We start from the raw sequence: 115,343 nt of genomic DNA on the forward strand, positions 1-115,343 counted from the left end.
CACCCAAACCGGGCCTCCGAGCTCTTCAGCGGCTTTTACGGCTTCTTCGACAGAATTTGCTGCAAATCCCCTTGGAACCGGAACATTATATTTTCTGAGAATTTCTTTCCCTTGAAATTCATGAATTTTCATTGATCTACCTTAAATTTCAAAAAAAATTAGACATACTTGATTTAATAATACTCAAAATCTTTCAGCAATTAAACTTGATTTTTTGCGAAAAATTTTAGAGTATCTTTTCAGAAACCGTTTTTGCCTGGAGGAACAGGAGCAGATAATCCCTTCCGCCGGCTTTGGAGTCAGTACCTGACATATTAAATCCTCCGAATGGGTGCACACCAACCATGGCACCAGTGCATTTCCGGTTCAGGTAGAGGTTTCCGACGTGGAACTCTTTCTTTGCACGGTCCAGTTTTTCGCGGTCATTTGTATAAACAGCTCCGGTCAGTCCGTAAATGGTATTATTGGCAATCTTGAGCGAATCATCGAATCCTTTGGATTTGATGATTGCCAGAACCGGTCCGAAAATCTCTTCCTGAGAAATTACTGCCATCGGGTCAATATCATAAAATACGGTTGGTTTAATGTAGAACCCGTTTCCTTCACCAACTTCACCTCCGCAGAGAAGTTTGCCCTCTTTTTTGCCGATCTCAATGTATTTCATGATGCTCTGGCGGGCAGACTCACTTATCACCGGACCCTGATAGAAATTGTCTTCAGCCTTACCCTGTTTCAGGTTATCCACCAGATTCTTTACCTTTGCGACAAACTCCTTATACACTGCTTTGTCAACAATTACGCGTGAACAGGCGGAGCATTTCTGCCCCTGGAAGCCGAATGCTGAAATAACGGTACCATACGCTGCAGCATCGAGATCAGTATCCTTATCGACTATGATACTGTCTTTTCCTCCCATTTCAGCCACAACACGCTTCAGCCAGATCTGGCCCGGCTGAACCTTGGCAGCCAGTTCATTGATATGGCAGCCGACACCTACTGAGCCGGTGAATGAAACAAAACGGGTCAGAGGATGGGCAACCAGCGTATCACCGACTTCACCGCCCGAACCGGGGAGGAAATTCAGCACACCCTTGGGGAGCCCTGCTTCCTGCATGATTTCATTAAAAATCTGTCCCATCATCGGAGTTTCGCTTGATGGTTTTAGCACAACCGTATTGCCGGTAACTATTGCCGCAGTTGACATTCCGACCAGGATTGCAAATGGGAAATTCCATGGAGGTATGATTGCACCCACTCCGAGAGGAATATAATTCAGCTCGTTCTTTTCTCCTTTAATCGGAGTTATGGGCTGTTTTCCGCCGTAACGAAGCATCTCACGGGCATAAAAATCCATAAAATCAATTGCCTCAGCGGTATCAAGGTCAGCTTCAGCAAAGTTTTTGCCTGCTTCAAGTATCATCCAGGCATTAATTTCAAGTTTTCTTCTTCTGGCAATATCCGCGGCTTTGAATACGATTGCGGCTCTTTCTTCCGGAGTGGTTTTGCTCCACTTCTGAAAGGTCTGATGAGCGCCTTCAACTGCCTGTTGAACCAGTTCTTTGGTTCCTTTGTGAAAGTGGCCGATTACTTCATCTTTATCCGAAGGATTGTACGAGGTAAGCAGATTGCCGGTTTGTACTTTTTTACCTCCTATGACAAGATCATAGGTCTTTCCGAATTTTTTTCTGACTGCTGCAATAGCATCTTTTTGGGCCTGGAAATTATGTGTTTTAGTGAAATCAGTTGCGGGTTCATTTTTAAAGGGCTTGAGGGACATGTTTTCTCCGGAATTATAAAATCATAATATCAAAATTAACTCTTTCGGGGGTCAATTACAATTAAAGGCGGCAATCATGTTTTACGTAAACTTTATATATTGTTTTCTGATTTTTAGCTTTCTGCCCAGTGAAATTTAAAGAAGACGCCCTGCGTTTGCAGGGAGAAATACATAATCTAAGACAGCTCCTTATGGAGGGAGATTCTGCCACCTTCCGGCAGGATATGCTCAACCATTTGGAGAGCATGACCATGCTGCTTGCCTCCCTCTCAGAGGAAAATGATAATCTGAGAGTGCTGGTTACCACTTCCCATGATGTTATTTTCCGGCTTTCACCAACCGGAAAACTCACTTATGCTTCCCCTTCCGTAACAATGCTCCTGGGGTACAGTAATGAAGAGGTTCTCGGGAAGTCATTTATAGATTTTGTCATGGAAAGTGACCGGAGGAGAGCACTGGTTGCGGTCTCCAGATTCTTTAAAGATAAATCCATTTCCAACTTTATTACTCACCTTCTCAGAAAAGACAACTCTTCCGTACCCGTCGAAATCAACGGTCTTATGCTTCAGGAGGGGGAAAAGTACGTCGGGCAGGGTACAATCCGCGATATAAGTGAGAGAATAAGGGCTGAACACGAAATCAGCAAGGTTGAATACACCTTCCGTGAGGTATGGGAAAGCTCAAACGATGGTATGCGTCTGACTGATGAAAACGGAGTCGTTATCATGTGCAACGGAGCATACGCGGAAATGATGCACTCGGCGGCATCCGAAATTGAAGGAAAACTCTTTACCAGAGTTTACGCTGAGGAAATCCGCCAACGGGTTCTGGAGAGCTATCTGGATAATTTCAGTAAAAAAACTCTCCGGCCTAAGTTTGAGACGGCGATGACTATCTGGGACGGTACCATAAAGCATCTTGAAATTTCAGCCTCTTTCATTGGTTCTGAATCTGCCAGCAGAACCCTTATCCTTTCGGTCTTCAGGGATATTACCCAGAGAAAGAAGCAGGAAGAACTGCTTAAAAGAAGGGACTCTCTGCTCGAAGGGGTAGCGTCAGCAACTGCAGTTCTGCTTTCTGAAAGAAATATTGAGATCGCTCTTTCGGCGGCGCTGGAAATTCTCGGAAATTCTGCCCAGGCGGACCGAGTCTATCTTTTCAGAAATTTTACCGATAACTCAGGTGATTTGCGGGCAGAAGAAATTTTTGAATGGACTGCCGCCAATATCCCCTCCCAGCTTGCTTCTCTCCGGAATTATGGTATAAGTTATACTCATTTTGAACCGCTTGGGCTGCTTGATGCATTGCTGAAAAATGAAATTGTGCATCACAATGTGAATGAGCTTCCAACTGAAAAAGCTCACCTCTTTCTTGACAGTTCCATACAATCCGTTCTGCTAGCACCGGTATATATCGGCAGCACACTCTGGGGCTTTCTGGGCTTTGACACCTGTTTCAGCCCGAGAAGATGGGATGATGCTGACTATTCGGTAATCAGGACCGTTGCCAACTCCATCGGCGCTGTTTTTCAGAGGAAGGAATTTAATGATGAACTTCAGGATAAAAACCGTGAACTTGATAAAGCTTTAGAACAGGCAAACCAGGCAGCACGCGCGAAGAGTGAGTTCCTTGCCATGATGAGTCATGAAATTCGGACTCCCATGAATGGCGTTATCGGCATGACAGGCCTGCTGCTGGATTCAAATATGACCCGTGAACAGCGTGATTATGTTGATACCATCCGGCTGAGCGGTGAACAGCTGCTGGTGATCATTAATGACATTCTTGATTACTCCAAGATTGAATCAGACCGGCTGGAAATCGAAAAAATTCCTTTTGATCTGAGAGACTGTATTGAAGAAACCCTTGATTTGATGGCCGCAAAAGCAGGTGAAAAAGGCATTGATCTGCTTTACCTGATGGAAGATGCTGTCCCCCACACGGTTATTACTGATGTCACCCGCCTCAGGCAGATTTTAACCAATCTGATTGGCAATGCTCTTAAGTTCACTGAGAAGGGTGAAGTGCTGATAAAGGTTTCCAGGAATTCCGTTAACCACAATCTGAATGAACTCCTTTTTATTGTTCAGGACAGCGGCATTGGCATTCCGCAAGATAAGATGGATAAACTTTTTAAACCGTTCAGCCAGGTTGATTCATCCACTACTCGTATATATGGCGGTACGGGACTCGGGCTGGTAATAAGCAAAAAACTTATAGAAATCCTGGGCGGCAAAATCTGGGTGGAAAGTGAAGAAAATAAAGGCACCACGTTTTATTTTACTCTGCCGGCCGAGTCTGCAGCCTCCAAACCCAAAATATTTTCACACGGCATTCTGCCTGCCATCGAAGGGAAACGGGTTCTGATAGTTGATGACAATCTGACGAACAGAAAAATCCTTCGCATCCAGACAACCCGTTGGGGTATGAAAACCGAGGAAGCGGAATCAACAGATAAAGCGCTCGAAATTATACGCTCCGGAAAGAAATTTGACCTTGGTATATTTGATTATCAAATGCCGGCAACCGATGGGATTGGACTTACCGAAAAGATCCGGGAGTTTCATAACGGCCGCTTTCCGGTTATCATCCTTACTTCAATCGGCAGAAGAGAACCTTCGGATATTCTGAACCGGCTCCATATAACCAGGTTCTTAAACAAACCGATTAAACAGTCGCAGCTTTACGAAAGCATTCTGCACTCGCTGACCGGAAGCATAATTCCGCCCGAGAAGAAGCAGCGGGGCAGCATTCTTGACAGAGAAATGGCTGACAAATACCCTCTGCGTATTTTGCTTGCTGAGGACAATCTGGTGAATCAGAAAGTTGCAATAAAGATTTTTGAAAAACTTGGCTATAGGGTTGAAATCGCGTCAAACGGTCTTGAGGTTCTCTCTGCCCTGCAGATGACCGATTATGATATTATCTTTATGGATGTGCACATGCCTGAGTTAGATGGTCTTGAGGCAACACGGGCCATTAGAAGCAACGGTACTGCAGCTCATCAGCCGGTCATTATAGCAATGACAGCTAACGCAATGCAGGGAGATCGTGAAATCTGTCTTGCAGCAGGAATGGATGATTACGTAAGCAAACCGGTACGTATAGATGAACTTCAGATACTCATCATGAGATGGAGTGAGCAGATTCAGAAGCATCCGCAGCCAGCAAAAGAGACTGAGCCCCAGCCGGTGCAGAGGGAACCAGTGGTAAATGAGTTTGAAATGCCCGTGCTTCAGGATATTGAATCAGAAGAAGATCAGGCATTCGTTTCCGAACTGCTTGAAGTTTACCTGAATGAAACCCCCCGCATGCTTGCCAATCTGAGGGTGTCTTTCAGCAATGAAGATTTTAAGGCAATTGCCTTTTACTGTCATAAACTCAGAGGCAGCAGCGCAAGTCTCGGAATTGCAAAAATTGCGGCAATCAGTGAAGAGATTGAGATATCGGCCAAGAAAAGAGACCTGATCTCAGTGAAAACAGAGCTAAGCATCCTGGAGAAAACATTCCTTTCTGCCCAGACTGATCTGCTTAACATCAAAGCCCGGCTGGACAACCGCTAAAGCACCTCAAAAAACACCGGGTGACTCCTTCCGCATTGTGATGCCGGAGGGCAAAAACTACATTTTCTTACAAAGTGTATCATATTGAGATTTACTTTTATTATGTATTATTTCTGTACACATTCACATTCTCAGAATGCTTTTTTTACCCCAATAACCCAATTTTTTTCTGGCCTGGTATTTGTTGGGTCATAGGCAGAGAGAAACTTTCATTTTGCAGGTTTTGTTATATTAAATGTTAATTATTCATTCATTTTACTGCATTTTTAAGAGTTTTTCACTTTAACAGGCGTCCGGCAGAGCCGGGCAGATTTTGATAATTTTTACCGGATTTCATGGGTTACACACAACTGATTCTGTTATTAGGTTCGCTGGTTCTTTTAGGATTGCTCGGACTGACGCAGACAAATTCTCTGACCAGAAACACAGAGAATAATATGTATAATCAGGCGCTTTTCACCGGCACCGGCATTGCCCAGTCTTTGCTGGAGCAGGTACTCAGCCGTGATTTTGACGAGGTTACCATAACCCGGATGCTCACCCTTCCGGACTCCCTTACCGCACCCGGATCACTCGGCAAAGAAAGCGGTGAGACGCTTGTTACCCAGTTTGATGATGTGGATGACTATCACAATTATACAAGAACTGAGAGTCTGGACGTATTCGGCAATTTCAACATGAAGGTTTCAGTCCATTATATTGTCTCCATGAATCCGGAGCAAAAAAGCGCCAGCAGAACGTTCATGAAGAGAATTAATGTAAGTCTTTATAACCAGTATATAGGCGATACGGTAACAGTCAACGGAATAAAGGCGTATTAAGATATGGATCAGTTAATTACCCTGCTCGGAACATATTTCATCGGAGGATATATTACTCTTTCGATCCTGGTAATGAATTATACCATGAGCACACGGATATCTGAATTAGTTATTGATAAATACAGCCAGGAAAGCGCGATTACCACCGCCCAGATTCTTGAGTCTGATCTTTATAAGGCTGGATACCGTTCGGCAGGCAATTCTATTCTGCTTGCGGACTCTTCACAACTCAGGTACATTTCAGATATTGACAATAACGGTACAACTGATACTGTTTATTATTACCGCGGAACCGTAAATGATATGAGTTCAACAAAAAATCCGGCTGATTTCCGGATTCTGCGCAGAATTAATTCTACAACACCATTAACCATCGGATTTGCAACACGTTTTGTTTTCTCTTATCAGGCAGAGAACACATCAAATATTAATTTAAATACGCTTAACAGTCAGGCAAACAGGAACACGATTCGTTTTATAACAGTCTATGTACGGACCGAATCACCGGACTCAGTTAATTTCGGATACTCCCCCGTTGAGTGGAGAAAACAAATCCGTCCAAAGAATTTATAAGAGAGATAGTTTATGGGTTATTCAACAATTATTTACATAACCGGTTCAATAATGCTGTTTGGCATTATGTCCCTGAACATTAATTCCGTTATTGGCGATCAGCTTACTCAGTCCGTAAGCTACTATGAAGATGTTCAGGTAAGAAATATGTGTAACTCGGTCACGGAAATGCTCGCCTCTTCCATTTCCTCCAACACCGGATACCGGGCAAAAACCTATTCAAAACTATCCATATTCGATGGTTCTGTGTATTACAGGGTTGTGGATACCGTGATTGCCGCCGACTCTCTGGTTAAAATTGAAGTTATTGGTTATTTTGGCGAGACACCAAGAGTTACTACTGCATATTTTTCCGTGCAGCCCGGTGAGGTTGATCTTCCTGATTTTATGAAAAGCGCTGCAACTTCAAGCGGAAAACTCTCACTCTCAGGAAATTCAAAAATAATTGATGCCGGAGACCCGACGCTCAATACTGATATTTATGTCAAGGATGTTGAATTATCCAATAACTCAGTAATTGAGGGATTCGTGAATTATTCCTCTTCCTTTACCGGAAAGACAAGTTCGGTAAAACCTAATTCGAATCCTTCCGGATTGCCGACAACAAATAAAATCAGTGATATACCTGATGTTCCGGATTTCAAGGCGGAAGATTTTAAATCAAAAGCCACGGTCAAGTATGCTTCAAATCTTACGATTAAAAATAGTTCGATTGCTCTCGGTACAAAAAGCAAGCCGGTTATCGTCTATGTAGAGGGTAATCTTTATATACAGGCAAACGCCAAAATTAACGGCTATGGTGTTTTTATTGTTAAAGGCAATGTTGAGATGAGCGGAAACGCAACGTTCGGATCTAATGACCCGGATAAAAGCAGTATCGGTTTTTATGCGGAGGGCAATATCAGCACAAGCGGAAATGCCACCTACTATGGACAGATGTTCGCGAAAGGGAATATGGAAATGAGCGGTAATTCAAGTATCATAGGAAATGTTGCTGCCAGAGGGAATATTAATATGTCAGGAAATAATCAAATTTCATACAGACGTGCGGCAACAAGCCTTACAGAAGAAATCTGGGATGCTTCAAGCGGAGGAGGAGGCGGAGCCGCATCACAGCGTGCAGCACAACGACTCTATTACGAATAAGAATCATTGATCAAAAAAGCCGTCCCTTTCCGGACGGCTTTTTTCATTTTAAAGGCGGTAATACCGTTTTTAATTATTTGGTATATTTGATGAGATAATCCGGATAAATAATGAAATCTGTTTTTATACTACTTTTGCTGCATTCGGTCCTCATGGCGCAGTCATTACCTCTCCCCCCGAGGCCTGCTAACGCCCCAACCGGTAGCCAGATGGTCACAATACTTACTCCTCTGACTTTGGAATTGCGCGAAAACGAAATCTACAACCAGATACTCAGCGGTAATGTGCCGGATTTTATGAGAAATCTTGTGCCGGTAATTACCACAGTCAGCGGTAATTCCGTTACCTATTTTGTGATTCCTGAATATCTTGCTCTGGGCTCCAATGATGATTATTTTCTGATTCCGATGACTCCCCTGCTGGCACAGAAAATAGCAAACGCGATAAACTGCGTTCTGCCAACCAAACGGATGGTTGACCAGATATATACATCATCTGCTTGCAAACTCCGGCCTCAACCGATTCCCCCCAGCGGACAAATGACCACCGTACCCGTTTTCAGCCAGCATAATGATTCGGTTAAATCACTGCGTCTCCCCCTGCTCGGGCAGTACCCGCTCGGCACTCTTGTAGGCGGTACCAAAAAAGACGTAATCATTTCCAACAGGATATATACCAACCTGAATCCGAATACCCCGAAGCCGGTTGTAATTTATGGATGGCATCAGTTAAACGGAAGCCCGATCCAGCCGGTATATAACGGCCACGGTGAAACCTATGCTGACTACAGTCACGGAATACGGCTGGTGCTCGACTCTTTTGTGGTTAACAGCAGTTACAAAAAATATGCTGCTCTGCTCGCAGATCCTGTGTTGTCAGTTGTTATCAGTGATGAAGGCGTTATCAGCAAACCGTATTATACCCTCTCCGGATCAACCACTCCGCAGCCGCAGATATTTGCCGTCAGGGCTTCCTCAGCATCACAGATAACAGTAAAAGCACAGTTTACCCCTGCTTCCATTTATAAGGCCTTCTACGGCACCTCACCCGCAGCTTTTAACGACTCAACAGACACTTTCACTGATTCGATAATGATCACCGGACTCACTGAAGGTCTGATATATTATGTCCGAATCCGTGCAATGGGGCAGGCGGGTTATTCTCCTTTTAGTGAGGTGCTTGCTGCAGTTCCTTCTGCCGAACCTAATCAGATGATTATAGTCAATGGTTTTGACAGAGCGGTAACCGGTAATACCAACGATTTTGTAAAAAGACACGGTCCCGCTTTTCTTCAGGCAGGACTCCGCTTTGATGCCTGCACCAACGAAGCGGTAATAACAGGCCTTCTCTCACTCAAATCATACAAGATAGCTGATTACATCCTCGGCACGGAGAGCACGGCAAATGAAACTTTCAGCAGTGATGAACAATCGAAGGTTATTGAGTTTCTTAAAGGAGGAGGATATCTTTTTGCATCCGGTTCGGAAATTGCCTGGGATCTTGACAACCGGGGCAGCGCATCAGATAAGGATTTCATCCGCCTCTATCTCAAAACACAGTATATAAACGATGCTCCCGGCGGACTCGCTAATACCTATTATACCGCATCGGGTTTCCCGGGTGAAGTATTCAGCGGTGTTAATTCCATCACGTTTGATAACGGAAATTTCGGGACATATAATGTCGGCTATCCCGATGTTATTCAGGCAATTAACGGCAGCACCAATGTCATGCAGTATAGCACCGTCGGAGGGATTGCGGCAATTGCCTATGCAGGGCTTTTTCCGGCAGGGACGGCTCAGGGGAGACTGATTGTCATGGGATTCCCTTTTGAGACGATTTATCCTGAAGCCAAACGGAATGAAGTCGCTCAGAAAATAGCTGCATTTTTTGGAAGTTCGACAGATATTTTCTCCGATGAATCATCAGACCCACCCTCCGGATATGCAATCAGTTCTTATCCGAATCCGTTTAATCCAATAGTTACCATAAATGTAAAAGTTGATGAGGGAGGATATTACGCAGTTACGATATATACCATGCTCGGAGAGGTGGCTGTCCTGCTCTATGATGGATTTCTGCTGGCAGGTAATTATTCCTTTCAATGGACTCCATATAACGGCACAACCAGATCACCTTCAGGAGTTTACATAGCCACATTGAGCGGAAATGGTATACTGAAAACAAAAAAAATGGCTTTAATAAAGTAAATTATCCCTTTCTGAAAAATCTGACCGGACCATTTTCATCCAGCCAGCGAATCCTCAGGATTCAAATTTAATTTTTTTTGCACATTCGATCTCTGACAACCTGTGATTCCTCCGGATTCATATTCATTTTTTGCACATTCGTATACTTCCAACCTGTAAATCCTCCTGTATTAAATTCATTTTCACTATCGTTTCTGCGTTTTTAGCCCGCATTCACCGATTTTAAGGATTCAGTCAGATTTTGGCAAAAGCTAAAAAGCAGGACTTACGTTCATCTTCGGAAATTCATACTTCATACTTCATAATTCATAATTCTTTTCGCTATTTTTGGGTTGTGTCCTTTTCAATTAAAGGAGGTGCCCTGTGAAAGCTGTTATTACCGGTATGAGCGGGACTGTAGCCCCGGCTCTTTCGAATTATCTTGTTTCAAAGAATGCAGTTGTGGTCCGCTGGGATCGTAATATCATTCCGCCGGAAAATCAGAAGGCCTGTTTTGATTTCCTTGCCGGTGTTCAGCCCGATTATCTATTTCATTGCGCAACCGGATCTCCTGCCTGGGCAGAACTCATTTCGCGCCTGTGCCACCGCCTTGGCATTAAAGTTATATATACAAGCTCCGTCTCCATTTATTCCGGTTCGCAGCGGGGCCCGTTTACCATTCATGACCGCCCCAGCCCTGATGATAATTACGGAGTTTATAAATTAGAATGTGAACAAAGGATGCTCTCCTTTAATCCTGATGCAGTAGTAGCACGGCTTGGATGGCAGATAGGTACCGAACCCGGTAAAAACCATATGGTAAGCCATCTTGATTCGGTCTTTGGGAATGAAGGAAAGATTACAGCAAGCACCAGGTGGATGCAGGCATGCTCATTCCTAGAGGATACCGCATCCTGCCTTGCGGATACCCTCACTTCCAAACCCGGCGGTATTTATCACGTTGATTCAAACGACGGTCTTAATTTCTTTCAGATTGTCACAGGGCTAAGAACAATACTTGGCAGAGACTGGGTGATTGAGGAGGGAGATTTTCCCGATTTGAATAATCTTATGCCTGATGAAAGGATTGCCATAAAAAAGCTTTCTGCCCGGTTGGGAATAAAGCTCTGATTTACGAAAAATTGATCCTCACCGGCAAAACGGTGACTGAATTTTCGTAAATTTGGGTATGAAAAGAACTTTTTCACTTCTCTTTCTTTTCGTTTTTATTCTGCTTAGTATTCCGGTTACGGGGCAGAAACAACCGCCGTCTGATAAGGCACGGGGCATTTTTTTCGCTATCGGGCTGGGTCCGAGGCTTCCGGTCGGGGATTTTGGAAAGGTCTCCTTCCTCGGGTACGGATACAATATGGAGCTTTCCTATACTGATAATGAATATCTCCCCCTTTTTCTTTTCGGCAAAATCGGGTTTGAGCAATACTCTGCTTCCCAGGATTATTATCAGGCATCTGAATATTCACATTTTTCAACAAATATGCTTCCCCTCACAATAGGAGTGCGCCACTTTTTCTCCCCATTTATGGAGCGGGTTGTTATTTTTATGCCGGTTCTTGAAGTTTCTTCTACCCTGCTGATTTATCAGAATTACCACCGCTTCAGGACGAACCGCCCTGGATATATAGAGGAAGGAACAAAACTGGGGTTCTCAGCAGGTCTGGGAGCATCCATGTTTTTGCTGGACATCATGACCAACTATCACTACTTCCCCAATAATCAGTTTATTTCATTCGATCTTAAAATCCGAATTCCTTTAGTCGCAACCATCTGAGTTAACCATGAAATTTGAAACCATTCTTTTTACTTCCGAAAACCACATCGCAAAAATCACCATTAACCGGCCCGATAAGCTGAATGCGCTGAATGCCACGGTTATGAAAGAACTCTCAGAAGTTTTTGATTTCCTCTCGAAAGATGACAACAGCCGGGTGGTGATTATAACCGGTGCAGGACCAAAGGCATTTGTTGCCGGTGCGGATATTTCTGAAATCAACAAACTTGACACCATTACGGGAAAGTCATTCGCGGAGCTTGGGCAGGAGGTTTTTAATAAAATTGAGAAGCTCTCTAAACCCGTGATTGCCATGGTTAACGGCTTTGCTCTTGGCGGCGGATCTGAACTTGCCTGGTCATGCCATATGCGTTTTGCATCAGCGAACGCTAAATTTGGCCAGCCGGAAATTAACCTCGGCATTATTCCCGGATATGGCGGCACACAGCGGCTTCCCCGGCTGCTTAATCAGGGATTCGGCTATTACTATATTCTGACCGGGGACAATATAGATGCTGAAACAGCTCTTAAACTCGGGCTGGTGCAGGGAGTTTTCAGCTCTGAAGAGCTTGAAGCCTCCGTAATGAAGATTGCTGCAGCAATTGCTTCAAAACCGGCTGACATTGTTTCCTTTGCAATGAAAGCGGTTCATGCGAGCGGTGATTTCGGCCTGAAGGAAGGGCTTGCCTATGAAGCATCGCTTTTTGGGCTTTGCTGCGGAACTGATAACTTTAAGGAAGGAACCAGCGCATTTCTCGAAAAAAGAAAAGCAGAGTTTAATAAAAAATAGTCCTTCAGAAAATTTGAAAGCTCAGGTTCATTTAATTCTCCCGGAAGGCGTCCTCTGGCATTAAAAAAAGTTCTCGTATTTGTTTTACTGCTTAATCTTGCGCTTTTTCTGGTGCTTGTCTTCTCCGGAGGTGAATCATCATCCATCCGGAATGATTCCTCATCCCGTAGCCATGCCAGTGCCGACTCCCTGTTCAAGTTTCATCTTTCTTTTTACAATATCCCCGATTCGCTGATCTCAAAATCTCAAAAGCGGACTTCCAGGAATGACACCACTGCAACGCTGCTTCATCTGACTCTGCCCGGAGATGTAATATATCCCGAATTTGTGAAGCGGTTAAACGGTCTGCTTGCCGGGGCAGGTATGATTTCTGAATCGCAGCTGACCGGAGAATATTCCTATGAACTGGGAATTTACCGCGTCAGAGATAAGGTGCTTTCCGTAAAAATCACCAGAATGCCGCAAATTCAGAGGAGAGAAGGAAGTCTGGCGGTTTTTATACTTATCCGTGATTCTGACAATTTTAACCTCACTGAACTTGATCATCTCCCGACCGGTTTCTATCCGCTGGTTTATGCTGAAAAAATAAATCCCGCTAAGCTCAGAACTATAACTCTGGGGAACAACAACTATGGAATACTGCTGGACGGGGGTATAAAAGAAGTGGATTTTAAACTGGATTTTTCTTTCTCTGAATCCCGGATAAACGGAGCTTTGAATAATATTTTCTCCTATTTTACGGGGGTAAATCTTCTGCTGCTTTCACACAAGGCGAATTTCTATCTCCCATCTTCTATCGGGAGAATCGTAAAAAAATCAGCAGAAAAAGGGATACCCGTCATAGGAACAGGTCTGGTGGTGGATTTAAGAGACACTGATTCCAGAACATCCCTGACCGAGATCAGGTTATTCGTTTCGCGCCTGCGCTCAGAGGAAGCAGGATTTATCCTGCTCGATGCTCAGGCATATCTCGAGATAAAAAAAGAACTTTTCACCCTGAAAGAACAGGGTATTACAATGCTGGGTATGCCAGAAATTGTAAAAAAAGCCGGTCTGGGCACTGCACGCTAAAACCGGACCAAAATTAATAATTTGATAACAGAGTCCTTATCCCCTCGTAAAGGGATAATTAGTTAATTACCGGACTGAAATAAAATTCTTCAGCCATCGGCAAGGGTGCTGTATGGCCGGATAAACAAGGTTTTTTTTGCCGTGCAGGCGGCGGAAAATAGTTCCCGAAAAACTAACTACTAAACAACTTGGAGTCGTCGTTATGAAAAAACTTCTACAAACAGCCCTCTGTTTGTTTTTGCTGTTAAGCATAGCTCCGCTTTCCCTTATCAATGCACAGGTAATTACCACCGCAAGTATCAGCGGTGTGATTACTGATGATAAAGGCGAAGCGCTGCCGGCAGCAAACGTCATTGCCGTTCACGTTCCTTCAGGTACCCAGTACGGTATCTCAAGCAGAGCTGACGGTAAATACAACATCCCCGGTATGCGTGTCGGCGGACCTTACAAAATCACTTTCTCATTCGTGGGATTTGTCTCCCAGACGATTGAGAATATTTATCTCGAGCTGGGGCAGAACCTTGCTGTAAACGTAAAACTGTCCACACAGGCAGTTCAGCTTGGCGATATCGCAGTGTATGGTGAAAAAGATGCTATCATCCGCGGAGACCGCACCGGTACCGAAACCTCTATTAAAAGAGAAGGTATCGAGAGCATCCCGACCATCAGCAGAAGACTGGAAGATATAACCAAACTGACCCCGCAGTCTGGCAGAAACTCTTCTTTTGGCGGTGTTGATAACCGTCTTAATAATATCACCATTGACGGTTCATATTTCAACAACTCATTTGGTCTGGCAGGACTTCCCGGTGACAGAACCGGTGTTGCTCCTATTTCACTGGATGCTATCGAGCAGATTCAGGTTAACGTATCACCATTTGACGTTCGTCAGGGTAACTTTGTAGGAGCAGGAATCAACTCTATTACCCGCAGCGGTACAAACGAATTCTCAGGTTCTGTATATTATCAGTTCCGTAATAACGACTTCGTTGGCAGCAAAGCAGGTGATGCAGAATTCCAGTCAGGCACATTTGATTTCAATCAGATTGGCGTACGCCTTGGCGGTCCGATTATCCAGAATAAACTCTTCTTCTTCGCAAACTTTGAATCTGATAACCTCATTCAGCCTGGTACCACCTATCTTGCTAATGACGGTACTCAGGCAGTAGCAGGCCAGGTGACCAGAGTTCGCAAAACAGCACTCGACTCACTGAGCAATTTCCTGAAGAGCAATTTCGGATACGAAACAGGACCATATCAGGGTTACGATCACGAAACACCATCAACCAGGTTCCTCGTGAAATTCGACTACAACCTTGATAACTCAAACAAACTCAGCTTACGTTATACCCACCTTGATTCTTTCACTGATGTTCTCCTTTCAAACTCAAGTTCACTCGGTTTTGGTACCAGAAGATCAAACCTTAACGGTCTGAACTTCCAGAACTCAAACTACAAGATTCTTGAAAACATCAGATCAGTCATCGGTGAGTGGAACGCAATCTTCTCAAACAATCTGACCAACAACTTCATCGTTGGTTATACCTTTAACGATGAAAGCCGCGAGTCCCGCGGAACTTTCTTCCCGATGGTTGACATTCTTGAAGGCGGTTCAGTATATACCACTTTCGGTTATGAACCCTTCACTCCGAACAATGAACTGCGCTACAACAGCTTCCAGATTCAGAACAACCTGAGCTGGTACCTTGATGATCACAGCCTTACCTTCGGTGTAAGCTTAGAGCGTTATGAATCAGAGAACGTTTTCTTCCCTGGTTCACAGAGTGCGTATGTATATAACTCACTTAATGATTTTTATACCGACGCAAACGCTTATCTCGCCAACCCTACCAGAGACTCCACCACCATCAGCCTGAGAAGATTCCAGGTTCGCTGGTCTAACATCCCTGGTCAGGAAAAACCGATCCAGCCTCTTGAAGTATGGTACTCCAGCTTATATGCACAGGATCAGTGGAAAGTCAACAATAACCTGAACGTTATTGCAGGTATCAGATTTGACCTTCCTATGTTTGAAGAAACCGGATACAAAAATCCTCAGATGGATACCCTGTTCTTCAAGGATGAGACCGGAGCAACCAAACAGTATAAGACTGAGAAACTCCCTGATGCAAATATCCTTTTCTCACCCAGAGTTGGCGTGAACTGGGATGTATTTGGTGATAAAATGACACAGGTACGCGGCGGAACAGGTATCTTTACCGGTAAACCGGCTTATGTGTGGATTTCAAATCAGATAGGCAATAACGGTATGCTCACTGGTTTTGCCCGTCTTGATAATACGAACAAACGTCCGTTTGATCCGAATCCAAACAGATATAAACCAACCAGCGTATCCGGAGCTCCTGCTTCAGCTTACGAACTTGCTTTAACCGATCCTGACTTCAAATTCCCGCAGATGTGGAGAACCAATGTGGGTGTTGATCAGGTACTTCCATACGGATTCATCGGTACAGCAGAATTCCTCTATAGCCAGGATGTGAATGGTGTTTATTACATCAACGCAAACCTGAAAGATCCGAATACTGCATTTGTTGGTCCTGATAACCGTCCGCGCTGGACAACAGGCAACAAGATCAATGCTAACATTGATAATGCAATTGTTCTTAAGAACCAGGATCAGGGATATTACTATAATATCTCAGCAGCTCTTGAAAAACCATTTGCTGACAACTGGTATCTGAAAGCCGGTTACAACTATGGCGTAGCAAAAAATACCGTTGACGCAGGTTCAATTGCATTCGGTTCATGGAACGGAAACCAGCATTCAGGCAACCCGAATAATCCTGGTGCATCATTCTCAGCAAACAATCCGGGCCACCGCCTGTTTGTTGCTGCTTCCTATTCTCTTGATTACTTCAATTTCGGTAAGACAACCTTCTCATTGTTCCTTGACGGATACAATCAGGCAGTTGTTAACGGATTTGTTCAGGGTGTTGCAAGCTATACCTTCTCCGGCGACCTCAATGGTGACGGCGGTACAGCTAACGACCTGATATATATTCCAAAAGATCAGAGCGAAATGAACTTTGTTGATATTACCTCAACCAGCGGAGGCGTTACTACCACGCTCTTCACCGCTGCTCAGCAGGCAGACGCTTTCGAAAAGTTCATTCAGCAGGATGATTACCTGAGCGAAAACAGAGGAAAGTATGCTGAAAGAAACGGTGTGAGAATGCCGATGATGTTCAGAACTGACCTCAGCATTGTTCAGGAATTCTATACCAATTTCATGAATAAGAAGAACACCCTCCAGGTTCGTCTGGATATTCTCAACTTCCTGAATCTTATTAATGAGAGCTGGGGAGTAGGCGATCAGATGGTTACCACCACCCCGCTTATTTCTCAGGGTGCTGATGCTGCTGGTAAAGCACGTTATCAGCTTCAGAGAGTTGGCGGTGCGCTTATTGATAAATCATTTATCAAATCAGCTACCGTTAACGATGTTTACAGAATTCAGTTAGGTGTACGTTACATCTTCAACTAATCTGAAAACAGATTAAAACAAAAAAGCCGCCGGAGGATATAATCTCCGGCGGCTTTTTTATTATATAACTTTATTTTTTTTGCGGGCAGTTTTTGCAGCTACTGGTAAAAGGACATTAACGACTTAAAGGACATAAACGACGTCTCTGAATTCACAATTCACCATTCACCATTCACAATTATTCAAGTACCATCATAATTCTCTCAAGCCTGACAGAGCCAAGCAGCTTGAAAATATTAAAGAATGGTATTTCTCTGTCCCACGAAAACAGTACCAGAAATGCTGAACCAACCACTGCATCACGGGAAACCGGCCCCCAGAATCTGCTGTCATAACTGTCATTGCGGTTATCTCCGATCATAAAGTAATAATCTTTCTGCACAGTATAAGAGTTAACCGGCTTACCTTTTATGGTCACAGTACCTCCTTTCAATTCTACCACCCTTTCGCCATGTTCGCGGTCAATAAAAGTTCTCCACTGCATATAATTTTCCGGCGTAAGTGTAATTTTCATTCCTGCTTTCGGCACCACATAGGGGCCGTAATTATCTTCATTCCACGGTGCGCCTGCCGGATAAATATAATCTTCCCCTCTGTCAGCAGGTTTTGAGTAAGGAAGTGCATAATGAACATACGGAGGCACCGGGAACTCCTTTCCATTGATATAAGCAACACGGTTAATGATTTGCAGTGTATCACCCGGCATACCAATGAGGCGTTTTACATAGTTTACATTGAGTTCCTTTGGCACCAGATCTTCGCGGTCACCAGGGAATTCAAAAACCACAATATCCCCTGCTTCAGGTTCACGGATACCCGGGATAGTGAAATACGGGAGCGCAATTTCGGTAAAAGGTATATATCTCGGAGAAGATGAGCCGTAGATGAACTTATTCACTATCACAAAATCACCCACCAGAATAGTATTCTCCATTGAACCAGTGGGGATTCTGGTGTTCTGAATAAAGAATGTTATAATGAAAAGTGCGGCGATTAGAGCAAAACCCAGTGATTTAAAAAATTCTATGACTTTTTCTTTTGGAGTTTTTTTTGCCTGTGCGGCAAGTTCTTCGTCTGTGCGGATCCCCAGAATTTTTCTTCCGATTTCCTTAAAATTCAATGTTGTTCCTTAATATATAATTTTCTTTTATAAAACGTTGTTGTTAACCGGTCACCCGCTGCGCGGGTTCACAGATCAGAACAAATCTGATTTGCTATTAATTGGTCACCGCTACGCGGTTCAGTAATGCCTGATAAATTTTGAATCCTCAGCATATAAATCAATCCCAGAGGGATTGCAGATTGGTAGAAAACGCAATCAAACAAAAACCAACCCGACTCCGGAGGAGTCGTATATTGTCGGCCGTTCTCATCAGGACAGGTCGCGACCTGTCCCTACGGTGTTATGTCAACCCGAAATCATCCGGATTTATATCAATCCCGAAGGGATTGCAGATTGGTAGAAAACGCGATCAAACAAAAACCAACCCGACTCCGGAGGAGTCGTATATTGTCGGCGGATTGTCGAACGGTTTTTTATCCGTTAAGCAGCATTTCCTTTAATAATTCATTTACCATTGCCGGATTTGCCTTTCCTTTGCTTTGCTTCATAACCTGACCGACAAAATATCCGAAAACCTTTTCCTTGCCGCTTCTGTATTCCTCTGCTTGCGAGGGTGCTGCTTCAATTACGGAGCGGATAATCTTTTTAATTTCTTCCGGGTCGGAAACCTGAATCAGGTTCTTTTCCTTAATGATTGCCAGCGGTTCTTTGCCAGTCTCAACCATATCAGCGAATACCTCTTTGGCAATCTTGCTGCTGATGGTGCCTTTGCCAATCTCGTTTATCAGGTCAGCCAATGACTGCGAAGAAACGGGAGACTCTTCCGCACCCGCTTTCCGTTCATTCAGCACCTTCATCAGGTCAACCATTACCCAGTTAGACGCCAGTTTGTATTCTTTTGTGCGGGCGGTTACCTGCTCAAAATAATCAGCGATGGATTTTGACTGCGTCAGCACTCCGGCATCATACGCAGGAATCTGGTACTCCTCCATGAACCTCTCCCTCCTTTTTTCCGGCAGTTCAGGGAGGTTTGAACGGACTTCATTTATATACTCCTCTGAGAGCACGACCGGTATCAGATCAGGATCCGGGAAATAGCGGTAGTCATGCGAATCTTCCTTGGTACGCATCGGATGCGCGGTGTTGGTATCAGCATTCCAGAGAAGGGTTTGCTGGATAATTTCTTTCCCATCCTCGAGCAGATCAATCTGCCGTGCAATTTCATATTCAATAGCACGTTCCACACTGCGGAAGGAGTTCATATTCTTCACTTCTGTTTTAGTGCCGAGCTTTGTCTCCCCTTTCTGCCGGACGGATATATTGGCATCACAACGCAGCGACCCCTCCTCCATATTGCCGTCACAGATTCCCAGATACTGCACAATCTGGCGGATAGCCGAAAGATAGAGCACCGCTTCCTCAGCCGTGCGTATATCCGGCTCGCTTACAATTTCAATGAGGGGGACACCGGTGCGGTTGAGGTCAACTAATGTCGCGCTGCCACGGTCGTGAATTGATTTACCTGCGTCTTCCTCAAGATGAATCCGGGTAATTCCGATGGTTTTTTCTTCGCCGGACTGCGGATATACCTTAATATATCCTCCGGTGCAGAGAGGCTCGTCATATTGCGAGATCTGATACCCTTTCGGGAGGTCAGGATAAAAATAATTCTTTCGGGCAAACACTGATTTTTCAGCGATATGGCAGTTGACCGCAAGCCCCATTTTTACAGCATATTCAACGGCTCTTTTATTTAAGACCGGAAGCACACCGGGATGCCCGAGGCAGACCGGACAGACATTGCTGTTTGGTTCATTGCCAAAATCAGTACTGCAGCCGCAAAAGATTTTGGTCCGGGTGGAAAGCTGAGCGTGCACTTCCAGCCCGATAACCGCTTCATAATTTCCGTATAACAAGATTTCAGCAGTCCTTACTTCTTATCAGCTTTGCTGAATGCATAAACACGGTGCTCACCGGGCTGAAGTGTTACAGAAGCTTCTTTGGCAAGAGCGATTTTTGCACCACTGAATATATCCGTCATCTCAGGAAGTCCTTTTACTGATTTTATAACGGTTGTCTGCGGAGATGAAGTCACATTAACCACAACCAGAACTGCATCAGAGCCGTTTCTTCTGAGATAGGTAATCAGCTTTCCGTTGCTGTGCTTTATTGGTTCCATGGAACCGCTCTTTACACTGTGGTGGAGTGCTGAGTTATCCCGCTTGAGCATATTAAGTTTCTTAAAAAAATCAGTTCGGCTTAAGTCGCTCCAGTCAACAGGATCTTTTTCAAAAAATGCCAGCCGTTTTTTATTGCCGGCTTCCTGACCAGTATATATCAGGTGCATACCGGGCAGGGTGGCCGCAAGTACGCTGTAAGCAAGGGCTGCATCGCCAAAGAGTTCAAACTCGGTGCCGTTCCAGGAGTTTTCATCATGGTTGGAAGTGAATCTCATCCTGATACCCTGCGGCGGATAAGGGCTGTCCTGTTTCTTAACTTTTTTCAGGAAATCTTCCGGTTTTTCCTTCCCCTTTGCCATATCCTTCATCAGGTTAAAGGTATCCCATGCATAGCTCATGTGGAATGCATTTTTATGAAGAGCAACTTCGTGAGCTTCCGCCAGCATAAAGACCGGTTTAATGGCTGAAAGTTTTTTATACACACTTTCCCAGAAATCAGTCGGGACCATAGCGGCCACATCGCATCGGTAACCGTCAACATCGAACTCCCGCACCCAGTATTCCAGAGCATCGGTCATGGCAAGGCGCATTTCCTTATTGCTGTAATCAAGCTGAATTACATCCGACCAGTCAGTCCCTCTTGGAGGTGTGAATTTTCCTTCTTTATCCTTAACATAAAACTCAGGATTGGATTTTGACCAGGGATTATCCCACGCGGTGTGGTTTGCCACCCAGTCGAGGATGATGTACATTCCCATCGAGTGAATCTCTTTCACCAGTTCGCGGAATTCCTCCTTTGTGCCGTAAGCCGGATCTACTCCCTTGTAATCCTGTACTGAATAGTAGCTGCCCAGAGTGCCCTTCCGGTTTTCCGCTCCGACCGGATGAATAGGCATGAACCAGAGAATTCCGACCCCCATCTCCTTCAGGCGGGGCAGATGTTCTCTGAATTCCTTTATGCTGCCGCCCGGGCTGAACTGGCGCAGATTAACCTCATAAATGGTCTTATTATGACTCCAGTCCGGCGGTTTGATGTTGGAGTAAGGCTTGGCGAAAAAAGAGAACTGAAACAGTCCCGAAAAAAACAGGGCCAAAATGGTAAAAACCTTGAAATTCAGCATGAAAAACGGCTTTATTTTGATAAATTACTTAAATTCAGGAGCAGAAATATACTGAAAAGAGGAGTAAGAATTTATTATTTTGGTATAGTGTTCCAGGAGTTTTCCTGTGAAGCGCAGTTTCACTAAATTTGTATAAATGTAATAATGGAGTCAGCCACCGATATGGCGCAGCAGTCTGAGATAAAATTCCGTATCACCTTAGATGAATCAAAAATTCCGGAAAAATTAGAGTGGAGTGCCACCGATTCGGAAAACGAAGATTTTTCGGAATGCAAAACCATGATGCTCACTCTCTGGGACGCAAAAGAGCGGGCAACCATGAGCATTGACCTCTGGACAAAAGATATGATGATTGACGATATGAATATCCTTTTTCATCAGACTCTCCTGAAACTCGGGGATACCTACAACCGCGCAACGAACAATTTTGAAATCAGTGAAATGTTCAGAAAGTTTGCTGATGAATTCGCGGTTAAACTTGAACTGCTCCCGAACTCCCCTGTTAAAACCACTGAGAAAGATTTATAGAAGGTTACAAAATGAAGGCAAAACTTTTATTCATCCTCTTTTTCGTTTCCGTTTTCGCTCAGGCGCAGAATCCTGTAATCAATTTTAAAAAGCTGCAGACATTTTTGCCTGAGATGGTGATTACCGATTTCACCCGCTCAAAACCGGAGGGGATGACCCAGACAGCAATGGGAATTTCAACCTCTGAAGCATCCGTTGTATATAACTCAGATAAGCCGGATTCTGCCGGAAATACCATTTCCGTGGAAGTAACCATATCTGACAACATTTTTAACCCATATGTGGTCATGCAGTTTACCATGCTCGGGGAAAATTATGAATCAGAGTCCGAGGATGGTTACGAAAAATTCACAAAAATTGCAGGCAAATATCCCGGAAAAATCTCTGTTACCTCCACTGACTTCAAAAGCTGCCAGCTTGATTTTGCCGTTGGAACCAGAATTTTAGTGAGTCTCCGCTGCAACGGTTCAGATGACATTGCCATTCTGAACAAATTAGTTGACTCAATGAAGTTAGACGAACTGGCAGTGCTGCAGCCGTAACAAAAAATTTTACATAGTAATAAAAAAAGGGAGCAAATGATTTGCTCCCTTTTTAGTTTTAAGACCGTATAGCTATCAACCAAAGAACAATTAGGAAAGCAACAACCTGCTCGAATTCATAATTCATACTTCATACTTCATAATTATTTCAAGAGGGTCATCTTCCTCGTAATACTCTGCTCCTTACCTTCGCCCTATTGCGATGTATGCCTTTCTGTTGTTATAGCCAACTGCCACTATTGTGTTTTTATAAATTTTACACTTGTAAAAACTGCCATTTTGAAATCCCATTTCATCAATGAAGTTTTTCCATTTTAAACCATTAAAGTGAACTATTTCTGTAAATGATCCGCTCACTACTACATCATTAAAGTCTTGAGCATCTACAGATTCGCTGTAATATCTTGCAATTGAGCCAGTTGGAAACTTTATCCAAGACTCTTTTTGATTAAAAATATCCGATTTAGTGAATATTCCATCACCAACCACATAATATTTTAATCCATTTATACTCGCAATATCATCCGCTCCGGATCTTAAACCACCAATACTAAGTTCGGCTACCTTATCCTGTTCACTTACATGATAAATTTTCGGGCTAACCGTCTGATAAGCTAATGAAGCAATCCTGAAGATATCTGTACGCTTATGTCGTAAATTGTTGACAATTGTCATATCCTGAATCCTCAGATCGGTATCTCTGGTAAAATCTTTCCAGACTTTACCTTCCCTTTTCAGTAATGTACCTCTGCTTCCATAAACATATAAACTGCTATCGTTTTTAACGAAATCCCAAATATTTCTCCAACTAATATTCCAGCAACACTACAATCAATTTGAACGTCATTCCCATTATAAACTCCTAAAAATTTCCATTGGTAAAGTATATTTTCTGCCCTGATCTGGTAGCGCCAGCGTTTAGGTAAGCAGATTGAGCCGGTTCACAATCTGAAAAAGTGTTAAATCTTTTCTGTTCCCATTCTTGTCCATTCCAGTGAACAGCGTTAAAGAGATTGTACGAATAAACTGAAGAGTCCTCAAATTTAATTTCTCCAAAAGCCCAAATATTATTCTCGTCAATTATCTCCACATCATATAAAGTGCTGGTACCTACCTCCCCGAAAGACCAGGTTTGCCAGGTAAAGTTCTGGCTGGTTTCTTTTAGTGTTGTTATCTGAGCTTGGTTGGAACCTTTGACAGCTTCATCTTTTTCGTTGAGAATAAATGTCTGAAAGGATAATGACTGTTCTGGTTGGAAGCCACTTAGCAAAAGAAGAGTGTCGTTTTTTGCCTTTATGATTGTTTTAATTTTAACACCATTTTGCCGAATTTCAACATTTGCCGGCTGGATAAGATTGCTGAACTTAAGCTCAAGCCATACCTCGGTGCAAGAGGCATCTAATGCTTCAATAGTAATTTCCGTCTGCCCATACGGGCTGGCGGGTTCTGAGCAGGAGTAAGAACTTAGGGTGATAAACCCCATAGCCGCCCAGAAGAGCAGTTTGGTATGTATAACACGAACGGGCATTGTTGCCTCATTTCTGTTTGTGAATAGAAACTTTTTGTGCCAAAACAGTTAGTTTCAGCTACATAAATACATCAAAAACCGCTAAAAAATGCAGTTTTGCAGTATTCTTAAAAATCTTGGCTAAGAAATTAAAAGGAATGAACCCGGTCCCTTGTTCCTCACCCATCACTTCCCAAAAGGTATTTCATTTACCCAGAAAAATGAAATTGGCAAAGATTTTCTTGATGCCGGAACAAAATTAGGCAGAATCTAATTGATTGTCAAAAAAAAATGATTTTTTTGTAATGCACGGTTAAACGGATAATGCCTCTCTAACACAGAGAATTTATTTGTGTGGTGGTTTTTATTAGTTAGAGCTGTTATATACGATTCCTCCGGAATCGGAGTGGTGGTTGGGTGGTTTTGTTTTCAACCAAGATGTGAACCCACCGGGTTCAGATAAGATTCCGATCCGTATATATCCGTGCTGCTTTGCATCCGTATTTTCCGCGTGCCATTGGCGAAGAATGAGTCTATGCCGGAAAAGACAGATTGTTATCTGTCTGTACGAATCAATTGAGCTTTCTCATTCCGATCCATAGATATCAGAGCTGCTTTGCATCCGTATCATCGGCGTGCCATTGGCGAAGAATGAATCTATGTCGGCGAAGAATGATTGTTATCTGTCTGTACGAAATTCAATTCTTTACGGCTTAGTGGTTTTGCGCGAGGTTGCATTCAGGAGTTTAAGACAGATTGTAGTATGTCTGTGCGGGCAATATTGGAATAACAAAAGCTCCGGCTGTTAACCGGAGCTTTTCAAATTTAAAATCAAGAAAAAAATAATTATTCATTCCGCCGCGGCGGATCTTATTTCAAGTACATCATTTTTCTGCTGAGTAATGAGTTCCCTGCACGCAGAGTGTATATATACAACCCTGATGAAAGTTTAGGCTGCGCGGGGTTAAACTCCGCAGTGTGATAGCCCGTGGTTTTATATCCGTCCGCAAGAACTGCAACCTGATTGCCGAGCACATCATATATAAGCAGACTTACCTCACCCGGCTCCGGAATAAAATAGCTAATCACTGTTGCAGGATTAAAGGGATTCGGATAATTCTGCGAGAGTTCTGCTTTAACAGGGTTGTTCATTTCTTCTTTTACTGAAGAAAGAACAAAATCAAAAACGAAATACTCTCCTGCTTCAATATCACCGTTGCTGTTTCCTGACGGTACCTGCCCTTGCAGCGCACCCTGGTCAGCGGTTTGATACTGTCCCACGGCAATTTTCACTGTGGCAGGAATAAAACCAAACTCCTGCTGCAGGTTGATGCTGCCTTCCAGAATCTGCCCTGCTGCTTTAAGTGTTGCACCAGATGCATCACCCCAGGTCACATAATTATTGGTACTCTCATTTGCAAGATATGCTGAGTAACCGCCAACCTGCCCGCTTTTCGCCCATGGTGCTGAAACCATTCCGCGGACTGAATCTGCAACAAAGATAAATACATCCTTCCCCTGTGACTGAGCGCTCTGTGTTGCAACATAGAGGTCGCTGCCGTTCCAGCCAAGATACAGGTTGACACCGTTGTTGGTTGCAACAATCTGTGCTGTCGCGTCAGGCTGTCCGTCCATCACAAAAGCTGCACCTCCCCCGCCGCCGCCTGAACCGAGCGTAATGAGGAAGTCCTGTCCGTTGTTATTATTCCAAGTATTGTCATTGTAGTGAATAACGAAATTGATTCTGTCAACATTCTGCACCGGATTATTAAACGGTCCTATCTTTATGGTAAGAGTTCCTGATGTATCAGGACCCTGGAATGGTGATTCAACCGCGGGTCCACTCCCATTAAATTTAACCGTTCCTGCAGGCCAGTAGGAGGTGTCCGGGGTTGTCCAGGTATTGCCGACATTGTTCACTCCCCAATGAAGTTTTGCTCCCTGCGATGCATTGGTAACTTTTATCGTAATGGTATCATTCTTTGTAAGTGCAGTCGGAGTCCATGAAACAACGGTACCACCGGTACCGCCGCCTCCGCCGGTGTTAGCGCCGATCCAGACCTGCTTAATTGGTGACATATATATATTACCGTTATTATCCTTTGCTTCGATGTAATAGTCCACCAGTTTATCATTCAGGCCGGAAATGGCTGCGGAGAACTCCTGTGCCTTAATCACCGGTGCCGGAATAGTCTGCGAAGGGATGGTCTTTCCGGTCATTACAATTTCCTGCCATGCACCCACTTCATCACCGCCGGCATAGGTTTCATTCTGAATACTGATCATCGGATTCTGTCCGTCAAGATCAAGACGGTATTTCAGTTTTACATATTCAAGCCCTGATTTGTCATATACATAACTCCAGACCTTCATGTTGTTGGTCTGTGCAATTCCCCACTCAGTCCCGCCAGGATTATATGGCTCACGCTGAGGAATAAATACCGTTGGAGGTGTAAGATCAGTTCCGGTCACCTGCTGTGCAAAGTTATATGCCTGATTCGCTGCACGGGTCGGATGAGAGTCCCAGATGCCGCCAAGAGATCCGTCCCAGTACCAGTAATCACTTGCTTCACCGACAAGCAGATACTTAAATGCATTGATGGTATTCGAATTGTTTGGGTCAATCTGATTCGCGGTATGCACCCAGTTCTTTACTGCTGTGAGAACTCCCCAGCTGTTATGATCGTGGCTGTAACCAGTTGCATCAGGATCGCCGAGCCACTTTTTGAATTCAGGATCGCCGTTATCAGCACCGCTCCATGAGCCGTCTTCAATATGGATGACATCATTGGGATCGGGCGGATACATTTCAAGATAATCCTGAATGGTGGTACAGACAAATCGGGAAGGATTTGCCTGCAGCCAGTTTACAAAGTTCTGGAAATTACTTCCGTAATAGCTGTCGGTTCCCCCGCCATAGTTATCACCATCATGGTGAAGCACTATCAAAATCGGATGCTGCGGATCAGTGTTATACTGCTCAAGCTGGCTCATGACCGCTTCATAATTGAGTGCCCCAAAACCGCCGCGGCCGTCTTCGTTCCCCATATATCTGTCTGCCGGGACTGCAATAATCTTTGTTTTTTGTCCGGTCTGCGGATCAACATACTCTACATAATGGGGCTGTCTTCCCCAGCGTGCTGAGTTGCGTGTGGGAGCCCAGAGTCCGTTCAGCTGTACCCAGTCATTGGGATTGGGATTAAGCTGATCAGCCTTGTTTGGTTCATATATATTACCGCTTGTGTTAAAGGGATAGCCCTGGGCAGCACGGTCAAAATGAACATTATCAACCAGAATCCACTCGATACCCTCTGCCGCAAGTGAAGGAATCATCCTTGGAGTGAAAGCATTCTCCGGCGGAAACATACCCTTTGAATAGGGGCCGGGGAAGTTCTGTGAAAAAATCTGCTTATGCATCTGAATCTGCTTCCGTATATCCAGATCATCAATCAGCCCCATCAGCGGATGGAAATATCCGAAGGCAACCATATCCATTCTCGGGTTGCCAAGTGTGGTATTCTGGTTCTTACTGAAATTCCAGTGAGACTTCCAGTTAATAAAGTTGCCGTTGCCGTTTACCTCAAGAGCATTAAGATTTTCAATGAGCGTTCCGGAAAAACTAACCTGGGCGCCGAAATGAGGCATATTCGCGTTTACCCCCTTCTGCACCGCGTTTTTCGGCCAGCTGGTGTAGGGTCCTGTGCGGGAGTTATGAATGTCTATCACATTAAAGGGATAGCGGTTATTCTGCTGCGTCTGGATAATGCTTTCATACGGCCAGTAAATCGGCTGATGCATGTGCCAGAGGAACGCAATATATATAGGCGGATTGTTTTTTATTTCATGCTTTGTTTTTCCGTCCTCACCGGTGAAGCCGGTTGAAAGGAACCAGAAAGTCATCATCGTGATAATGGTCAGGGCATATTTCATCCCTGCCTTCAGGGTCTGTTTCATCGTATCGTATCCTGTTATAGTTATTTCTTATATATTGTGGCTCCGTCAAACACGGTCATTGCCACCTCAACATCCTTGATGGTCTCGGGAGCAATGGTAAAAATATCTTTTTCAAGAATCACAAAATCTGCGAACTTACCCGGCTCAATTGAACCTTTCACCTTCTCTTCAAAAGCGGCATAAGCATTCGTTATAGTATAACTGAGCACTGCTTCTTCTACTGAAATTTTCTGATTCGGTATCCATCCGTCCGGATTAAGTCCGTCAAGTGTAGCCCGGGTAACTGCTGCATGAATGCCAAGAATCGGGCTTAACGGCGCAACCGTCCAGTCACTTCCGAATGCCAGATGCACTCCTCCGTCAAGATAGCTTCTGAAGGGGTAGGTGTACTGAATCCGTCGTTTGCCGATCCGCTTTTCTGCCCAGCATCCGTCGTCTATTGCATGATACGGCTGAACCGAAGCTATTACGCCAAGGCGCTTAAACTGGGGGATTTCTTCAAACCGGACATGCTGAGCGTGTTCAATGCGGAAACGGCGGTCCCATTTTGGATTAACACTGGTAATTTCTTCAAACAGGTCAAGTATATATTTATTTGCTTTGTCTCCGATCGCATGCACTGAAAGCTGCAGAAGGTTTTTATCCGCATCAATTGCCCACTCTTTCAGGCGGCCGTCAATCACATAGTCATTCGGAAGACCGCTCGTGGTGGTATCCTGGTCGTAGGGTTCAAAAAACCATGCGGTGCTGCTGCCGAGAGAGCCGTCAGCAAATACTTTCAGCGAGCCCAGTTTCAGCAGATCACTGCCAAAGCCATAGGTAATTCCTGCATTAACCAGATTCTTATATTCATACACCGGAAGGCGTGTATATACCCGGCAGGTGAGTTTCCCCTGCTTTTCAAATCGCTGATAGGCAAGCAGATCGTTTCTGTAGGTGATGTCCTGAATACTGGTAACTCCAAGCTTTTTTGCATGCGCAAGTGCAAGTTCAAGCGCGCGGTCATATTCTGAAGGGGAGTGATCCGGAATCAGCGTATATACAAGACCCATTGCGTTATCCTTCAGCATGCCGGTCGGCTCTCCTGTGACGGGATCTTTTACGATCAGTCCTCCTTCAGGACTTGGTGTATCTTTAGTAATACCTGCAAGCTTGAGCGCGTAGGAATTAACCAGAGCCATGTGTCCGTCAAAGCGGTCAATCATCACCGGCTGATTTGGTGTGAACTCGTCAATCCATTCTTTTCTGGGTAGGTCCTTTACTTCCCATGCTTCATGATCCCAGTTGCCGCCTGTTATCCATCCGTCGGGATGTTTCTTTACGTACTCTCTGATGATATTCTTAAACTCTGTTGTGCTTTTAGCACCGCGCAGATCAAGTCCGTCAAGATAGAATCCGCCTGAAAGGAAATGGGTGTGATTATCAATAAATCCCGGCAGCATCAGTTTCCCCTTCAGGTCAATCACCTCTGTGGACTTATCGGTGAATGCTGCTGCATCCTTTTCCTTTCCGGCAAAAACAATCCTGTTGCCGTGGGTTACCACTGCCTCCACCCACTTGTTTTTAAGGTCAGAGGTAAAAATCTTTCCGTTTTTATAAAGCTTTTTTGCTGTAACGGGGGTGTTTGAGGCAAACACATTCATGATGAAAAGTCCTACCAGAAGGAGTATGAAGGTCTTCATTACGGTTATTCCTGAATTGTCCGGATTGAGAACAAGTTTGTTTACGAAAATTCCCCCAGCCGGATGACAATTTACGAAAGCGGAGAATTCATTTAAAATAAAAAACCCGGAGCATTTTCATACTCCGGGTTTAAGAATTCTGAGGAACTCAGAAACGAATCTTACTTGGTAAGAATCATCTTCTTAGTTTCAGCGAATGTTGAACCGTCAACACCGTTAGCTTCAATCTTGTAGAAGTAAACGCCGCTGCTCAGTTTTGAAGCATCAAAGCTGAGTGAGTGAACGCCGGCTTCTCTGTTCTCGCTGATCAGGAGCATTACTTCCTGGCCGAGAGTGTTGAAGATTTTGAGCGATACGCGTGATTCAACTCTTAAACCGAACTTAATGGTGGTTGAAGGGTTAAACGGGTTCGGATAGTTCTGGCTGAGTGAGAATTCAGCAGGAGCTGTAACATCAACTTCAACTTCAGGACTATAGGAGAAAGTACCGTCATGGTCAACCTGTTTCAGTCTGTAGATATAGGTACCGGCAGGAACTGAGTTATCGGCGAATGAATATACTTTTGGTTCGCTGGTGGTTCCGTAACCAGGTTTGAATCCGATATTCTGGAAAGTACCGTTCTGGCTCTTTCTTTCGATTTCAAATCCTGCGTTGTTAACTTCAGTAGCAGTTGTCCACTCAAGACGAACAACACCGTCTGTTACTGAGCCCTTGAATGAGGTCAGTTCAACAGGAATGGTTCCGTCTGTATCAAGATACTGGAAAGCGCCATCCAGGAAACGTCCGATTGGTGAACCGCCAGGACCATCAATCGCAGGACGGAGTGACTCAAGGTCAACACCAAAAGTTACGATTGTATAGGTAGCTCCGACTTTTCCGATTGCATTAGTTGCACCATCGCCTCTGAACTTATAGAGGTCATGAGTGGTATTAGGATCAAAACGTGAAATAACATCAGGCCATGAACCAACAGTACTGTCAGGGATATTGAAGTTGATATGTGAACCAACTAAGCCCTGGTTTGCACCTGAAGCCGGTCTGTCAAGAACAAAGTTCCAGCCAAGCCAGTTGTTAACGAAATCAAGATCATAATAGGTAGAAGCAGATCTGCCATAGTTATAACCGATATCTTCAGAGAAGATAGCGGCTCGAGATCTCTGACCCTGAGGCGGATTTGAAAGATATGCTTTAAGTGAATCTTTCTGTCTTATAGACATTGATGAAGTTCCTTCACCGATGAAGAGCACCTTTTTATATCCTCTGAAAGAGATTGCATTTGTGGAAGTGTTTGTACCTCTGTTGAAGAGGTCAAAGGAGATACCCCTTCCGCTAAGCCATGCAGAAACTGAATCTTTTGATGCACGGCATGCAACACTGGATGAGTCATATGCAATAAGCACATCGCCCTTACCCTGTCTCTTGAAGGTAATGTTAAATACATCGGTGGAGCGGAGAGAATCGAGGCCGTTATATGCCCAGACTGCCCACTGACCGCTGATGGAGTCACCAGGATTAACACCGAGAGTTCCGAGAACAGCGTCAAGCTGATTATTAATCACTGTAAGAGCGGTATCATATCCGCCGCCATTTGCAGGAAGAGTAAGTACTACTGCATTTACTCCCTTTAATCCGGTTCCGAATTTCCATTTGTAAGTAACACCGTCTCCTGATTTTCTCCAGTTAATATTAACAGGTGTGCCGTTAAATACTGAAGTAACCACGGTTGAGTTATTTGCAGGATTGGAAAGTGCAAATGGAGTAAGAGCCGGGAGAGCTCTCTGCAGAGTTATTGCTCTCGGGCCGTTTGCAGCTTTCAGTGAATCGTTGTCAGGTAAATTGCCTCTGAATGCCCACACGTCCCACTGGCCTACAACGCTTCCTCCCGGAGGAACGCCATTTTCAGCAAGCAGCTGGTCAATCTGACCAAGTGTGAGAGTTAAAGAGTTAGAACCTGCAGGGAAAGTAAGAAGTCTTGGAGGAACGGTAGGACTTCCGAAAATCCATTTATATGAAGCACCGGCTCTTGAAGTATCCCAGGTAATGGTTACCGGGGTAGTTGAGTTAGGTACGGAGGTTACAACTGTACCGGCAGCAGGAGCGGTAAGGTTAAATGGCTGAAGAACACCGGCATCAAGGGTCAGAAGTTCATAAGCAAACAGTCTGTCAGGAACACCCTGGAGAACACCGCCAAGAACAAGTTTACCGGCAACGAAATCAGTTGAAAGGAAAAGTCCGCCTCCAATTGCTCCTGCGTTACCTAAACCAACATCAGTAAGAACATCGTGCTGAACACCAGTTGGCTGCCCTGTAGCAATGCTAATCTGGATTATGTTTTGCGGAGTGTTTGCTCCCGCACCCTGGCTCCAAACCCAAAGGTAAGGACCACCCGGTGATCTGCCGTCCCAGGTAAGACCATAGGTTCCTGTAATAGCAGTATTATTTATCTGCGTGAGCAGAGCACCTGTTCTGCTGACAAGATAATAATTGAGATTGCCGGCATTCCAGTTACCCATCCAGAAACCGCCATTTCCGCCGTCAGCGGTAGGATCGAAGCTTACGAAACGACCGGTAACCGTAGATGGAGTTGTAATGGTAGCCACTGTTGCTCTGGTAGCCGGATCAATTTTTCTGATAGCTGCAGTGTTAGCAACTGCATAAACAAATTCACCATCCCAGGTAAGACCGCGTGTACCGGTAAATCCTGAAGTGACAAATGAGTCAACTGCCGTTCCGGCAGCATTGAAAACTATGATTGAACCAGAGGCCCAGCGGGAAACCCAAAACTGCTGTAATGTAGGAATCCAGACAACTCCGGCATGTCCTAATGCTCCGCCTGTTGCAGCCTGGATATTTACATCAAATACAACATCCCACATTGCCTCAGTGGGGTTGCTCTGAGTAAATCCTCTCAGTTCAGGAGATATTTCTCTGCTATCCTGAGCCATAAGGTTCATTGAAAGCAGGAGAAGAATGAAAAATGGTAAAAAGGTTCTTTTCATTGAATCCTTCCTTTAATTAATTATTGATGAGTTGTAAATTTCAAAGGCCATTGAACCGCATCATCTGCAGTTTATATCCGTTAAAATCTTTTTTAGAACACAAGTTTTATGACCCCTGTTCACAGGGTCAGTATCAGAAAATGGAAAACCCTCCGGAAATATTTCCGGAGGGTTTCCGGAAAAATTATTTATTAAGGGTCATTTTAATTGCTGCGCGGGAGATTTTTCCAGCGGCATCAACTGCTTCAATCTGGGCAATATATATACCTGAAGGAAGTGAAGAAGCGTTAAATTCAGCGCTGTGGCTGCCTGCCTGCATTGAGCCGTTCACCAGAACAGCGACCTGCTGGCCGAGTGCATTATAAACAGCAAGCTTTACTTTTGAATCAGATTCCAGTCCGAAATTGATAACCGTTGACGGGTTGAACGGATTAGGATAGTTCTGGCTGAGTTCAAATACTGCCGGAGCTGAAACTTCAGTTTCAATAGCTGCTGAGTATTCAAATCTTCCGTCATAATCAACCTGTTTCAGGCGATAGCTGTAGCTGCCTTCAACAACATTTTTATCAGCATAGAGGTATTCTCTTACTTCGGTGGTTGTTCCGTTGCCGGCAACAAAAGCGATGCTCTGGAATGAACCATCAGCAGATTTTCTCTGAACTTCGAATCCTCTGTTATTAACTTCAGAAGCGGTTGTCCATTTCAGTTCAACGGTTGAACCGATGACAGATGCTGCGAATGAGGTGAGTTCAACAGGAACGATGTTGTCTGAGCCATATACAATGAACGGAGCGCCGTTGGCGGAAGTAGTTCCATTGAGAGCAGCAGTCCAGCCGTTCGGGCCTTTCTGCTGAGCGTTACCGGTAACTGCCTGACCAGGGATGGTAACAGGAGGTACCCAAGGACCAGAGGCTAATGTGCCTGTAAGGCCCCACTGTACCCAATAGGTACCAGGAGGGAGAATAGCGTTACATGTAGCAATAACTTCCATTACTCTTCTGTCACAATTTGTTGGAGTAGTTGACTGAGCTCTGTAGATGTTGGAAAGTCTTGCAACGGCCAGTCTGTTTGTAACTGTGTCACCCCAAACTACTGAACCGCCTGCTGAGGGATTTCCTGACCAGATCTGAACATAAACACCGTTAATGGTAACGGCTGTTGCACCTGTCTGATAGGTAAAAAACTTAAGAGAATCCAGTGTCCAGAGCTGTGTATTGGTAAAATCATCAGCCATATAAAAGTTTGCATTACGGTTTGCTCCCCATCCGTAAAGGGTGTGACCGCCGACTGTGCCGTCTAAAATACTTGCGTCACCGCCTGAGCAGCCGCCTGCCGGGAGAGAAACAAGAGGACCATTATCGAATAAAAGACCTTCTGTTGATTCAGTAAGAGGAGCACTTATCTGATTCAGTTTAATGCTTGGAATTCCAATGACAGCCTGGTCATTCTGGGCATGGAGAACTGATATGCTAAAAACTGTGCAGATAAAAAACAGTAACATTCTTCTCATAAAACCTATCCTTATAAAAAAATTAATTTAAAGTTTACCAGAACAAATGAACGGGAAACGGTTAGAACCGTCAACACACAAATATAAGATTGGAAGAGCTGATCTGACTAAAAGAACTCTAGCCGAAGTTTCAGACCAGAAAAAAAACACAAAAAATTAAGAACAAAGGAGCGCTCTCCGCAAAAGCAGAGAGCGCCGGAAAATAGGAAAATTATTTATTAAGAGTCATCTTAATGAATGAAGTAAAGTTCTTTCCGTTGGTTCCAACAGCTTCAATTTTAGCCATATAGATACCTGAGGTAAGATTCTTTGCGTCAAAAGTAACTGAATGATTGCCAGCGGTCATGAATCCGTTTGCAAGCACTGCAACCTGCTGACCGAGAATATTGAATACGCTCAGCTTAACCTGTGCATCTGTTTCCAGACCAAAGTTAATTTTGGTTGAAGGGTTGAATGGATTAGGATAGTTCTGGCTGAGTTCGAATTTAGCAGGAGCTTCGATATCAACATTAACTGCTGATGAATATTCAAAACGGCCGTCAAAATCAACCTGTTTCAGGCGATAGCTGTATGAACCAACAGATACGTTTTTGTCAACAAACGAATATTCTTTTCTGTCTGTTGTTGTTCCGTTGCCGCCTACATAGCCAACGCTCACGAAATCACCGTTAGAGGTTTTTCTCTGAACTTCAAATCCTCTGTTGTTTACTTCTGTTGCAGTTGCCCAGTTAAGCTGAACATCGTTGCCAACAGCAGCTGCTTTGAATGAGGTTAATTCCACCGGAACAACCATACCGCAGTAAAACTCGTCAACCATGAGAGCATCACCGTCGTTAAAGTTATCAGCAACTCTTTCGCGGAGAGCAACATAGATGCTTGAGTTAGCCGGTACTAAGCTGCCGATATCGTAGGTTTTTAACATCCAGCCGGTATCCGCTGCAGCAAAAGCTATAGTAGCAACGTTGATCGTGAAGTTAGTGGTTGCTGTGTTTCCTGTTGTGGAAATTTTCACATCAAGGTTATCAGCATAGTTGGAGAATTTTCTGACTGCGAATGAAATCTGATAGCCAGGCCCTACATTGGTAATCTGAGGGGTAATTAACCACTGATCATTAGAGGTAGCGCCGCCTGTATTCCAGGTAACATAAGCCATACCAACGCCGCTGGTAGCTGAAAATGGTGTTGCAGTACCGCCATTCCATCCCGGAAGAGGTGTTGTTCCAACAGTAATACGGGTCCAGCCTGTACCGCCGTCAGGTGAAAGTTTGGTCCATCCTGCCGGAGGGAAAGTAGCGCCTTCAAATGATTCAGAAACAGCACTCAACGGAGTACTGAGACCAGGACCATTAACAATGTTTACCTGGCCGTTGGCTGACGGCTTAGGACCAGTCTTCTGATATTCACCTGCATTGATAACCACTGCCGATGAAACAAACAGAACAAAAAGTGTAAAGAAAAACTTCTTCATCGAGTTCCTTCTTTTAAGTTAAATGAATAATGCTGCATTTTGGAATTATTTATCCAATTATTCAATGTTAGGAAAAATCGTGAATCTTCACAAGTGTTTTTTTTAGTTTTTTACTTTTTTTCTGCTCATACACTCCACGCTTCTTTTACCGAACTGTTAATATTATGGCATGAAAAGTGATGTTACTAACGGAAGAATTGACTTAAAAATATTTCAGTACTTGAAATACCTTCGGATTTTTACAATCATTTATTGTTTCTCAGAAATTCCCGTTATATTTAAGGTCTTTTTATTTTTGAGTTACAAGATATCTCTCACCCCGGATTTACAGAATGAAGCAAAATAAGGCAACCAGAAATGCCGCGCTTGCCGCTCTGATTACCGGCTTCCTGATGCTTGCCGGCAAAATGAGCGCATACCTGATTACCAATTCAGCTGCTATATATTCCGATGCACTCGAATCAGTAGTTCACATTTTTGCCTCTGGGATTGCTTTTATCAGCATCATTATCAGTTCACGCCCGGAAGATGAAAGCCACCCCTACGGCCATGGCAACATTGAATTCTTTTCCGCCGGTTTTGAAGGGCTGCTCATTATTGTTGCCGCAATCGCTATCATGTATGCCGCGATTCACGATCTGATCTTTGGAATAGCAATTAAAAAACTTGATATCGGTTTATATATCGTTATCGCTGCAGCAGTCATCAACGTTTTCCTGGGCTGGTATCTTATTCACACAGGAAAAAAATATAATTCGATTACGCTGATTGCCGACGGCAAACACGTACTTACCGATTCCTGGACCAGTCTCGGTGTGGTGGTGGGCATCGGCCTGGTGATGCTGACCGGATATACAATACTTGATCCTATTTTTGCAATTCTGGTTGCCACGAATATTATTTTTACGGGCTCGAAATTGGTACGGGATTCTTTTAACGGACTTATGGATGCTTCGGACCCGGAGATGTTAAAACGCATTTGTGATAAGATTGCTTCCATAAAAAAAGATTTCTGGATTGATATACACCAGCTCAGGGTTCGAAGATCGGGGAATAAATTATTTCTGGATTTTCATCTGGTTGTCCCCTATTACTTCACGATAAAGCAGACACATTCCGAGGAGATAGCCATTCTTAAGGAAGTGAACGCTCTGCATAATCCGACTGAAATAAAGATTCATCTTGATCACTGTGATCATACCATGTGCCGCTTTTGTTCCTTTGCGGCATGCACGGAAAGAAAAAACGATCAGACAGTTTTCCTTACCTTTAATGATAAGAAAATCATCGGGGGCCCTCAGCAGGAGCATCCTGATGAAGAAGTAGCCGCTATCTCTTCAAAGGTTGAGTAAAAAATTCTTCTGCGCTGACTCGTGGTGCAGATTCTTTTTATAGACCGCGAGTTTTTCAGCCAGCACCTCATCACCAAGCGCAAGAATCTGAACTGCCAGCAGGCCCGCGTTCTTTGCCTGATTAATCGCAACCGCTGCAACAGGCACTCCCCCCGGCATCTGTACAATGGAAAGAAGTGAATCAAGACCGTCAAGAGACTTCCCTTTTACCGGCACTCCGATTACCGGAAGTGTTGTATAGGCAGCAGTCATACCGGGCAGATGGGCAGCGCCTCCTGCCCCGGCAATAATCACCTTAATCCCCCGGTCTCTTGCCTTCAAAGCATAATCAGCCATCAGGTCGGGTGTGCGGTGAGCGGAGACAATTTTCACCTCATAGGAAACTTTAAACTCATTGAGTACTTCAGCTGCCTCATTCATCACGGGAAGGTCTGAATCACTTCCCATTATTATTCCGACAACGGGATTTTTCATTTCTGCTTTCATATATCGGTCTCCTTTTCAATTGCTGATGCCCGCTGATATATATCATCCGAGCTTCCTGTTAATGTGATATGCCCCATTTTTCTTCCCGGACGTGATTCCTCTTTTCCGTACACGTGCAGTTTAACATCTTTATCATGCAGAGGCAGTTGATAGTTACCCGGAAAACCCGGACCGTTTCTTCTGCCCAGCAGATTAACCATAATCACGTGTGATTTAAGAAGTTCAGGTGAACCTAGCGGAAGTCCTGCAACGGCTCTGATATGATTTTCAAATTGCGATGTAACACATGCATCAATGGTGTAATGACCGGAGTTATGAGGGCGGGGTGCGACTTCATTCACAAGTATTTTTCCATCCGCAAGCAGGAATAATTCAAATCCGAATATACCCTCCCCGGCAATGGCATCTAACGCTCTCGTGACCATATCCCGTACCTCAGATTCCTGTCCTGGTGTGATTCCAGAAGGAAGCCGTACCTCCTTGCAGATATGGTGCTCCTGAATGGTTTCTGCTACGGGATAAAAGACAGTCTCACTTCCCGTTCTTACGACCATGACGGCAAGTTCTTTTACAAATGGTATATACTCCTCAGCCATTAAAGATGAATTCCGGCTCCTGAGTTTTTGATACCCTCTCATGAGTGATTCTTCATCTGTAACAAGCGCGTTCCCATATCCGTCATACCCCATTGTTCTGCTCTTCAGTAGAAACTTTTCTCCGAGGATTGCGGAAAGCTGAGCGTAACAGGGCTCACCGTCAGCCTGTACAAATCCGGCGACCGGAACTCCTGCATCCCTGAATGTGGTCTTTTGTATATATTTATCCTGGATCAGTGAAAGTGTAGCCGCGGAAGGAAAAACTTTTTTGCCTTTGCTTTCTATATAGGAAAGATACGCGGGATCTATAAACTCACTTTCGAGTGTTACCACATCGGAGGCGTGAATAAAACTATCCAGAACCTGAGTGTCACTTACCTGACCGGTAAACTCAAAACGGGTATGCTTTCCTGCCGGTGAAGCTGACTGTTTTTCCAGAATTGCACATTCAAATCCTAACTGAGCAGCAGCCAAAAGGGACATTTTAGCAAGCTGACCTCCGCCGAGAATTCCTATAACCAAATTATTCTTTTTTATTTCCATACTCTCTTATGAACTTTGCTTCCGTCACTGGTAAAAAGCTGCGCCCCTTCCCGGTCCGTCCTTGCTATCATACTTCCGGCATCCTTCACCCGCTGTAATACTTCATCAGCCGGATGATTATACCGGTTTCCGGGACTGCTGCTAAAGACGACATACTCAGGAGATGCCGCCGCAAGGATCTCCACGCCTGTGGAGGACTTGCTTCCGTGATGTCCGGCTTTGAATATATCTGCATCAAGAAATCCGCCGAACTTTTCTACCAGATTTCTTTCTGTCTTTACCGGTGCATCTCCGGTGAAAAGAAATGCAGTTTTACCATATACTAATTTAAGGGAAATACTTCTTTCATTGGACTTCTTTTCATCCGCGGGGAGTTCTCCCGGAGGTGTCATAAGACAGAATGCGGCCCCTCCTGAGTGAATTACTGTATCCGTGGCGGTTATTATCCTTGTGTTATTTATCAGAGCAAGATTTCTAAGAGCATCGTCCGATCCTTCTCCTGGTTCTTCAGGAGGCATAATTAAGGTACCAATTCTTCCCTCTTTTAAAAGAACTGCTATCCCGCCGTAATGATCTGAATCATAGTGTGAAAGAAGGGCATAGTCTATCCGGTCAATCATCGTCCGTTCGAGAAACGGCATGATCCTGTATTCTCCGGCACTGCTGAATTTGTTTAACATTCCCCCGTCAATCAGCCACTTTTCACCCCCGGGGGTTGAAACGAGAACAGCATCACCTTGCCCGACATCAAGGAAGAGAACATCAAGTTTTCCTTGTTCAAAAATGCTTCCGCTGTTCCGTGCGATAAAAAAAACAGAACTCATGGTGAGCAGCGTGAGAATGATCCTTACCTGATAGCGCATTTCCTCAGCAGTCAGCCAGTACCGGATAAGCCAGGCCAGCCCCATAAATAGCAAGATTAACGGTACACTTATTTGTTCGACTTTCCAGATCATGAAACCGGCCCCGGCAAAAAATGCCGCTGAACCGGTAAGAAGTGAATTAAGAAACTCCGTCGCGTCAGCGGTAAAGAGGATTGTGCCTCCTGAAATAACTGCTAGAAATGCTGAAAGCAATCCGCCTGACATGATCAATGCCGTAAGCGGAATTACAATCAGATTGGATAAGGGGGAAATAAGTGAAACACTGCCAAAATGATACAGGAGGAACGGGAATATGCCTGCCTGTGCAGCAGCAGAGACCAGCATCAGATCAGCAGTTGCTTTAAGGAAAGATGATTTAATTTTATATACACGAAACGTATCACCCAGCGGTTTAATATAAAACAGAATCCCCAGCACCGCAGAAAAGGAGAGCTGAAATCCCGCGGTATATATCTCAAAAGGGTTCCAGAGAAGAATAAGCATGGCGGCAGTAAAGACAGTATGAACAGGGTCGGGATCTTTTTGCCAGATCCTTCCGATGAGATAAAGGATAATCATGATACCCGCGCGTGTCGCAGTAATGACAAATCCCGTTACCGCAAGAAAAAAAATAACTCCGGCGATGGTGCCTATATCACGTTTCACCAGCCCCAGCCGGGTGAATATCAGACTGAACAGGAACGCTATAAAACCCATGTGCAAACCGGATACCGCCAGCACATGTATCACTCCGGCATCTCTGAATTCCTTCCTTGTCTGTATATCTATCTCGCTTCTGTCAGCAAGAAGAAGTCCTCTCAGAAGTGCATAGGTATCCGCGGAGAAAGTTGAATTTAGCAATGAATCCGAAGACTTTCTCACCTGATGTACCATCCGTTCATAGTAGTATCCGGATCCTCCGGTAATCACTGCTGAATCCGGCTTCGTTACACGGAAGCGGCCGGCATATCCCTGATTTCTATAATAGAACTCCTCATCAAATGCATAAGGATTCGCCTGTGAACGCAAACGGTAATAGTTGCCCGGTAACACGACCTTATCCCCCGGTTTAACTTGTTTTAACCCGTTATATTTCTTGCTGCTGTCTTCATACATACTAACCAGAAGCGTGCTGCCTGAAAAAAATGTTTTACCATTTCCCGTGACTGAATCAAGTTTCACCGAAAAACTGAGGTTGCCACTGGCTGGCAGTTCGCAGGAGGAGACTGTTCCATGAATCTTAATATCCCGGATAAAATAATCAAGGAACAACGGTGCAGGCTGATTCTGTTCTTCCAGTTCATGGCGGGCGGCACCAAGGAAAAATGATGCTGCCAGAACCGGAATATATACAAACTCACGGCGCCAGCGGAAAATAATCAGAGTAGCAGCAAGAAAAATTGAGACGAGTAGTGCATGAGCAGTAAAACCGGTCTGCAAAATATCCGCTGAAAGAATTCCCATGACAAGGGCAATGGTTACCGGAATCAGCGGATAGTTCATGTATTACAATTCCAGCAGCGCCTGCTTTATCTGATAAAGTGAAGATATCCGGTCCCGCAGGCGTCCGGCATTCTTTCCTGCCGCAATTCCCAGAGCCGGATTACGGGTATGAGCTTTGATGGTTATATCTTCAAAATTGCCGTGATCTGAACAAAGCAGAATATCCGTTTCCTCCCTGCTATATTCTTTGAATATATGGATCAGAAAGCGGTCAAGATCAGATGAAACGATATCAAAGTCATGCGGAATTCTTCCGTGTCCGAGGTGATCTGTCAGGAAGAATTCGTAGAGGGTAAAATCATGTTCAGCAGTTCTTTGGAGAAGCCTTTCGGCGGCTTCTTCCGGAGTAATTAACGATATATCCTCATATTTCAGCCGCTCGCGCCATACACGATTGGTAATCTCAGCGGAGAGCGAGTAACCCCTCCGGACATCATCGGCGGTGTTCAGTTCAAGCCCTGCTGAGCGGTAGCTTAAGGTGCTTACACTGAGCCTGCTTTTGCCTGAGTTCAGGTAATCAAAAAATACCTGAGGATATGAGTTCATAAAAAATGGTTTTTGTCCCCTTTTAAGAAAATCAATAAAGATATTCTCTTCTTTAATAACCGGAATAAGTGTTGAATAAGGAAACGGCCCAAAGTGCTGATTTATCAGAGCAGGTGCATTTACACCGCAGAAAATTGATGTCTGACCGGTACCGCTCTGAGGAATTCCTTCAATTCCCATACGTGCGTCAAGAGGAAAAAGTTCAATATTCTCCCCTGATAAATACTGCTTCTGCAGATGAGGAGTTTCTCCGAAAAACTCATTAAAAAAATTAAATCTTCCTGAGAAGAATGGATTCTTCGCGGGATCATTCTCCCCAATCCCCACGCCATCAATAAAGAGCACAAGGATGCGGCTCAAGGATTTTTGCTCTCAAGCATTATGGTCACCGGCCCGTCATTAATAATCTCCACACTCATCATTGCCCCGAAGATTCCCGTTTTAATCTTTTCATCCCCTAAAATATCTCTGAGACGGCGTATATACTTTTCGTACAGCGGAATTGCAACAGGAGGTTTTGCTGAATCAGTAAAACCGGGTCTGTTTCCTTTTGAACCATCACCATAAAGGGTGAATTGTGATATTACAAGAATTTCACCAGCAATATCCGTAACAGAGAGGTTCATTTTCCCTTCATCATCTGAAAAAATTCTGAGCGCGGCGGTTTTATCAGCGAGATATAACGCGTCCGCTTCGGTATCGCTGTGCTTAACACCCAGCAGCACCACAAGTCCTTTCCCGATGGATGCGGAATAATCGTCCTCTGGTATATCCACTCCCCCCCGGCTTACCCGCTGAAGCAGTGCTCTCATGGATACATCCCCGAGATGACCCGGTTAATTCCGGAATAGTCCTTTGTTATTTTGATACCGGTGAACCCGCAGCTTTTCATAATTTCTTCTGCTTTTTGAGCTGAATTATAACCAAGTTCAAAAAAGAGACTTCCTCCGGGTTTCAGGTTTTCAGCGGCAAACCGGGTGATCCGGCTGTAAAATTTCATTCCGTCTGATTCATCAGTCACCGCACCGCGAGGTTCGTATTTAACTATTTCTTCCTGCAATGTATTATATTCACTTTCCGGCACATAGGGGGGATTGGAGACAATTCTATCCGCCTTTGGCAGTTCCGGGAGGTTTTCCTGAAGAATATCCTGTTTCATCAGATGTACTCTCCCCTCCAGGTTAAGAGCCCGGATATTCTCTTCAGCCAGGGCGAGCGCTTTTTCACTCACATCAAGTGAATAAACCGTGCTGCTGATCAGTTTTGAGGCAAGAGCACCGCAGATATTTCCGGAACCGGTACCAATGTCAATAATAACCGGGGAGTCAGTTTCATACAGGGACTTAATCACCTCTTCAACAAGAATCTCAGTCTCAGGCCGGGGAATCAGCGCTGATGAATTAACCTTGAACTCAAGTCCGAAGAATTCAACTTTTCCTATAATATACTGCAGCGGCTCCCTTAAGGAACGGCGCCGGACATATTCTCTGTAACGGTTCACTTCATCATCTTTGAGCGGCCGGTCAAACTGAAGATAAAGGTTAAGCCGTTTGCAGTTAAGAATATCGGCGAGGAGAAGTTCAGCATTGAGGCGGGGGGACTCAATCCCCTTTTCCGCGAAGAATTTATCAACTTTTTCGAGCAGTTCTAATACTGTGGGCATTTTAGGGTATTCGTATTCTCCTGAATCTGAAATCTAAATATAAAAAATTGTAAATTGCCTTTTTGAAATCATTGTTCTTAAGGAATTCCCCGGCGTGAATCTGTCCCCAGACGGAATCAGGAAAATACTCTGCATTAAGTTAAAAGGCATTGGTGATGTTGTCCTTTCAAGCATTGTGTTTGATTCCTTAATTGCGTATTTCCTTCAGGCGGAGATTCACTATCTCACGGAAAAACCCTCAGAATCACTCCTGAAAAAGCTCCCATTTATTAAAAAAGTTCACCTTTTCAGAAAAAAGGAGCAATTCGGCGGACTTAAAACCATAGCGGATATCAGGCAGGAAAAATATGATCTGATTCTCGATTTCTATTCCAATCCGAGGACGGCCCTGATTACTTTTCTTTCAGGGGCGAAATACCGTGCCGGATTCCCCTACCGGGGCAGGTCGTATGCGTATAACATCTTTGGACCTGAGGAACGGGCTCTTTATCATGCGGCAGAACTGCATCTGAAATTTTTAGAGAAAGCCGGAATTGCTGTTACCTCCTCAAAACTGCATTTCGGTACCGATAAGGCAGACGATGATTTTGCTGACCGGTTCTGGCAGGAAACATATCAGTCCGGAGAAACGGTAACCGGAATCTCCCCTACCGGCGGATGGGAATCGAAGAAATGCGATCCGGAAGTGCTTTATGAAATCGCTGATGCTGTTCAGAAAAGACTAAATAACCGGATACTTATCCTCTGGGGACCAGGAGATGAAAAGGATGCTGAAAAAATTCACTCCCTTTCCGCGGGAAGATTTGATCTTGCCCCAAAATGCAGCATTACTGAAATGGCAGCGCTCATAAAAAAATGCAGAGGAATGATTGCCAATGACAGCGGGCCAATGCATATCTCTTCAGCGGTCGGAACTCCGGTTTTGGGTCTCTTTGGACCGACTGACCCTCGTTTGCAGGGACCGTATGGCAAAAACAACCGTTATTTCAGAATCGAAGACCTTGACTGTATTGCCTGCAATCTGCTTGAATGCCCCAGACAGCATGAATGTTTCCGGCAGATTCCCGTGGAAAGTGTTGTACTTGCTTATCAGCAAATGACCGGGAGCAGCGGCAATGTCTGAACTTATCAAAGGTGTTGAAAAAACCGTAAAACGGCTTATTCTCAAAACATACATTGCAACCCATAAGGCGCCTGACAAAGGTTTTCCATTCCGGCTCACCTCTGAAAGCAAGGTCCTGTTAATCAGGCTGAACAAAATAGGTGATGCACTGGTTACTACTCCGTTTATCCGGCTGCTCAAAAAGTATACCGGTGCACAACTCACCATGCTGGCTGATAAAAAGAATCACTTTGTATTTAAAAATCACCCTGATATTTATCAGGTATATATCTACGAAAAAAAACCTGAAAAGCTGAGAGAATTAACAAGGAAACTTGAGGAAGAAAAATTTGATGCGGTTATAGATCTTCACGACGATGTATCAAATACCGTCAGCATGCTGATCGGTTCTCTTCAGATACCGGTAAAAGCGGCTCTCGAAAAAATAACCGCCCCCTTGTTCACGCATACGGTAACGAAAAAAGACCCATCCGCAACACATGTTATTGAACGCTGCGCTGCCCTCAGTACCATTTTCGGATTCAACCCTGAGCCGTCAGAACTGAAGATCAGTTTAAGCATATCCGATGAGGCATTCTGCAGTGCAGCAGAAAAACTGAAGGAATTCCGTAAACCAGACCGTCTGCTCCTGGCGGTGAATATCAGCGCCGGAAGCCCGGCACGTTACTGGGGTACTGACCGGTATATACAGCTTATCCGCTGGCTTGAGAAGAAGGAGCTTGAGTATATCGTCATTTCTGACCCAAAAGACAGGATATTCGCGGAAGCAGTCACAACCGAGAAAAAGCGGATTATTACCACTCCGTCTTTTGAGGAATTTGCCGCCCTTTTCAAATACATTGATTTGCTGTTTTCCCCTGATACCGCCACCATCCATCTGGCATCCATGTTTGGCAAACCGGTCTTCGGACTGTATGTCTGGTATAATACCACCGATGTTGTCTGGTATCCATATAACAATGATTACGAAGCTGTAATTACGAAAGAGCCAAATCTTGACAATATCAGCTTTGAAGAAGTTATTACAAAGTTTAACCCATTTCTTGAAAAATATATACATGCCAAAAGAAGCACAATCCTGTAAACGATTCAACGGCTATAAACCCTGTTTTGGTGATCATAACTGCTGGGAAGACGGCTGCAAAGACCACATTCCGGTCGGTGCAAAAATCCTTATAATCAATCTTGATGCAATGGGAGATGTGGTAATGACCACTGCCCGGCTGCCGGGGCTGAAGCGCAAGTTCCCTGATTCAACCATCTACTGGATCACTCTGAAAATAGCAGCTCCCCTGCTTCAGAATAATCCTCTTATAGATAAAGTGCTTCCGTATGATTTTGAATCCCTTTCGATATTGCAGTCAATGGAGTTCGATTATGTGATGTGTTCGGATAAATCGCAGAGATCATGCGCGATACTTAACCTTGTCCCCGGCAAACACAAACTCGGATTCGGGCTTGATCCGAACGGAAAAATTATTCCGCTGAATAAGGGGGCTGAGTATAACTTCCGGCTCGGTATGGATGATCATTTTAAGTTCCGGGAAAATACCCGGACAGGGCAGGATTATCTCGCCGAAACATTCGAAATTGATTTCGTTAACGATGAGTATATACTCAATCTCTCTGAACAGGAAATTGCATATTTCCATGAATACCGGCAGAAAGTAAAGATAAGTGAGGATGATTTTGTAATCGGATTCAACACCGGCTGTTCGGAACTTTTCCCGAACAAAAAAATGACCGTCGAACAGCATCAGAATCTTCTCTACTCGTTTCTGAAATATCCGGATGTTAAAATTGCCCTGTTTGGCGGGCCTGAGGATACGCAAAGAAATCTGCAAATAGCCGCTCCTTTCGGAGATAAAGTGATAAATACACCATCCACAGACGGGGTTAGGAAGGGTATCGTTTATGAAAACCTGGCTGATGTGGTGATTACTGGAGACTCCTTCGGGATGCATCTTGCAATCGGATTAAAAAAATTCGTCATTGCATGGTTCGGTCTTAGCTGCTGGACTGAAATAGATTTATACGGCAGAGGCGTGAAACTTTTCCCCGAAGATCTTTTCTGTGCCCCTTGCTGGAAAAAAAGCTGTCCGTATAATCTGGAGTGCATTCAGATGATTGATCTTGACCGCATTGTAAACGAGACTATGAATTATTACAACAGCGGTGCCTGGAAGGAAGCAAAAAACCTTAATCAGGCTTATCTGAAGAAGGACTCCTGAGAGTGGATTCAATAAAACGCGAAGCTCATGCAAAAATTAATCTCGGGCTTAACATTGTAAAAAAGCGCGATGACGGTTTTCATGATATTGAAACACTCTTCATCCCCATAAAGCTGCATGATATACTGACCTTTACAAAGAGTGATACTGCAGAGTTCACCTCATCCGCGCCCCGGCTGACACCCTCACCGGAAGACAACCTCATTATGAAGGCAATGCGGCTGACTGAACGGATAACCAGAAAACCGCTTCCTGTGAAGATTCATCTTGAAAAACTTATACCCACCGGAGCCGGTCTTGGCGGAGGAAGTTCTGATGCCGCAACAACTATTATGGCATTGAATGAACTTTTTCAGCTGAAGATTGAGAAAAAAGTAATGGAAAAAATGGCATTGGCACTGGGGAGTGATGTACCTTTTTTTCTTAAACCCTATCCCTCACTTGGGGAAGGACGCGGTGAAATTCTTACGGAGATTAAGTTATCACTTGCAGCATATTATCTGCTTCTGGTTAATCCTGGTATTCATGTTCCTACCGGATGGGCATATTCCAAGGTTACCCCGCGCCGGCCGGAAAAAAGTCTTACATCCCTTATATCGAAACAGCATATTCATCTGACGGAACTGACTCCATGGCTGAGTAATGACTTCGAACTTCCTGTATTTGAGAGTCATCCGGAAGTAAAAGAACTGAAGGATACGATGAAGAACTCAGGAGCTATATATACTCAGATGAGCGGCTCCGGATCTTCAGTATTCGGATTGTTTGAGTCAGCCGAGGCAGTTGACCAGTGTATTTTAGAAATTAATCCCATGTACTTTATTTACCATGAAAAACTTTAAGTATTTTCTTATACCGCTTTCTCTATATATCCTCATCAGTGTAACCGGCTGTGCGGGAACTCCCGCTTCAGATGAACTGGAATTCATCAGCCGTGAGGGGTGGAATGCCCTGCCCCCTAAACCTTACGCCTCACACGTGCCGGAGAGGATTACCGTGCACCATGAGGGAACAAAGTTCGACAGCAGCAAAGGCAGCCCGGGTAACTTTCTGGCCCGGGTGCAGAAATGGGGCATGGGCCCTGACAGAAACTGGTCAGATATCCCCTACCACTATATTATTGATTATTCCGGAAAAGTTTACGAAGGGCGAAATGTTTTTACCGTGGGAGAAACCGGTACAGAATATGACCCCACAGGTCATCTGCTAATCTCCCTGATTGGAAATTTCGAGGTCGAGGAAACCAAAGAACCCCAGATCAGAACTCTGGTAAAAATGCTCGCCATGAACTGCGAAAAATTTAATATACCGGCAGATTCAATCAGAACGCACCGGGACTATGCAAAAACAAGCTGTCCCGGTAAAAATGTCTATGCCCTGTTTGAAAACGGATATATACAGTCTGAGGTCAGGAAACTACTTTCTCAAGGGCAGTAAACTTCTTTTTTGAGAAGTCAATCCGTACTTTGGCGCCCACGGGCAGAGTAATATTCTTTTTTATATGACCATGCGGGAAATTCCTTATTACTGGAATTTTCAGTTTGTAGATATACCGCTCAAATACCTCTTCAATTGAAAGCGTTGGTTTATCCGGTTCTTCTTCACAATCGGTAAACTGACCGAGGATTATGGCATTTAGCTTTTTCAGTTCTCCCATTAGTTCAAACTGATTAAGCATCCGGTCAATCCGGTAGGGCTTTTCACCAACATCCTCAATAAAGAGGATTTTCTCCCTGAAATCGGGCAGGTATTTAGAACCTGCCAGGGCAGTTAACAGTGCAAGATTACCCCCGATCAGCCGTCCTTCAGCGGTGCCTTTTCCAATAAATTCCGCTTCATGGGCAGGAAATTCACCCAGAATATCCAGATTTTTTTCACCTGAAGTTATTGCCCTGAAAAATGATGCTTCTGTGACCGGGTCAACTTCTGAATGGAAATCAACCGCAGGCATTGGTCCGGCAAAAGTAATGAACTTTGATTGTGTGTAAAACGCCATCTGGAGTGAGGTTATATCGCTGTAACCGGAAAAGATTCGTGCCTGACCGGATATTTTCTCGTAGGGTAGTTTCTTAAGGAGCCGGGGAGCGCCATACCCTCCCCTCAGGCAAAACACAGCTTTTACCTGCTTATTGCTGAATGCCTGCCTGATATCATCAATCCGCTCCGTATCATTTCCGGCCAGATATCCGCTCTCTTTCCCCACATTTTTACCAACGAGCACCTGATAGCCCTTTTTCTCAAAATACGATACGGCTCTGGGAATTCTCTCCATATCAAACGGTTTTGAGGATGGAGATATAAAGGTAATCAGATCCCCTTCTTTCAGTGCTGCTGGCTTTTTCATATATGGCTCAAAAAGTTAATAAACGGATAATACTAAATTAACAATAAGGTAATATCCGGAGAGTAGATTTCGTAATGAAAATTGGTTTTTTCAGGAGTATTACTATCAATTGAGGAATGAGGAAAAAAGTATGTTCACAAATCATATGCTGGCTGCTGCCGTTATTGTGGCAGAGATATTCAGTTTTGTCAGAGGAGAATATTTATTCTGTCTGATTTTAGCATTCGTGTTCGTCCTATACGGAATGATCCGCACGCTCATACATTCTGATATACCGGAGCTAAATCAGGAAATTTCGCTAATAACAAACCCGGCGGAAAATAGCCGCGCCGGAGTATTATAGCGATTTCTTTCTGAAAATGCGGCCGGATAGAACCGGATACTTCTCAATTCATCAAAGCAAAATGCAATGCATCAGTTACATATTGAGTCACTTATTTTATCAAAGTATCCCGGCTTTCCCGGCAGACTTCTGCGGCCGCTAAAATCATTTATATTTCTTCTTACCAGGAAAATCCTTAAAGTTAAAGATATTAATTCATTTCTCACTCATGCTAAGGGTAAATCAGGCATTGATTTCATTGACGAAATTTTTGAATACCTTGATTTTTCATATATCCTGAGCGCAAAAGACAGGGACAAAATAAAAAGCGAAGGGCGTGTTGTTATTATTTCTAACCATCCGCTCGGCGGGCTGGATGGTCTAGCACTTGTGAAACTTATCAGTGAAATCAGGCCTGATGTAAAGATTGTAGTGAATGACTTCCTGCTGAATATTGAGGAACTGAAACAATTCTTCCTGCCGTATGATCTCACGACTCCCAAAGCGCAGAGCCGGAATGTCAGAGCTATCATTGATTATCTGAATCATGACCATGCAGTTATAATCTTCCCTGCCGGTGTGGTCTCACGCTTCGGACTGAAGGGCATCCATGATGGCAAATGGAATAAGGGTTTTCTCTTTTTCGCGAAAGCAACCAACTCCCCCATTCTGCCGCTTTATATTGAGGGAAGAAATACCGTTCTATTTTATCTGGTCGGGCTTTTCAGCAGTCTGCTTTCGATGCTTATGCTGCCAAGGGAATTATTTAAGAAAAAGCGGTCATCAATCAAAATTACCATCGGTAACCCGATACCTCCTGCATCATTTTCCAATTCGATAAAAGATGACAAGACAACATTAAAACTCCTCCGAAAGCATCTATTCCGTATCGCAAAAAATAAACCGGGCATTTTTAAAACAGAAAAAAACATCATCCACCCGGTTGGCAAAAAAGAGCTGAAAAAGCAGATACTTCAGGCTGATGTGCTTGGTGAAACATCTGATGGCAAACTGATTGTGCTCCTTGACTCTGAAAGAGCTCCCGATGTTATGCGCGAAATCGGACGGCTCCGGGAACTCACCTTCAGAAAAGTGGGAGAAGGGACCGGCAAGAGAATTGATCTTGATTACTTTGATAAAATCTACCGGCAGATTGTACTGTGGGATGATAGCGAGCTTGAAATTGCAGGAGCATACCGTATTGGCGAATGCAGCAGAATATACCCTGATCACAAGCTTTACGGTATATATTCAGCTTCACTTTTTACCTTTTCAGAAGAATTAACCGGCAAACTTCATGCTTCACTTGAGCTGGGCAGGAGTTTTGTTAATGCAAAATACTGGAACTCCCATGCTCTTGATTATCTATGGCAGGGTATAGGAAGCTATCTTGCAGTCAATCCGCAGATAAAATATCTTTTCGGACCGGTAAGTATCAGCAATGCATATCCTCAGGCGGCGAAGGAACTTCTGGTATTTTTTTTCAGGAAGTACTTCTCACCGGCTGACTCATCTGTGCTTGCCAAAAATCCGTTCTTCATCTCACCTGCGAAAGAGAAGGAACTTTCGGAGCTTTTCTCAACCGGTTATTACCGGGCAGATTTTCTTACTCTGAAAAATCAGCTGAAAATACTCGGCTTTTCCGTTCCAGTTCTCTTAAAACAATATACAGAGTTATGTGAGCCCGGCGGGGTTACGATTTATGATTTCAATATAGACCCCGATTTTGAGAACTGCATAGACGGTCTCATACTGGTTGAAGTTGAAAAGCTAAAAGAGCAGAAACGCGCGCGCTACATCAAATCCAGTTACACAAAAGCAGTTTAAATTGTATGAGAATAGCACATATATCAGACCTTCATCTCAGCCATGCATTTGATAAAAAGCTTACCGGAAGAGTTTACAAATTTCTGAAACATGTATCTCAGCGTGCTGATCACCTTGTCATCACCGGTGACATCTCAGACAATGCTGAAGAAGAAGATTTTATTCTTTTCAGGGAAATGCTCAGCCGGCTCGGGCTGATGGATGGCAATAAAACAAGCGTGGTTATAGGCAATCACGATATTTTCGGCGGAGTTATTAAAGCTGAGGATATTCTCAATTTCCCGCAAAGATGCCGCGAGACAGATTATCAGCAGAAAGTGGGGCTTTTTCATTCTTATCTGGGTGAACTTCAGACTAATTGCGTTTATCAGGGGACCAGAAATGGCTACCCCTATGCCAAACTTATTGAGGACAGCCTCGTTATAGGAGTTAATTCCATAGCTGAGTATTCCTCCCTGAGAAATCCGTTTGCTTCAAACGGAGAAATTTCAGACGAGCAGCTGATAGAAATTCAGACTATATTCAATGAATATTCAAAGTACTGCAAGACGAAGATAATTCTCGTTCATCACCATTTTAACAAAATGCGTTATATGACCGGCAGCTTTACTGAAAGAATCTGGATGAATATTGAAAAACAGACCATGAAGCTGAGGAAAAAGAAAAAGATTCTGGAATTCTTTAAGCAGAATGGAGTAAACCTGATATTGCACGGTCATTTTCATCAGATGCACGCTTACACGAGAAAGTCCATTGAAATAGCAAATGCCGGGGCAAGCATCCGGAATGCCGGGGGACAATTTCAGTATAACCTGATTGGTGCAGAAAACGGTTCGGTATCAATCAGCCATAAAACCAAACTGATCGAAATTAAAAAACCACAACTTCTTCATATAATTGCACCCGCGGAAAATCTGCCAGGCAAGATTGCAATTGCCTGATAATCTGTAAATCCTATGGCATTAGAGCGGCACATCGTGTGTCTGCCTTTTTCTCCTGCTTTGCACCTCCCTATTCCTCTCTGAGACGCCGAATTTTTCGTAAAGACGTTGCAATCGCCGCCGTGTATATGTATCAGTTGCGGAATTTTCACGGCGATTGCAGCGTCTCAAACCCGTCAAAGGGGACCAGAACAAACGCACATTTTCATTCTCATTTCATGTTCTTCTCCGGGATCCGTCACATATTCCTCCCTGAGACACCGCAAATGCAAAACATTGTCATGAATAAAACATCCGGTTAGCATTTGCGACGTCTCTACAGAAAATCATGCATCCGACCGTAAAGACGATGCAATCGCTGAACGCTATCCATATGTATTATGAGACTTATGCGATTGCGTCGTCTCGTCTGCGTGTCCCTTGTGATGGCGACTATGCGGTTTTCTCCTTCGTCCCTAAGACGACGCAAATGCAATAATCCCTGCAAGGTAGGACATCCGGTTGGCATTTGCATCGTCTTTACAAAAAATCATGCATCTGACCGTAAAGACGATGCAATCGCTAAACGAAACCCCTATATATTGTAAGACTTATGCGATTGCGTCGTCTTGTCTGCGTGTCCCTTGTGACGGCGACTATGTGGTTTCATCTTCATCCTGAAATACCGTATATGTATCAGTTCCCCTGCTTTAAAATAAAAAAAGGACGCGGCTGATGCCGCGTCCCTTGTCGAAGGAGAGGAGTATGAGGAGAAACTCTTCCTTATTATTTAATAAGCGTCATTTTCTTAGTGATGATCTGATTGTTCGCGATCAGACTATAGAAATAGATTCCGCTTGAAAGCTGTGAACCGTTAAAGGTTACTGAGTGCTGACCTGCTGAGAAATCAGTATTTGCAAGTACAGCTACTTCCTGACCAAGAGCGTTATATACTTTCAGTACTACTTCTGAAGCTTCAGGCAGTGAGAAAGAAATAACGGTTGAAGGGTTGAACGGATTAGGATAGTTCTGGCTGAGTGCATAGTCAGTAACCGTGCTGCCTGAAACGAGATCCTTATCCTTTACATCGGTAAGGATATATCCTGCACCTGAGAGCCAGTTAGCCCATCCCTGAGTCCAGTCAGTGATACCAAATGCTCCAACGTGGAGTCCGCCATTTGGATCAAAGAATCCGTCTGCAGGCGGTGTAATTGCTCCGGTCAGTGCAGGTGAACCTGCCTTAGGCATGAAGTTCGGCGCATTCAGGTTGAACGGATCAGTGATCCCTGCTCCTGAGTTTGAAGTAAAGATTCTGCCTGAGTTGGTTGTGGTAAACCATGCTACCGGATCCCATGAAAGATTCGGTGAACCGGTTGTGTCAATTGCCTTGGATGTTGCTCCGGCAATGATGCTGTTCTTTATATAATTGGTTCCGTTGATAGCACCGTTGATGGTTCCGCTTCTGTCAAGCAGTACGCCGGTTGGCCAGCCCATGATAAGCGCATTGCTGATCTTGTTCTGTGAATTTCTTCTCAGATGCATACCTCTTCTGTAAAGGCTGTTTACCGTGGTGGTATCAGTTACTTTAGGACCTACCATGGTTACATTGAACCAGGTTGGTGCAGTAAGAGGGGTGTTGCCTGAACCTGAACCGTCGTTGTCTGATTCAAAGCCGTTTGACTGTGACTGATCTGCAATAAGAGGATCTCTTACTGCAAGCAGATACTGAAGCTTTCCTGAGAATCCGAAATCGGTATCAAAGTCATCATCCCATCCGCGGTATGCAATAAGATATTTTCCGTTTACATTTCCGCCAAACCATTCGAATGAATCGTCTCCTGAGTAGCTTACCTGTATATGTTCAACTACTGTTCCTGATCCAACTCCTCCGAAAGTAATACCATTGATTTCGTTGTTCGGTGAGAATGCAATACCGGGGTATTCAATTCTTACATAACGCAGGCTTCCGCTGTTATCGTTCGGATCACTTCCGCCGTAGCTGTCGCCCGGGCCTTCAATAGATGCAGTACCGCCCGGTACGTTAATCGGTGCATTGCCAAGAAGGATGATTCCGCCCCAGTCGCCGTAGGTTGGCTGACGGGTGGATCCCTGCTTTGCGAATTCTGAGGTGAATACAATCGGCTGGGTTGCTGTACCGTTGGCAATCAGCTTTCCGCCTGGTTTTACGATAAGTGAACCCTGGGTTGAGTTCTCACCAAAGATAACCGTGCCCGGCTGTATGGTAAGTGTGGCACCTGACTGAACGCGTACAAACCCGCGAAGCAGATAGGTCTTATTAGAAGTCAGAGTAATATTGGTTGTTATATCACCCTGCAATACCTCCTGAGCCGAACCGGTTACAGTTAGGATCATTAAGATAATGAGCAAGAAAGATTTCTTCATTCGATCTCCGTTTTTTGTTTTATTAGAATGCTAAACTTAATCCTAGAGAAAAACTCATATCGGTGTTGTACTCTTCGACCACTTTTTCGCCAAACGGAGTTTTCTGGACGAAATTGTAGTCCTGAGCCAGAATATCTTTAACAACTGCTTTTACAGCAAAATTCTTAAATATCCTTTTGGAAAAGGAAAAGTCAATCTGATCTCTGGATTTCTGAATGATATCACCGATATCAGTTGTGCCCACTTTACTGATTCTGTCACCAACTTTATTAAAGGTCAGTGAAGAATTAATACCGTTCTGATAATCATCATAGTAGAGTCCGGCGTTCAGAATGTAATTTGCCTGTCCCTGAAGCGGACGCTCGCTTGTCTGAAATCCTTCAACACCTGAATTACCAAGAGTAATTTTGGAAGAGATCAGACTCAGATTTCCTACAAGCGAAAAGTTTGATAAATAGTCGGATATAAAACCGAGTGATTTACGCAGTTCCATCTCAAAGCCATAATTTTCTGCTTTATCTGCGTTCTTATATGAGCGGATCGGCTCAAGTGCAGAAGATGCAGTGAGAATCTGCTCTATAGGATCAGTAAATGATTTATAATAGACACTGAGAGCAAGCAGTTCTCCCGGTCCCATAAAGAGCTCATACCGGAAATCAAAGTTGCTGATCATTGTTCTGCGTAGTGACTCATTGCCAATCACCAGCTCATTTGCCAAAAAGTCAAAGTAACTGAAAGGTGCGAGTTCCCTGAATTCCGGACGGGCCAGTGTCTTAGAATAAGCAAAGCGGAAGTTGGTAATATCATTAAACAGATAGGTAATGCTTACAGCAGGAAGTAAATCGGAATTGTTATTATTGATTTCAACCGGCTGATCAGTCTGGGATCTTGACATCAGGCGCTGCTGGGAGTTTTCAAGACGGGCACCAAAAATCAGGCGCACTTTATCAATCACTTCCCAGTCAAACATCATATATGATGCAAACACACTTTGCTCGGATGAATAACTGTCTGACGGCTTTGTTATTTCAACAATCTGAATGAATCTGTTATCAAAATTTTCCGGTTTGAATATCTCTTCAACTGAGCGCTGCAGAATGGTATCCTCACGGAAAAAGTTTCCTCCCGGTATATTCTTAAATCCGAAACTGCGGGCATTAAAAGAGCGGCCCTTATCATCATACCCGGCACCAAACTTAACTGTGGGCATATTTCTTTCAGCAAACGGTTTCATCGTGATGCTAATGTTAGCCCCGGTATTTTCATCTTCCAGATCAGAGAAAAAGCGGGAAGCGAGCGACTGATCAAGCTGAAAGCGGAGCGGTTCTTCAGGATCATCATTATTCTTTGAATAGATATATCTTCTGTTATCCGGCTCATCGCGGAATGACTTCGCAAAGTTTGTATTCCACTCAAGATTAATGCCGTTCAGCAGGTTAAAACGGTGTTCACCGATAAGCTGATGTGAGCGGAGTATTCTGGATACAAACTTCAGGTTATTGGTCTCCCGGTACTGGCTGTATGCATAGTAGTCGCCCTTATAGAGGGTAACTTCATCATCACCGCTCTGATTATAGATATTCTTAAAGCTGATTTTATCGTTGGTTGAAGTCTTGAAGCTTATGTTCGCAAGCGCTCCCCAGACAACTGAATAGTTGTAGGTTGAACCGCTGTATTCGTAGCGCAGGCCTTCGTAAGTATATGCGCTTTTTTCAAGATTCTTCACATCAAATGAACTCGCGTAAGAAAGTGAACCGACAAGACCAAGAGTATTTCCGCCAAACTCATATTTATCACCAATACTCAGTTTATAACTGCCATTGACCATGGATTTTGTGTCTTTCAGATCCCAGTTATTCTTAAAACCAAGCCCAATTACCCTGAGGGCGCTGTCAGCATTCATACCGGAAAAATTTCCGGGTGTCAGTTTGAAGTCCGGGACTAACGATGGCAGACTTCTTGTGCCGTCATCCTGTCCGAGCCAGTCGCTGGCACCGGACTGATATCCTTTAAATACTGCAAGATTATTTGACTGGTTGTAACCGGCTGAATAGGAAAAATCCCAGAAAAAGGACTGAGGAAATTCCAGAGTCTGAATCTGTACCAGTCCTCCTGAAAAGTCAGCAGGTTTATCTGGTGTGAAAGTTTTTGCTGTTACAACATTTTCGATAAGACTTGCGGGAAAAATATCGTACGAGAAACTTTTCTTCTCAGGATCGGTTGAGGGAAGGTTTGCACCATTCAGAAGAGTATTATTATACCGGTCCCCTATTCCCCGTATATAGGCATATTTCCCTTCAGAAATGGTAACGCCCGTCATCGTCTTAAGAATATCTGTTCCATCGCTGCTGTTATTCTTTTTAATGAGTTCAGCGCTGATTCCGTCAACAATATTGATGGAGTTTTTCTGAATTTTAAGCACAGCAGCTTCTGAATTTCTCATAGCTTCAGCGGTAACCACTACTTCCTCAAGCTGTGTTGCTGATGAAACCATGGAGATATTCAGGCGGGTTTCCTTTCCTGCTTCCACTTGAACGTCCTTGATCACCAGTGTCTGGTAAGAGATGTAAGAAACTTTTAACTCATACACTCCCGGATCAAGATTTTTGACAGCATAAATGCCATCAATATCGGTTGAGGCACCGATGGAGGTTCCGGAAACCAGAATATTAGCCCCGATAAGTTCCTCATTATTCTGCTTATCGGTGATCTTTCCGGTTATTGAACCTTTATTTTGTGCGGTTATATTGCCGGCTATAAAAACCATAATCAGCAATGCCGCAAAAACATGCTTTGACATTTTTTTTCCTTTAATATTTTTTACCTTCGACGCCCCAAACTTACCGCCCCAATGTTACCTTAATGTTAAGGCAGGGTTAACAGAGTGTTAATCTTTGAGGGGTGTGTCCGGCGTACCATTCCTGATGACTGTATCATGAAGGGACAGGTATCTGATAAAAATGCTTTTTGGGGGATATTTTCGAAATTCTGGCCTGGAAATCAGACAGAGATTACCGGCTTCCTCAATTAGTGATTCCTCACATTGTTGCTGAATCCAAATAGTAAGGGGAAGTCAGGATGAAAAAAAAGCCGCCGGTCTGGCAAACCGGCGGCTTTTGGAGAGGATATGGAGTTCGTTTATTTTACGAGCAAGAGCTTTTTTGTCAGAGATTTTCCGCCAGACTCAAGCCGGTAAAAATAGGTCCCGCTAGCAAGGTTTCTTGAAGAAACATCAAATACCACTGAATAACTTCCCTCTTCCTGATAACTATCAACAAGAGTGGTTACCAGCGCACCGGATAAATCATATATTCTGAGGGATACAAATCCTGCTTTCGGCAGGAAGTAATTAATTGTTGTGGATGGATTAAAAGGATTCGGATAGTTTTGCTCCAGATTGAAACCGGTGATTCTGTCTGCCTCCCCGAAATCATCTTTCACAGAAGTAATTCGTCCCACACCGCCCGGAGTAATCATCTGATGGGCAATAATATATGCCATAAGCACTTCGAACTCGGTAGAATCTTCAAACATATAGGGATTAATAAGCGTTACTCCCACCATGTTCTGAAGCGCATAGGCAAGGAATTCATTGAGTGTTGCAGTATATACAGCTGCGGGATCAAGCGGCTGGCCGCCAATAGTTACCCCCGTTACCCTGCCCGGACCCGCTCCGTTTATATCAAATGAGTAATTCATTCCTGAGACCTGCGGCAAAAGTTCATCGTCATACTCAATTGCCTGGAGTCCGAACTCCAGTCCCATAATTAAATCAGCGCCCGATATGCCGCACTTAATAATACGGTATCCGAGAGCCTTAATGGTGTCAAAACCGTATCCGATAGCTCTGAATGCATCCGCGGGAACGATCGGTCCTTCATAAATCGGCTGTGCTGTTGAACCGCCGACCGTCAGTGCTACCTGAGTTCCCGTTTTCCATCTGAAGGCATCGGTGACCAGATTGCCTAACGGGGTATCAAATGAATCAGCCGAGACACTTGGCCGGGCAACTTCCCAGAACGTTCCTGCAGCATAACCAATCTGCTGAGTATATACCGGTCCGTAGAGCGCCTCAATCTGGGTGATAAGGGTATCAACCATATCTTTGGTCGTGGGCTCTTCAGGGATGGTATTGTCCAGTTCAATTGGCAGATAACTTATCACGGATACATCTGTTGATGTGGCAGCAAGAGTAAGTTTTCCTACCTCCGTGTAATTGGCACTTGTCTGAACAATATATACCGGTTTGCCTGCAGGATTGGTAATAATCTCCGGCTGTATCGTTTTATAATGGTCATGCGCGCTGATGATAACATTGATGCCGGGTACTGATTCTGCAATAGCCCGGTCATACATGATTCCCAGATGGGACATCAGAATAATCACGTTACACTGCTGGGTGAAAAGTTCAGTGAGCGCCGCCTCAAGATAGCCGTCTATAGTATCAATAACAACAGGCGCGGGAAGTGAAAAAAGGTTGGTGCTTGGGGTTGTAAGACCAATCAGGCCGATCTTGCTGTTTCCTTTCTGAATGATATGGGTTTTCTTGATATATGGCTGCAGAGGGGAAAAACCGTCCAGTATGGCATTTGCTGAAAGTACCGGAATGGCATTAGTTGCAAAGGCAGCTTCAAAACATCCGTAAAGTGCTTCAGGACCGAGATCAAATTCATGGTTGCCTAAGGCAATTGCATCAAAGTTGAGTGCTTTCAGAAATTCGAGTTCTGCTACTCCGAAGAATTTGTTGAAAAACAGATCACCTATAAAAAAATCACCGCCGTGAAGAGTTACAACATTCGGCTCAGTTACCTGAGTCATACCGATCACGGATGCAGCTCGCGCAATACCGCCTCTTGTTCCCTTCAGATTCATATCGCGAGGTGCCAGCGGGGCAAGTGTTGAATGCGTATCATTGATGTGCAGAATGGTTATGGTATCTACCTGAGCGTTCAGGCTTGCACATAAAATTACCGTAAAAAGAAGAATTAGATTTTTCATGACACTACTCCTGTTTGTATTATATTTTTTTTAGATCGTTTTATCTATTGCATATCCGAAAATGAACGATACGCGGACACCCTTTGGATTCGTAGTGACCGCCAGGTTAAGCGGAATGCTTACACCGCCAAAATCAAAGCTTTTTCCAACCGCCAGCATCAGTGCGGAAGAAACAGTAGTCTGCGATGCCATAAGGTTGGGGCCCATGCCGAATTCAATTCCGTTGGGAAATCTGATTCCGAAACCAAGCGTTGCTCCCGGAATGATTTTGCCGTATTCCACTCCCGAAATCAGCGGAATGACCTCAATGATGAAGCAGGGACCTTCTATATTCGGAACTATCTGATACTCAAAGTGCCAGCCGAACTGACTAAGGAATCTACCTACCTGTTCATCACGTAGTTTCTGGACTAGTTCACCTTCTCCCGGAATGAAGGTAAATCCGAGCCGCGGACCGCCCAGATTACGGGACACAAACTTCACCGGGGTTTTGGTTTCGGTTGACTGGGCAAAGGAGTTTTCTGCCGAAGCTGATATGAAGATCAGGCAGATACTAAGAAATACTATCCGTTTCATTGTTGTAACCTTTCGTTAATTAGTAATATTGAATTCTTACGGTTCAAAATTACCGGGGGGCTATAAGGCGGGTGTCACGGAGTTGTCATGAAATTGTAAAAAGAAAAAGGCTGCTTTTTAGGGCAGCCCATTCAGGAGCAAAGTTGCAGAAAGCAATTATCCTATCATTAATCGGAATGATTCAGCCGGAACCGGTAACCTGCCCGGTGAACCGTCAGCAGATGCTCTGGCTCTGAAGGATTTACTTCTATATGTTTTCTGAGGGAAAGAATAAAATTATCAACGGTGCGGGTTGTCGGGTAAGCGTCATATCCCCAGACGTCATCCAGGAGCTTCTCACGTGAGACAACTTCATTAGCGTGCCTGATAAAAAAGATTAGCATTTTATATTCGGTTACCGAAAGATGAAGAACCGTGCCGTTTTTCCTGACTTCCTGATGTTTCAGGTCAACGGATATATCACCAAATTTGACGGTTGACCCGGAAACTGCTGCGCCTTCTGATCTGCGCAAAACCGCTTTCACCCGGGCGACAAGTTCCCGCGCTGAAAAAGGTTTGGTTATATAATCATCCGCGCCGAACTCAAGCCCCATTATTTTATCTATCTCCTCTTTTCTGCTGGTGAGCATTATTACGGGGATGGTCATCCGCTCTTCATTTCTGAGTTTTTGCAGGAGATCAAGCCCGTTCAACTTTGGCAGCATGATATCAAGCAGTATCATATCCGGCTTAAATGAGAGTGCAAGCGATAATCCGGCTTCACCGTCTCCTGCTGTTTCAATTTCGAAATGCTCTGCTAAAAGAAGCGTTTTAAGTCCCTCAACAATAGCGGGCTCATCCTCAACTAACAGAATCTTTTTCATAGAACTCCTCTTCTTTATCGTAAGTGATTACATCTTTTTACTGAACACGCTTCTTTTTCCAGAGCGGAATTTCTTATGGTCTGACAATGACGGAAGCGAAAAACGGAAAGTGGTGCCGTCGTTTTCATTTGGCACTGCTTCAACTTTTCCCTGATGCACATCGGCTATATGTTTAACTATTGCCAGTCCGATGCCCATACCTCCTGTACTTTTACTCAGAGGATTACTCAGCCGTTTATATGGTTCAAATATCTCATCTCTTTTTTCCGGAGGAATCCCAACTCCTCTGTCGGTAAAGCTGATAGTTATATATTTCTCTTCTCTGATTACCGAAACTTTAAGATATTTTACTTTGTCTGAATAACGGATGGCGTTAGCTATGATATTGACGCATGCTTCAGTGATTGCGTCTTTATCAGCATAAACCGGCATATCCTCTTCCTGATAATACTCCTCCGTCTGAAACGCATTCATTTGGAGCTGATACTGCATCATGAGCACTACTGATCTGACCAGCGCGGTCAGATTACACTCATCAAGCGAATATTCCTTAATTCCTTTTTCAATCCTTGCAAAGTCCAAAACGTTATTTATCAGCCGCGCAAGCCGTTCAGTTTCTCCTTGTATAATCTTAAGATATTTTACTCGATCCTCCTCACCGGCTTTGCTATCCTGCAGAATCTCTGCAAACAGTTTTATTGAGGTGAGCGGAGTTTTCAGGTCATGTGAAACACTCGAAACGAAAAAGGATTTCAGTTCATTCAGCTCTTTGAGACGGGCGGTAATCTCCTTTTCAAAACGCAGATTATATTCAAGTTCAATCCGCTCAACGGCCATAACGAACTGGTTACCCGAGAAAAGTATAAGATTCAGCTCTTCGGAGCTAAGAGGGAATTCAGATTTTTTCTCACCGAGTATCAGGCAGGCAATTATCTTTTCATTCGCTCCGCTAAAGGGAATAACCGCATGCATAAACTGTAAATCTGCGCTGCTTAGGACCAGGTTTTCATGAACTATTTCTGTTTCCTTATTCAGTCCCCTTAATTTTGGAAGTCTGGCACCCTGACCATGAAGTATACTTCTGATAAAAGAAATAATTTCAAGGTTTCTTCCCTTCTCACTATCACCGCAGAAAAGTGTGCCTGATTCAGGCAAATGTGTATTGTGAATATACAGCCCTGAGAACTTTACAGGAATGAACCGTTCTATCTCACTGGAAATCATCTCCGCTGCCTGCCTGATTCCGGTGGCGCTTTCCAGTCTGGCAGCTATCTGGTGTTGTGCTTCAACAAAATTAACTTTCACCATAAAAAACCGCCGGTCAACTAAATCCTTTACCCGTTCACGCAGCGGTTGAAAAAGCAATGCCGTAACTACCGATGAAACAGCCGATAACATAACAGAATTTATGACCGTAAGCTGCCCGATCAGCATTGCTGCTCCTCCTAAAATAACCGTATAAATACCAAGCACAGCAAGCAATGAAAGACCATAGATGGTACTCCGCCGGAAAATCTGATCTATATCAAAAATATGATAGCGGACAATGGAAAAACCATAAGTAAGAGGAAGGACCGCCACCAGAATCAGAATCAACTCCTCGGGAACCAGTCCTTCTGAGGTAAAGAACTGAGGTATCTGCCAGAAGAGAATAAAAGAAAGCGGTCCGGTAACTGTTCCGAAGAATATCCATTTCAGCTTTTGTCTTTCTGACTCATCCGCAGATTTTCTGAAAGAATGAATAAAATTCCCCACTCCTGCAATGACCGATACCGCAAAAAATATCCTGCAGATATCAAACCACGCTTCATAACGGTTGAACCAGTCAATACTTCTCTCCGAAAGTGCGTGATATGCAGTATAACCAAGCACAGCTGAAAGCAAAACCGGGATCACGGAAAGAGCGAATACAATCCGAAGGGTATGAGGCGTTTTTTCCCTCGGAAAAACAAAAGTAAACCAGAGAAAGAAAAAGGGGACAATTGCATATGAAGCTGAAAAGATGATCCTGTTCAGCACTCCTGTCCATAGTGCCGGGTATATATAACTGCCCCAGGTCATGGTTATCATTCCAAAAGCAGCAAGCATCATCCCGTGAAACGTCAGCGCTGCTTTATCGTACAGCGGCCGTTTGAGCAGCACAATTATACCGACCGCGAACACCACAAGCGCAAGGCTCCCAGCGGCAATAATATAAAACCATCCGTAAAACCTGGTCAGTTTCAATTCCGCATGCAGTATTTCCTCCCTGTGGAGAAACTCTGCGCTCACAATTCTGCCTGTATTTAGCCCGTCACAGGCGAATTCAAGATCCTCAAATGAAGTAAGCGGTATGCCGTCAAGTGATTTTAACTGCAGGCTTTCAGGAAGGATGATTCCCCTTGCATCCACTGTCTGTTCGGATAAGATGAGTCTGTCTTGCCGGAGCTCAAGTTTAAGCGGAACTGCTGATTTTTGATATACCTGAAAAATTCCCGCGATTCCCAGAATCAGGACAATTGCATCCAGGACGAGGATATATCGTTTGATTTTATAATTATCCTGTACAATTTCCTGTCTCATGAACCGCCTCACATTTCCGTAAAGTGATTATTTACTTTCTTACATTCTAACCGGCAGACACATTGTTTCGAAACTTATTACTTCTCAGCATGTTACTTCAGGATTTTCCCTTTCCGGCAAGCACACCATCTGCCTCAATTTCCCTGAAGATATCCTTCAGTGACTCGAGGTAGATTTCCTCAATCTTTACTTCAGGAGGATTAAACGGATAAAAGAAGATGAGCAGTGCCTGAGTCCATGTTTCAAGTTGTGCAGTTCTCTCGTAGTGTTTGATCTTCATTCCGTTGCGGTCGGTAACATGAGCGGTGAATATATATTCCCACGAATATGCCACGGGTAAAACGGAGAGTGAACTCCCGGCGAAAAGATCTGCGAGGAAGTGCTTGGCGAATGAGTGTTCACGCCGGATGACCACGTGAACGGTATAATCATTCGCTTCTTTTAGACTGTCCCTCATCCTTCTTCGGTTCACATTGTCTATATCATCATATGCATCCGTGAACGTCGCGAATGTTTTAATGTTGTTTATCTGCTTCATTGATTCCTGCAGGATATCCTTAAACCCTCTGCGCGGCAAAATAATCTTTGGAACTACATCAAATCCTTTTGACTGCTCAAGGTGGCTGAAATAAAAGAAAACTGCAACCGGCTCCCTGGCAGTAAGTGTTACAGATTCCTGCTTAAACGATCCGTGGATATCAGAGCGGAATGACATGCATCCGGAGATGAGGAGCGGGAGAACTATGAGGAGCAAAAACCGGGACAAACGGGAACGGGACATAAGGCCTCAGCTTTCTGTAAACGAAGATGTTTAGTACTCCAAATCTAATAAAAAATCTAACTGGGTATTCAGGTGAAAGAAAAATATTCCCATAAACTATGAATCCTTTTAAAGATAAGCCCGGCAGGTCTTATCTTAAGTAACATTTTCAATAAAATTTCGAAAGGAAAAACATGATCAGAACCGGATCAGCCCAGTGGAACGGCAGCGGAAAAGAAGGAAACGGAACTTTATCTACCCAGAGTACCGTTCTCAGTAACACACAGTACAGCTTTAACTCACGGTTTGCTGAGGGAATCGGCACAAACCCGGAGGAACTGGTTGCGGCAGCACATGCAGGATGCTTTTCCATGAAGCTTTCATTTGTCCTCGGGGCAGCCGGCTTTACCCCGGAAGTTATTAATACCGCCGCAAAGCTGAAGTTTGAAAATGGTGTGGTTGAGAATATTCATCTGGAGGTCACCGCAAAAGTGCCCGGTATTGACGCAGCAAAATTCCAGGAATGTGCCGCGGATGCCAAGGAAAACTGCCCGATTTCCAAGCTTTTGAAGACCAATATCACCATAGAAGCTAAACTGGTCTGATAAAAAACCGGATTGGGTACTTTAAAAAATCAGAAAAAACTCTTATATTTGTAGTCCTGATTTTTTATGCGCCCATAGCTCAATCGGATAGAGCAACAGCCTTCTAAGCTGTAGGTTAATGGTTCGAGTCCATTTGGGCGTACGGAAATTATGGTGAGTGTAGCTCAGTTGGTTAGAGCACCAGGTTGTGGCCCTGGGGGTCGTGGGTTCAAATCCCATCACTCACCCCAAATTTTGCTTCCGGATTTCAGAAAAAACTCTTATATTTAAAGTCTGTTTGCGAAAATTTCCGGCCCCATCGTCTAGTGGTTAGGACATCGCCCTTTCACGGCGGTAACAGGGGTTCAAATCCCCTTGGGGTCACCACTCTTAAGAAAGCTCATCCGAAAGGATGAGCTTTTTTCGTTTTAAAGCTTTTCCTTATTTTTCTACTGTCCGGAATTTAAACTAATTTTTCATCGTTTTCAGGGAGTTTTCATGAAACGGTTCGATGCTCTAACAACTGTGTTCCTTTTTTTACTGCTTCTTCTATTCATGGGCTGCAAGGGTGAAGATAACCCCGTCACGCCATCAAGTGAGGTAGATCAGCGGCTGATTGGAACGTGGGTTAAAATTGACTCAATCCCCTACTTACCTCCTGTGAATTTTTTTGTCTCCTCCTTTACTATAACTTCCACAAAAGGTATTATTGAGAACGGCTGGGAATTTGCCACAGGCAGATTAGTTCCTATGAGATCCCCTAAAATAAAAAACCTAATTAAGGCCTCTGATGGAACAATAGTTTATAATATTTATGATACGCTTGATACCTATTCATATCGGTTTGAATCTATATTTCTTATTTTGAAAAATGGGAATAGTGAGCAACGTTATAGAAAAACACTACCAAATATCACATTATTTCCGATTATTAATTGTTCAGCATCTTTTAATTTCTTAAATCGTGAACATTTCAGCAGAACAGAATTTGTATACCCATCAGTTACTATGTTTCCGAATCAGGGATATTTATCATTTTTTACAATTAGGACTGATGATTATATTTTACAAATACAATTTTTTAATTTTAATGGGGTAGGGTCATATCCTCTCAGACGCAGTTATACTGAAATTGTTACTGTGGGTGATGAGATAAGACATAGATTTGAACTTGACTCCTCCAAAAAAGGAAGCATCGTTTTTGAGAGTTATGATCCCGTAAATCGCGCTTTCTCCGGCAGCTTTAACTTTACTGTTAAAAATAATACTTTATTCCCTGATTCAATCACGACCTTTGAAGTTAAGAACGGAAAATTCGTTGCCCAGGTGATTGAACCAGTAGATATAATTGATTAAAATCTTAATTGTTATTTCATCAGTTGAAATTGTTAAGTTTGTTGCGACGCACAGGTGACTATAAATCGAATGAAAATAGCTACGATATTAACCTGAGGAAATTCTCTGCTTAATTACATCCGTACGATTGTAATCACTATTGCGTTTTAAACTTTTGATTTTTTTTCTTTTGTTCGTATAATAAACTAATTTTTCATCGTTTTCAGGGAGTTCTCATGAAACGCTTCGGTGCTCTTACAGTTCTGTTCCTTATTTCACAGCTCTTTTTATTCACGGGCTGCGAAAGCAATGATAACCCGGTCACGCCACCAAGTGAGGTAGATCAGCGGTTGATTGGAACGTGGGTTAGTATAGATACTCTTCCCGGAATTCTTCCCCCATATAATCTTTCAGTTAACTCGATTACCATAACCGCAGATAAAAAAATATTCCGTAACGGTTGGGAGCTTTCTACCGGCAAATTACTGCCAATTGAGACATACTTTCCGGGAAGAATCCTTAAAGCCTCCGGTGATACCTTAAAATATGATGGTCTATCTTCAGGATGGTCACTTGTTCAAACATACAGATACCGGTTTGAATCAATTTCACTAATACTCGAAAATGGCTTTGAGAAATTTGCTTACAAGAAAACCAAACCGGGGGCAATGATTTTTCCAATAATTACCTGCGATCTTTCTTACAACTTCATGGACAAGATTTTTAAGAATGATTCACCCACCTGGACTACTTCTGCTAAACTTCGTACTTATAATGGTGTTAAAGAAATATACGCTGTCTCCAAAGGCCTTTTGCTTCGCATTATAATTCCTGAGTTTCAAGGGAAAGGAACCTACCCGATTTATTATAACCAGGCACTCCTTCAAAATCTTGGGGGTGATGTTGCTTATCGCTTTATAAGTGATTCAGTTGAAACCGGTCAACTGGTAATTGAGGAATATGATTCTGATAATAAAATCTGTTCGGGAAGATTTGACTTCAGTATCATTTATGATGTATCCTATCCAAATCCGCCTACCACAAAAAGGGTCAGCAACGGAAGGTTTACCGTGCCGATATTTGATTAACATTTAACTTTGTATTATACAGATACAATGTGAGAAGATGCAAATACTAACCGCATGTTTTATAAACACGGATGGTTTGCACTTGCAGTGTCTCAAATCCGTCAAAGGGGAACAACGGCAAATCCATTTTTTGATTCCCGATAAATGTTTTTTCTCGAGAATCGTCACATATTCGCCCCTGAGACGCCGCAAATGCAATAGTCCTATCAATAAATAGCATTCGGTTAGCATTTGCGACGTCTCTACAAAGGACAATCCAATTTTTGTAGAGACGTTGCAATCGCCGCCACGGATATATACAGGCCATCGAATTACCGCGGCGATTGCAGCGTCTCAAACCCGTCAAAAGGATACCAGGGCAAATTCATTTTTCATTCACGTTACATGTTCTTTCATGAGACCCGTCAAAGGCAAACCATTGCGTTGGTTTACAAATCTCCCTATGTTCTTCCATGAGACCCGTGAAAGGCAAACCATCGCGCAGGTTTACAAATCATCCCCATGTTCTTCCCTGAGACGCCGCAAATGCAATAGTCCTGTCAAGGTGTAGCATCCGGTTTACATTTGCGACGTCTCTACAAAAGACAAATCGAATTTTTGGTGATGTTACAAAGAATAATGTCGGGGCGGTCCCGAAATTTCGGGAAACTTGCGACCTCCCACGATACAATGATTTAAAACAAAAAACCCTCAGAAAAACTGAGGGTTTTTTATTGTCGGGGCGGTCCCGACAAGTCGGGAAACTAGCGACTACATGATCCAGCTGAAGATACTAATTAAAATAAAAACCTTTATAACTCTCCTTCTAAGTTTGAGCTGGATTCAAAGTTAACAGGGGCAATATAAAGGTACATCTCACAAGAGGGGTCGTTATACCATGGTTGATTTTTATCAGTAAAACAAACTTCAAAGGTCACTTATAATTTTTTATAAAAACAGATCACCATAACAGAATCTATTTTTTTAAGTATAAATACTACGATGAAACAAAAAAGCCGAATTAAAATCTAACGGGAGGAAATTTTCCATAAATCGATAAATAAATCGCTATTTACGATATAATACCAAGTTTATATTTCCATTTTCTTATAACAAACTGCAGTGCAGCGATTTCATAAGTCGCCCAACCAGGCCCATATTTTCTTGACACAATCATAATTCCAATCATTCTAAATGGGAGCAATATCGTTAGGCTATACAATCCGAGCCAACCTTGAAGAATTAAAAATAAAATCAAAATAATAAAAAGAGAAGAATCATGTGACCACATAATAATGATTGAGTACACAAATGATGGTACCCTCATCCAAGTCCAGAATCGGCATAATTTTGCATAAAAACTTGATGCACCATTTACATAAAATCTAAAAAATTCAGCCATAAATATAAGTGCTGAATAAAGAACAGCAATTAAAATGCTTTCATAATACATAATCCCAAAAAGAAAACCTATTTCTGGAGCTCTCTGTACCCAGAATATCAAATAGTATGCCTCACCAAGTATTTTTTCTCTGATGGTTGGACTTTTAGCATATAATTCTTTTGTTTCATCTAAAAACTGCTGAAGTGAATACGAATTACCAAATTTATATCCGGTTCTACTCAAGAGTTCATTAATATTTGGTACATATGGTAAATGAAATTGAGTTATAATTGATTTACGTATAAGTATAATTCCCAACGATAGTAGAAACAACATTCCAAAATGATTAAAATCCATAACTTTATAATATAGAGTGATGATTGCTAATATTCCGACTAAAATGGCAATCCATGATTTTACATGACCACTAAATTTCCAAAGGACAGGTGGGTAATATGATCTCCCATAAGGATTAACTATGGAAGAATAATACCAAACAAAAACATTCATTCCGAGGGCTGAAATAATAATTAGAAATATAAGTTCCAGCATTTGATTCCTAATAGTTTAATTTTATCATCAATAATATTACAATTTTGTATTACTTTATTATCACAATTGGTCTACTGAGTTCACTTACGATAGAACTTATGCTTCTTGATCTAAAATAAATAAGTGTAGAATAAACACTGCCTTCTATTCTTCAAGATGAATGAACTTAACTGTGGGATGATACTTTTTCAATATCTCTGCCGCTTTTTTTGTCTTTTCTTGAAGTAATTTTAGTTCTTCCAAAGTCAAAGGAACATTAAGATTAGCATCAGTTGCCTTAGGAGATCGTGAAAAAATTTTTTTCTCTCGTGATTTCATACATTAAAAATTCAGAGTCTATATAATGATTTAGAAAACTATTTTATTTAATTTCTTTTTTTAAGAGGAGTATATTTCCTTAAGTGCCTCTCTTATGAGTCTATGTCTTTCTTCAATTGAGGTCGAGAGAATGTTTACTGCTTAGAATTAAATTAATTTTATTTATCCTCTCGAACCTTATGATTCTTTAATAACTAGTTTAACAGCAGCACCAAATTTACATTTTTTTCTTATAGATCCTTCTTAGATTGGAGAATTCTGCCTAGGAGAGCGTTATGGGTAATCCAACCATAGCACTAAGATGAAGGTTGTACCAAGCCGTTTCTCTGATCCTTGGAGTTAACTTCTCTAATTGCCATAGCGGTTCACTATCGTCCCACTGATTTTGGTATGGGCTGTAATTAAGTTCTTTCACGATCAAACTCAGAATTTTGTTCAGCAAATCGTAATTAATGTCAATCTCCTTTCTAAGTTCCGCCTTCTCATCATCTCTTTTGGGTTTTTTTCTCAAATTATCCCATTGTTTCTCAAGCTCCAAAGTCATTTCCGTCAGCCCGATTAAATCACTATGTTCTTGGTTAGTAAGTTTCATTTAAGACTCCGCTTTTATTTTCTAAAAATAGGAATAATTTTTCAATATTTATCTTAGGGCAGTTAGTTTTAATCTAGAATTATTATTGAAAATTTGAACTTTTGAATTCGAACAATTAGCTGATTTTTGACTAAAGCATTAAAAATAATTATCAAGACTTTGAATTTGCTAAGCTTTGTGCGTAATATCCGTTTCTAAGAAGTCAGGCAGCTTTCAAATAACCCAAATTTATAACTTAAAATATCCTGATAAACTGGAAGTCCTTCTTATGTCGGAGCGGTCCCGACAAATCGGGAAACTTGCGACCTCTTGCTCCCAAAGCTGTCGCGATACCGTTTCGAGACTAGGAAACGCTCAGAATCGAATTTTGTGTCTTTGAATTCTTGAAGATTTGGATTTAAAAAGAAAAAGCCTTTATAACAGATGTTATAAAGGCTTTATTGTCGGGGCGGTCCCGACAAGTCGGGAAACTTGCGACCTCAATTAATAAACAGCTCTAAAATAAAAAAAACCCTTATAACTCAATGAGTTATAAGGGCTTATCAGTCGGGGCGGCAAGATTTGAACTTGCGACCTCCTGCTCCCAAAGCAGGCGCGATACCGGGCTACGCTACGCCCCGAGACTATTTCAATCTGTTTCACGATCCATCCCGAAGTATTTCTTTTCTAACAAATCGTTAAAAAACAGAATCACAAATATAATCTCCTTTCCTTTCATCTGCAATAGTTTTAATTTTAGGGCTAAATTATTTTTATTATGAGACAAAAACTCCGCTTTACCATACAGTTCCTCTCCCCCCGCAAAAGCGGAACAAGGATGTCCCTGTTCTCTACTATTGTTATAGCCGGTATTGCCCTCGGAGTGACCACCCTGATCATTGCCCTGAGCGTCCTTTCCGGATTTGAAAGCACCATCAGAGAAAAGCTCATTTCGCTGGACTCCCATATCCAGATTACCGGATTTAGTGACCGCCAGCTTCCTGATACGACCAGAAATATCTATGTCATTCGGAGTATTGCCGGTGAAAAACTTGAGGCAATCTACCCGGTTATCAGTAATGCTGGAATCGCCGGAAAAGGTAAACTGAAAGAAGGAATTGTAATCAGAGGTGTCAGCGGTGACTACCTTGCCGGGAAACAAAATCTTCAGATTTCCTCCGGAGACTTTAATCTAACTTCAGGAGAACTCCCTGCCGCAGTGGTAGGAAAAACCGTGGCTGATAAACTCTTCATAAAGCCAGGTGATGCTATTATCCTCTTTCTTCCTGAGAAAGGACTTACTTCCACTCTCTCTCCCGAAAATATTGCCGTACAGCGATTCAGGGTCAGCGGCATCTTCGAAAGCGGCATGGCAAAATATGACGACAGCTTCATATATATAAACATAAGCACGGCAGCCGGACTGCTTGGATTTGAAAACAGCGTTTCCTCTTACGAACTGAAACTGAATACTATTGGCGGGATTGACACGCTTGTAAACAATCTGCAGGATAATCTTGATTACCCTCACTATGTACGCTCGGTGTTTGATATCAATCAGGCGCTGCTTACCTGGATTGATCTTCAGAAAAAGCCGATCCCCATTGTGCTGGGTCTTATCATCCTGGTTGCTGCTTTTAACATCATCAGTGCGATTCTTGTTCTCATTCTTTCGAAAGTAAACAGCATCGGAACACTCCGTGTACTTGGCATGAAGCGCTCAGATATTGTCACCATGTTTCTGCTGAAGGGACTGCTGCTTGGTACGGGCGGAATTGCCATCGGGAATCTGCTTGCCTTGCTGCTTTCAGCAATTCAGCTTGAGTTCAATATTATTACTCTTCCTGCTTCAGTCTATTTTGTGTCGCGTGTTCCCCTTTCAATCGATCCTTTCAATTATCTGATTACATCGGGTATAGCATTTCTTCTGGTGCTGATGATATCAGTAGTACCTGCTTTTCTTGCCGCATCCATCAGACCGGTGCAGTCAGTGAGGTTTGATTAAATGAACAGCGCTTTATTCATCGCTAGGCGGTATTTGTTTTCAAAGAACCGGATAAAGTTTATATCCATTATTTCTTATCTTTCAGTCGGCGGTATTACGGTAGGTGTGGCAGCACTGATTATTGTGCTGGCAGTGTTCAACGGATTCAGCGGACTGGTGCGCTCTCTTCTGGTGAACTTTGATCCCCACATCCGGATAGAAGCTGCATCTGCAGGAGATCTCAGATCACTCGATTCACTGAAAGAATATATATCATCACGGAGCGATGTGGTATCATACTCCCCGTTCAGCGAGGGAAAAGTGATGATTATGACCAGCAAATTTTCACGGGTTATCACCCTGCGGGGGGCTGATACAGAAACAGGCAAGGGAGTGTATAATCTGCAGGGAACTACGGTTTTAGGTGAATCTGATCTTAGTGAAAGTGAATCGGGCCACACACCGATACTAGTAGGGATTCAGCTCGCTGATAAAATGCAGATTCTGCCGGGAGATATTATCTCACTTGTTTCCCCTTTCGGATTTGAGAATGTTGCTGCCGGACTAGCCCCGCCAAAAACCCTTATTTGTGAAGTCGCCGGAATATTTTCCGTCCAGAATAATGATTATGATGACGGACTGATTTTTGCCCCCCTTGAAGATGCTTCATCGGTGCTTGGTTATGGCAGTAACTTTCAGGGGTGGGATATTAAACTGAGCAATTATGAACACGCGGATGACTTTGCCAAGGAATTCGGAAAAACATTCGGAAATAATTCATACATAGTAAAAACCTGGTTTGATTTCCATAAAGATCTTTATACCATGATGCAGGTTGAACGGTGGGTAGCATATATACTGCTTTCCCTGATTATCCTTGTCGCTGTTTTTAATACGCTCGCGTCGCTTACCATGTCAGTCCAGTCAAAAAAGCGGGATATCGGCATTCTTGCAACACTTGGCATGAACCGGGAGTCAATCAGAAAGATTTTCCTGTATCAGGGGGTAATGATCGGCTTTATTGGAACAATCGGCGGTTTCCTGCTTGCTTTTGCTGTTTATTATATCCATCTGAAATATAATATCTATCCTCTTGATGCAAGCCGGTTCAGAATAAGCGCGATGCCTATGGAACTCCACTGGGCTGACTTTCTTGTAACCGGACTGATGTCCTTTTTCCTCTCCGTTATTTCGTCACTTTATCCGGCTAAGCGGGCCGCTGAATCTGATCCGCTTCAGGCAATCCGATATGAGTAATACTATTCTTTCAGCCCGGAATATCGTAAAATCTTTTTCCACCGACAGAAAAGAACGGCTGGAAATCTTAAAAGATATTTCGCTTGATATCATAGAGAAAAAAATTACGGTAATAGTTGGTCCTTCAGGCGCCGGAAAAAGCACGCTGCTGCATATTCTCGGAGGCCTTGATAAACCGGATGCAGGTTCAGTTCATATCCTTGGACAGGAATTAAGCAAACTAAGTAATTCACAGACTGACAGTCTCAGAAATTCTTCAATAGGATTTATCTTTCAGTTCCATCATCTCCTGCCTGAGTTTTCTGCCGAGGAAAATATCATGATTCCTCTGCTCATTAAAGGTATCAGCCGGGGTGAAGCTCAAAAGAGAAGTGACGAACTGATAGAACTGGTTAATCTCTCCCATAGAAAAAAGCATCGTCCTTCAGAATTATCCGGCGGAGAGCAGCAGAGAATTGCGGTTGCAAGAGCAATAGCTAATGATCCCCCGCTAATTTTTGCTGACGAACCAACAGGCAATCTTGATTCAGCCAACAGCGAAGTTATCAATAACTTTTTCATCCGGCTGAGGGATGATTATGGCAAGACCCTGGTGATCGTAACTCACAACAAAGACCTTATGGCAATTGCCGATAATACAGTAGCCATGCAGGACGGAAAAATTTCCGGCTGAGCCGCTATTTCTTCAGCGCTTTATGCCAGTCGGAGTTGAGGAACTCTACAAGCAGTCTAACCCCAGTTCCGCTCATATAGGTTTTGTTATATGGCGTTATTGTTTGCGGCATTGAAGGGCCTGCAATATCAAGATGTATCCACCTCTGTGGATCAGAAACCCAGTTTTCAAGAAACTTCGCAGCCGTAACCGCTCCGCCCCATCTTCCGCCGGTATTTTTAACATCCGCAACATCACTTTCGATCAGCTTATTGTAATCATCCCATAACGGCATACGCCATACTCTCTCGTAAGTTTTAAGCCCGGCTTTATATATCGTATCAGCCAGAGTGTCATCATACGCAAACATGGAGGTAACAAATTCAGCCAGAGCAACAGCGCTTGCACCCGTAAGAGTTGCAAGGTCGATAAGCAGATCAGGTTTTAGCTTTGAGGCATAATGAAGTGCATCCGCAAGAATCATTCTTCCTTCAGCATCGGTATTGTCAACCTCGATTGTTTTTCCTGATGAAGTTCTTACAATATCTCCCGGCCTCATTGCTGAACCGGAAAGCATATTTTCAACTGCCGGAATCACAACAGTAATGTTATACGGCAGTTTAAGATCATCAGCAGCTTTTATCAGTCCGGCTGCAACAGCACCGCCGGCCATATCAGCTTTCATTTTACCCATGCCTTCAGCCGGCTTGATGGATATACCGCCAGAATCAAAACAAACACCTTTGCCAACAATGGCAACATGTGGTGCGTTTCGCTTTACTGATCGGTATTGCATGATGATCATCCGGGGTTTATTATCACTTCCCCCGCCAACCGCAAGAATGCCCCCCATTTTTTTAGTCTTGAGAACTTTCTCGTTCCAGACCGTCACTTTCACGTAACGGGATGACAGTTCTTTTTTGCATATTTTGGCAAATGCATCAGGTGTAAGAATATTTGCAGGCTCATTAGCCAAAAGCCGTGCAAAGAAAACAGATTCCATCAATTTTTGTGTGTAGCTAATTCTGGCCTGATAGTTCTTTGCATCTGACGATACAAAAATAACCTCCGGCAGAACTGGTGCCTTTGCTGAAGATTTATATTTGGAAAAACTATACGATGCATAAATTACCCCCTCAACGGCAGTCTGAAGCAGATAGAATTCAGAGTCAAACAGGGAATGCAGTTCTTCACTTTCAGGCAGGCAAATATATACGGAATTAAAATTCTTTTTCACCAGACCTTTCATAAAAAGGTATAAATACCTGCGGAAGTAGTCCATGTGTATTTTTCCGCCGTTTACCTTTGCTGAAAAAAGATAACTGTTTTCCAGCCCCTCAAGCGGTGTCATCAGTTCTTCCTGGGAATGGATAATTGTCTTTATATACTTGGCCGGAAGATAGTCTTTTACTGCCTCAGGCAGTACTGCTGTTTTTGTACCCGGCGCAATCATCCAGAGTACTACCGTATTATTCTGTATTTTTTTCGGAAGTACTTTTACTGACCCTATTTTCACTGATTTTCCTCGTTTTTTGATTCTGACAAATATTTCTTTATTTCCCCAACGATTTCGGTGATAAATGAATCAACGGGGGTAAACAGTTTCGGTATTCCCGCCGCATTTTTATGTCCTCCCCCACCGAATTTACGTGCAATCAGATGAACTTCGGCGGCCCCTTTAGAGCGGAGGCTTGACTTAAATCCCTCTTTAAGATCAACTATTTTTACTCCGACTTTCACGGTGTTAATCATCATCATATACTGCTCAAAACCTTCGGTATCTTCGGGTGACATACCATACCGGTTCAGCATATCCCGTGTAATATGGATGACAGCTATTTCACTCTTATCACCGTATATCTGCATGGTGGTTATCATCTCCCCGATTGCCTTCATTCTGCCAAGCGTGCCGGTCTCATAGATATTTCTGGTTACCAGCATCATATCTGCTCCCAGTTCAATAAGATCAGCAGCCATGCGATGAACCTCAGGAGTGGTGCGGTCAAAGCGGAAACTGCCGGTATCGGTAACCAGTCCAAGGTAGAGAGCCTGTACTGCATCTTTGTTGAATGCATTTGGATTCATCGCTTTAATTACCCGGTAAACCAGTTCACATGTTGAAGAAGCAAGCGTGTCAGAATAAATCCATTCAAATACATCCTCCGGAAGCTGATGATGATCTATACAAATCTTCATTGCGGAAGAAGCCCTTACCGCCTGCTCCATAGAGTGAATACGGGAAATATTATTAAAATCAAGACAGACCACCACACCCGCCTGGGATATAAACTCATCATGCTTTCCGGGAGAATACCACTCAAGTAAATTGCCCGTGTCAGCAAAAAGAAGATACTCCGGCAGCGGAGAATGACTGATTATTTTTCCCTCTTTGCCATAACTTTTAAGCAGATGATAAAACCCTATGACTGACCCGATTGCATCACCATCCGGATTAGCGTGGGTTGTTATCACAAACTTTTTATGCCCTTTTATAATTTCTTCTAACTTATTTATATCCATACACACTTATTAATGAATAATTAACATTGAATAATGAAAAATGCATTAATAAACACCTCACAATTCATACTTCATAACTCATAATTAAAATAAAAATCCCCGCCGTCTCGTACTAAATGAAGCGGCGGGGAAATTTTTCTGTAAGTAAAGGATTACTTCACTTCCCAGGTATTTGCACTAGTGAAGAGAGCCATAAGATCTCCCTTCCCCTTTGCTGCGGTGATGTCATCAATCTGCTGCTGAACATCCGCATCATAGGTATTCTTGGTTGTCTGACGGAAGACGCCAAACGGAACCGGGAAATCTTCCATCTCAGTAAAGTGAGAAAGAATGGTTGCCCTTACCGGACTCTTGTCTAATTCATCATGCACCCAGCAGTCATCCGCTGAATACTTACCGCTGCTTAAATCAACAACCTCCGGAGTAAATCCGTTCAAACGGATACCCTTATCTTTGTTTTTTCCAAAGATAAGCGGCTTGCCATGTTCCAGGAATATGGTTGTATCCGGCTTCTGATCTTTTTCCGTCAGGTGCTCATAAGCGCCGTCGTTAAAGATGTTGCAGTTCTGATACACTTCAATAAGCGCTGTGCCTTTATGCTCAGCGGCTCTGTTCATCATTAACTGCATATGCTTCGCGTCACGGTCCATGGTGCGTGCAATAAAGGTGGTATCAACGCCGAGCGCAACTGCAACCGGATTAAACGGATGATCAATTGCTCCGTAAGGAGTGCTCTTTGTTTTCTTTCCCTTTTCAGATGTCGGGCTGAACTGTCCTTTTGTCAGACCGTATATACGGTTATTAAACAGGAGAATCTTCAGGTCAACATTTCTTCTGCATGCATGGATAAAGTGATTGCCTCCGATGGAAAGCAGATCACCGTCACCTGTAGCAACCCAGACTGAAAGATCAGGGCGTGCAACCTTAACTCCGGTAGCAATTGCAGGAGCGCGGCCGTGAATTCCGTGGAATCCGTAGGTATCCATATAGTAAGGGAAACGGCTGGAGCATCCGATTCCTGATACCCATACAAAGTTTTCCTTTGCCACATTCAGATCAGGAGATACTCTCTGCATCTGAGCAAGGATAGAATAATCACCGCATCCAGGACACCAGCGTATATCATTTGGTGTCTGGAAATCTTTTACGGTTAATTTCGGGTTTTCAGTTTTTACTTCTTCAGCAGCCATTATTTACCTCCTAACATGCTGATAATTTTTTCTTCAATTTCCGCCGATTTAAAGGGAAGCCCCTCTACTTTCGTCAGACTTTCAACCGGATAGAGATATTCAGCTTTAAGAATATGAGCAAGCTGACCAAGATTGATTTCTGGTACCAGCACTTTCTTGAATCTCTTAAGCACTTCACCGGTATTTTTCGGCATCGGGTTAAGATATCTCAGATGTGCCTGGCTTACCTTGTATCCCTTTGCAAGCACCTTGGTTACAGTTTCAGTGATTGCGCCGTAGGTACCGCCCCATCCGAGAACGAGGAGTTCACCTGACTGCTCACCGCGTACTTCAAGATCAGGTATATCATTCTCGATATGTTTGACTTTCTTTGCGCGAGTGCGTACCATGAAGTCATGGTTCTTTGTATCATAGCTTACATGACCGGTGATATTTGCTTTTTCAAGACCGCCGATTCTGTGTTCCAGTCCCGGTGTTCCAGGAATTGCCCATGGGCGTGCATAATTTTCATCACGCAGGTATGGGAAATATCCTTCTTTTTCTGTTCTGAAGGTAACTTTCATCTCAGGCAATTCTTCAATAGCGGGAATCTTCCACGGTTCGGAACCGTTGGCAAGATATCCGTCAGTGAGAAGAATAACCGGAGTCATATATTTAAGTGCAATACGGCTTGCTTCAACAGCCATGTGGAAACAATCGCCTGGTGTTGCTGCTGCAACCACGCAAACCGGTGATTCACCGTTTCTGCCATACATTGCCTGAAGCAAATCAGCCTGTTCGGTTTTGGTTGGCAGTCCGGTGCTCGGTCCGCCTCTTTGAACATCCACAATAACCAGAGGAAGCTCGGTCATAACACTGAGTCCCACAGCCTCCATCTTAAGTGCAAGACCGGGACCTGATGTGGTTGTAACAGCAAGCGACCCTGTAAAGGATGCACCGATGGCAACGCAGATACCGGCAATTTCATCTTCTGCCTGAACTGTTTTTACGCCAAAGTTTTTGAAACGGCTCAGCTCATGAAGAATTTCAGATGCCGGAGTGATTGGATATGAACCGAGGAACAACGGAATGCCTGCCTGATGAGATGCTGCAACCATTCCAAGCGCAACAGCTTCGTTGCCGGAGATATTGCGGTAGAGACCCGGTGCCAGTTTTGCCGGTTCAACTTCATAACGGGTGGTAAAAATTTCGGTGGTATCACCAAAATTATATCCCGCGTGAAGCGCCCGTTTATTGGCTTCCTTCACCATTTCATTTTTCTTGAATTTATCTTCAATCCACTCTAATGTTGGTTCAAGCGGTTTTGAATAAAGCCAGAACATCAGCCCGAGCGCAAAGAAGTTTTTGCATCTGTCTTTTTCCTTCATGGAAAGAGTCAGACCTTCCAATGCGGCATGAGTCATTTTTGTGAGCGGAACCGGAATTACATTATATCCGTCGAGTGAATTATCCTCAAGAGGATTGGTTTCATACTCAGCGAGTTTAAGATTTTTTGAATCGAACGCGTTTTCGTTTGCGATAATCGTAGCATTTTTCTTGAGATCACGCAGATTTACCTTCAGCGCAGCCGGATTCATGGCAACCAGAACATCAGGGCTGTCACCCGGAGTCTGAATGTCAGAGCTGCTGAAATGAAGCTGAAAACCGCTCACGCCGTAGAGGGTTCCGGCAGGAGCACGGATTTCTGCAGGATAATCCGGCAGTGTGCTCAGGTCATTTCCCATCAGCGCGGTTGTGTTGGTAAACTGCGAACCGGTCAGCTGCATTCCGTCTCCTGAGTCGCCTGCAAAGCGGACCGTCACATCTTCAAGTACTTGGACTTCTTTTTCCATTTTTAGAACATCTTCCGTTTAATTTTCTATGTAAGGATAGTTTGCTAATTTATAGCAAATACCTTTCCAAACTTTTTCTGTTATCCCCTTTTTAAAACCCCCATTAAAGCCATTAAACAGCATTCGGCACAAAATTCGCTTATCCGAATTTCTTAGAATTGGAAAGAAAAATGCTGTTTCTTAATCCTGTTAATTTACCGATTTAAGCATCGCCAAAAACTCTTCAGCGTTAACAAATCCGGTAATTCTTTCTACCTCTTTTCCTGAAGAGTCAATTATCAGTACCGTGGGAACACCCACTATCTGAAACTCCTCACGCAGTTTTTCAACTTCCGGTGACATTGATTTGGTCAGATCTGCCTTAAATGTCTTAAACTCCTCAGACTTTTCAATAACTGCCGGATCGGAGAAGGTAAGTTTATCAAGCTCTTTGCAGGGGATGCACCAGTCCGCATAAAAATCGATAATCACTTTATCCCCGCTTTCAAGCGCCTGCGAAAATTCTTTTTCATCAAACTTCTTCCAGGCGATTGACTGCTCATCGGTGGGTATCAGAAACCATACTGCCACTGCCAGAATAAGCACTGCAAATGAATTCTTGAACACCTTAAATCCTTTGAGCTTTTCTGATACCTTCTCAAAGAACAGCAGGTAAAGAGCCGCTACCATCATAAAAACAGGGAGTGAATACTCTTTGAAAGGTGAAGGAAGTACCGGCAGGAGGAAATAAACTGCCATTCCCAGAAGAATGAATCCAAAGATATGCTTTACTGACTCCATCCACATACCAGCTCTCGGGAGCGCTTTGATCTTACCCGAAAATATCGCCAGAACAAAATACGGGAGTCCCAGACCCAGCGCCAGCACAAAGAACATCAGGAAACCATAAAGTGGATCTGACTTTGCCGCAACCACAGTTACCAGCCCCAGTACAAAAGGCCCGATGCAGGGTGCTGCAACGATGCCCATAGTAAGGCCCATAAAAAACGCACCGTAAAGCCCTCCCCTTGCTCCGCCTGCCATATTTACCAACCCGGAAGGCAGCTGAAACTCATACACCCCGAACATGCTAAGTGAAAGTGCAACAAGAACAAGCACGATAGCAACAATCACATAGGGACTCTGCAGAAGCGCGCCGAACACCGCACCGGTGAGTGCTGTAACAACTCCAACAACTGAATACATAAGCGCCATGCCGAGCACAAAAAGCGCACCCAGCAAAGCAAGTTTTTTGGTATTCCCCTCACTCTGACCGCCAAAATATCCGACCGTTATGGGAATCAGCGGATATACACAGGGAGTCAGGTTTAATGCAAGTCCGCCCAGGAATACGATAAGCAGACTGAAGAGCAGACCGGAACTTTCAAGAAGCCCGGTCAGTCCGTCATCATCTTTTTTTTTTACATCCTCAACCGGAGGAGTGTAACTCATGTCAATATTTTTAAAAATCTGCTGATTCACTTCGTTAATCAGCTCTGTTTTGGGAGCTACCGTCACCACAAGCGTATCAGTGGTGTAATTCGGTGCAAGGCAGGTTGCATTATCACAAGCCTGATAATCAAGGCGGATGGTAAGTTTCAGCTCACCTTCCGGTATATCATCCGGAATCTGAATGAGCGCGCCGATATATACGGTTCCTTCATACACCGAAACCGGCACATCAGAAAAACTGAACTCCAGTTCTTCAGCATGGGGGAAAACCACTTTGTTAACATTGATCGGTTTGTCACCGGTTATGGTTAACTCTGAAGGAATAAGAAATTCATCCTTTGGCGCATTGGAATTAATATGCCAGGTGCTGTCAATGGCTACCTCAACGGCAAGTTTCACCTCGCTGCCGGAGTGCACCTTGTCAAATGATATATATGATTTTATTTTAACCAGATCCTTTTTACCGCCGAACTGCGCCTGTGCCTCGTGAGCAAAAAACACTGCAAGCAGTAAAAAGAGTGATGTTATAAAGCGAAAATTCATTCTCTGCTCCATCGTTGAACAATTGGAAATCTGCGGCCATAGCCAAATGCTTTATAGGAAACCCGTAAAGCAGGTGCGGCCTGTTTTCTTTTAAACTCATTTAAATCAACCAGCCGGAGGATTCTTTTCACCGTATCCGGTTCACCCACAACGGATGTGATTTCCTTTATCTCCATATTCTCTTCAAGATACATTTTAAGTATCCGGTCAAGAAGATCATAGGGAGGGAGGGAATCCTGATCCGTCTGATTATACCTCAGCTCAGCCGAGGGGGGTTTTGTGATAATACTGCGCGGAATAATTTCCTCCTCACGGTTCAGATATTCAGCAAGCGCGTATATATCAGTTTTGTACACATCCGCGATCACCGCAAGTGCGCCGCACATATCGCCATAAAGCGTGGCGTATCCGGTTGCCACCTCGGATTTATTTCCCGTGGTGAGCAGCAGGTGGCCATGTTTATTCGAGAGTGCCATCAGATAAAGTCCCCGGGTGCGCGACTGAAGATTTTCCTCCGTCACATCCGCCGGTTTACCGCCAAAATAAGGGGTTAAAACTTCAAGCAGCTTTTCAAACACCGGCTGAATCGAAACTGATAGTGATTGGATTCCTGTATTGGTAATAAGTTTCTCGGAATCTGAAATACTGCCCCGCGAACTGTAAACCGAGGGGAGCATAACCGTATAAACATTTTCCGGCCCGATTGCTCTGGCAGCCAGAACCGCCACAATTGCTGAATCAATCCCCCCGCTTAAGCCAAGTAAGACGCTCTTAAAACCTGTTTTAACACAATAGTCACGGATACCCAGCACCAGCGCATCAGTAACTTCCTCCTCAAAAGACCGCTCAACAGTAATCAGTTTCTTGGGGAGTGCTTCATGCGTGTCAAAAACAAAAAAATCTTCCTGGAACAGCTTTCCCATTTTTACAAGCTGCCCCGTGTTGCCGAAGCAGAAACTCCCCCCGTCAAAAATTAAATCAGTCTGGCAGCCGGCATGGCAGACATACACCAGAGGCACCTGATACTTCTGGCTGATGCTTGAAAGCATATCCCGCTTTTCTTCCCTCTTACCATAAGAATAAGGGCTGGCGCTGATGTTGATGATAATCTGTGCCCCTTTTGCTATCTGGCGCTCGACCGGGTCAACCGGGTAGAGGCGCTGCTTCCAGTAGTCTTTATCGTTCCAGATATCCTCGCAGATCGATATGCCTAATTTCTCCCCCCTGAACTCAAAAATATCATTGTGCACGGCTGATTCAAAATAGCGCATCTCATCAAAAACATCGTAGTTTGGCAGAAGTGTTTTATGCTGGATGAACCGCACTTTTCGCTCAAAACAGAGATAGGCTGAATTAAACAGGTTTGTGCCGATGGTATCATGCTCTTCAGATATTGCACCAAAAATGAGCCCCGTTTTGCCGGTTGTGCCGGCAATCGCCTCAATTGCACGGAAAACTGCCTCTCTGAACTCCCTTTTTTCGACCAGATCAAGCGGAGGGTAGCCAAGCAGAGCCATTTCAGGGAATACTGCCAGGTCTGCTCCGGAGGCAGAAGCACGGTTATACCCCTCCAGGATCAGCTTTTTGTTGTATTGAATATCTCCGATAACCGGATTAATCTGGCAGACTGCTATTTTCAATGATACGGACACTTTCAAAAAAATCAGTTGTAAATATAGGCAGATCAGCCCTATTTTTTGGAGTTATAAAGGGTGGCTGGCAGGCAGAATTCTGGGTGTACCGGCGAATAAAATTGGGAGAGCCGGCAGTCCCTGAGACGTTGCAAATGCAAAACATCACAGACAGTTACACATCCTCAGAGAGACAATGCATGCATCGTTTCTACAAATATCATGTATTTTTTCGGTAGAGACGTTGCAATCGCCGCTACCTATATATATAACCATCCAATCCATCACGGCGATTGCAGCGTCTCAGACCCGTCAAAGGAATTACCATGGCTAAATCATAAACCCGTCGCATGTTCGTCCCTGAGACGCCGCAAATGCAGTAATCGCTAAAAGAAAAACATCCGGTTAGCATTTGCGACGTCTCTACAAAAATTGCTGCTCATTTTTATAAAAATCAAAATCCTAAATCAATTCATACTTCATAATTCTTTTCTCATTTTCTCTTGCTCTTCTGTTCCGTAACAGTCAGATCTGCTTCGAGAACTGAATCACCTGCACTTATGCTCAGAACATACTGACCCGGCAATAGATAATAGTTTCCGTTTTCTTTCTTCTCTGAGCGGATTGATTTTTCCTTTTGTTTTGCATTAAGCAGTTCACTTCCCTCCTGCGTTATTTCAAGCGGGCAGCGGAAATAGTTTAAACCTGCGTCTGCATTAATCACCTTTGTGTAGAGAGCTTCATCCTCAAGTGTTGCTACGGTTATAGTCACCTCTCCGGCATCTTTAACATAAAACGGTATTACTACTCCTGAGGTTCTGAATTCACTCCATGCATAGGTTTTGTTTCCCCAGTTTTTGTCATAACGGATGCTAAATTCATTCTTAAACAGATGAAGCTGTTTTGCAAGAAGCGTGTCAGTGAGCAGCTGAAGTTCATCCAGAGAAATTTTATAGAGTGACCTTCCGTGTGTTGCGGCTATCAGGTCTTTCTCCCTCTCCTGTATTGCAAGTGCGTGAACCGGTGCGGCGGGAAGAGACTTCCCGAAAGGAAAAAATGATTTCCCCCGGTCAAGTGATATATACAATGAGTGCCCGGTTCCGATATACAGGATATTCTGATTAACCGGGTCTTCAAGAACTGCGTTTATTGCCTCAGTAGGCAGATTGCTTCCAAGACGGGTCCAGCTGGCGCCAAAATCATCAGACATATACAGATGCGGCTCAAAATTATCCCACCTGTAGCCGTTCAGTGCAGCGAACACTCTTGATTCACTGTGCCGAGAAGCAATAAGTGAGGAAATCCAGTAGTCCTTTGGAAGTTTTTCACCAATCTTCTTCCAGGTGACTCCGCCGTCCTTTGTCAGATGAAGCAGTCCGTCATCAGTCCCGGCGTATATCGTGCCAAATGAAAACCGTGACTCATCAAACGCAGTTATGGTAGAAAACGGCACATCCCCTTTTCTGCCTCCGGTGGTCAGGTCACCTGAGATTGCAGTCCAGTTCTCTCCTTTATCCATCGAGCGGAAAAGCTTTTCACCTCCCATATAGAGGATATCCGGATTATGGGTTGAAAGCCTTATTGGTGTTTTCCAATTGAACCGGTACGGACGGTCACCGAGTTTATGTACCGGTGATATATATTTTTCATCTTTTGTGATACGGTTGATGCGGAAATAGTTCCCGAACTGGTACCCGGTATATACTGTTGCATTGTCGCGCGGGTCAATCTGAATTTCCATACCGTCACCCCCCATCAGTTCAGTATAAGGGTAATGGCCGTACTGATGCCAGCTTACATCAGCTTTATAGGTTGAAGGTCCGTACCAGACGCCGTTATCCTGCAGCCCGCCATAGACATTGTAGGGCTCTGCATTGTCAACCGCCACGGTGTAAAACTGCCCGACTGACGGCGTATTGCACTTAATCCAGTTTTTACCTCCGTCATAAGAGATGTTCAGTCCGCCATCATTTCCGTTAATAAGATGATCCGGGTTTTTCGGATTGATCCAGAGTATGTGATGATCAACATGCACATTTTCCTTTTGCACCGAAACAAAAGTTTTGCCGCCGTCAGTTGATTTAATCAGCGGGACTCCAAGCACATAGAGTATATCAGGGTTTGAAGGAGCCGCATTCACCTCTCCGAAGTAGTATCCGTACGAATACACAAAATCATCAATTGGTTTCTCGTGAGTCCTGGCCCAGGTTTTCCCCTCATCCTTACTTAAGTAAATTTCTGCTCCTTTGACCGGTGTATCAAAAAGCTGGCTGTTGCCGTCTTCAAGAAAGTGAACAAGGTGGACTGGTTTTAGTTTTCCCTCTTTTACATCTTTTTTTATCTCCTTTGCATTATACTTTTCCGGAAAGCTGTAATAATCCAGATAAGCATTAATATCATCATCTGTGAGTGAAAGAAATGCTTCGTTACTCATCGTCCTGAGCATATCTTTAGTTAATGCAAGAGGTACTGGCTTGGTTTCAGTTCTTCTTTCCTGATTGTCAAGCACGGCATAAATCCAATCTGGTTGTGCAGGTGAAATGCTGAAACCAATCCTGCCGGTTCCTTCACCATCAGGAAATCCGCTGCTGCTGCCTGAAATCTTTTTCCAGGTCTCCCCCCGGTCTGTACTTTTATATATCCCGGAAGTTTTGCCGGCTTCTTCAAAATCCCATGCACGGCGTGTGCGGTACCACATTGCCGCATAAAGTACCTCCGGTTTCTCAGGATGCTGTATCACATCAATCGCGCCTGTGTTTTCATCAATGGCGAGAGTCTGCTTCCAGGATTTCCCGTTATCAGATGATTTATATATACCGCGCTCCTTGTTCGGTGAATAGAGATGCCCCAGAGCAGCTACAAAGAGAATTTCCGGATTCTGATTATCAATAATGATCCTTCCGGTACGGTGAGTTTCCTCAAGTCCCAGATTCTGCCAGGTGCGGCCGGTATCCCGGCTCATAAAAATCCCCGGACCGCTGTAAGAGGAACGGCTGGAATTTTTTTCACCCGTGCCCACATAGATAGTGTGATTTTTCCAGTTCACCACGATATCCCCGATGGTCATTGCCGGCTGATCTTCAAATACCGGACTAAAGGTGGTTCCGTTGTTGCTGGTTCTCCATACCCCGCCGGAGGCGTAGGCGACATAAAACTCGGCCGGGTTAGCCGGGTTAACATCCACGTCCACAATCCGTGCACTCATCACGGTCGGGCCGATTGAGACCGCCTTAAGATTTTTGAAGAGGGACTTTTCCTGCAGTTCCATCCGTTTGCTAAATGCTTCTAAACGTGCATCCGCGGGTGTTGCCGGGACAGGATTTTTAGCTGGCTGGGAAAATATCTGAATGAGGGGAATAATTACTAAAAGCAGAACTAATTTTTTCATGAACTAAACCGTATTTGATGATATCCCAAAATATAAGGAATTTCCGTTTAGGGGGTGCCCGGTTCAAAACCTGCCGGAAGGATTTCTCCTCTTCGTTTTCCTTTGCGTCTTAGCGTCTTGGCGCGAATCCCCCCAAAATAAGCATCCAGTTTTCACTTGTCTATTTCCCTCATTATCAATAAATATGCGGTGATAATTCAGGACAATATGAAAAAATTCTCTTTAATAGCACTATTTACCCTGCTGACGGCACAGGTTCCGGCACAGGGAGTATTCGAGTTTCTTAATCTGGAAATGAGTCCCCGCTCCGGTGCTCTTGCTGGAAGTTTCACCGCAGCCAATGATGATCCGGATATTATATTTTCCAATCCGGCCGGGCTTTACGGTCTGGAAGGAACCCCGGTTTCTTTCTCCTATCTGAAGCATGTTCTGGACTTCAACTTCGCTTCCCTTTCAGGTTCCTATGAGATTAAAGATTTCGGGCGGCTCTCCGCAGGGGTGAAATACGCCAACTTCGGTACCTTCACCGAAGCGGATGAATACGGCAATAAATTTTCGGAATATGGCGCAGCCGATATTATGTTCGTCACCGGATATGCTAATGAGATAGATAAAAATTTCCATTACGGCGTGAACCTGAAATTCATTTACAGCGGAATTGCGGATTACTCTTCAACTGCCATTGCAGGTGACCTGGGGCTGCAGTATCTCATTCCGGACGAAAACTGGGTATTTGCAATTGCTTTCAGAAATTTTGGCACCCAGTTAAGCTCATATATTGAAACGAAAGAAAATCTGCCGTTTGAAATGGCTCTCGGTGTTTCAAAACGGCTTCAGTATCTGCCCCTCAGGTTATTTGTTGACTTCAGAAAGTTAAATGAAGAGCAGGACTCATTCCTTGACCGGTTTAAGGCATTCACTTTTGGCGGTGAGTTCACCCTGAGTAAAGCAGTTAAACTGCGTGTCGGTTTCGATGCTGAAAAACGCCGCGAGTTAAAAGTTGGTTCATTTGCCGGACTTGCCGGATTAAATGTTGGTCTCGGGTTTAATGTTCAGGAGTATCATGTAAGTTACGCTTATTCATCATTCGGGGAAATTGGCGCTCTGCACAGATTTGGGGTTTCAACGAATTTATAAGAATATATATTCATCCAAAAAGACACGCTCCGGCGTGTCTTTTCGTTTTAAAGAGAATTACATAAAAACGTATCCAGCACCGAATCCGAAGGATTTGCAGAGGAGGTTTGGTGTTTCAGTTTATTTTCCAAGATTTATAATCCCGTAGAGACACGCCGCGGCTTGTCTTTGCAATCTATAAGCAAATTTTATTTTAGTGAACCTGCGGAGCAGGTGACCCGTTAATAGCAGCCCGTATAAACCATATCTGTGAACCCCGGCGAGTCGGGGTGACCCGTCAATAACAGCCAGTATACACAATTTCCTTAAACCCGCAGCGCGGGTGACCAGTCAATAACAACCCGAATGAATGATTAAGAAAATTGTGGCCGCTATTTCACGCCTTACCAATTTCTCACCCCCAGATCTGCGACTCCTCTGGAGTCGGGAGGGTTTCCTTGTGATCTATTTTACTACCGATTTGTGACTCCTCCGTAGTCGGGAGGGGGTTATCCCATGCGATCTTGTTTACAATTTCACGCCTCACCAATTTCCCACCCCGAGAATTGCGACTCCTCTGGAGTCGGGATGGGTTCCTTGTGATCTTGTTTACTACCAACCTGTGACTCCTCCGGAGTCGGGAAGGGGCAATGATATACCGACTTTTCTGTATGAACCCCGACGAGTCGGGGTGACCCGTCAATAGCAACCCGCATAAACCATATCTGTGAACCCGCAACGCGGGTGACCCGTTAATAGCAGCCCGTATAAATAATTTCCTTAAACCCGCAGCGCGGGTGACCCGTCAATAACAGCCCAAATTAATGATTAAGAAAATTGTGGCCGCTATTTCACGCCTCACCAATTTCGCACCTTGTGATCTGTGACTCCTCCGGAGTCAGAATGGGTTGTCACATTGTTATATATATTCCCAACTTTCGACTCCTCCCGAGCGAGGATGCGCTACTCCCAAATCCTATATATTACTTATTTATTGCGTTTTCTTCGTAGAGACACGCCGCGGCGTGTCTCTACAATGCTATACTGATCACTATTATTAAAGAGTGGTAATGAATTTTTTGAGTTTACTTCCAACCTGTGACTCCTCTGGAGTCAGGAGGGGTTCCGCTTGATCTTGTTTACTACCAACCTGTGACTCCTCCGGAGTCGGGATGGGACGCCCCCTGCTCATATATGCTACCAATGTTCAGTTCCTCCGGAATTGGTATGAGAAATTTAAAACAAAAAAGGCGGCAAAACTTTTACTGTTCTGCCGCCTTATAATTCGATGTGGAATTATCTATGCGAAATGCCTGTCGCCCCTCAGAATGGAACGGATATTTCTGAAACTCACCAGTTTTTTCTCCTTCTCATCCCACAGAGTAAGCATCATACTTCTGAAACTTGACTTCAGTGTTATCATGTATGCATTATGAAAAAACGGATTTTCTTTATGACATTTTTCCAGAAGGTAATTCGGAATCTTCGGACTCAGATGATGTATGTGGTGAAATCCGATATTACCGGTGAACCACTGTAAAATCTTCGGTAGACGGAAATAGGAACTTCCCTTTATGCCAGCAAGGGAGAAATCCCATGACTCATCCTTAGACCAGTAAGCATCTTCAAACTGATGCTGCACATAAAAGAGCCAGATGCCCGAGGTTGATGAAATCATGGTAATAGGAAGCTGAATTAACAGAAGGTTCAGATATCCGATAAAATATCCAATCGTTCCGTAAAAAATCAGGATAAAAAGATTAAGCCAGTATATACTCGGATACGTCGGTGCAAGAGACTTGGAGCGCGCGATCGGGAAACGGTACAGCACCAGAAAGAGCAATGTGGGGACTATTCCGAAAAGCACAACCGGATTCCGGTATAAACGGTATTTGAAACGCTCCCATTTGGAGGCTTTCATGTATTCTTCCACCGTCATGGTGTAAATGTCACCGATACCGCGCTCATCCAGATTGCCGCTGCCGGCATGATGAATATTATGGCTCTGTTTCCAGTATTTATAAGGTGTAAAGGTAAAAATGCTGCAGATCCTGCCTGCCCAGTCATTTGCCTCACGGGTCTTGAAAAATGAACCGTGGCCGCAGTCATGCTGAAAGATGAAAATCCTGATAACAAATCCCGCCGTGGGAAGCGCAAGCAGCAGGGTTAGCCAGTAGCTAATATCAAGACTCAGGTACATCAGCACCCAGGATGTTATAAACAGGAAAAATGTGGATGAATACTGCCAGATGCTGCTGCCGGTTTTTGCCTTTTGATATTTGGCAACCAATGCACGCCAGTTAGCAGATTCCGGGAAAAAGTCAGATGCCCTCATCAGGTCCTAAGTAATTTGATAATGAATAAAGAAAATAATGATTATCCGAAAATTAAATAAAGTCAAAATTATTGCTGAATGAAAATCTTAAATTATTTCTCTGATGGTTTGAACAAAGAAGCCTCTCAGAGTTCCTCTCATCAGCTCATTTCAAGCATACGCTCTATCGGAATCAGAGCTTTGCGGATTATCTCCTCATCCAGAAGAATTTCCGGCTGCTCGTCTCTCAACGCCAGATATACTTTCTCCATGGTATTAAGCTTCATGTGAGGACACTTATTGCACGGACAATCCTGCTCCGGAGGAACCGGTATAAACTTCTTCTCCGGTCTGCTCTTTTGCATCTGATGGATAATGCCCGGTTCTGTGGCAATCAGATACTCCGTTGCTTCATCCGATTTGATAAAATTCAGCAGTGCGCTGGTTGACCCGATGAAGTCTGCCTCCTTCAGTATTCCCGTCTCACACTCCGGATGTGCAATGATTTTTGCCTGCGGAGCATCTGCCTTCAGACGGAGCAGTTTTTCGTGGCTGAATGTCTCATGAACAATGCAGCTTCCTTCCCAGAGCATCATATCCCGGCCGGTTTGCTTTATCACCCATTTGCCGAGATTTCTGTCAGGTGAAAAGAGAATTTTCTGATCAGGCGGTATCTGGCTGACTATTTTTACGGCATTGCTGGATGTACAGATAATATCGCTCAGTGCCTTTACCCCCGCTGAGCAGTTGATATAAGTAATAGCCAGATGATCCGGATTCTGTTCCCTGAACTTTTTGAACATGGGAGGAGGGGTTGCATCGGAGAGACTGCAGCCCGCGTTCAGATCGGGTATCAGTACTTTTTTACCGGGATTAAGAATCTTGGCCGTCTCAGCCATAAAATGGACTCCGGCAAAAAGGATGATATCCGCTTCAGTTTGTTTGGCTTTTCGGGAAAGTTCAAGACTGTCACCGATAAAATCAGCTACATCCTGAATCTCACTCTCCTGATAATAGTGAGCCAGGATAACAGCATTCTTTTTCCGCTTAAGTTCTAATATTTCTTCTGTTCTGTTGATATTCTCAACACTTTGTTCATTCATCATTTTTCCTTCTTCCCGAATCTGAAAAGAGTTTCCCATTATTGGAAAACGCATTTAGCCGGTATTATTCGTATTTCGTCTGAATTGCAATATTCCTGAATGGCACAGGGATTGCATATTTATATCTGAAGCAAAGAAAGAAGACTTCTTCATTAGTACCTTCCTTCTATATACACACGACTGCCGTGGTTTGCCCTCTTCCACGGCAGTGTTATTTTAAACCATTCCTGCCTTACATCCCCTTATTTCAGAAAAAGCATCTTGATTGATTTAACACTGCCATTATAGCTTAATGAAGCATAATAGGCACCGCTGGAGAGATTTTCAGCCAGGAAATTCACCCGGTGATTTCCCTTTTCAGCCATTCCAGAGTAAAGTACCGCAACCTCTTTTCCTAAAGCGGAGTAGACAGTCAGTTTTACCTCACCTGCCTCAGGCAGCGAAAAGCCGATGACGGTTTCCGGATTGAAGGGATTTGGGTAGTTCTGGTACAGTGAAAAATCTCCGGGAGTATTGTTTTCGTCCGCTATTCCGGTTACGATGATTCCCGCAGTAATTGAGGGAGCGCTTTCATTATAGCCCTTGTCATAAGCTGTGACCGTAAAGTAATAATTCTGTGAAGGTTTATTGGCAAATACCACGGTGAAAGTTGTATCCCTTCTTCCGAAGGCAATTACTTTTTTAATATCCGATGTATCAACAGGAAAGACCGTATCCATATATACATTGTAGTATTTGGCTGTATCTCCGTCAGAAGCCGCCGGCGATTTCTGCCACTTCAGAATGTAGGTCAGTGAGTCCTGTGCCGTAACGGTAAGATTTTCCGGGGATAGCGGCTTCACATTATCCTTCCATGGCATGGGCGGAATATTGGCAGGATATAAATACTGGTTTGCCTTAATCAGATTATACAGATTCTTCTGATTATCAATAAAACTTGCCGTGCGGAAATAGGTCTGCCCCTGAGCGCCGAATTTTCTTGAAGTATCTACCTGCGCCAGAATCTCTGCAGCAGGCCAGTTGCCGTCCGCAGCTGTCATCCGGTACGCGGCGATACCCATATATATATGTCTCCCTCCTCTTCCGGTTATCCAGTCAAGTGCAAGAGAATCAAAGCGCGGACAGGTGCTTATGTCCCAGTACACCTGAGGTGAAAGATAATCATGCTTGCGTGCCAGCAGCCAGCGGCGGGAGTCCTGAAATACCTGTGTGTAAGCATCCCAGCCGGAGTTGCAGGTGCTCAGGTCTTTATATATCCCGATTGGCGCACTTCCTACTTTCATTTTCGGGCGGACCAGCTGAATAGAATCATAGATCGCAGTGACAAAATTGTTGATATTCGACCTGCGCCAGTCGCTCTTGTTTACACCACCTCCATAATTTGCGTATGAGGCAGAATCGCTGAAATCAGTGCCGGGATATCTGATAAAATCGAAATGTATGCCGTCAAGCGGATATTTCCTTACCATCTCCATGGCAAGATTAAGCAGATAGGTTTTCGTGCCCGGTTCACCTGGATCCATCCACCACTCACCATCATAGAGCTTAACTAAATTCGGATGTCTGTGCACTACATGCTGAGGATTGGTAACGGGGGGAGTTCCTGTACCATAAACTTTATACACATTCCACCAGGCATGAACCTCCATACCCCGCTTATGTGCTTCTTCAATGGTGAACTGCACCGGATCATAACCCGGATTTCCTCCCAATGAGCCGGTAAGTGCACGTGCCCATGGTTCAATGGCTGAGCCATAAAGCAGATCGCCTCTTCCCCGCACCTGAAGCATAATGGTATTAAAATTCGCGGCTTTCAGCTTATCAAGAAGCTGGATCATTTCCGTGCGTTGTGTATTTGCTCCTGATGTCCGAGGCCAGTCCAGATTAAATACGGTGGTTACCCAAACCGCGCGTACCTCTTCTTTTGGCTGTGAATAGATTAGACCGGTCAGAACAATGAGGAAAAATAGCAGAGATTTTTTCATCAAACCTGGGGAATTTATTGAAAGTTGAACTGAAATATAAGAAACATGCCTCCTCTGAGGAAGTGTTTTCAGGCAAGGGTAAATAAATGCCCGTTCCGGCCCGACACCGGAAACGGGCTTAAAGTGTTATTGCGGAAAGAAGTTTGTCAGGCTTCCTGAAGTTCATAGAACTGTTCGAATTTTCTGACCAGTTCTTTGGGGTCAATCGGTTTATCCATCATGAAATCGCATTTCAGCCATTCCTTCTCCTCCGGCGTGGAAACATCGAATTTGATTCCGGTGTGGTAAGTAGCCGAAGTTAGAATAGCCACCGGTATCTTTTTACCGTGCGGATCCTTTTTCACATGGTACGAAAAAACGAACCCTGAGTCATAGCGCTCCATCATCAGATCAACCGCTACCGCGTCAGGTTTTTGTTCCCGGAAGAGTTTCAGGCCTTCTTCGCTGGTTTCAGCAGTCAGCACCGTGAATCCGTCTTCCTCCAGAACGCCGGAAATCATTTCCAGATTATCGGGGTCTTCATCAACTAATAGTATTTTCTTAATCATGGGAGTCCTGTTCAATACACCCCAAAAACATCAAATTCTGTGCCGCCAAATCCCCCTTTATTCCCTATTATTCAAACCAGTGCAGACTGTTTTTTATTGCCTGAGAGACAATTTTCTCATTAACAGGAATATCATAAGCCGGCGGCTCACCCTCCCTCAGGAGAACAAACCTCACTTCCCCGTTGCTGCTTTTCTTGTCTGACTGCATCAGTTTCCACAATTCAGCGGGGTCAATCAGGCTGAGAAGTTTAGGGAAAGAAATCTCCCTGCAAAGAGAAATATACTCATCCGCTGTTTTCCTGCTGAGCATACCCCGCACTACGGAAAGTTCTGCCGCACAAATCAATCCTGCTGAAACTGCAACCCCGTGTTTCACCTTAAAGCTGGTAGCTGACTCAATTGCATGAGCAAACGTATGTCCCAGATTAAGCAGCTTCCTTGGACCTGTTTCTGTTTCATCTGCCGCCACTATACGTGCCTTAATGGCAATACACTCCGCCATGATACTGTTCAGCTCTTCCTGCCTTGCGCTGCCCTTCAGTCTGAAGAACCCGGCAACACGCTCAAAAAACTGCCGGTCATATAGAAACGCATATTTCACCATTTCACCGTAACCGGATTCCCATTCCGCCCGCGGAAGCGTCATCAGCAGACTACGTCCGGACCAGACTGATTCCGGCTGGGTAAAAGTCCCGATAAAGTTTTTTCTTCCTCCGAAGTTAACTCCTGTTTTTCCTCCGACCGAACTGTCAATAACCGAAAGAAGTGTGGTCGGGACCTGAATAAACCGTATGCCTCGCATATATACTGAAGCGGCAAATGAGCCGATATCACCGATGATTCCCCCGCCGATTATCACCAGCACTGATTTCCTGTCTGCCCCATGATCCTGAAGAAACGAGAGTATCCTGTTTACCGAGGCCATGGTCTTCATTTTTTCTGACGGCTTCATAATAAGTGTTCTGAAAACACCTTTGTTAAAACCGGTCAGGTCATGCACCCCATCCGTATGATACCGGTATACCTGAGCATCAACAAGAAAAAACGCACGGAATCCTTTTTCTTCAAGATAGGAAGTAAGCGGTTCAAATGCTCCCTCATGCAGATGTACCTGATAAGAAGCTGAACGGGTTTCAACCGGAATGGATATCATTGTCATATATATTTATTAATCATTTTTGCGAGAAGGTCAACAGCTTTTCCCATTGGCAGATTATCTGTCCGGAAAATAATATCCGCCTGCGAATAATAAATTTCCCGTTTTTCCATAAGATCAGCGATGCGGGTGAGAATTTTATTTTTGTCGTCATTCTCTTCCTGCATTCTCAGCACAGGCCTGTCCGTCTTGAAGCGGAGCCGCGCATACACCTTCTCAGGAGAAGTTTTCAGATAAACAATCCTTCCGCTGTTCTTAAGTATGTTCAAATTATCAAAAAATGCAATGGTTCCCCCGCCGAGCGAGACAATATGTTGCTGATAATGGCTTATCTTCTTTAGATACTCCGATTCAAGCTGTCTGAAGTATTCCTCCCCCTCTTCCTGAAAAATACCGCTGATCTTCTTCCCCGTTTCAGTTTCTATTAGTTTATCAAGATCAAGAAAATCCCACCCGATTTTATTCGCGAGTATATGACCGATCGTAGTCTTGCCCGACCCCATAAAGCCGGTAAGATAGATTAATTTAGATTTAACAGACATGATACATTATATAATTATCTGCCTGAAAAGGGTATTGAATATATGCTCTCGCTTTAAGGTCAAACTCTGTATCCGAATTCTGATCCATTCATAATTCATACTTCATAATTCATAATTACTTAAAAGTTCACCATAAAATTATACCGGACTCCCATCATAAACACTACACCATCAACGTTAATCTTCGAATCAAATTCCGATTGGCCAACCTTATACTGTCTGTTGTTATAGGTAAATTCTTCACTTACATAACCACTTTTCAGAAGCACCTGAGGATCACGGAACTTCATTCCATAAGTAATAAGAAGATTCTTATACGCCACGTAATCCCCACTCACTCCTACCTGAATGCCGTATCCCGACTGCTGATCAACCGTCTTTAACTCAGCGCTTCCCATCTCCCTCACGAACGAAGCAGGATACAACCCGGCTCCGCCATATATATAGAAACCCCAGTCATCAAGTGAAAAGGGCAGCCGGTAATATAAATTCAGCTCTATGGGGTACAATTCAAAACCATCCGTAACGCGCAGACTCCTTGTTACAAATCCGTCAAAGACGGTTACAAACCTGTTGTCCGCAGTCACGCGCATATATTCAAAGGAAAGCCCGAGCTCAAGATCCGGACTGATATTCCAGAATATCTCCGCGGAGGGATTATAAAAATCATCCAGCGGATAAAATCCGTTCCGCAGCGAAAGATCAGATGAGTAGGGAGTCGGATACACTTTGGAGGATGTTGTATAATTTCCGGACAGACTGATACCGAACCGCGCTCCCTGAGGGAGCACAAGAACTGACACAAGTATCCAGCAAACCGCGGTGAACCTTACTAACTGCAACTATTCTCCGTTAAAAAAAGAAATTTATCTAAAATTATCTTCAAAAAAAAAGCCATCCGGCAGTTTTGTCCGGATGGCTTTTTTTTAATACTCAGATCATCATCTGTAGAACAGATATCTCTGGTCTTTGATATCCGCGTTATCTTTAAGATTGTTAAGCCACTGATTATAAAGGCTTGACTTCTTCTCATTATAAATCTCGCTGCGGATTGACGGTTTCTGGGCTGCATAGGCAGTTTCATCAAAATTGGAGCGGGAGGTTACTTTGATAATATAGTATCCTCTGTTTCCTTTAAGAGGTTCAGAAACGGTATTTAACGGAAGTTTGTAAGCAGCGCCGCTGAAAGCATAGTCTGTACCAACATTCGGTATGCTGCCGGCTGTTGAGAACTGGACTGCTGTATTCAGTTTTACCTGAGAAAAAACAGATGCTGCAGCGCTCAGATCGGTACTGATCTTTGATTTAATGTTATCAGCCACTTCCTTGGCTTTTTTGAATTTCATCTCGCTGATGACTGCTGAACGGATTTCGTTCTTAATATCATCAAACTTTTTAACGCCTGCTTTTATAACATCGGATACCTTAAAGACAACGTACGAACCCTGAACGTTAAACACAGGGCTTACGGTGCTCAGACTGTTATCAAAAGCATAATGAATAATGCTCTTGTTGTACCCGATACCCGGCACATAGAATACATCCTTGGTGAAAGGTGTTGTTTCAAGCGGGGCATATTTCATTTCAGTCGCGGTTTTTTCAAAACCGTTTTTATCAGCCAGGTACGCAAAGTCGGTTGCTTCAGTCTGGATTTTATCCATGGTGGCAGGTGACGGCTTTATAGCGAGGACAATTTTCTCAGCCACATAGCGGTTGCTGCTCTTGCCATTCACTTTAATGATGTGATATCCGTATGAAGTTTTAACCGGCTTCTGAACAACGCCAACCGGAGCGCTGAAACATGCATCTTCGAATGGTTTTACCATTGCTCCCTTGCCAAACCAGCCAAGATCACCGCCGTTTGATGAGTTTGACTTATCAGCAGAAAACTGAGCGGCGAGTTCATTAAAGTTTGCGCCTTTAATAGCTGCATCATAAATGCGGTTTGCTTCTGCCAAATCTTTTGCATCATCACCCGTTGATGAAATCAGTATATGCTGCGCGCGCACATAAGGGCTTGCTCCGGGCAGAACAGCGGAAATCTTATATAACACACCCCCTTCGGCAGTCACAACCGGTCCGATAAAGGAGTTTGAGGAAGCTGAAGCAAAAAGCGCTGATGCCTCTGCCGGTACTGCGGAAATATCCAGAGTGTCCACTTTGTGAGGGACTTCAGAATATATATCAACAAAGTTTTTGAAATCTCCGGTATCCTTCTCGGCTTTGCCAAGCACTGTTACCAGTGTTTCCATTACCCTTGCGGTGTCCGCTTTGGATGCACGTACCTGAAATGTTACATAGAGAAGTTTTCTCTGCTCATCAACTTTATATAATTCAGGATTTTCATTGTAATAGGTTTTTAAATCTGCGTCAGTCGGATTGAACTGTGAATCAGGGAAAGAAGTAATTTCAACAAGCGCAAATTCTGCATCCATTTTAATGCTTCTGTCAATGAACTTTCTTTTCAGTTCACCTTCCGAAACATTAACCGTGCTGAAAAGCATGCTTGAAAGTTTATCGCTGATCAGCTGCTGGCGGACAAAATCTTCTGCCTGAACCATGATGTTTTTATTTCTCGGATCTTTAATCGCGGTAAGATATGCTTCGCGGTTAAAGTTGCCGAGCGAATCCATAAAGTTCTGCTTTAGAAACTCTGGCGGATTAGCGCCAAGGATTGCATCTCTGATTTCATCATCAGTTACTTTGATACCGTATTTTTCAATCTGCTGTTCCGTTAATATCTGTGTAACAAGAGCGTCCCAAACCTGGTCACGGAACTGTGCCATCTGATCTTCTTCGATATCCTGTCCGGTCTGATTCCGCTGATTTTCACGTGCCTGGTTTACGAACTCATCGAATTCAGTAATGGTTATATCTCTTCCATTAATTGATCCGACATTGTTTGCCCGGGCGCCCAGTGCCTCAAGAACATTCGAGTCAGAGATCACCATAAACAATACAAAGAGGACTCCCACCGTTATAATAAAAGCCGGTGCAAGGTCTCTCATTCTGGCCATCATGGGCATAGGTCTGTTAACTCCGATAATTTTAAAGAAAATACAAGACAACAAATTTAGCCAACCACCCCCGAAAAATCAAAGAAATTCTTAGTTTCAGGGGTTGTTTGAGGTCTGTCAGGTAGTTATTTTACCCTCTCTTTATCAGCTATTTTATCCATTACCAGGACAGCAGTGACAAAAGATCTACGGCAGAAAATTCTGCAGACCGCAAAAGAACTCTTCGCCAGGAAGGGTTATAAGGATACTGTCCTGCCCGATATTGCTTCACAGCTCAATATCGGTAAATCTACCCTGTACCATTATTTTGATTCCAAAGAGGATATCTATAAATGTGCGGTTGAAGAGGATATTGATCTCTATATTGCCAGAATTGAGCAGATTTTTAACGATGAATCGGTAAGTCTGGAATCCCGGCTGCATCACTACCTGACCCTCAAAGAAAAATTATCCGATTTCTTCCCTGTACTGGCTCAAAGTCTTTCAGATTTCATGAGAAAGAGCAACCCCATCTATCTGAAAGATATTATCCGCGGAATGCTTGCCCGGGAGGAACACATATTGCAGCTGGTGGTAAGTGCAATAAAAAGTACCTCACCGGAGTTTTCATCCTCCCTCCCTCTCAGGTTTTTTCCCCTTTCGCTCTTTTTCTATCTTAATATCACCCTGGTCTCCAGGGATTTGAAAGAAGAGGGAGAAAGCGACCCGGATTCCTCACTCATCACAAAAGCACTATTAAAGCTCTTTAACATCCCCGCTCCCTGAGCAGACTAAAAATGTACTCCCAAAGCAGGTCCCCGAGCCGGTCCCCGAGCGAAGTCGAGGGGAAGTCGAGGGGCGCTCCCCAAGCCACTCTGCAATCCACTCCCAAACTGGTCCCCGAGCGAAGTCGAGGGGGTCCTTAACCATCGTCCCAAATGTCCCTCCCCTCTCACCCAACTCTCTCAAACCTCCCTGCCAAAACCTTTATTTTCCTCAAACCTTGGTCTTTTTGAAAGAATTAGGTAATTTTAACCCCTTAAAAACCAAAAACATAACGGTCGTTAAACTCTGGAAATTACGTCCTCTGCACTTTTGCTCACAAAAGCGGACTAACCCATCATGAAGCTGAATTAAGGAATTTACATTGCACTGGAAAACTAAAGCGAAAATTCAAAATCTGATATCACTCCTCCCCTCTGCCCTCTCCTATGAAGTATATTATCAGGTGCAGCGAAGAATGGGCAGGCTGCAGAACTTTGGTCCGGTAATCCGGCTCAATGCCGGTATTACCACCTGGAAAAAACTGATCGAACACGGTTATCAGCCGGATGATAAAAGATTTTTTGAGGTAGGCACAGGAAGAGTTCTAAACGTTCCCCTGGCATTCTGGTTAATGGGTGCTGAATCCGTAACGACTATAGATCTGAATCCCTATCTGAAAGGCGATCTGGTCAGGGAAGATCTTCAGTATATATCAGATAACCGCAAAGAAATTGAAACATTGTTTGGCGGGCTGCTTCGCAAAGACCGTTTTGAAGAACTCATCTCATTCCAAAAAAGAACGCCGTTCATACTAAAAGACTTTTTACAGCTTTGCAATTTTACCTATATAGCTCCGGGAGATGCCGCTAAAACCGGCATTGAAACCGGCAGTATTGATTTCCATACATCGTTCACGGTTTTTGAGCATATTCCTGCTCCTATCCTCTCAAACATTCTCAAAGAAGGAATCAGGATTACCAATAAATCGGGTGCGTTTGTCCATTGTGTTGATTATTCCGATCATTTTTCCCATACTGATCACAGCATTTCCCCTATTAATTTTCTTCAGTACTCCGATAAGGAGTGGGATGCCTATGCCGGCAACCGTTATATGTATATGAACAGACTAAGACATGATGAGATGGTGGAAATTTTTACATCAGCAGGATTAACAATACTTTCAGCTGTCCCTAATCTGCACGAAGAGTCACTCAACCTTATCAAAAGCGGAAAAATATCAATTGATCCGAAGTTCAGGAGCAAGTCAGACGAAATACTTGCAACTGTGGATTCCTGGTTTATAGCAAAAAGTTAACAGAGCGGGCAGCCCTCCGGCACGAAGTGATTCTCTTTCACGGAACTTTCCGGTGAATTAAAGAGACCGGTTAATTCTTAATCCTCGTCATCGTCATCCCCGAAGAGATACTTTTCATAGTTGTGCTTTATCATTTCAGCTTCAACGATGAAATATACATCCTCGGCGATATTCGTCGCATGATCACCCAGACGCTCTAACTGGCGGGACATAACCAGCAGATGAACAGCCGGTTCTATATTCTCCGGGTTTTCCTTCATGATATCAATCAGAATCCGGTGATTTTCATTGTTCAGCGAATCAAGACGGTCATCACTCTGCACTACTTTTTCCGCAAGTTTTGCGTTTCCCTCAATAAATGCATCTATCGCGTTTTTAATCATCTCCTTTGCAAGGAGTGACATTGCGTGAATATGAATCCTTCCCCAGAATTCAGGTTTCTTCTTCAGCAGCATGGCCCCTTCAGCAATATTTACCGCAATATCACCTATTCTCTCAAGATTGGAATTGATGGTCAGTGAGGACATTATCAGCCGTAAATCCATGGCAACCGGCTGATTCAGCGCGAAAATCTTCTGACAGATTTTATCAATCTTCACATCATATTTGTCAACCTTGCTATCCCTCTCTTTAACCAGAGCAGCAAGTTCCAGATTTTCTTCTTCAACCGAACGGAGTGCAAACTCAACCTGCTCATCAACCAGACTGCACATTTTTATAACTCTGGTTTTCAGCTTCTCTATCTGATGTTCAAAATGTCTTTCCATAGTTATCTTTCTTAACCGAATCGTCCGGTTACATAATCCTCAGTTTGTTTATTTGAAGGATTGGTAAAAATTCTTGTTGTTTTATCATATTCTATAAGTTCCCCCATATAAAAGAATGCCGTAAAATCACTCACGCGGGCGGCCTGCTGCATATTGTGAGTAACAATCACAATGGTATAGTTCTGCTTAAGTTCATGAATCAGATCTTCCACCTTTGCTGTGGAAATTGGGTCAAGCGCGCTGGCTGGTTCATCCATCAGAAGAATTTCCGGTTCAACCGCAAGAGCGCGGGCAATGCAAAGGCGCTGCTGCTGTCCGCCTGATAGACTAAGTGCAGGTTCATACAGCCGGTCTTTCACTTCATCCCAGATCGCTGCCTGCCTGCAGGTGCGCTCCACAGTTTCCATAAGAACGTTTTTGTCCTTAACGCCGTTCAGTTTCGGGCCGAATACAATATTTTCAAAAATGGACTTGGGGAACAGGTTGGATTTCTGAAAAACCATCCCCACCTTTTTCCTCAGATTCACCACATCAATGGAGGGTTCGTATATATCTACATCCTCAATATATACCTTACCGTCAATTTTTACATTGTCAATCAGGTCATTCATTCTGTTGAGCGTTCTGAGGAATGTTGATTTTCCGCAGCCCGATGGGCCGATAAACGCAGTCACCCGCTTATCACGGATATTCATGGAGATATCATTCAGAGCACGGTTCTTGCCGTAATAGAGTGATAACTTGTCAACAGCTATTTTAATTTCTCTCATTCTAAATCCTTCCCAGCGCTTTTCTGAAGCGGTAGCGGAAAATTATTGCAGTAAGATTAAGAAGAATCGTCAGCCCGATTAATACAAGGGTTGAACCGTATTGCAAAGGCAGTGTTAATGTTGGATTTGCAGACTGCGTAGAAAGTATGAAAATATGATACGCCAGATACATAAACTGTTCTGTAGGATTCACCATTGGTATGCAGTAGTCCCCGATACACAAATCTACCACCGGAAGATTCGGCAGAAAAAATGCACACCCGAGAAAAAGTATCGGAGCAGTTTCACCCACTCCGCGGCTTATTGCCAGTATTACTCCCGTAAGAATACCAGGACGAGCCTGCGGCAAAACAACTGTACTGATCGTCTGCCATTTAGTCGCTCCCAATCCATATGAGGCATCGCGGTGGCTTTTAGGCACTGAGTTCAGCGCTTCAAGAGTGGAGACAATAATTATCGGAAGTACAAGAACCGCCAGTGTGGCCGCTGCCCATATCATTGCCGGCTGGCCAAAAAGCAGTCCGGTGCCAAGCACTTCATCAAGATTTTTTCCGATGAAGAGGATAAAAAATCCCAGTCCGAACAATCCGAAAACAATCGAGGGAACGCCTGCAAGATTATTAATGGATGTTCTTATAATACGGGTATATATTGAATCTTTCGCGTATTCACTGAGATAGATGGCTGAAAACACTCCTACCGGAAGCGCAAGCAGTATCATGAATACCGTTACTGCAAGAGTGCCGAAAATCGCCGGCCAGATTCCACCTTCAGTCATGTTATTGCGCGGTTCATCAAACAGAAACTCAAGCGAGAGAACACTTGCGCCGTTAATCACGATATTTCCGATAACAACAACGAGCAGCAAGACAATAAAAATAAAGATAGCCGTAATCAGGCCGATGCTTAGGGTTCCCGTTAAATCTCTGCGTTTGCTTCCGAATCCATTTGCCATATCAGAACGTATTCCTTTTCCTCATTCTGCTGACGATAATTTCGGCAATCAGATTCAGAAAAAATGTAATGATAAAAAGTATCACCCCGATAAAAAACAGCGCGTAGTAATGATCACTTCCCTGCGATACCTCACCCATCTCAGCGGCAATGGTTGCGGTCATGGTTCTGACACTCATAAAAATATTCGCCGTGATATTGGATGCATTGCCTGAAGCCATCAGTACAATCATGGTCTCGCCTATCGCTCTGCCAAAGCCAAGTATGATACTTGCTGATACTCCGCTGAATGCGGCAGGAAGGATAACCCTCGAAATCGTCTGCCATTTGGTTGCGCCAAGACCATAACTGGCCATTCGAAGTTCCATAGGTATGGATCTGAGTGCGTCTTCGGTCAGAGAAGCAATAATCGGAATAATAACCATAGATAAACCAACCGCTCCCACGAATGCATTCAGCCGGTTCGGCGGATTGAGCAATTCATTAAAAAATGATGCCCCAACAACCAGCATAAAAAATCCGAGCACTACAGTAGGTATAGCAGCAAAAAGTTCAATGACCGGTTTAAGGAATTCTTTAATCTTGGGGTTTGCTATCTCACTCAGATAGATACCAGCCCCGACGCCAAGTATCGTTGAAAAAATTGTTGCGGGTATAGCAGCAAGAAGAGTCCCGATAATAAGCGGTATCAGTGAATGGCGTGCATTGCCTGCGGTCGGAAACCATTCATAAACGGTTTTTAGAATACCCTCTTCATCCGGTTTCTGTGAAGAGATGAAATCTGAAGCGCTAATATGATTAAAGGCGTTAATCCCCTCCTTAAAGAGGAATATAAAGATCAGAATAATAAAGACCAGCGCCGTCAGTCCGTTTAAAAGAAAGAAAGCACGGATAATGCTCTCTTTTATCCGTGTTTCTTTCTTAATTTTTTTGGAATACGGTGATACCGCAGTTCCGTTTTCTGCCATATTTTCGGGCATAAGCAGCTACCTTTTCCTTACCGGGGAAGAGGTATATACTCCATGGTTTCTACAATTTTCTGCCCCTCAGGTGAAAGAACAAACTGCATGTACGCTTCAACCCCGCCTGCCGGCTTCTTTGAGGTAAACATGTAAAGATAACGGGAAATGGAATATGCTCCGTTCCAGATATCCTCAAAATTCACCTTGCCGTCTCTGGCAGGATATATAGCGGGTGAGTCTGCATCTTTTTTAACGCCGAGAATCTTAACATCGGTTCTCATGGCAAAATACCCAACGCCGCCGTAGGCAATGGCGTTCTTATCGCGGGCAACAGCCTCGGCAAGTGCAGCGGTTCCCTGCAGTACCTGTGTATTGGTTGCGTAATCAATTTCGTTGCCGTTTTTGTCTTTGCCAAGAACATGCTCACGGAAGAACTCATACGTACCGCTGGAGTTTTCTCTGCCGTAAAGGGTAATCTTTCCTTTGCCTGACTTTAAATCAGCATAATCTTTGATTTTACCGCTGAATATATCCCTGATCTGGTCCATGGTCAGTTCATTCAGAGGATTCTCAGGATGAACAATAACAGCTATACCGTCAAGAGCAACCTTAAACTCTTCATACTGAATATTCTTAGCGGCTGCCTGTTCTTTTTCCTTTGATTTTAGCTCACGGCTTGAGGCGGCAATATCAGTTGTTCCGTTAAGAAGTGCTGCAACTCCGGTTCCTGAACCGCCTCCGGTTACCTGAACAGAAATGTTTGCATTCTGATTCATAAATACCTCTGCCCATTTCTGAGCCAGGTTTACCATGGTATCAGAGCCTTTTACACTTATAACTTCCTTCTTGACTTCTTCTTTCTTCTTGCAAGCCTGGAAGAGAAAAACCGATGACAGCAGTATTATCGCATGGAGAAAAATTGTTTTTTTCATATACATCACTCTACTTAATTGATTCACGAATTTTTGCACTGATATAGTCCATTATCCAGACCACAATGGCTATCATAATTACAATCAGTCCTACTTCTTTCCAGAGAGCAAGCCCCTGATACTGCATCAGCATGGTGCCGATACCGCCTCCGCCCACCAGACCGATGATGGTTGCCATTCTTACGTTGATATCCCAACGGTAAATGGTAAAGGAAAGAAACGGCAGCACAATCTGAGGCACAACCGCGTACCAGATTATCTGCAGCTTGTTTGCTCCGGTGGCTGCAATCGCTTCAATCGGGCCTTCTTCAATTCCTTCAATAGCTTCAGAATAAAGCTTTGCGTTTGAGGCAATCGTATGAACCAGCAAAGCAATCATACCGGCATAAGGACCAATACCCACCCACACGGAGAAGATAATCGCCCAGATAAGCGGTTCTATTGATCTCACAAAATTCAGCACCACACGCAGCACATAATATGAGGCGAATGCAGTTTTTGAATCTTTCATCAGATTCCGCGCGGTGAGGAAACTCAGAATGAGTGTCGGAGGTATTGAGATCAGCGTCGCGATAAGCGCTATATATATCGTTTCAATTATCGCGAACAGCGCGTCATCAAATATGTTGAACTCCGGTGTGAAAAGTGAGCCGAATATCCTCTGAGCTCCCTCAATTCCGTCCGGAGAAAATATATCAACAATGGATATCTTGGTGATTATCCATCCGGATATAAAGGTAATATTAAACAGGAACCATCCGAACAGTTCGGTTGTCAGATCCGTCACTTTTCCTTCTTTGGCCACACCGAACAGTTTTGCTGAAAGTGATGTCTTGCTGCTTGCCCAGGCAAATCCTATGACGATACTGAGGATGAAAATAATCCCAATTTCGCTCCAGGAGAAAGGCATCTCCCTGAGATCAAGGATCAGCTTGTAATAGATCGCGCGCTGCAGCACGATCATGGAGTAAAACACAAAAAAGATATCAAGCAGAATTGCTTTGGTCAGGTTAATCCTGGCCTCACGTTCCTTCTTAGCCCCTATTATTGCATGTGGTGTTGAATGACTGCTCATCTGATTTCTACCTCCTCTGCTTCTTCACCGTAAATGGTTCTGAACCAGTTATCATCAATATCAGACGGCAGTCCTTCATAGATAATACTGCCTGCTTTCAGTGCGATCACTCTTGTGGCATAACGGCGAACCAGACTTAAAAAGTGCAGATTACATATAACCGTTGTGCCGAGTTCCTTATTCACTTTTTCAAAATACTGCATGACCGAGTTCGAAGTTGCCGGATCAAGTGATGCTACCGGTTCATCTGCAAGCAGTAGTTTTGGCTTTTGCATCAGACTGCGTGCAATAGCAACTCTCTGCTGCTGTCCGCCAGATAAATTGTCAGCTCTTATGTGTGCTTTTTCAGGAATGCCGACTGTTTCTAAGTTGTGCATCGCCTCCGCAATCACTTCCGGTGAAAACTTTTCTATCAGTGTATCCCACGTTTTTAAATATCCCAGTTTTCCTGTGAGCACATTGGTTAACACCGATCTTCTTTTTATCAGATTGAACTGCTGAAATACCATTCCGATCTGTTTTTTTACTTCACGAAGTTCATGCCCTCTCACATGAGTGATATCCTTCCCCAGAAATTCAATCTTGCCTGAAGTCGGCTCAACCAGATGGTTAATGCACCGCAGCAGAGTTGACTTACCCGATCCGCTCAGACCGATTATTACAAGGAACTCCCCTTCATGTACTGTCAGGTTTATACCCTGAAGAGCATGAGTACCGTTGTCATAAATCTTGTGTAGATTTTCAATTTTTAGTATCATTTTTTCACCAAACCCTGTAATGAAACACCGAGATTCTTGAGCATATTTCTGAGTACATCATAATCAGAGTCGTTTGTTTCAATAAAACCCCTTACATCATAAATTTCGTAAAGAGCATGCTGTCCCTCAGGAGTGGAAACAAATTTAAGAAGTGCGGCTTTTACCTTTATTTTCATCACTTCAGGAAGGTCTTTTCTGAAAACAATCGGGTCATTCGGTATCTCATCAGTCAGAGCGATGATTTTCACCACATCCCCCACATCCGGAAATTGCGTAAGAACCCGCATTCTTGCATCAAGAATTGCGCCTGTGGCCGGGTCAGGAGGTGCATAATACGTCGCACCTGCATCCACCTGCCGCTGATACACCATTGTAATCACATTATCATGCTTTATGGCGAATACTGATTCTGAGGGTTTTATATTATTTTTATCAAGAAGGGACTTTGGAAGGATGTAACCGGAGGTTGAGGCAGCGTCGGTGTAAGCAATGGTCTTTCCGTTTAGCTGCTGAATCGAGTCTATCCCGGAATCGGTTCGTACCACAATCTGACCGCGGTAAGAAATTTCACCATTATCACGGACAATTCTGAGTGCCGCTTCGGCTCCATAACGTTCATTTGCCATCAGGTAGGAAAACGTGTTAATCGAAGCAATATCAGCTTTTTTACTCCCGAATGCCTCAACTACTGCCACAAAACTGCTCGGAACCGCTGTTACAAAATGGTATCCTGTCTCTTTTTCAAGAAACTCCAGCAGAGTCCTGGCATTAGAAGTAATCTTTTTTGAGTCAACCGAAGGGGTAAAATAGATTTTAATGGGATTGCTGACACTGCCCAGTTCTTTTCTTTCGATTTCTTTAACCGTCGTGACAATCACGAAGATCAAGAAAGGCGCTGAGAGAAGGATGTATTTGAGTAGTTTCATAAATTTTTAAAGGTAGATTCTAAATATGCGAATCACCGGCCGTTTAACCAATCCGGAGCGGCCGTGCTTATGTTAAGAAATTGTTAACAGAGTCAATTTCACCCCAAAGCTCATCCGCCATTACCGCCCCCCACAGGAATCAGCTCCCATCCGCCCTTAAAGTTCTACCCCAATGTCCCCATTTTCCCATCATCCCAGGTAACCCATTAGACCCTTTCTCCGTTCCCCGAGCTGGTCCCCGAGCCGGTCCGCGAGCCGGTCCCCGAGCGTAGTCGAGGGGCAGTCCCACGCTCGCCGCTTCCCAATCGGGAGAGGGAGCATTCACAATTCACAATTCACAATTCACAATTCACAATTCACAATTCATACTTCATAATTCATACTTCATACTTCATACTTCATAATTCATAATTCAAGATCAGTATCTGTCCAGCTTAAACTTCTCACCCAAATAAAGCCTCCTGACCTCCTCATCCTCTGCCAGTTCCTCGGCTTTACCTGACTTAAAAATCTTCCCGCTTATAAGAATATACCCCTTATCCACAATACTCAGAGTCTCATGAACGTTATGATCAGTAATCAGAACCCCAATACCCCGGTTCTTCAGACCGGCAACAATGTTCATAATATCCTCCACCGCTATCGGATCAACACCCGCGAATGGTTCATCCAGCAAAATAAAAGATGGATTAGTCGCAAGAGTCCGGGCTATTTCAGTCCTCCTCCGCTCCCCGCCGCTTAGCTGAAAACCAAGATTCTTTCTGATATGTCCGATATTCAGTTCTTCAATAAGCTTTTCACACCGCTCATGCCTCTCCTGCTTGGAAAGTTTCGTGGTCTCAAGCACTGCCATAATATTCTGCTCTACAGATAGCGTCCGGAATACCGATGCCTCCTGCGGGAGATATCCCACTCCCATGCGCGCGCGTTTATACATCGGCACATTGGTTACCTCAGTATCATCAATAAAAATCTTTCCTGAATTCGGACTCACCATCCCCACCATCATATAAAACGTTGTGGTCTTCCCCGCTCCGTTCGGACCAAGCAGACCAACTATCTCACCTCTCCTCACGGAGATGGTTGATTTATTTACAACTGTGCGCTTTTTATATATCTTTACCAGATCTTCCGACCTGAATACATCATACTGCATGTTTCACCATATTAATCTTTTTTACCCGGAAGTCTCAGAAGATCACGCTTCTCAGGCCTTCCCTGCCGCAGAAGGAACCCCGGCAGCGTAAATGCTTTTTCATTACCTGCAAGAAGTGTTTCCGGATGATACTCACTTTTCGGCTCACCAAGAAATTTTACCGTCTCAACCTTTTTATCCTTAAATCCTATCCATGCGTTTAATCCGCTCGCTTTAATTACACCGTTCCCGGCTTCATCCTCATAAACATAATAGATACCAAGCACATTCTCAAATATCTCCGTATACGAAAGCTGATTTTCCGCGAAATGCATGCGGATCCTTCTGCCGAGTATCTGATCAAACCTGAATGGATATGCCTCATTCTTCGAAACAAGAAAAGCGTTTGCGTTAATATCAATCCGGCTGATCGCGTTATCGCTCAGGAAGATATATACTGAGTCCCCAGTCAGCTGTGAGTTATCATACCAGAGTACCGGCACCTCCCCCTTCTCACTCGTTTTAAACGTCGTAATCATTTCCGCGGATTTATCATACCGCGTCAGATCATTAACCGAGGCAAAACTCCCCCGGAGTACCTTTACCGAATCCTTTGCTGTAAAAAGCGATATCGTATCCCTGTCAGATTCCATCGTAAAAGATTTTATAATCAGCGTATCAACTGAGAGCAGAGTATCCGCCCCGGCAGCAAAGACACTGTCAATCTGAATAAGCAGCGCGTTCCCTCTTACCATGCTGTATTTGCGCACACGGTAATCCTCCATATAGTCGCCGTTAATCACCGTATTATCTGCCCGGTTCACTAACTGAACATTACCAAAACAATGCGTAATCTGCGTTCTTCTGTCATGCGTCAGACTGTCCGTCCGAATCCGGTTTACACTGTCCTCGAGCACCACATTATACTGCGCCACGGCGAATTCAGTATCACGGAAATACACCAGTTCTTCCGATGTCATCATCGAAAGACTGTCCGAGAGCACCACATTACTCCGGAAGTCCGCTTTGTTTTCCTTAAAAAAATATTCGCCTATTCTGGCAGAAAGAATTACCTTTCCGTCATCAAGTGTTACACCCCGCTCGGAATATGCTCTTCTTTCATTACCGTAATAAAAACCCTCCGGAGTTTTTATCGTAAGATTATTCTGCCTCACTACCACATTCCCGATCAGCCGTGCATTGTTGGCCGCCAGATATTGTATCGCCCGTTCACAGGTGATAACCACATTCCCCTGCGTCAGTACCACGTTCCCCGTAACTTCCCGCACGGCGAATCCGTTTTCCATCCTCCCCGTCAGCTGATCCCCCGTTACACTGATCGGGCCTCCGGTCTGCGGGTATATATAACTAACCGTAAACAGCAGGACAAAAAATATCGAAATTCGTAAACTCAGATTCAAAACGTTGTTATATAGTTAATTTTATATATTACATAATTCCTGATATGCTGATCAGATTCAAACCCGTACCCCTGTATACTCTCATACTTCGAAGTAATAGTCACAAATTTATCAGTCCGTATCTTTGCCTCATTATTCCTCCAGATCAGTTCATCACTTTTCAGCACGACACCGCTGTCATTAACCGCTACCACATTGCCGTAGGCATATAAATCTTTTGTCTCATCATCAATCCTTCCCCTGTCGGCTGTCAATGTCGTCGTCTTCAGCCGCTGTTCATTGTAAAAATCAACTTTCAGCCCCTTTTCAAACAGCGTCTCCTTGTTTTTATAATAGACCCGGATATGACCGGAAGTAATCAGCGTGCGCAGTCCTGTCGTGTCAATCAGCATCACTTCACTGTCCCAGCTCTCCTGATCCGGAAGATCTGCCGGTTTTACCTCCGTATTTACTTCAGGTTTTATCTTCTCCTGATTGCAGCCCGCAAAAAAAATCAGTGAAAAAAACAGCAGAACAAAAGTTCTCATCTGATTTTTAATCCGAGATTAACCAGCTCATGAAGATGAATAATCCCTTCCGGCTTCTGCTCCTCATCCACCACAATCAGCGAGGTTATCTTATAATTTTCCATAAGCTGCAGCGCGCGTGAAGCAAGTATCTCCCTGGTAATTGTTTTTGGTGAACGGTTCATAATATCCTTCGCCTGAAGATGCGTTATCTCCATTGTCTTCTCAAGAAGACGGCGTAAATCTCCGTCGGTAATAATTCCCGAAAGTCTGCCTTCCTCATCCACAACCGCGGTTGTCCCGTATCGCTTGCTCGAAATTTCATAGATAGCATCCTTAAGAGATGTGGTTTCCGATACAACCGGTACATGATCCCCCTTCGCCATAATCTCCTCTAACCGCAGAGAAAGCCGCTTCCCCAGACTCCCCCCCGGATGCAAAGACGCAAAATCCTGTTCAGTAAACCCGCGCATCTCAAGCAGCACTACCGAAAGTGCATCTCCCATGGCAAGAGTTGCCGTCGTTGATGAAGTCGGAGCCAGATCAAACGGACATGCTTCCTCAGTTACATCAATAAACAGATTGATATCCGCTTCCTTTGCCATCTTGGAACTCTCATTCCCCGTCATGCTGATAAGCTTAATCCCAAGCCGCTTCAGCAGAGGTATCAGATGCAGCAGATCTTCAGTCTCACCGCTCTTTGAAATAAGAATAACCACATCCTCTTTCCTCACCATACCCAGATCACCGTGAAACGCATCGGCCGGATGAAGATAAATAGCCGGTGTACCTGTCGAGTTCAGAGTCGCCACAATCTTTCTGGCAATCAGACCCGATTTGCCCATACCGGTCATTACTACCCTGCCGGTGCACGCATATATACACTCTGCTGCTTTTACAAATTCTTCATTTATGCTTCCAAGCAGGCGGGATATCTGCTCCGATTCTATCCGGATAACATCCTTGCCCCGCTTAATAATCTGACGTTCGGTCAATGCTGATTGCCTTTGAATATTCTGTCAAAAAAACCTGATTTCTGTTTCTCCTGGGCGGTTGGAGTAATCTCAAGATGCTCAATCTTCTTGAATAACTTATTGTATTTAATAAACGCCTTAATGATCATCTCGTCACTCACCCCGTCTATGAGAGCAAATATCTCCTTTGGCTTTAAATCCCCCTTCATCCCCGCCACAAACCGGATCTCATTAAGAAGATTGGTCGCCGGGATAATCCGGTTAAACTCCCGCTCGTATTCATGAATCCAGAACTGCCTCTTCTCCCGGTCACAGGCAAGAAGCAGCTTCCCTTTTGTCAGAGTAATCTCCCTTACCCCCTCCCTGCTCCCCGGCAGTTTTTTCCCCGGCTTCCACCGGGATAATGTATATGCTGCATCCCCCTCCTCCGCTTTCTGCGTCATAATATCAAACTCAGCCTGCCCCTCCACCATCGCGTGAAGAAGCAGCTCGGTTCTCGTTCCGTTTTCCATATATACACCGGCCGCAAAAATACTCCCAAGCCCCGAGTGATGCGTGTTAAGAGTTTTCTCCTCCCCAATCACAAGATTTTCATGACCGAACCTCCCGTGCCCTATCACCCACAGCCCCGAAAGCTGCTTATAATAATCATCATAGACGAGGATATCCTCAGGCAGGATGTATCTCAGATACTTCATCTCAGTTTCGGTTAGTCTGCGGGGGTACTGTTCCCTTAATTCAGGCATATGTTTTATAACGGTATCAATATCATTAAATTGAAAAAGCAGAACTTCAGGCAGATGCAGATAAAGCTGACTGACACTGCGTTACTCATTAAACTAAATAGCTCCGGATACATTTCAGGAAAAAATCCGTCAATGCCCTCTCCCATCGCTCCGCAAAATAGCTGATTAAAAAGACTGGAACTCCTCATCAAATCCGCCTCTGCCCCGCCTTAAGATCAGGCGAGTGGGGTGAGAGGATAAAAACAACCAAACCTTATAGAAGAGAACAGTCGCCCAAATTTAATACCCTCCCCTAAAACTGCCAAACTCAAAATCCCCTCCCGCTCCCTAAAACACAAAAACCACCCATCCTCCTCAGTCCCCAAACGCAGCAAATTCCGGTCCCCTAGCTGGTCCCCGAGCGAAGTCGAGCGCCGGTCCCCGAGCGGAGTCGAGGGGAAGTCGAATCTGGTCCCCGAGCGAAGTCGAGGGGAAGTCGAGGGTGGTCCCTGAGCCGGTCCCCGAGCGAAGTCGAGGGGGCCTTACCTATATTTTCTAATAACCATATCAATCTCTTTCAGCTGAACAAGCAGTTCCTCCAGCAGTTTCAGATCAAGCTGGCTGTCCGCGTCACTCATCGCTTTTTTCGGCTCCGGATGCACCTCAAGAAATAACCCATCAATACCTGCGGCCATCGCTGCTCTAGCTAGAGGTTTTATATATTCCGGCTCTCCTGAAGTTTTCCCCCCTGCTCCCGGCAGCTGCACCGAGTGGGTCGCATCCATAATCACCGGATAACCTAGTTTCCTCATCATTATGAAAGAACGCATATCCACCACAAGATTCCCGTAGCCAAATGTCGTTCCCCGCTCTGTCAGCCAGATATTCCTGTTACCCGTTGAGGCAGTCTTTTCTGCAGCGAACTTCATATCCCAAGGCGCCAGAAACTGCCCCTTCTTGATGTTCACTGCTCTTCCTGTTTTTCCCGCCGCAATCAGCAAATCAGTCTGCCGGCAAAGAAATGCAGGTATCTGCAGAACATCTACGTAGGCTGCTGCAAGCGCTGCTTCCTCCGGCGAGTGTACATCCGTCACCACCGGTACACTAAATTTCTCACGAACCTCTTTCAGATACTCCAGCGCCTCAAGATCACCGATGCCGGTGAAGGCCTCAAGACTTGTTCTGTTCGCTTTTTTATAACTCGCCTTGAATATATACGGTATACCAAGCCGCCCCGTTATATCGCAGGCTGCTTCAGCCACCGTAAAAAGCAGTTCCCGTGATTCTACCACGCACGGCCCTGCAAGAAGAAAAAAACTGTTCCGTTTCGTTATTTCTGATATATCCGTCATCACATACCCTCAAATAATCCGCCTGCTGCAAGCGGTTTTTGTTTTCCTAATCGTTTATAACCCAGAGGAGTTACTTCCCTCCCCCTTGGTGTTCTGTTCAAGAATCCCTGCTGAATCAGAAACGGTTCATAGACCTCCTCTATCGTCCCCGCATCCTCATTCACCGCCACTGCAAGAGCATTCAGCCCAACCGGTCCGCCGCTAAATTTCTCAATTATCGTAAGAAGTATATCTTTATCCATCTCATCAAGCCCGTATTCATCCACCTCAAGTGCATTAAGCGCTGTGTTGGCTATCTCCTGATTAATCCGGTCCATATTCTCATAGTCAGCAAAATCCCGCGTTCTCCGGAGAAGCCGGTTCGCTATTCTGGGAGTTCCTCTCGAGCGCTTTGCGATCTCCAGTGCAGCACTCTCTTCGATCTTCACTTCAAGCAGTCCCGCTGAGCGAAGCACAATCGTTTTTAACAGCTCTGCTTCATAATAATCCAGCCGGAACTTAATCCCAAACCTGTCCCTTAGCGGTGAGGTCAGCATCCCCGCCCTTGTAGTCGCGCCTATCAGAGTATATCTCGGTAAACTGATCTGTACGCTTCTCGCGTTTGGTCCAGAGTCAATCATAATATCAATTCTGAAATCCTCCATCGCTGAGTAAAGAAATTCCTCTACCACAGGGCTCAGTCGGTGTATCTCATCAATAAAAAGCACCCCCCCTTCCTCAAGATTGGTCAGAACCCCGGCCAGATCTCCCGGCTTTTCAAGCACCGGTCCGGATGTAACCTTAATCGGTTTATCCATCTCATGTGCCACGATGTTTGCAAGAGTAGTCTTTCCCAGTCCCGGAGGCCCAGTCAATAGCATATGATCAAGCGCTTCCCCCCTCTTGCGGGCTGCTCCGATAAATACTTTCAGATTATTTACAATTTTTTCCTGCCCTTTGAACTCATGCAGCCGTGAGGGCCTCAGCGCTGAATCAATCTGTATATCCTCATTAAGAGGATCAGGCGTGGTGGTTTTTGATTTTCTGCTCACAAAGTTCTACGATGTTACAAGCTGTCTGTTTTTGAAATTCAGTTTATTAAAGATTATCACCATGGCTATCATTAAACCAAACATTACTAAGGCGGCTGTCACCGTTTCAAGTGGAGTAAACGTATATCCAACAAACCGGTTAATCCCCGCGCTCCACGGACTGCCGTAAAGTATTACCAGATGAACTACATAAATAATCAGCGTGTTTCTTCCAAGCAGAACAATGACCTTGGGTATATTCCTCACGCCAATTGAAATAAAAATAAAAAGTGCCGTTACGATCAGCACCAGACCAAGCCGTAAAAATACCAGCGCCGGACTGTGCATCCAGAAGGTCGAGTTTCCTGTAATATATACCTCTGCCAGTTCAGAAAGGAGTGCGGCCAGAAGCATCACCATCCCTGAGACCGATACCGTCACCCCCAGGTTCCTCTCCTGCTGTATCCTCCCCGCCTTTGCAAGATAACTCCCTAAAATTCCGCCTGCCAGTATATACGCCAGCCACGGAAATATCGTGAAAAGCGAACCATGATCCATATACAGATAATTCGCCGCTGATAATGGAAGATAATCCGTCCACGAAATATTAAGTACCACCGGTGCCAAAAAAGTCGTAATCAGCACTCCCGTTCCCAGCAGGTAAATATCTTTAATTTTGAACCGTTCAGCCAGATACAGGTACAACAGTAAAAAAAGAAGTCCGAAGGATATTATCTG

At 44.0% G+C, this 115,343-nt stretch carries 89 protein-coding genes and 4 tRNA genes (2 of these 93 running past the window's edge); 33 read left to right on the forward strand and 60 right to left on the reverse strand.

What is annotated here, in order from left to right; genetic code table 11:
• Window positions 1-132, reverse strand: partial view of an ADP-forming succinate--CoA ligase subunit beta gene (sucC, locus tag HRU80_12555; protein ID QOJ29660.1) — the 5' end (the start) only. 1,035 nt of this gene lie to the left of the window's left edge; 132 of the gene's 1,167 nt are visible here — the first part of the coding sequence; its start codon is at window positions 130-132; its stop codon lies beyond the left edge, outside the window.
• A 94-nt stretch (window positions 133-226) separates the two neighbouring features.
• A complete protein-coding gene (pruA, locus tag HRU80_12560; GenBank protein ID QOJ29661.1) occupies window positions 227-1,777 on the reverse strand; it encodes an L-glutamate gamma-semialdehyde dehydrogenase in 1,551 nt (516 codons plus the stop codon).
• 224 nt (window positions 1,778-2,001) lie between these two features.
• Here pruA and HRU80_12565 point away from each other — a divergent pair, with 224 nt between their 5' ends.
• From HRU80_12565 to HRU80_12610, 10 genes are all read left to right on the forward strand, one after another.
• Window positions 2,002-5,340 (forward strand): response regulator, encoded by a 3,339-nt coding sequence (locus tag HRU80_12565; protein ID QOJ29662.1) that lies wholly within the window; start codon window positions 2,002-2,004, stop codon window positions 5,338-5,340.
• 335 nt (window positions 5,341-5,675) lie between these two features.
• Window positions 5,676-6,161: a hypothetical protein gene (locus HRU80_12570; protein QOJ29663.1), complete on the forward strand. Its 486-nt coding sequence runs from the start codon at window positions 5,676-5,678 to the stop codon at window positions 6,159-6,161.
• A gap of 3 nt (window positions 6,162-6,164) precedes the next feature.
• Window positions 6,165-6,734 carry a hypothetical protein gene (locus HRU80_12575; GenBank protein ID QOJ29664.1) on the forward strand — a complete coding sequence of 190 codons (570 nt, stop codon included), beginning with the start codon at window positions 6,165-6,167 and terminating at the stop codon, window positions 6,732-6,734.
• Window positions 6,735-6,785: 51 nt separating this feature from the next.
• Window positions 6,786-7,880, forward strand: a complete 1,095-nt coding sequence (locus HRU80_12580; protein ID QOJ29665.1) for a hypothetical protein — start codon at window positions 6,786-6,788, stop codon at window positions 7,878-7,880.
• A gap of 209 nt (window positions 7,881-8,089) precedes the next feature.
• Entirely contained in the window at window positions 8,090-10,090 is a 2,001-nt protein-coding gene (locus tag HRU80_12585) for a T9SS type A sorting domain-containing protein (protein ID QOJ29666.1), read from the forward strand.
• Between the two features lie 363 nt (window positions 10,091-10,453).
• On the forward strand, window positions 10,454-11,200 hold the full coding sequence (locus tag HRU80_12590; GenBank protein QOJ29667.1) for a sugar nucleotide-binding protein: 747 nt from the start codon (window positions 10,454-10,456) through the stop codon (window positions 11,198-11,200).
• Window positions 11,201-11,258: 58 nt separating this feature from the next.
• A complete protein-coding gene (locus HRU80_12595; GenBank protein QOJ29668.1) occupies window positions 11,259-11,858 on the forward strand; it encodes a hypothetical protein in 600 nt (199 codons plus the stop codon).
• 7 nt (window positions 11,859-11,865) lie between these two features.
• The gene (locus HRU80_12600) at window positions 11,866-12,648 is read left to right on the forward strand and encodes an enoyl-CoA hydratase/isomerase family protein (GenBank protein ID QOJ29669.1); all 783 of its coding nucleotides are present in this window, start codon (window positions 11,866-11,868) and stop codon (window positions 12,646-12,648) included.
• A gap of 111 nt (window positions 12,649-12,759) precedes the next feature.
• Window positions 12,760-13,719: a hypothetical protein gene (locus HRU80_12605; GenBank protein ID QOJ29670.1), complete on the forward strand. Its 960-nt coding sequence runs from the start codon at window positions 12,760-12,762 to the stop codon at window positions 13,717-13,719.
• 202 nt (window positions 13,720-13,921) lie between these two features.
• Window positions 13,922-17,224 (forward strand): TonB-dependent receptor, encoded by a 3,303-nt coding sequence (locus HRU80_12610; GenBank protein QOJ29671.1) that lies wholly within the window; start codon window positions 13,922-13,924, stop codon window positions 17,222-17,224.
• A 178-nt stretch (window positions 17,225-17,402) separates the two neighbouring features.
• Here HRU80_12610 and lepB read toward each other — a convergent pair whose 3' ends face one another.
• From lepB to HRU80_12625, 3 genes are all read right to left on the reverse strand, one after another.
• Window positions 17,403-18,344 carry a signal peptidase I gene (gene lepB / locus HRU80_12615; GenBank protein ID QOJ29672.1) on the reverse strand — a complete coding sequence of 314 codons (942 nt, stop codon included), beginning with the start codon at window positions 18,342-18,344 and terminating at the stop codon, window positions 17,403-17,405.
• Window positions 18,345-18,760: 416 nt separating this feature from the next.
• Window positions 18,761-20,203: an Asp-tRNA(Asn)/Glu-tRNA(Gln) amidotransferase subunit GatB gene (gene gatB, locus HRU80_12620; protein QOJ29673.1), complete on the reverse strand. Its 1,443-nt coding sequence runs from the start codon at window positions 20,201-20,203 to the stop codon at window positions 18,761-18,763.
• 14 nt (window positions 20,204-20,217) lie between these two features.
• Window positions 20,218-21,588: an alpha-amylase gene (locus HRU80_12625; GenBank protein ID QOJ29674.1), complete on the reverse strand. Its 1,371-nt coding sequence runs from the start codon at window positions 21,586-21,588 to the stop codon at window positions 20,218-20,220.
• A gap of 162 nt (window positions 21,589-21,750) precedes the next feature.
• On the opposite strand from HRU80_12625, the gene gldC reads away from it, so the two are divergent.
• Window positions 21,751-22,116, forward strand: a complete 366-nt coding sequence (gene gldC, locus HRU80_12630) for a gliding motility protein GldC (GenBank protein ID QOJ30548.1) — start codon at window positions 21,751-21,753, stop codon at window positions 22,114-22,116.
• Between the two features lie 11 nt (window positions 22,117-22,127).
• The gene (locus HRU80_12635; protein QOJ29675.1) at window positions 22,128-22,658 is read left to right on the forward strand and encodes a hypothetical protein; all 531 of its coding nucleotides are present in this window, start codon (window positions 22,128-22,130) and stop codon (window positions 22,656-22,658) included.
• 183 nt (window positions 22,659-22,841) lie between these two features.
• Here HRU80_12635 and HRU80_12640 read toward each other — a convergent pair whose 3' ends face one another.
• From HRU80_12640 to HRU80_12670, 7 genes are all read right to left on the reverse strand, one after another.
• The gene (locus tag HRU80_12640) at window positions 22,842-23,333 is read right to left on the reverse strand and encodes a hypothetical protein (GenBank protein ID QOJ29676.1); all 492 of its coding nucleotides are present in this window, start codon (window positions 23,331-23,333) and stop codon (window positions 22,842-22,844) included.
• Window positions 23,334-23,520: 187 nt separating this feature from the next.
• Window positions 23,521-24,186 (reverse strand): hypothetical protein, encoded by a 666-nt coding sequence (locus HRU80_12645; GenBank protein QOJ29677.1) that lies wholly within the window; start codon window positions 24,184-24,186, stop codon window positions 23,521-23,523.
• A gap of 849 nt (window positions 24,187-25,035) precedes the next feature.
• Complete coding sequence (locus HRU80_12650; GenBank protein ID QOJ29678.1) at window positions 25,036-28,119, reverse strand: T9SS type A sorting domain-containing protein; 3,084 nt, start codon at window positions 28,117-28,119, stop codon at window positions 25,036-25,038.
• A gap of 20 nt (window positions 28,120-28,139) precedes the next feature.
• Window positions 28,140-29,762: an amidohydrolase gene (locus HRU80_12655; GenBank protein QOJ30549.1), complete on the reverse strand. Its 1,623-nt coding sequence runs from the start codon at window positions 29,760-29,762 to the stop codon at window positions 28,140-28,142.
• Between the two features lie 200 nt (window positions 29,763-29,962).
• Window positions 29,963-32,800: a T9SS type A sorting domain-containing protein gene (locus tag HRU80_12660; protein ID QOJ29679.1), complete on the reverse strand. Its 2,838-nt coding sequence runs from the start codon at window positions 32,798-32,800 to the stop codon at window positions 29,963-29,965.
• Between the two features lie 184 nt (window positions 32,801-32,984).
• Window positions 32,985-34,310: a T9SS type A sorting domain-containing protein gene (locus HRU80_12665; protein ID QOJ29680.1), complete on the reverse strand. Its 1,326-nt coding sequence runs from the start codon at window positions 34,308-34,310 to the stop codon at window positions 32,985-32,987.
• 211 nt (window positions 34,311-34,521) lie between these two features.
• On the reverse strand, window positions 34,522-35,778 hold the full coding sequence (locus HRU80_12670) for a T9SS type A sorting domain-containing protein (protein ID QOJ29681.1): 1,257 nt from the start codon (window positions 35,776-35,778) through the stop codon (window positions 34,522-34,524).
• Window positions 35,779-36,110: 332 nt separating this feature from the next.
• Between HRU80_12670 and HRU80_12675 the strand changes: the two genes are divergently transcribed.
• Window positions 36,111-37,130 carry a cation transporter gene (locus tag HRU80_12675; GenBank protein ID QOJ29682.1) on the forward strand — a complete coding sequence of 340 codons (1,020 nt, stop codon included), beginning with the start codon at window positions 36,111-36,113 and terminating at the stop codon, window positions 37,128-37,130.
• Here the strand turns inward: HRU80_12675 and purE are convergent.
• The 6 genes from purE to prmC are packed head-to-tail and all read right to left on the reverse strand — an operon-like array spanning window position 37,116 to window position 43,330.
• Complete coding sequence (gene purE, locus HRU80_12680; protein ID QOJ30550.1) at window positions 37,116-37,604, reverse strand: 5-(carboxyamino)imidazole ribonucleotide mutase; 489 nt, start codon at window positions 37,602-37,604, stop codon at window positions 37,116-37,118. The two genes, HRU80_12675 and purE, sit on opposite strands and share 15 nt — an antisense overlap.
• Before the next feature lie 8 nt (window positions 37,605-37,612).
• The gene (locus HRU80_12685) at window positions 37,613-38,755 is read right to left on the reverse strand and encodes a 5-(carboxyamino)imidazole ribonucleotide synthase (protein ID QOJ29683.1); all 1,143 of its coding nucleotides are present in this window, start codon (window positions 38,753-38,755) and stop codon (window positions 37,613-37,615) included.
• Window positions 38,746-41,121, reverse strand: coding sequence for a DNA internalization-related competence protein ComEC/Rec2 (locus HRU80_12690; GenBank protein QOJ29684.1), 2,376 nt, complete (start codon window positions 41,119-41,121; stop codon window positions 38,746-38,748). Before HRU80_12690 ends, HRU80_12685 begins: the two co-directional genes overlap by 10 nt.
• Before the next feature lie 3 nt (window positions 41,122-41,124).
• Window positions 41,125-42,027 (reverse strand): metalloenzyme, encoded by a 903-nt coding sequence (locus HRU80_12695; GenBank protein QOJ29685.1) that lies wholly within the window; start codon window positions 42,025-42,027, stop codon window positions 41,125-41,127.
• Window positions 42,024-42,479 (reverse strand): D-tyrosyl-tRNA(Tyr) deacylase, encoded by a 456-nt coding sequence (locus tag HRU80_12700; GenBank protein ID QOJ29686.1) that lies wholly within the window; start codon window positions 42,477-42,479, stop codon window positions 42,024-42,026. Before HRU80_12700 ends, HRU80_12695 begins: the two co-directional genes overlap by 4 nt.
• Complete coding sequence (gene prmC, locus HRU80_12705) at window positions 42,476-43,330, reverse strand: peptide chain release factor N(5)-glutamine methyltransferase (GenBank protein ID QOJ29687.1); 855 nt, start codon at window positions 43,328-43,330, stop codon at window positions 42,476-42,478. The genes HRU80_12700 and prmC overlap by 4 nt, the downstream gene beginning before the upstream one ends.
• Before the next feature lie 94 nt (window positions 43,331-43,424).
• Between prmC and HRU80_12710 the strand changes: the two genes are divergently transcribed.
• Genes HRU80_12710 through HRU80_12730 form a run of 5 tightly spaced genes read left to right on the forward strand, consistent with a single transcriptional unit; the run spans window position 43,425 to window position 48,121 of the window.
• The gene (locus tag HRU80_12710; protein QOJ29688.1) at window positions 43,425-44,453 is read left to right on the forward strand and encodes a glycosyltransferase family 9 protein; all 1,029 of its coding nucleotides are present in this window, start codon (window positions 43,425-43,427) and stop codon (window positions 44,451-44,453) included.
• A complete protein-coding gene (locus HRU80_12715) occupies window positions 44,446-45,537 on the forward strand; it encodes a glycosyltransferase family 9 protein (protein ID QOJ29689.1) in 1,092 nt (363 codons plus the stop codon). The genes HRU80_12710 and HRU80_12715 overlap by 8 nt, the downstream gene beginning before the upstream one ends.
• A complete protein-coding gene (locus HRU80_12720; GenBank protein ID QOJ29690.1) occupies window positions 45,512-46,684 on the forward strand; it encodes a glycosyltransferase family 9 protein in 1,173 nt (390 codons plus the stop codon). The genes HRU80_12715 and HRU80_12720 overlap by 26 nt, the downstream gene beginning before the upstream one ends.
• Window positions 46,685-46,695: 11 nt before the next feature.
• Window positions 46,696-47,526, forward strand: a complete 831-nt coding sequence (gene ispE, locus HRU80_12725; GenBank protein QOJ30551.1) for a 4-(cytidine 5'-diphospho)-2-C-methyl-D-erythritol kinase — start codon at window positions 46,696-46,698, stop codon at window positions 47,524-47,526.
• Entirely contained in the window at window positions 47,513-48,121 is a 609-nt protein-coding gene (locus tag HRU80_12730; protein QOJ29691.1) for an N-acetylmuramoyl-L-alanine amidase, read from the forward strand. The genes ispE and HRU80_12730 overlap by 14 nt, the downstream gene beginning before the upstream one ends.
• On the opposite strand, the gene HRU80_12735 is transcribed toward HRU80_12730, so the two are convergent.
• The gene (locus tag HRU80_12735) at window positions 48,093-49,028 is read right to left on the reverse strand and encodes an LD-carboxypeptidase (GenBank protein QOJ29692.1); all 936 of its coding nucleotides are present in this window, start codon (window positions 49,026-49,028) and stop codon (window positions 48,093-48,095) included. The genes HRU80_12730 and HRU80_12735 overlap by 29 nt on opposite strands.
• A gap of 130 nt (window positions 49,029-49,158) precedes the next feature.
• Between HRU80_12735 and HRU80_12740 the strand changes: the two genes are divergently transcribed.
• The 3 genes from HRU80_12740 to HRU80_12750 all read left to right on the forward strand — a co-directional run bounded on the left by HRU80_12740 (window position 49,159) and on the right by HRU80_12750 (window position 52,118).
• Entirely contained in the window at window positions 49,159-49,371 is a 213-nt protein-coding gene (locus HRU80_12740; GenBank protein ID QOJ29693.1) for a hypothetical protein, read from the forward strand.
• Window positions 49,372-49,437: 66 nt separating this feature from the next.
• Window positions 49,438-51,177, forward strand: coding sequence for a lysophospholipid acyltransferase family protein (locus tag HRU80_12745; protein ID QOJ29694.1), 1,740 nt, complete (start codon window positions 49,438-49,440; stop codon window positions 51,175-51,177).
• 5 nt (window positions 51,178-51,182) lie between these two features.
• Entirely contained in the window at window positions 51,183-52,118 is a 936-nt protein-coding gene (locus tag HRU80_12750; GenBank protein ID QOJ29695.1) for a metallophosphoesterase, read from the forward strand.
• Between the two features lie 765 nt (window positions 52,119-52,883).
• On the opposite strand, the gene HRU80_12755 is transcribed toward HRU80_12750, so the two are convergent.
• From HRU80_12755 to HRU80_12785, 7 genes are all read right to left on the reverse strand, one after another.
• Entirely contained in the window at window positions 52,884-54,500 is a 1,617-nt protein-coding gene (locus tag HRU80_12755; protein ID QOJ29696.1) for a T9SS type A sorting domain-containing protein, read from the reverse strand.
• Between the two features lie 22 nt (window positions 54,501-54,522).
• Complete coding sequence (locus HRU80_12760; protein ID QOJ29697.1) at window positions 54,523-57,300, reverse strand: TonB-dependent receptor; 2,778 nt, start codon at window positions 57,298-57,300, stop codon at window positions 54,523-54,525.
• A gap of 338 nt (window positions 57,301-57,638) precedes the next feature.
• Window positions 57,639-59,498, reverse strand: coding sequence for a 5'-nucleotidase C-terminal domain-containing protein (locus HRU80_12765; protein ID QOJ29698.1), 1,860 nt, complete (start codon window positions 59,496-59,498; stop codon window positions 57,639-57,641).
• 30 nt (window positions 59,499-59,528) lie between these two features.
• A complete protein-coding gene (locus tag HRU80_12770) occupies window positions 59,529-60,074 on the reverse strand; it encodes a hypothetical protein (GenBank protein ID QOJ29699.1) in 546 nt (181 codons plus the stop codon).
• A gap of 167 nt (window positions 60,075-60,241) precedes the next feature.
• Complete coding sequence (locus HRU80_12775; GenBank protein QOJ29700.1) at window positions 60,242-60,937, reverse strand: response regulator transcription factor; 696 nt, start codon at window positions 60,935-60,937, stop codon at window positions 60,242-60,244.
• Between the two features lie 27 nt (window positions 60,938-60,964).
• Complete coding sequence (locus HRU80_12780) at window positions 60,965-63,499, reverse strand: hypothetical protein (GenBank protein ID QOJ29701.1); 2,535 nt, start codon at window positions 63,497-63,499, stop codon at window positions 60,965-60,967.
• A 97-nt stretch (window positions 63,500-63,596) separates the two neighbouring features.
• Window positions 63,597-64,214 (reverse strand): hypothetical protein, encoded by a 618-nt coding sequence (locus HRU80_12785; protein ID QOJ29702.1) that lies wholly within the window; start codon window positions 64,212-64,214, stop codon window positions 63,597-63,599.
• 239 nt (window positions 64,215-64,453) lie between these two features.
• On the opposite strand from HRU80_12785, the gene HRU80_12790 reads away from it, so the two are divergent.
• The 6 genes from HRU80_12790 (at window position 64,454) to HRU80_12815 (ending at window position 67,266) form a co-directional block, all read left to right on the forward strand.
• On the forward strand, window positions 64,454-64,864 hold the full coding sequence (locus HRU80_12790; GenBank protein QOJ29703.1) for an OsmC family protein: 411 nt from the start codon (window positions 64,454-64,456) through the stop codon (window positions 64,862-64,864).
• 68 nt (window positions 64,865-64,932) lie between these two features.
• A tRNA-Arg gene (locus HRU80_12795) sits at window positions 64,933-65,006 on the forward strand.
• 11 nt (window positions 65,007-65,017) lie between these two features.
• A tRNA-His gene (locus HRU80_12800) sits at window positions 65,018-65,094 on the forward strand.
• Window positions 65,095-65,155: 61 nt separating this feature from the next.
• Window positions 65,156-65,230: transfer RNA gene (locus tag HRU80_12805), tRNA-Glu, on the forward strand.
• Window positions 65,231-65,341: 111 nt separating this feature from the next.
• Window positions 65,342-66,199: a hypothetical protein gene (locus HRU80_12810; protein ID QOJ29704.1), complete on the forward strand. Its 858-nt coding sequence runs from the start codon at window positions 65,342-65,344 to the stop codon at window positions 66,197-66,199.
• 215 nt (window positions 66,200-66,414) lie between these two features.
• Window positions 66,415-67,266 (forward strand): hypothetical protein, encoded by an 852-nt coding sequence (locus HRU80_12815; protein QOJ29705.1) that lies wholly within the window; start codon window positions 66,415-66,417, stop codon window positions 67,264-67,266.
• 1,051 nt (window positions 67,267-68,317) lie between these two features.
• On the opposite strand, the gene HRU80_12820 is transcribed toward HRU80_12815, so the two are convergent.
• The 3 genes from HRU80_12820 to HRU80_12830 form a co-directional block, all read right to left on the reverse strand.
• On the reverse strand, window positions 68,318-69,181 hold the full coding sequence (locus tag HRU80_12820) for a hypothetical protein (protein ID QOJ29706.1): 864 nt from the start codon (window positions 69,179-69,181) through the stop codon (window positions 68,318-68,320).
• Between the two features lie 580 nt (window positions 69,182-69,761).
• Window positions 69,762-70,091 (reverse strand): hypothetical protein, encoded by a 330-nt coding sequence (locus tag HRU80_12825; GenBank protein ID QOJ29707.1) that lies wholly within the window; start codon window positions 70,089-70,091, stop codon window positions 69,762-69,764.
• Window positions 70,092-70,637: 546 nt separating this feature from the next.
• A tRNA-Pro gene (locus HRU80_12830) sits at window positions 70,638-70,711 on the reverse strand.
• Window positions 70,712-70,848: 137 nt separating this feature from the next.
• Between HRU80_12830 and HRU80_12835 the strand changes: the two genes are divergently transcribed.
• Genes HRU80_12835 through HRU80_12845 form a run of 3 tightly spaced genes read left to right on the forward strand, consistent with a single transcriptional unit; the run spans window position 70,849 to window position 73,984 of the window.
• Window positions 70,849-72,075, forward strand: coding sequence for an ABC transporter permease (locus HRU80_12835; protein QOJ29708.1), 1,227 nt, complete (start codon window positions 70,849-70,851; stop codon window positions 72,073-72,075).
• On the forward strand, window positions 72,076-73,311 hold the full coding sequence (locus tag HRU80_12840; protein QOJ29709.1) for an ABC transporter permease: 1,236 nt from the start codon (window positions 72,076-72,078) through the stop codon (window positions 73,309-73,311). It abuts the gene before it with no gap.
• Window positions 73,304-73,984 (forward strand): ABC transporter ATP-binding protein, encoded by a 681-nt coding sequence (locus HRU80_12845; protein QOJ29710.1) that lies wholly within the window; start codon window positions 73,304-73,306, stop codon window positions 73,982-73,984. Before HRU80_12840 ends, HRU80_12845 begins: the two co-directional genes overlap by 8 nt.
• A 4-nt stretch (window positions 73,985-73,988) precedes the next feature.
• Here HRU80_12845 and HRU80_12850 read toward each other — a convergent pair whose 3' ends face one another.
• The 7 genes from HRU80_12850 to HRU80_12880 form a co-directional block, all read right to left on the reverse strand.
• Complete coding sequence (locus HRU80_12850; protein ID QOJ29711.1) at window positions 73,989-75,479, reverse strand: leucyl aminopeptidase family protein; 1,491 nt, start codon at window positions 75,477-75,479, stop codon at window positions 73,989-73,991.
• Window positions 75,476-76,483, reverse strand: a complete 1,008-nt coding sequence (locus HRU80_12855) for a bifunctional oligoribonuclease/PAP phosphatase NrnA (GenBank protein QOJ29712.1) — start codon at window positions 76,481-76,483, stop codon at window positions 75,476-75,478. The genes HRU80_12850 and HRU80_12855 overlap by 4 nt, the downstream gene beginning before the upstream one ends.
• 152 nt (window positions 76,484-76,635) lie before the next feature.
• The gene (locus HRU80_12860; protein ID QOJ29713.1) at window positions 76,636-77,673 is read right to left on the reverse strand and encodes a 2-oxoacid:ferredoxin oxidoreductase subunit beta; all 1,038 of its coding nucleotides are present in this window, start codon (window positions 77,671-77,673) and stop codon (window positions 76,636-76,638) included.
• Window positions 77,673-79,505 (reverse strand): 2-oxoacid:acceptor oxidoreductase subunit alpha, encoded by a 1,833-nt coding sequence (locus HRU80_12865; protein QOJ29714.1) that lies wholly within the window; start codon window positions 79,503-79,505, stop codon window positions 77,673-77,675. The genes HRU80_12860 and HRU80_12865 overlap by 1 nt, the downstream gene beginning before the upstream one ends.
• Window positions 79,506-79,694: 189 nt before the next feature.
• Window positions 79,695-81,479, reverse strand: coding sequence for a thioredoxin fold domain-containing protein (locus HRU80_12870; protein ID QOJ29715.1), 1,785 nt, complete (start codon window positions 81,477-81,479; stop codon window positions 79,695-79,697).
• The gene (locus tag HRU80_12875; protein ID QOJ30552.1) at window positions 81,476-83,119 is read right to left on the reverse strand and encodes an NAD+ synthase; all 1,644 of its coding nucleotides are present in this window, start codon (window positions 83,117-83,119) and stop codon (window positions 81,476-81,478) included. Before HRU80_12875 ends, HRU80_12870 begins: the two co-directional genes overlap by 4 nt.
• 484 nt (window positions 83,120-83,603) lie before the next feature.
• A complete protein-coding gene (locus HRU80_12880; protein ID QOJ29716.1) occupies window positions 83,604-86,498 on the reverse strand; it encodes a glycosyl hydrolase in 2,895 nt (964 codons plus the stop codon).
• A 207-nt stretch (window positions 86,499-86,705) separates the two neighbouring features.
• Between HRU80_12880 and porQ the strand changes: the two genes are divergently transcribed.
• The gene (porQ, locus tag HRU80_12885; GenBank protein ID QOJ29717.1) at window positions 86,706-87,635 is read left to right on the forward strand and encodes a type IX secretion system protein PorQ; all 930 of its coding nucleotides are present in this window, start codon (window positions 86,706-86,708) and stop codon (window positions 87,633-87,635) included.
• 1,279 nt (window positions 87,636-88,914) lie between these two features.
• Here the strand turns inward: porQ and HRU80_12890 are convergent.
• The 8 genes from HRU80_12890 to HRU80_12925 form a co-directional block, all read right to left on the reverse strand.
• The gene (locus tag HRU80_12890) at window positions 88,915-89,949 is read right to left on the reverse strand and encodes a fatty acid desaturase (GenBank protein QOJ29718.1); all 1,035 of its coding nucleotides are present in this window, start codon (window positions 89,947-89,949) and stop codon (window positions 88,915-88,917) included.
• Between the two features lie 140 nt (window positions 89,950-90,089).
• Window positions 90,090-91,085, reverse strand: coding sequence for a quinolinate synthase NadA (nadA, locus tag HRU80_12895; protein ID QOJ29719.1), 996 nt, complete (start codon window positions 91,083-91,085; stop codon window positions 90,090-90,092).
• Window positions 91,086-91,273: 188 nt separating this feature from the next.
• The gene (locus HRU80_12900) at window positions 91,274-93,016 is read right to left on the reverse strand and encodes a family 10 glycosylhydrolase (protein ID QOJ29720.1); all 1,743 of its coding nucleotides are present in this window, start codon (window positions 93,014-93,016) and stop codon (window positions 91,274-91,276) included.
• A gap of 146 nt (window positions 93,017-93,162) precedes the next feature.
• Entirely contained in the window at window positions 93,163-93,564 is a 402-nt protein-coding gene (locus tag HRU80_12905) for a response regulator (protein ID QOJ29721.1), read from the reverse strand.
• Window positions 93,565-93,631: 67 nt separating this feature from the next.
• Complete coding sequence (aroB, locus tag HRU80_12910) at window positions 93,632-94,723, reverse strand: 3-dehydroquinate synthase (protein QOJ29722.1); 1,092 nt, start codon at window positions 94,721-94,723, stop codon at window positions 93,632-93,634.
• The gene (locus HRU80_12915) at window positions 94,720-95,262 is read right to left on the reverse strand and encodes a shikimate kinase (protein QOJ29723.1); all 543 of its coding nucleotides are present in this window, start codon (window positions 95,260-95,262) and stop codon (window positions 94,720-94,722) included. Before HRU80_12915 ends, aroB begins: the two co-directional genes overlap by 4 nt.
• A gap of 119 nt (window positions 95,263-95,381) precedes the next feature.
• Entirely contained in the window at window positions 95,382-96,104 is a 723-nt protein-coding gene (locus HRU80_12920; protein QOJ29724.1) for a hypothetical protein, read from the reverse strand.
• A 99-nt stretch (window positions 96,105-96,203) separates the two neighbouring features.
• Complete coding sequence (locus HRU80_12925; GenBank protein ID QOJ29725.1) at window positions 96,204-98,270, reverse strand: peptidylprolyl isomerase; 2,067 nt, start codon at window positions 98,268-98,270, stop codon at window positions 96,204-96,206.
• Window positions 98,271-98,453: 183 nt separating this feature from the next.
• On the opposite strand from HRU80_12925, the gene HRU80_12930 reads away from it, so the two are divergent.
• The gene (locus HRU80_12930) at window positions 98,454-99,044 is read left to right on the forward strand and encodes a TetR/AcrR family transcriptional regulator (GenBank protein QOJ29726.1); all 591 of its coding nucleotides are present in this window, start codon (window positions 98,454-98,456) and stop codon (window positions 99,042-99,044) included.
• Between the two features lie 361 nt (window positions 99,045-99,405).
• Entirely contained in the window at window positions 99,406-100,338 is a 933-nt protein-coding gene (locus tag HRU80_12935) for a hypothetical protein (protein QOJ29727.1), read from the forward strand.
• A gap of 77 nt (window positions 100,339-100,415) precedes the next feature.
• On the opposite strand, the gene phoU is transcribed toward HRU80_12935, so the two are convergent.
• From phoU to HRU80_13015, 16 genes are all read right to left on the reverse strand, one after another.
• Entirely contained in the window at window positions 100,416-101,105 is a 690-nt protein-coding gene (gene phoU / locus HRU80_12940; protein ID QOJ29728.1) for a phosphate signaling complex protein PhoU, read from the reverse strand.
• An 11-nt stretch (window positions 101,106-101,116) separates the two neighbouring features.
• Entirely contained in the window at window positions 101,117-101,875 is a 759-nt protein-coding gene (locus tag HRU80_12945; GenBank protein ID QOJ29729.1) for a phosphate ABC transporter ATP-binding protein, read from the reverse strand.
• 1 nt (window position 101,876) lies between these two features.
• The gene (gene pstA, locus HRU80_12950) at window positions 101,877-102,830 is read right to left on the reverse strand and encodes a phosphate ABC transporter permease PstA (GenBank protein QOJ29730.1); all 954 of its coding nucleotides are present in this window, start codon (window positions 102,828-102,830) and stop codon (window positions 101,877-101,879) included.
• A 1-nt stretch (window position 102,831) separates the two neighbouring features.
• The gene (pstC, locus tag HRU80_12955; GenBank protein QOJ29731.1) at window positions 102,832-103,809 is read right to left on the reverse strand and encodes a phosphate ABC transporter permease subunit PstC; all 978 of its coding nucleotides are present in this window, start codon (window positions 103,807-103,809) and stop codon (window positions 102,832-102,834) included.
• A 17-nt stretch (window positions 103,810-103,826) separates the two neighbouring features.
• Complete coding sequence (locus HRU80_12960; GenBank protein ID QOJ29732.1) at window positions 103,827-104,723, reverse strand: PstS family phosphate ABC transporter substrate-binding protein; 897 nt, start codon at window positions 104,721-104,723, stop codon at window positions 103,827-103,829.
• A 10-nt stretch (window positions 104,724-104,733) separates the two neighbouring features.
• Window positions 104,734-105,798 carry a phosphonate ABC transporter, permease protein PhnE gene (gene phnE / locus HRU80_12965; GenBank protein QOJ29733.1) on the reverse strand — a complete coding sequence of 355 codons (1,065 nt, stop codon included), beginning with the start codon at window positions 105,796-105,798 and terminating at the stop codon, window positions 104,734-104,736.
• Window positions 105,795-106,556: a phosphonate ABC transporter ATP-binding protein gene (gene phnC / locus HRU80_12970; protein ID QOJ29734.1), complete on the reverse strand. Its 762-nt coding sequence runs from the start codon at window positions 106,554-106,556 to the stop codon at window positions 105,795-105,797. Before phnC ends, phnE begins: the two co-directional genes overlap by 4 nt.
• Window positions 106,553-107,482, reverse strand: a complete 930-nt coding sequence (locus tag HRU80_12975) for a phosphate/phosphite/phosphonate ABC transporter substrate-binding protein (GenBank protein QOJ29735.1) — start codon at window positions 107,480-107,482, stop codon at window positions 106,553-106,555. Before HRU80_12975 ends, phnC begins: the two co-directional genes overlap by 4 nt.
• 418 nt (window positions 107,483-107,900) lie before the next feature.
• Window positions 107,901-108,638, reverse strand: a complete 738-nt coding sequence (lptB, locus tag HRU80_12980) for an LPS export ABC transporter ATP-binding protein (GenBank protein ID QOJ29736.1) — start codon at window positions 108,636-108,638, stop codon at window positions 107,901-107,903.
• Between the two features lie 11 nt (window positions 108,639-108,649).
• Window positions 108,650-110,038, reverse strand: a complete 1,389-nt coding sequence (lptC, locus tag HRU80_12985; protein ID QOJ29737.1) for an LPS export ABC transporter periplasmic protein LptC — start codon at window positions 110,036-110,038, stop codon at window positions 108,650-108,652.
• Entirely contained in the window at window positions 110,035-110,565 is a 531-nt protein-coding gene (lptC, locus tag HRU80_12990) for an LPS export ABC transporter periplasmic protein LptC (protein ID QOJ29738.1), read from the reverse strand. Before lptC (HRU80_12990) ends, lptC (HRU80_12985) begins: the two co-directional genes overlap by 4 nt.
• The gene (locus tag HRU80_12995; GenBank protein ID QOJ29739.1) at window positions 110,562-111,539 is read right to left on the reverse strand and encodes a KpsF/GutQ family sugar-phosphate isomerase; all 978 of its coding nucleotides are present in this window, start codon (window positions 111,537-111,539) and stop codon (window positions 110,562-110,564) included. The genes lptC (HRU80_12990) and HRU80_12995 overlap by 4 nt, the downstream gene beginning before the upstream one ends.
• Complete coding sequence (locus HRU80_13000; GenBank protein QOJ29740.1) at window positions 111,536-112,216, reverse strand: hypothetical protein; 681 nt, start codon at window positions 112,214-112,216, stop codon at window positions 111,536-111,538. The genes HRU80_12995 and HRU80_13000 overlap by 4 nt, the downstream gene beginning before the upstream one ends.
• A gap of 569 nt (window positions 112,217-112,785) precedes the next feature.
• Window positions 112,786-113,595 carry a 3-deoxy-8-phosphooctulonate synthase gene (gene kdsA / locus HRU80_13005; GenBank protein QOJ29741.1) on the reverse strand — a complete coding sequence of 270 codons (810 nt, stop codon included), beginning with the start codon at window positions 113,593-113,595 and terminating at the stop codon, window positions 112,786-112,788.
• Window positions 113,595-114,626 carry a Holliday junction branch migration DNA helicase RuvB gene (gene ruvB / locus HRU80_13010; GenBank protein ID QOJ29742.1) on the reverse strand — a complete coding sequence of 344 codons (1,032 nt, stop codon included), beginning with the start codon at window positions 114,624-114,626 and terminating at the stop codon, window positions 113,595-113,597. The genes kdsA and ruvB overlap by 1 nt, the downstream gene beginning before the upstream one ends.
• Window positions 114,627-114,632: 6 nt before the next feature.
• On the reverse strand, window positions 114,633-115,343 hold the 3' portion of the coding sequence (locus HRU80_13015) for a DUF1624 domain-containing protein (GenBank protein ID QOJ29743.1). 387 nt of this gene lie beyond the right edge of the window; only the last 711 of its 1,098 coding nucleotides appear in the window; its start codon lies off the right edge, out of view — the gene reads right to left on this strand; it ends in the stop codon at window positions 114,633-114,635.

It is taken from the genome of Ignavibacteriales bacterium (genome assembly GCA_015709675.1).
Taxonomy (GTDB): domain Bacteria; phylum Bacteroidota; class Ignavibacteria; order Ignavibacteriales; family Ignavibacteriaceae; genus H2-BAC3.

Coding starts and splice junctions, on each gene's coding strand:
- lptB (QOJ29736.1), bottom strand. CDS start 108,638: ATGCAGTATGATGTATTCAGGTCGGAAGATCTGGTAAAGATATATAAA.
- pruA (QOJ29661.1), bottom strand. CDS start 1,777: ATGTCCCTCAAGCCCTTTAAAAATGAACCCGCAACTGATTTCACTAAA.
- HRU80_12860 (QOJ29713.1), bottom strand. CDS start 77,673: ATGGCTGCTGAAGAAGTAAAAACTGAAAACCCGAAATTAACCGTAAAA.
- pstA (QOJ29730.1), bottom strand. CDS start 102,830: ATGGCAAATGGATTCGGAAGCAAACGCAGAGATTTAACGGGAACCCTA.
- HRU80_12645 (QOJ29677.1), bottom strand. CDS start 24,186: ATGCCCGTTCGTGTTATACATACCAAACTGCTCTTCTGGGCGGCTATG.
- HRU80_12870 (QOJ29715.1), bottom strand. CDS start 81,479: ATGAATTTTCGCTTTATAACATCACTCTTTTTACTGCTTGCAGTGTTT.
- HRU80_12665 (QOJ29680.1), bottom strand. CDS start 34,310: ATGAGAAGAATGTTACTGTTTTTTATCTGCACAGTTTTTAGCATATCA.
- purE (QOJ30550.1), bottom strand. CDS start 37,604: ATGAAAAATCCCGTTGTCGGAATAATAATGGGAAGTGATTCAGACCTT.
- HRU80_12600 (QOJ29669.1), top strand. CDS start 11,866: ATGAAATTTGAAACCATTCTTTTTACTTCCGAAAACCACATCGCAAAA.
- HRU80_12865 (QOJ29714.1), bottom strand. CDS start 79,505: ATGGAAAAAGAAGTCCAAGTACTTGAAGATGTGACGGTCCGCTTTGCA.
- HRU80_12915 (QOJ29723.1), bottom strand. CDS start 95,262: ATGTCTGTTAAATCTAAATTAATCTATCTTACCGGCTTTATGGGGTCG.
- HRU80_12945 (QOJ29729.1), bottom strand. CDS start 101,875: ATGAGAGAAATTAAAATAGCTGTTGACAAGTTATCACTCTATTACGGC.
- HRU80_12610 (QOJ29671.1), top strand. CDS start 13,922: ATGAAAAAACTTCTACAAACAGCCCTCTGTTTGTTTTTGCTGTTAAGC.
- HRU80_12690 (QOJ29684.1), bottom strand. CDS start 41,121: ATGAACTATCCGCTGATTCCGGTAACCATTGCCCTTGTCATGGGAATT.
- HRU80_12815 (QOJ29705.1), top strand. CDS start 66,415: ATGAAACGCTTCGGTGCTCTTACAGTTCTGTTCCTTATTTCACAGCTC.
- HRU80_12750 (QOJ29695.1), top strand. CDS start 51,183: ATGAGAATAGCACATATATCAGACCTTCATCTCAGCCATGCATTTGAT.
- HRU80_12570 (QOJ29663.1), top strand. CDS start 5,676: ATGGGTTACACACAACTGATTCTGTTATTAGGTTCGCTGGTTCTTTTA.
- HRU80_12650 (QOJ29678.1), bottom strand. CDS start 28,119: ATGAAACAGACCCTGAAGGCAGGGATGAAATATGCCCTGACCATTATC.
- HRU80_12760 (QOJ29697.1), bottom strand. CDS start 57,300: ATGTCAAAGCATGTTTTTGCGGCATTGCTGATTATGGTTTTTATAGCC.
- HRU80_12565 (QOJ29662.1), top strand. CDS start 2,002: ATGCTCAACCATTTGGAGAGCATGACCATGCTGCTTGCCTCCCTCTCA.
- HRU80_12790 (QOJ29703.1), top strand. CDS start 64,454: ATGATCAGAACCGGATCAGCCCAGTGGAACGGCAGCGGAAAAGAAGGA.
- phnE (QOJ29733.1), bottom strand. CDS start 105,798: ATGAGCAGTCATTCAACACCACATGCAATAATAGGGGCTAAGAAGGAA.
- aroB (QOJ29722.1), bottom strand. CDS start 94,723: ATGACAATGATATCCATTCCGGTTGAAACCCGTTCAGCTTCTTATCAG.
- HRU80_12890 (QOJ29718.1), bottom strand. CDS start 89,949: ATGAGGGCATCTGACTTTTTCCCGGAATCTGCTAACTGGCGTGCATTG.
- HRU80_12740 (QOJ29693.1), top strand. CDS start 49,159: ATGTTCACAAATCATATGCTGGCTGCTGCCGTTATTGTGGCAGAGATA.
- lptC (QOJ29738.1), bottom strand. CDS start 110,565: ATGAGAACTTTTGTTCTGCTGTTTTTTTCACTGATTTTTTTTGCGGGC.
- nadA (QOJ29719.1), bottom strand. CDS start 91,085: ATGCGTTTTCCAATAATGGGAAACTCTTTTCAGATTCGGGAAGAAGGA.
- HRU80_12960 (QOJ29732.1), bottom strand. CDS start 104,723: ATGAAAAAAACAATTTTTCTCCATGCGATAATACTGCTGTCATCGGTT.
- HRU80_12635 (QOJ29675.1), top strand. CDS start 22,128: ATGAAGGCAAAACTTTTATTCATCCTCTTTTTCGTTTCCGTTTTCGCT.
- HRU80_12855 (QOJ29712.1), bottom strand. CDS start 76,483: ATGGATATAAATAAGTTAGAAGAAATTATAAAAGGGCATAAAAAGTTT.
- HRU80_12735 (QOJ29692.1), bottom strand. CDS start 49,028: ATGAAAAAGCCAGCAGCACTGAAAGAAGGGGATCTGATTACCTTTATA.
- HRU80_12765 (QOJ29698.1), bottom strand. CDS start 59,498: ATGAAAAATCTAATTCTTCTTTTTACGGTAATTTTATGTGCAAGCCTG.
- HRU80_13000 (QOJ29740.1), bottom strand. CDS start 112,216: ATGAAGTATCTGAGATACATCCTGCCTGAGGATATCCTCGTCTATGAT.
- HRU80_12845 (QOJ29710.1), top strand. CDS start 73,304: ATGAGTAATACTATTCTTTCAGCCCGGAATATCGTAAAATCTTTTTCC.
- HRU80_12835 (QOJ29708.1), top strand. CDS start 70,849: ATGAGACAAAAACTCCGCTTTACCATACAGTTCCTCTCCCCCCGCAAA.
- HRU80_12840 (QOJ29709.1), top strand. CDS start 72,076: ATGAACAGCGCTTTATTCATCGCTAGGCGGTATTTGTTTTCAAAGAAC.
- porQ (QOJ29717.1), top strand. CDS start 86,706: ATGAAAAAATTCTCTTTAATAGCACTATTTACCCTGCTGACGGCACAG.
- HRU80_12625 (QOJ29674.1), bottom strand. CDS start 21,588: ATGCTGAATTTCAAGGTTTTTACCATTTTGGCCCTGTTTTTTTCGGGA.
- HRU80_12780 (QOJ29701.1), bottom strand. CDS start 63,499: ATGAGACAGGAAATTGTACAGGATAATTATAAAATCAAACGATATATC.
- HRU80_12655 (QOJ30549.1), bottom strand. CDS start 29,762: ATGAATGTGTTTGCCTCAAACACCCCCGTTACAGCAAAAAAGCTTTAT.
- HRU80_12770 (QOJ29699.1), bottom strand. CDS start 60,074: ATGAAACGGATAGTATTTCTTAGTATCTGCCTGATCTTCATATCAGCT.
- HRU80_12700 (QOJ29686.1), bottom strand. CDS start 42,479: ATGAGAGCACTGCTTCAGCGGGTAAGCCGGGGGGGAGTGGATATACCA.
- HRU80_12745 (QOJ29694.1), top strand. CDS start 49,438: ATGCATCAGTTACATATTGAGTCACTTATTTTATCAAAGTATCCCGGC.
- prmC (QOJ29687.1), bottom strand. CDS start 43,330: ATGCCCACAGTATTAGAACTGCTCGAAAAAGTTGATAAATTCTTCGCG.
- HRU80_12715 (QOJ29689.1), top strand. CDS start 44,446: ATGTCTGAACTTATCAAAGGTGTTGAAAAAACCGTAAAACGGCTTATT.
- HRU80_12785 (QOJ29702.1), bottom strand. CDS start 64,214: ATGTCATTCCGCTCTGATATCCACGGATCGTTTAAGCAGGAATCTGTA.
- kdsA (QOJ29741.1), bottom strand. CDS start 113,595: ATGACGGATATATCAGAAATAACGAAACGGAACAGTTTTTTTCTTCTT.
- HRU80_12595 (QOJ29668.1), top strand. CDS start 11,259: ATGAAAAGAACTTTTTCACTTCTCTTTCTTTTCGTTTTTATTCTGCTT.
- HRU80_12580 (QOJ29665.1), top strand. CDS start 6,786: ATGCTGTTTGGCATTATGTCCCTGAACATTAATTCCGTTATTGGCGAT.
- HRU80_12685 (QOJ29683.1), bottom strand. CDS start 38,755: ATGGAAATAAAAAAGAATAATTTGGTTATAGGAATTCTCGGCGGAGGT.
- HRU80_12575 (QOJ29664.1), top strand. CDS start 6,165: ATGGATCAGTTAATTACCCTGCTCGGAACATATTTCATCGGAGGATAT.
- HRU80_12825 (QOJ29707.1), bottom strand. CDS start 70,091: ATGAAACTTACTAACCAAGAACATAGTGATTTAATCGGGCTGACGGAA.
- HRU80_12820 (QOJ29706.1), bottom strand. CDS start 69,181: ATGCTGGAACTTATATTTCTAATTATTATTTCAGCCCTCGGAATGAAT.
- gldC (QOJ30548.1), top strand. CDS start 21,751: ATGGCGCAGCAGTCTGAGATAAAATTCCGTATCACCTTAGATGAATCA.
- HRU80_12670 (QOJ29681.1), bottom strand. CDS start 35,778: ATGAAGAAGTTTTTCTTTACACTTTTTGTTCTGTTTGTTTCATCGGCA.
- HRU80_12675 (QOJ29682.1), top strand. CDS start 36,111: ATGAAGCAAAATAAGGCAACCAGAAATGCCGCGCTTGCCGCTCTGATT.
- HRU80_12585 (QOJ29666.1), top strand. CDS start 8,090: ATGGTCACAATACTTACTCCTCTGACTTTGGAATTGCGCGAAAACGAA.
- HRU80_12775 (QOJ29700.1), bottom strand. CDS start 60,937: ATGAAAAAGATTCTGTTAGTTGAGGATGAGCCCGCTATTGTTGAGGGA.
- HRU80_12720 (QOJ29690.1), top strand. CDS start 45,512: ATGCCAAAAGAAGCACAATCCTGTAAACGATTCAACGGCTATAAACCC.
- HRU80_12905 (QOJ29721.1), bottom strand. CDS start 93,564: ATGATTAAGAAAATACTATTAGTTGATGAAGACCCCGATAATCTGGAA.
- HRU80_12900 (QOJ29720.1), bottom strand. CDS start 93,016: ATGAAAAAATCTCTGCTATTTTTCCTCATTGTTCTGACCGGTCTAATC.
- HRU80_12730 (QOJ29691.1), top strand. CDS start 47,513: ATGAAAAACTTTAAGTATTTTCTTATACCGCTTTCTCTATATATCCTC.
- pstC (QOJ29731.1), bottom strand. CDS start 103,809: ATGCCCGAAAATATGGCAGAAAACGGAACTGCGGTATCACCGTATTCC.
- HRU80_12880 (QOJ29716.1), bottom strand. CDS start 86,498: ATGAAAAAATTAGTTCTGCTTTTAGTAATTATTCCCCTCATTCAGATA.
- HRU80_12810 (QOJ29704.1), top strand. CDS start 65,342: ATGAAACGGTTCGATGCTCTAACAACTGTGTTCCTTTTTTTACTGCTT.
- HRU80_12640 (QOJ29676.1), bottom strand. CDS start 23,333: ATGACAATTGTCAACAATTTACGACATAAGCGTACAGATATCTTCAGG.
- HRU80_12660 (QOJ29679.1), bottom strand. CDS start 32,800: ATGAAAAGAACCTTTTTACCATTTTTCATTCTTCTCCTGCTTTCAATG.
- HRU80_12755 (QOJ29696.1), bottom strand. CDS start 54,500: ATGAAGAAATCTTTCTTGCTCATTATCTTAATGATCCTAACTGTAACC.
- phoU (QOJ29728.1), bottom strand. CDS start 101,105: ATGGAAAGACATTTTGAACATCAGATAGAGAAGCTGAAAACCAGAGTT.
- HRU80_12975 (QOJ29735.1), bottom strand. CDS start 107,482: ATGAAACTACTCAAATACATCCTTCTCTCAGCGCCTTTCTTGATCTTC.
- HRU80_12925 (QOJ29725.1), bottom strand. CDS start 98,270: ATGAGAGACCTTGCACCGGCTTTTATTATAACGGTGGGAGTCCTCTTT.
- phnC (QOJ29734.1), bottom strand. CDS start 106,556: ATGATACTAAAAATTGAAAATCTACACAAGATTTATGACAACGGTACT.